Here is a 114170-nt window from a genome sequence, read left to right as displayed (position 1 = left end):
CTGCTATCCTCCTTAGTTCCGCTGAGCGAAAAGCTTGGTTTCTGGACATTGCAGGCGCAAATATTTCCTGAAAATAAAGCAAGCATTGCACTTCATGAGCAGCAAGGGTTTCGCCGGATTGGATACCGTGAGAAGTTGGGGAAACGCAATGGAATTTGGCGGGATGTTTTGTTTTTGGAACGCCGAAGCTTGGTAGCTGGAAATGATTAATATGAAAGAACCCATGCAAAGAAACGGCTTTGAAGGTGCGCTACGCGGAGCTTCCGCAGGTATTCAAAAATAAGTTGGGATAAAGGCGCCGCTCCATGCAGATATAGCATGACGTCATCGGGTTATGGAAGTATTTTAGCGATCATGTGGGCTTGATGCCCTCCATAAATTTGTCCATTATTGAACTTCTTATCGGTGAAAATGATAGCTTCCCCTGAATCCTAGAGAACATTAAGCATACAAATGACATTTGCAATAATTGGGGCGAAGCTTACAAGCCCGGCAATAAGAATTTCGGTCCAATCAGAACTTACCGCCTATTTCAAAATCACCTCCCGCAACCGCTCTTCGTGTTCATCGCTCCATTACCCAATGTGGCAATCACGGGGATTAACGTTTTTCCAAAGTCAGTAAGGCTGTATTCTACTTTTGGGGGTACGACGGGATAAATTTTCCTAGTAACCAGTTCATGATCTTCCAATTCTTTTAACTGAACATTCAAAACCCTGCGGGAAGCGTCGGGGATTTTGCGTTGCAGTTCGCTTGGGCGTTGATAACCCTGGTCAATAAACCAAAGTAAGCGGATTTTCCATTTGCCATAAAGGACTTCACCGATCAGGTCAAGTCCGCAATTCAGGTTTGGTGTTGTCTTTCTCTCATACATATTTCAAAATTAAGCGTATGTATCAGTTCGTGCAATAGGGGATCAATTTATCCCTATATGAATCGTAATTCCGTACTTGTGTAAACCTCATCTACACGCCAATTTTGTCCTATCATTCATTTTTAACCAAAGGACAATACAATGGAACAGTTTAATTTCAACAATGAATTATCAGGTAAAATTGCCCTGGTAACCGGGGGCACCAAAGGAGCCGGAAGAGCAATTGCAGAAAGGCTTTTGCAAGCTGGCGCAACCGTGATTATAACCGCGAGGAACGCACCGGAAGAGCAAAACGAGAAGCTGCATTTCATTTCAGCTGATTTAAGTAAGGCAGAAGGATCACAAAAGGTCGTTAGCGAGGTGCTTTCCGCTTATGGAAGGCTGGATATTCTGGTAAATAATCTTGGTGGTTCATCAACACCCGCTGGTGGATTTTCTGTATTGAGTGATGAAGATTGGGAATCAACGCTGCAAGCCAATTTGCTTGCCCCGGTTCGGCTGGACAGAGGATTTTTACCACAAATGATCGATCGAAAAAGTGGTGTTATTATTCACATTGCTTCCATACAGGGCATACTGCCTTTGTACGATTCAACTTTGCCTTACGCAGCCGCCAAAGCGGCACTGAGGAATTACAGTAAAAGCTTATCCAACGGGGTTGCCTCTTCGGGTGTCCGCGTGCTGGCTGTTTCGCCAGGCTGGATCAATACGACAGCATCGGAAGCCTGGCTGGGCGAACTTGCAAGAAACGCGAATAGTACGGTAGAAGAAGCGCAACAGGGCGTGATGGATGCATTAGGTGGAATACCATTCGGTAGACCTGCCCAACCAGAAGAAGTTGCAGAATTTGTTGGCTTTTTGGTTTCGCCAAGAGCAAGTTACCTTACAGGGACAGAATATGTCATTGACGGCGGAACTGTTCCCACTATTTAACAACCTCAAAAAAAACACAGAAATGAACTTACCGAAAGTAGTATCCGATTTAGTAGAAACGCAAAACAACTTTGATAGCGTTGCATACGCCAATTGTTTTTCTGAAACAGCCGTAGTTTTCGATGAAGGAAAAACGCACAATGGGAGAAAAGAAATAGAACGTTGGATTGCCGATTCCAACGAGCGCTACAAGGCTATCATAAAGCCTGTCGGCTTTGAAGAAAAAGACAATGAGAGCCTTTTAAAAGCAGAAACTTCGGGAAATTTTCCCGGAAGCCCTATTGTATTGAGTTATCATTTGGAAATAGTTGATGAATTGATACAGTCGTTGAAAGTCACAGGATAAGTGGGAATGGCTAGCATTAGCCATTCCAATTTAGCGCTAATGCTTCTTCCGTTGCCACTGAGGTCCTGGCAAGCATCTTTTCTTCAAACGATGCAAGCGCTTCATGCACTGTTGTAAATTCTTCTGAGAAAAGCGCTTCGTAAAGCTCCAAAGCATCCAGCATTGCCTGATTTACTCCGTCTCCGGAAGGCGGCGTCTGATGAGCCGCATCACCGATCATCGTTAAGTTTGCGATTGTCTGCCACGATTGATCTTGCGAAAAGTAATATTGTGGCCGTGAAACAAAATAGGATTCATCTGTCGAGAATATTTCATGCCAATCATTGCTCCAATCGGAAAACCGCTGTTTGAACCAAGTAAACACAGCCTCCTTGTTTGAAAAATCAATGCGGGAAGTTTTCGTCCATTCATCCGGCTCTTCCGTGATCGTATAAAATGAAAGGGAGCCTTCCCCTTTTGCGCTCAGCAAAATTGTCTTACTGTTCCAATGTGCAAAAATCTTTCCTCCACTGATTAGCGCCCACAAATGCGGTGCATTAACAGCCGCGTTGTAAATGTTGCCTTCAACAATCGTGAGACCCGAGTAGGTGCGTTCAATATCTGTGATATATTTCCTGACCTTGGAGTTTGCCCCATCTGATCCAATTACCAGGTCCGCATACGCAGTAGTTCCGTTTTCGAAAACCAGATCCCAGCCACTGCCGTTTTGTTTTAGTTCGGTAAATTTCGAATTCCAAACAACCGTGTTCTCATTCAGGGATGCGATGAGTAAATCACGGAGTGGCCCACGGTGCAAAATTTCGTGTTTGAGACCGGTGTATCCCTCGAAATAATTAAATGTGCCAGCGATTTCTTGCATCAGCCTGTGCCGGAAAACATCGAAAATCTATATTATAAATTGAAATGTGAAGAACTATTATGCCACATATTTACCATACTGACCCAGCGTGAAGCTGTGCCTGTTAGCGCTATGCATATCAAGGACATTAAAGCCATTTACGCGGTGAAGGCCTATTTACAATCCAATTTCGATCAATCACCAAATATTGCGGTGCTGGCCAGGAAAGCAGGCATGAGTGAACCCAAGCTACGAAAGATTTTTAAGCAGACATTTGGCAAAGGGGTTTTCGAATACTATCAGTCGGGACGAATGCATAAAGCGGCTCAGTTGCTCAGGGAGAAACGGCTAACAGTTTCTGAGGTGGGTTATCAGATGGGGTTTACTAATCTGAGCCATTTCTCAAGAGTTTTTGAGCAGCATATCGGTGCCAAGCCAAAAAAATATTCAACCTGGCAGGTAGTTAATTAATACAAAGCCAGGATGAACAAAAAGGTGGTCTAATTCAGTTAAAACATGCAGGCTGTGAAACGAGGAAACAACTCTTCGTTCCAAAGGCTAATATTCCTTAACCGGCAGCCAGTGTTATTATTTGGTTTTGGTGTTATTTAATACGGCTTTGTCACTTAAAAATTCAACGGCTATCCTGCATAGCATTTCGCCTTTTTCGTCCGGCATTTCATGCCCTACATTAGGATAAACACATAATTGTCCATAGCGAAGTGCTTCAAAAATCGCTATCGTATGGCCCAGTTTGATCATGTCCCTGTCACCACGAATCAATAACACCGGTACACTGATGCTGGCGATCTTGTCATCTGGAATTTTGATTTCCCTTTCCCAAGTCTTTTGATTGTCTTCCCAAAACTTGATCCATTTTTCAGGTTCGGGATTCATCCGCTGATAGTTTTCTAACCAATCCTTATCCTCTTTTACCGCTTCAACGGTATATTCCTTTAACAAACCGCGGGCTTCATCACTTATTCCACTGGCTTTAGAGTTTGAAGCACCGCTCACAACTTTCTTAATTTTGTCAGGTCTGTTGGCTGCAAGCAGCAATGCAGTGTTTCCGCCCGTGCTCCAACCCATCACATAAGCACTGTCTAGCTTCAAATGGTCAATCAGCTGCGAGCAATATTCTGCCATTAGTTCACCACTTAAGCTGTCGGCATGCTCGGAGCGGCCGTGTCCCGGCGCATCCGGCGCTATAACCCTATAATGTTTTGAGAGTTCGGGAATGATGCCCGCTAGGTTTTCGATCGAGCCCAGCCCTTGGTGCAAGAGTAGCAACGGAATTCCTTTACCATATTCCTCGTAATAGATTTTCGTATCGTGTATTGTTACATATTTTCCATGATTTGACCCATATTTAACAGGTGTTACTACCTGGCTGCCAGGTTTTTCAACTCGATTGCAGGAAGCAATGAACAAAATGACTAAAACAAAATAAATGAGTCGTTTCATCTTGATGGATCTAAATACGCGATTAGACATATATGTAAATTTCAAGATTAAATACGCAATTCTTGCGACGAGTGTTGATTTGTCAAAATCATTTACTGCCTTCACGTAATATTTCAGACGACCAAAATACAGTGTCCTAGGTCAGCGGCCCCAAACAGAGAGCTCGTTTTGGTCCGGATCTAGAAAATGAAAGCGCCGGCCTCCGGGAAATTCAAAGATATCTTTGACAATGGCGCCGCCCGCAGCCAGGACTTTGGCCCTGGTCGCTTCTATACTTTCAGAGTAGAGAATAACAAGAATACTGCCCTTGACAGGTGTGCCGGTAGTGAAACCGCCATCCACAAAATCGCCTTCGAAAGCACAATAGTTGGGCCCGTAATCCTTAAAAATCCATCCGAAACTTTCAGTGTAAAACTGTCTAATGCGTGGGATGTCCTGAGTAAGGAATTCGATGTATTGAATTTGCTCGTGCTTCTCGCGGGTATTTGTTTCCATTTTTAACAGGTTTGCGGATTCGTTAAATATACTAAGTCATTCACGTGAATAGGACTCCAGAAATACCATTCACCTTTATTTTTGACTCTTTCACGCCCTACCATTGACCAGTGGCTCCCTTAGGTGAACAGAATTAGCTTTTCTTGGGGTTGATTTAACAAGTGTTTGATATTCTTTCACAATTTCAACATTTTAAGATCATGAAAACAATGGCAAGACACCAAACTTTAAAAACCTGCCTAATTGCAACCGAACTCCTGGCGCCAGCCAACCAGGCATTGCTTACCAATGCCCTTTTGCGCTAATTTGCCAACCTTTCCTTTCGTGCTTAATTAACGAATATTATGTTCCAACTGAGGTTTCGATACGTTTTCATGTTCTTGCTCGGCGCGTATTCGTTTCTGAATACCCTGCTGATAGAAACATTTGACTACTATCACGTCGGAGCCGACAAATGGATCATATTTCTGCTTTTCCTTGCCGTTACAGCCGCTATTTGGGAAGGCAACCGCCTTTGGGACAACTGGCTATCCAAGCGTGAAATCAAACCATTCTGGCTTAGAATTATCTATAATTTTTCTGGTAGTTTGCTCATTACAGCGCTTGCTGCGTTGTTACTGGGCCTTCCGACGGCCAGCTATGCTTTATCCAAAGACTGGCAGCAGTGGGTGTTGCCGATGAAATTATTGGTAATGTTCTGCTTCCGGATCAATTTGTTCCTGAATACAATTCACGTCATTTTTCTTTACATGCAGCAGCTGGAATTAAGCCACCAGCAACTTGAAACATACAAGCGGATAAGCAGCCAGGCCCAGCTACAATCACTCAGAAATCAGGTAAATCCGCATTTTTTATTTAATAACCTGAGTGTGCTTACGGCGTTGATTGGTCAGGACACTCATGCCTCGATTGAGTTTGTAAAGCAATTTTCAAATGTCTATCGCTATATCCTTAAAAGTGATGAAAAGGAGCTTATCCATCTGCGAGAGGAGATCGGCTTTATTCATTCCTATCTGTATCTGCTCAAAACGCGTTTTGATTCCGGGTTGAGTATTGATATTAATATTTCCGAGGGCTGCCTGTCGGCATATATTCTCCCGGTTTCGCTACAAATGTTGGTTGAAAATGCGGTCAAACATAACATTGTTTCCAAAAGCAAACCGCTACATATCGAAATTTTGTGTCTGGACAATGAATCCATTACCATCAGAAATAACCTGCAAAAGAAGAAAGTAGACGACGACCATTCAACCCGTTTAGGCCTGACCAACATCGCAAAAAGATATGATTTTCTCGGGCATCAGGGCGTGAGTATCCAGCACACAGAGCAATCTTTTAGCGTAACAATCCCGCTGATACATCTCAAAGCAGAGCCCTGATATTTATGTCAAATAGTTCTTTTTGAGCAATACCCACATCCTACCCACCTGTTATGAAAGTACTTATTTTAGAAGACGAACTGCTTTCTGCCAAAAGGGCTTCACAGCTCCTGACCGAATATGATCCGGACATCCAGGTTGCTGATATCCTGGACTCAGTAGAAGAAGCGATCACCTGGCTCAATCAAAACTCCGAGCCCGACTTACTGCTGCTCGATATCCATCTGGCCGATGGGCTGTGCTTTGATCTTTTTGAGCACGTTACCCTGAAAAGTCCTGTTATTTTTACCACTGCCTACGATCAGTATGCATTGCAGGCCTTCAAGTTAAATAGTATTGATTACCTGCTCAAACCCTTGGACAAAGGTGATTTGACAAGAGCTTTGGACAAATACCACAGCTTGAACCATGACAACAGAAACATCTCTGCATCAGACATCGAAAAGTTAAGATCCACTTTGCTGCAACTCTCAAAAAAATACAAGTCCAGGTTTCTGGTTAGGTTTGCTGATACCATTCATTATAAAAATGTAGATGAAGTTGCCTATTTCTATGCCGACGATAAGGTGGTATTTATGGTGAGTACTGACGGAAGAAAATACCTGATGGACAGCAACCTGGAAAGCCTTGAAGACGCCCTTGACCCGGCCCTGTTTTTCAGGATCAACCGCAAAGTCATTGCCCGGATCGAGTCAATACAAAAAGTCAAAACGCTGCTGAGCTCCCGCCTGCAGGTCTTCCTTAAACCCGCTTTTGACCAAGAAGTTTTCGTGAGCAAATACAGAAGCCATGACTTCAAAAACTGGCTTGATAATTAAAACTGAAATGCCATGAAGGCTTTATATGATCAATTGTCGGTAAGTTGCAGCAAAAAAACCACGCAGCTGTACAGCACTTCTTTTTCGCTCGGGATCCACTTTTTACAACCTAAATTTCACGCCCCGATTTACAGCATCTACGGATTTGTCCGCCTGGCCGACGAGATCGTCGATAGTTTTCACGGCTATGACAAGCACGGTTTAATGGCGAAGATCAGGCAAGATACCGCCGAAGCGATTGCTGCTGGTATCAGTATCAATCCAATTTTAAATAGCTTTCAGCATGTTGTAAACCAGTATGGCATCGAGTGGTCATTGATTGACACATTTCTAAAAAGTATGGAAATGGACCTTGGACAGAAGCAGCATAGTCCAGATAGTTTTCAGGAATATGTACTGGGCTCGGCCGAAGTGGTTGGCCTGATGTGCCTGCGTGTCTTCACCGAAGGGGACACAGCGCAATATGAAGACCTAAGGTATTATGCTATGAAACTGGGCGCCGCATTTCAGAAAGTCAATTTTCTGCGTGACTTAAAAGCTGATTATCAAGACCTGGGACGTAGTTATTTCCCAGGCATCAATTTCACACATTTTACAAGTACGGACAAAGATATTATCCAACAACAGATCCAACAGGATTTTGAGCAGGCATTGATTGGTATAAAAAAACTGCCTGCATCGTCCAGGCGTGGTGTATATTTGGCATATTATTACTATCAAAAACTTTTCCTTCGGATCAGTCAGACCCCGGCCGAAAAAGTAATGGATGCCAGGATCAGGATCCCTAACCATAATAAAATCGGGCTTATGCTGCGCTCATTGTTAAGACATCAATTGAACATGCTTTAAAAATGCCATCAGCAATTATTATTGGTTCAGGTATTGCCGGCATTGCTACTGCACTGCACCTGCGGGCTGCAGGCATTGAAGTGGATGTATTTGAGAGCAATGATTATCCCGGTGGCAAACTACATGCTTTCGAAATAAACGGCTACCGTTTTGATGCCGGGCCTTCGCTCTTCACCATGCCGCAACTTATTACTGAGCTTTTCGAACTGTTTGATGAACAACCCACTGACTTTTTTCAGTATCACCGCATGAAGTCGGTTTGCAACTATTTTTGGGAAGATGGCATGCGCTTTACTGCTGATGCCGATCGCGAAGTTTTTGCAAAAGAGGCCGCAGCCAAATTTGGTATCGAAGCCACAACGATATTATCTTATTTGAAAAACGGCCAGAAGAAATATGAGCTTACCGCGTCTTTATTCATCGAGAAATCGTTGCATAAAATGGGTACTTATCTTTCTGTGGATACCCTCAAGGCCCTGGCTCACCTATCGGAAATGAATTTGGGCACTAGTATGGATGCGCTTAATGAAGCAGCCATCGGTGAGCCGCATCTGGTTCAGTTATTTAACCGCTATGCTACTTATAATGGCTCATCACCGTATCTCACACCGGGTATCATGAGTATGATTCCACATCTCGAACTTTACCTGGGCGCTTATTATCCAAAGGGTGGTATGCACAGTATCACTAACAGTCTGTATCAACTGGCACTTCGGCAAGGCATACGATTTCATTTTAATCAAAAAATAGAACAGATACTGGTTGAGAAGAATAAGGCCGTCGGGGTTAAAACGGCAAGCAACGAGCATTTTGCAGATAGCATTGTCTCAAACATGGACATATTTTCTACCTACAAAAAACTGTTGCCATCACAACCGCACCCCGAGCGCACGCTCAGGCAGGAACGATCAAGTTCAGCTGTGATATTTTATTGGGGCATTCGCGGTACGTTTGATCAATTGGACTTGCACAACATATTTTTCAGCAGCGATTATCAGCAGGAGTTTGCGCATTTGTTCGAACATAAAACGCTTTTTAATGATCCTACGGTTTATATCAACGTAACCAGTAAAGAAACTCCGGGTGACGCACCTCCGGGATGCGAAAATTGGTTTGTGATGATTAATGCCCCGGGAGATTATGGTCAAAACTGGGAGGCATTGGTGGCACAGGCGCGCGAAAATATCATCAGCAAATTAAACCGCCTGCTCGGCACCGACATTGCAGCGCTCATCATGGCAGAAGATGTGCTAACACCACCGCTTATTGAAAAACGAACAAGCAGTTACCGTGGCGCATTGTATGGTGCGGCAAGCAATTCTAAACTTGCGGCCTTCCTAAGACACCCCAATTTTTCAAACAAAATAAAACAACTGTATTTTTGCGGAGGATCCGTTCACCCCGGTGGCGGTATTCCTTTGTGCATGCATTCTGCAAAGATTACTTCAAAGCTCATCATTTCGGCTTTATGAATAATGAACTATCATTTTCGGCTGTCAAAAGCAACACTTCCATATTTGCAATATGGCTGGTAACCATTTCAGGCATGATAGGCATATGGCTGGGTTATGGAGCTTGGTTTTTGCCAAAAACACCATTCAACCTGCTGCTTGGCCTGGGACTTTTGTACTGGAATTTTCCTCTTAAAAATGTTTGGCCAGGCATCCTAATCTGGTCGCTTGTTTACATCACCGGTATGGGCGTTGAAATGATTGGCGTAAACACCGGCTTGCTTTTTGGAGACTATCGGTACGGTGAAAATATGGGGCCAAAATTGGCTAACGTTCCCTTGCTGATTGGCATCAACTGGGTTGTGCTTACTTTTATAACAGCCACTATCGCAAAGCGTTTTATACCTAACCAATGGATCGCACCTGTTTGCGGAGCTGCGCTAATGGTTGCGCTCGATTTCTTTATTGAACCTGTGGCCTCAGTATTCGATTACTGGCATTGGAATGCAGGTTATGCACCGTTACGCAACTACATAGACTGGTTTGTGGTATCATTAGCAATGCAGTTGCTGGTAAAAAATTTCGTACCTCAAGCAAAGTATCCGCTGCCGTTACATCACTTTGCTTCCCAAGCTCTATTTTTCGTCTTCTTCTATTTGATCAACAAATAACTACGAAACAGACGTGCCCAATTTTAGCAGCTATACACAGCGAAAGTCTGCGCATTCAGCAAAGCGTCAGTGGTTTAAATAGGGAGCCAAAACATTTTCACCACCCCAGGTTCCTACGGAGCGGTAAGGCTGAAAACGCGCAAATAATTCTTCTTTGTACCAATCTATTTTTCGGGTTTTCCGGATGGCCTCCTGATGTTCGGGGCTATTGTAGGCATAGTTTTTCAGCGCATCTATATTTTCCCATACACTGAAAGTGGCCATCTGAACCAGGGGTGCTTCGCCAATTCCTTTGGTATAAATCAACCCTTTACAACCTTGCACAATAGGCCGCTGGGACGTAGGCACATAGTCCCAAAATTTTATCAGTTTACCCGCCTTAATGGTTGCACGCGTAATTACTGCAATAAGCGGATTGTCATCATCCAGATCTGTTGAAGGGGTAAATGGATTACGGCCCGACCAAAGGCCCTTGGCTTGTGTGGGTTTCATGTAGATGGTCCACTGCTCGCTGCTGTGCGCCTGGTATCGCTTATAAATTTCAGCATCCTTAAAAAAGTGATCAGCGCATTGCTCGTTGTCCCAGACACCCAACATGGCATATACACCCCAGTCGGGCAATGGGCTAAAACCCGGCTCGCGACCGCTGCCCATGAGTTTATAAAATTGCAACCCGGGCGTTTTGCTGATATAAGCATGTGCAAACTGCATTTGCCCGAAAGCCCACATTTTAGACCGTGATTTATGAAACCGAAATAAAGTAAGCGTAGTGATTGAACTCATTAGAAATGATAAAGTAACCAATCAGGAAATCGATTCCATTTGCATTAAGACAGAAAATATTTACCAACGTGAATGTAGCGAAAACTCTATAAAAGAATTAGCGAAAGATTTTACTTTAATGCGTAACCATGGTAACCACCATCAACTGCAATCTCTGCTCCCGAAATAAAGCTTGCCGCGTCAGAGGATAGATACAATACTGTTTTTGCAATTTCCTCAGCAGCACTTACGGAAAAGTTGAACATACTTTTGAATGAAGGAATTGTGTCAAAAGCCATCTCCCCTAAAAACGCTTCGAAATTCCTGTACCCTTTAACTCACAAGGGCATCGAGTTGGTGCCGGTCATGGTGGAAATGCTTAACTGGGGTTCCAGGTACAACCCCGATGGCGGCCCAAAAACATGGCTTGACCGGATCAAACAGAATAAAAAGAAAGCGATTACGGAGTTACAGGATGAATTAAGAAGCCAGTGGCGTTCGAGTACAGGTTGAGCACTTTTACCGCTGATATAGTTGGCAGGGTAAATGATGCAAGACAACACTATTCCAACTAAATAAATTTAAATAGAAACAATTTCTTTCATTTACAGTCAAGGCATACTCACAATGGCTATACTTTGCCAACTAAAAATCTTGTTATAACATCTTCTATTATTTCCTTTTTAATTGGTTTAGTTAAATACCCTTTTACCTGAGTAAATTGTTTAGATTTATAAATGTCATCATGACTATTTGAAGAGCTTGCAATATATAAGGTAATTAGCTTGGGAAAGCCAATCTCAATATAGCTATCCAAAAATTGCCAGCCGTCCATATAAGGCATTTCCAAATCCAAAAATAATAAATCAGGAAGCATTTCAATGTTTGCCTGATTAGCAATTAAATAATTTATGGCCTCTAACCCATTACTGAAAGAAATTATCGCATTTACCTGACCAGTGCCCTGTAAAATCTTTTTTATCATAAACTGATAGATATTATCATCATCGATTATACCAACCAAAGATATTCTTTTCATATATCTAAAATTTAACTACAAATTCACTGCCATCCATGGGTTTACTCTTAACCACTATACTACCTCCCAAAGTTTGAATTTGATTTTTAGTCATAAACAAACCAATTCCTTTGCTATCAAAACCTTGATGAAATATTTTGTTCAATTTAAAAACATGATCCCCGTATTTATTCAAATCAATTCCTAAACCATTATCCTTGACACTAAGGAAAATCTGGCCGTTTTCTGAGTAGGTTTTAACAATAATGTAAGGTCGAACATTGGGCCGGGAATATTTAACTGCATTGCTCAATAGATTGTATATGATGCTTTCTAAATAGGCTTTCGGGTAGTGAATGGTATTTTCTTGCAGGTCTTTTGCTATGTCAACATTCTTTTCAAGTATTTGAGGTTTTAAGACTAACAAAGTTTTATTGAGGATTTCTTCTACATTACAGGTATCATAAGGTATATCCTTATTCAACTGAACTTCCAATACTTTTATTAACTCTTCTAATGTTGCTTGAAGATTATCACTGGCCTGGGAAACCATTTCAAACAAAATATTGTCTCTCGTTTCAGGCACTTCTTACGGTAATATTTCAAGAAGCATTTTGATATTACCAGCTGGTCCTCTTAGATTGTGAGCAACTATACGGTTGAATTCTTCTAATTGCCGCATCTTACCAGCCAGATCCGCAGTGTTTAGTTGTAAGGTTTCATTTTTGAGCTCCAGCTCGGCCATCAAATGTTTAATTGTCGAAATATCTACAATCTGCGAAATGAAAAATTTAGGCTTATTCTCTAATTCCCAAACAAGCGAAACTGATAAAAGTACCCAAATAATTTGCCCATTTCTATGAAAATACCTCTTTTCCATTTGGCAAGTGGTTATTTCCCTGTTAATCATCTGCTGAACAAAGTCTAAATCAATATGCAAATCATCAGGGTGGGTTATATCCTGGAAAGTTATCTTTAAAAGTTCTTCGCGAGAATAACCAAGTAAAGTGCATAGGGCCGGATTGACATCTAACCACAGACCGGTCGGAGCAACCAGGCCTAAACCAATTGAAGAAAAGTGAAATGCATTTGAAAAAGTATTTTCACTAATACGAAGCTTTTCCTGCTGAATTTTGGAGGTATTGATATCATCATGGGTTCCCACAAGTCTTAATGCCTTACCCTCAATGGTACGGCTGGTAACCATTCCAGAAGTCAATATCCATTTGTAACTTCCGTCTTTGCATTTTAAGCGGTGCTCAACTCTGTAGGCAGGAGAATTTCCTGAAATGTGCTTTTCTATTTCTTCAAAGACTATCCGTTTATCATCCGGATGGATCATCTGTTCCCATTCATTAAAGCTTGAACTAATTTCGTGGTTTTCGTAACCTAACATTTCCTTCCACATTCTTGAAAAAAAAACTTCGTTGGTCTCTGTATTCCAATCCCAAACACCTAGGCCGCTGCCTTCTAATGCAAACTGCCAGCGCTCTTCGCTTTGTTTAAGTTGTTCTGTCAACCCATGGAACCGCTTCTCCATGATAGCTTCCACCTGAGCCGGGCTTTTTAAAGCAAATAATTCCGGCAGCAGCCGTAACAAAGTAATAACGGTAGCCCAAGAGATTATCGCTGTCAATAACAACAGCAAGGCACTTACCCTATAAACCGGTATCCAAAACATAATACTATCAGCCAAGTGGGTGAGGCCGCAAGAAAAAATAAAGAGTATAAACAGCCAGAATATTCGTCCAAAGGGCAATACTTCTTTTTTCTTTCTTAGAAATAAGAAGAGCAAAAGGGGGATAGCAAAATAAGCTAGCCAAATAGCCAATAAATGACTAAAATACTGACGGATTAATGCACCGACTGCAAGTTCACTACCATCCTTAAGCTGTTGCCAAAGCACTGTGTCAGGCTGTCCGGAATTTGGTAATGCCTTTATCATTTATTTTGGCTGGAAAATATGGCCGGTCACTCCGGATTTATTCCTGTTCGCTCTGGAACGAGAACGAAGGAAGAAGATGCGGACGTTGTGAAAGTAATTAAAAATTACATCTAAAAATTTCACCAAATTTTTTATTTATGAGAACCTTCAGAACACTGACAAAGTCGCTTTTCGCCGCTATGGTGGTTTTTTCATTTACTGCTTGTGATAACGACGATGACAATAACAATCCTGTAACACCGACAGGAAATATTGCTGCCGTCGCATCTGCCGATCCGCAGTTTTCTACCCTAGTTGCTGCGCTGACCAAAGCAGAACTGGTCACAACATTACAGGGAGCCGGCCCATTTACTGTCTTCGCTCCCAACAATGCAGCATTTACAAAAGCAGGCATCACAAGTTTGGACGGTTTAACCAAAGATGCACTGACGCCAATCCTGACATCGCACGTGCTCAGCGGCAATGTGAAAGCTGCCGATGTAAAAAGTGGCGCGGTTGAGACAGTAAATACAAACAATGACATTTACCTCTCCAAAAACGCAGACGGTGTTTTCATCAATGGAAACATTAAAGTGATTGCTACCGACGTAAATGCATCAAACGGCGTGGTCCATGTGATTGACAATGTCATTACGCCTCCCACTCAATCACTCGTCGAAGTGGCACAGGGAAACACAGACTTTTCAGAGCTCGTATCGCTGGTGCTGGCGGCGGATCCGGCAGTTGCAACGGCATTGTCGACTGCCTCTGCAAACGGATTAACCGTATTTGCGCCTACCAATGCTGCTTTTACCGAACTTTACAAAACTACTCCGAAGGCAACATTGCTTGCACCCGCAAACCGGGCTTTGCTAACCAGCGTACTGCTCTACCATGTTGTTCCGGGCAGGGTGTTTTCAACCGATTTGCCTAATGTGTCCGGCGAAGTGGCGACAGCCAATCCATCGGGCAAGGTTACGTTTGACCTGGCAGGCGGCGCCAAAGTGGTTGGCACAACCAGCGGCGCTTCAAACATTACTGCGGCTAACATCCTGGCCACAAACGGTGTAGTGCATGTAATTGATAAAGTTTTAATGCCATAATGTTGATCGAAAAGGGGCGGGCGGGCGTGTTTAAAACCGCCTGCCCCTTTCTGATTTTATTGCTTTAACTTGTTGCAGCTTTTAACCAGGACGTTTTTGTCAGCAAATATTTAAGCCACGAATTCAAGACCTGGCTGGACAATTAACTAACATACCTCCGCATATGAGATCATTTTTTCCTCTTTTGACCCTTTTTACATTATTCATTTCGCCCGCTTTCTGCCAGCAAGAGAAACAGGTAAGCCTTTATCTGAAAAATGGTTCTGTATTGCGCGGGAAACTTCTTGAAGATTCGGCACGACTCAGCATTCAGACCTACGATAAAAGCGTGTGGGTGTTTGAAAAAACCGAAGTTGACTCGGTGATCGCCGGAAAAGTTGATAATCCTAATCTGACGTATAAGAACAAAGGGTTTGTCCATTACACGGAGCTTGGGCCGCTGGCAATGAGTAACAGGGCTTCAAACGGTGTCACAACCTCCGCGTTCTCGTTTCAGACCACCAATGGCTATAAGTTTAATCAGTGGATCTACACCGGGATAGGTGTTGGAGCGGACCTTTACGCGGTACAGACATTCGTGCCGGTCGTGCTCAGCCTGCGCGGGGATTTTACCAATAAAGGGTCCAAAATACCTTTCTATTTTCTGGAAGGCGGCTATGGCTTCAATGCAACTTCCAATGACGTGGATAGTGTGCGCTTCGGAGGCGGCGCGACATTTGCCGCAGGTATTGGCCTGAAAATCCTGTTCAGCGGCAATACCGGTTTCACCATCGGGGCTGGGTATCGTTTCCAAAGATCATCTGTGCAACAACTCGGTGCCGAAAAGCTGGAAGATTTCAACCGGCTGACACTGCGTGCGGGCTTTTCGTTTTAAGCAATAAACGGTTTGCGTGACTACCGGCGAAAAAACCTTTCAATCTCTTCCAGTGATCTCGTTACCCGGCTTGTACCAGAGCGAAAGCTTGCTTCGCTTGCCCGAGCTGTCGTTGACATTGATCGAATTCTTGCTGATCGCGCTGTCCTCGATAGCGATTGAATAGAGCCTTGAAACCTCTTCCGGCTCATAAAATCTGCGTAGGATCAGAAACCATCTTCGTGATATTGCCTAATCTGTTCTGATGTGAGTGTCTGCTTTGCCATATTGTTCGCCTTTGAATTTAACGGTTTATTCTGCTTTCACTTCCAATAATTTCCCTTCGTATGCTTTCTCTATCCGGACTTTAAATCCGGTTGTCGCCAGTTCTCGCCCGGTCGCCGAGATGACGGGCTTGCCTGCAAAAATTTCCTGTACGGTGTACATTTTTTCCGGGTCCAGGAATTGAATGGTTACCTCCCGTTCGGTATCCGTGCCACCCTGTCGAAAGACTCCGACGGTGCCGCCGGATCTGGTTTCGGTGTTGATATGCTGGAAATTTAGTGTCTGGGCGTTTATCTTGATTTGCCTGGCCAGGTCTGGAAGTGATAAGTCAGGATTTAAGTAAGGCTTTTCGGTGTTCATCAGATTTAATACTTGCTGATAGATCCTGTCCTGATCCGAAGTAGGCGTGGCTGGTATTTTTTTATGTGTTTCCTCGGGTGCTGCGGCTGGATTTGCAGACCCTGAATCTGAAAACGTAAGCTTGCGTCAGAGTCTGCACGCGGCTGCCGGGCACCGTTTATCTCACTTCGTCCGAAACGGTAAGCAAACCTGATCGAAATCCGGCAGCTTTCCCATTTGCGATCAATGTTGAACTGTTGCGATCCGAAGGATGCAGATTGCCGCCACCGCATCGTATTAAGGAGATCGTCAACATTCAATGCAAGCTTGCCCTGCCCTTTTAAAACTTTCCGTTCAATGCTCAAATTCAATGCGCCCAGGCTGCCGATGCGGTAGACGGTTTGAGTGGTCGGTGCGTTCCAGAAACCGGATACCTGTGCTTGCCACAGCCTGGAGATAGCAAAAGTATTTTGCACATAGCCTTCAAAGGCAAACACCTGCTGGTCGAATGCTTCGTTAGCTGAGAAGTTGCCCTGAAAACGGTTCCAGGTTGCTGCCCCGTAAAGGTAAGCGCTCCACCATTTGGTAAACTCATAATCACGCGCCCTAACCGGTCTAACGATCGGCCTTGAACCGCAGTTCGTTCAGCACGGATCCCGGCTTGCATGGACCATTTTCCAACTGAATGGTTTAGGGAAGCATAAGCAGCGCTGACGATTTCGTGATAAGTAAACCGGTTTGTCCGGCTTATATCCAGCCGGTCGTCCGCACCTGAAAAAGCCAAAAGATCATTATTAGTAGCAACATTTGTATGTTTTAGGCCGGTTTCAAGCTTTAAGTGTTTTTTCTTCCATTCTTTTATAACGTCTGCTCTAATTGTTCCGATCCGGATGCCGGTGTTTGCTTCGAAACGTACTAGCCGGCTGAGCAAGGGCTGCCCACTGGCGCCAATATAATTGCTTACAATGTTGCTGGGAGAATCATTACGGAAATGTGTAAAGTCTGCATCGGCATTTATTTCAAGTCCTAGCGTGTCGGCGTAGCGGTAAGTAAGGGCCACATTGACCCGGTTGTTTTCATTCGGATTAAAGACCCGGTTTACAATGCTGGAATCCACCTGGCCATTGCTGTTTATAATGTTTGTGGCTGAGTTAGTACCAAACCGGTTGAAAGCCGAATTTCCCGTTCCGACGAGTCCAATGGTTTGTTTGGGGATGCTTGCATCGTTTTACGAAGCTGGAATAAACGTAAAAATTATTACCGGCTCCTTATCCGTCCTGTGGTTTGAATTATATAAGTTTTGGTTGCGCATGACTTCCGAAGTTGGATGAGTGACCAGGATCATTTTCTGATCTAATCTGCATCACAGCAATCCGCTACGTAACCTGCTTATTTTATGCTGGAATTAGTTTGATAAATAAATAAACCAAGGTCTTATGAAAAACATACTCGTCCCTTGTGATTTTTCCACAGCCAGTGAAAAGGCACTTCGCTTTGCCTTGGACATAGCAGCTTTAAGCGAAGGCGAAATAACCGTTTTGAATGTGATTAACCTGACCCCAAGCTACATTGAGGACTTAGAAGTCAATCCTTATTATGTAAACTCGATGTCAATCCTGACGGAATTAAAACAAGAAGCCGTCGCAAGCTTTGATGGAATCAAGAAAAAACTAGGCGCAACCAAAATACCTATGAAGCTCGTGGTTGAGCAAGGCATTGTAAGCCAAGCCGTCCTGAAAAGTATACATCGGAATCAGATTGATCTGGTGGTGATGGCCACAGAGGGAGCAACTGGCCTCCGAGAGTTGCTTGTTGGTTCCAACACTGAAAAAATCGTTCGGAGCTCCCCTGTGCCGGTTTTTGCGATTCATAAAAGCCAGAAGGTCGGGCAGGTAAAGAACATCATTTTCCCTACAACGATCGGACTAAGGAAAGAGAAGCTGATCGAAAAAGTGAAAGTACTGCAAGCCTTTTTTAAAGCCCGGATTCATTTACTATATATCAAAACACCTGAATCAAAAGAGAAAGATCTGGACCTTAAAGTAGGCCTTGAAAACATTGCTAAATTTTATGGTTTGACAGATTTTGTAGTTACCGTGAAGCATAGCAAAACAGAAGAAGACGGTATTGTCCAATTTGCCCAGGACCTTCCTTTTTCCATCATTGCCATGTCAACGCATGGTCATACCGGACTTACGCACCTGATGCTTGGCAGCATCGCCGAAGATGTCGTCAATCATTCTTCGGAAGCTGTCTGGACTTATGCTGGATCTGAAATAAGCTAGCCATACAGTATGCAAAAGCAATGGGTATGCACGTAGCAGCCATCGATGTTGCCGAGGATAAATTGGAGCTTGCAAAAAGTTTGGGTGCGGATTTAACCGTTAATGCATTAGAGACTGATCCCGGAGAGTACCTTAAAAAGCAAACAGGGGGAATGCATGGCGTGCTGGTTACTGCTGTATCACCGGTCGCTTTCAAGCAGGGAATCTCAGTGTTGAGAAGAAAGGGCACGTTAGCACTGAATGGGCTCCCGCCGGGCGGATTACCAGAAGGCTAAACAGAAAAGACATGTAATTGCCAATCTGAGACTATCTATATCTGCAATGATATAACTTCGAAAAAAGGTATAATAGATCCATACGGAATGCACCCTCAATTTGGATACAACATTTCCTGTTTCGGCTACAAGAGCTGTGTCGCGATCGCGGAATTTTGCTGTGTAAAAATTTAAATGATATGCAGATAGAAACAAAGAAAGTGGCACTGGTAACAGGAGCAAATACAGGCGTCGGATACCAGATTGCCAAATCACTTGCTGATCAAGGTTATACCGTTTACGTCGGTTCCAGAAACAAAGACAAGGGGGAGATTGCCGTTACCGAGATCGGCAAACAGTCAAAAGCGATTCAATTGGATATTACAGATCCCCAATCCATCGATGCAGCGTTAAGGCAAATTCAAAGTGAGGCAGGATACCTGACGCTGCTGGTCAATAACGCGGCCATCTCGAATGCAGGGAACCCTGGACGTACCATGGAAGAGGTCCTTGGAGCTCAGCGCGCCAGTATCGCACCTATCGACGAAATGAAAACGGTTTGGGAAACGAACGTGTTTGGTACACTTGCCGTGACACAAGCCTTTTTACCTCTATTGAGAAAGGCTGAGAAAGCACGGATTGTGACCGTGTCGAGCGCACTGGGTTCGCTTACTTTGAATGCCAATCCTGCAAACCCGTACCGCTCAGCCTTCGATGCAGCTTACGGGGCATCCAAAACTGCGCTAAATGGTGTTTTCCTTTCACTGGCCATCGATTTGGCAAATACCAATATCAAAGTACACTTGGTTAGTCCTGGTTTTACGGCAACGGCACTCAATAATTTTCAGGGGACCGATACGGTGGAAGAAGGATCTGTTGAGCCAATAAGAGTAGCCCTGTCAGAAGACCTGCCGACAGGGAGTTTTACGGGACCTGCTCATTATGCTGGATCAGACAACATTGTTCCATGGTAATATTAATAAGGTTAAAATCCTGTGGCTGGAAACAGTCACGGGGTTTTGGTACATTTATATGATGAAAAATAAGGAAGATAAATTGATACGGTTCATAACGATATCCGAAACGCATGAGGCCTTTGGCTTGCCCAAACCTCAACATCCTTTGATCAGCCTCGTTCATTTCAATGAGCGCAACCCCTTTAATACAAGCATGGCGCCGATCTACGACCTGCTTAGCTTCTACAAGATCACCTTCATCACCGATAACAACGGAAGGCTGAAATACGGACGGGATTATTATGATTACGATGAAGGAAGCATGCTGTTCCTGGCGCCTAACCAATTAGTGGGCAGCACAGATTATAATAGCAAAACCTACTGCTACATCCTGCTAATACACCCCGATTTTTTAATGGGTCACCCTCTGGCAAGTAAGATCAGGCAGTTTGGTTATTTCGCATATTCAGCGAATGAAGCACTGCATTTATCCGACACAGAAAAGGGAAACATCCTTTCGATATACAGGAACATGGAAAAGGAACTCAACAGCCGTGTGGATGAATTCAGTCAGGAACTCATGATCGCCCACATCGAATTGCTATTGAGCTATGTTAACCGCTATTACAAGCGGCAGTTCATTACCCGCAAAGTGGTCAACGATGACATCCTGTCTAAAACAGAAGCCATACTCGATAATTATTTGAACAGCCAGCAATCCCTTCATGACGGAGTTCCTACCGTTCAATTTCTCTCTGAAAAACTGAACCTCTCACCGGGTTACCTAAGCGATATGCTCCGGTCGCTGATCGGGCAGAATGCCCAGCAGTACATCCATGAAAAATTAATTGAAAAAGCAAAAGAGCGGCTGACCACGACGCAGTTAAGCATGTCCGAAATTGCCTATGAGCTCGGTTTTGAACATTCCCAAAGTTTCAGCAAGCTATTCAAGAACAAAACCAATCAATCTCCGATGGAGTTTAGGGCTTCATTCACTTAACAAAGGCGATCTGATCCAAAACTACATTGCACTGATCAATCAGAGGCTCTTCAAATACAGCCCGCGCAGCATGTCTCTACCATCAAAAATGGCGACTCCGCAGGAAAACCGGCTTTCGGCCATTGGTGCCTGGCTATTATGTGGCCTGCGATCTCGATATTCTGTAGAGAATGCCCTAAGTAAGCTATTTCTTCAAGGCAAGCATGCCTGCCAGTAGCCCCTGATTAAACGCTCCGATGGTTGTGGTATAAAGCAAATCTTTGATTTGGTCCCGGATTGCCTTGAACTGGTCATGGAGTGGACATGGGTTGATTTCTAGCATTTCCTGCGCTCCTAATGGTGAATTTTACCGCATTTCCGTAAAGAAAGAGCATGGCAACCATCAGCGGCCGGAAGGATATGTCAGCAATTTACTGCACAATAGCATTCAGCATGGGGCCATGATCGAAGTGGCAGCACCTTATGGTGACTTTGTTTTAGATACTGAAAATACAAACCCGATTGTGTTTATCAGCGGTGGTGTCGGCCTCACACCCTTCATGAGTATGCTGGACTACTTAATCTCTGCCGGAAACAAAAGACCGGTTACCTGGATCCATGGATGCCGCGGTTATCAGGTGCACGCTTTTAAAGATATCGTCCGTGAGTTATCAGAAAAACATGGCACGATGTCTGTTCACACCTTTTATGACAAGATTGAACAGCAAATTGAAGATGGTTATTACGAAGGTTTTGTTGATCTGAGCAAGGTGCAGCAAGCCATGCAACCCGGTGCCCAATATTACATCTGTGGACCGGGCGCTTTTATCAAAAAACATTTTGACTATCTGAGGGCTCAGGGTATTTTGCGCCAGGCCATCCATTTTGAAGAGTTTGGTCCGGCGACATTGGCTGTGGGATAATGGAGAAGCTGGCCCAGGCATTTATCTACATTCTGTACCACTGCCGCCGTCCATGACTGCGATACTTTTGTGATGCAATAATGCATGAAACATAAAGGTTTTCAATCATGAATACGACAACAGTTATGCCTGAAATAGCGCAGAAAAGGGATGACCCGGAGAGCCAGCAGTTCAGTTCAAAAGATTTTCATCAGACATTTGCACGGCCACAGTTTCAAAAACCGGCCTATCTGATCCATAAGAATGTGGAAAACGCCGGAGAGCACAACCAGTTCTCAACAGAGCGCAAGCATCCTGTCTTCTTCGTGGACCTGCCCAGCAAAAATGTGAGCATGACCATTGGCGGCCTCCTACCAGGACAGCTAACCAATAGGCACCGTCACACCTATGAAACGGTGCTGTATGTTTTGGAAGGTCAGGGATACACAGAAATCGAAGGCGAAAAAGTGGAATGGGAAAAGGGAGATGCCGTTTACATTCCTTCATGGGCATGGCACAGGCATCAAAACCTGAGCGATGCCCAGCCGGCAAAATACATTGCCTGTGAGAATGCGCCCCAGCTTCAAAACCTGGGCGTTGCGCTTCGCGAAGAAGAAGGCAGAGATCTTTAAAACCATTCAAATGAAGTCTTCATTCCGGAGACTTCATGTCACTTTTTTAACCATTGATAAAAATGAAAAATGTTCCATTCAAAGGGATCATCGCATATCCTATTACGCCATTTGATGAAAATGAAAGCGTAGATCTGCCGCTATTTAAGACGTTGGTTGAACGCCTGGTGGCGTCGGGTTCGCACGGTATAGCGCCACTTGGAAGCACGGGTGTGCTTCCTTATCTTACCGACCAGGAAAAAGAAGCGATTACCGAAGCCACGATCCAGCAAGTTGCGGGGCGCGTGCCGACTTTGGTCGGTGTGTCCAACCTTACCACCGAGCGGACGATTCATCATGCCAAGTTTGCCGAAAAAGCAGGCGCAACGGCGGTTATGATCATTCCAATGAGTTACTGGAAACTGACCGATGATGAGATCGTCAAGCATTATGATGCCGTCGCGTCCAAAATCTCTATTCCCATCATGGCATACAACAACCCGGCAACGGGCGGCGTCGATATGTCGCCTACCCTTTTGAAACGGTTGCTGGAAATTCCCAATATAACCATGATCAAAGAAAGCACGGGTGATGTGCAGCGCATGCATTTGCTAAAAAGAGAACTGGGCGATGATGTGGCATTTTACAATGGCTCCAACCCGCTGGCGCTGGCCGCTTTTGCCGCAGGCGCCGAAGGATGGTGCACCGCCGCACCCAATTTGATCTCCGAACTCAACCTGAGTCTATACGACGCAATTCAAAACAATGATCTGGCATCAGCTCAAATTCTTTTTCTCGAGCAGTTGAATCTGCTCAGGTTCATCGTCGCCAAAGGCTTACCCCGGGCGATTCAGGCAGGGCTTACAATTCTTGGAGAAAACGCAGGACATTTGCGAGCGCCGTTGCAACCGCTTACCGAAACTGAAATCACAGAACTCGGGCATATTCTGGAAACCACTAAAGTGGCTTTTGACTGAAATGTTCAAACAATAAAAATCATCCCTGTTTTAAATAGGGATGATTTTTCTTTGCTATACGATCTACATTTCCGAAAGCGGCTTCATTTCGTAACCCTCGTAATCACGGACAATGCATCAACGATCTTTCCATCAATTTCAGCCATAGTCCGGGTTATTTTACCTTGTAAGGCAAGGTCAGTTTGCCAGAAAGCACGCTATAAACGTTAACAACACCCAGCATTGGCTTATCCATGGACATGCCATCTGCCGGAGCGGACACCTGCATATAGCAGCTGACGGCATCGTAATTGAAATCCACCTTATTATTGACCCTGTATGTAGGCACTGAAACGCGGATTGAACTTTGCTGGGTAACGACCTGATAACCTGGCGAATCCATATACATGGGCATGTCGGGGGCTGTTTTAGGCTTTGTGATTTTATCTGCCTTTTTATATTCCTTTACAGAGAGTCCGCCTTTTACACGCTCGTCTTTTACGAGAACCACCCAGTGCGGGTGCCACACAATGCCGTCATTATCAAACTTGCCGTCGGCATTCTCATCCCAAAGCGGGCTATCGTCAAAATCAGGATGCGAAGTAAGGGCAAGGGCCACAATGCCTTCGGTTGGATTAAAACCAATATCTTCCGGCTTCAATGTTGTAGGAAAAACGTATCCTAAGACAGGGGCCATATCCATTTTCCCCACAGCAGTGGGAACAGTCTTTCCGGCCGTTCCTTCCACGATGATCTCAAATTCGAGTGATCCGTATTTTTTGTTATGGATTACCTGCGCTGATTTGATCTTAAAATCCTTTGAGTCTTCGTATTTTTTGCAATGTTCGCATGCCATGGCGGCCGTGAAGGACAGGATGGCAGCGAGCGTGAATATTGTCGTTTTCATTTTTTTGATTTGTCAAGATAAATTAACGTTACCGGCAGGGTCCTGCCGGTCTACTCTTCAACCTTTAACATCTTCCAGCGATGCGCCGAAATTAATATGCAGTACATTGCCATTTGGCGTAAGCAGCGCGGGAACCGATTTAATCCCTGCACTTTCTGCTTCGCTGATACGGTTACGGTCTTCCCCGATATTTACTACTTCAACCTGATCTGCTCCGATTAGATTAAGAATGTCGTGCTCTGCACTGACGCATACCGGGCAACCTGCGTGATAGAAAATTGACTTGCTCATTTTTGTGATATTTGATAGCTGTGGCACCATTGCCGATTCAAACTTAGTGAGGAGCCCTAACGATACTTGCTGGACCATTTTGAATTAAAAATACTGGACTATCTGGCTCAGCTTCGACTTATCCAACTTTGTAAAATCATAACAATCACCTGAGCCTTGACGATTGGTAGAATGCATGCACATTTTACTTTGGCCTGTTAAAATGAGACATTTAAATAAAACCAGCTAGTCCAATGCTTAGACCCTGGAAATTGGAAATCCGGATTGATCACAAGTCACAAAAGCCCGTTTATCTGCAAATCGCTGATGCTGTCATTTCAGATATTCAATCCGGAAGACTTAGTAGCGGTGATGCTTTGCCGGGAAGCCGCAACCTGGCCGAAATGTTACATGTGAACCGGAATACGATTGTAGAAGCTTTGCATGTTCTGCTTAACGAAGAATGGATTGTATCCAAGGAGCGGAAAGGGACATTTGTGGCCGGGACACTGCCGTTGTTCAGCAGGCAGCGTAAGACAGAAATCACCACACCGGATCAAAGTCTACCCAAGCAACATTACAGGATCATTTTTGATGATGGTTATCCAGATAGCAAAATTGCGCCCGTGACCGAGTTGGCACGTGGATACCGGCAGATTTTCAACCGGAGTGCACGATGGCAAATGATGGGTTACGGCTGCGAGTTCGGTCATGCGGATTTCATCGAAGCCATTGTACAAATGCTGAACCATCAACGTGGCATGCAGGTCAGCAGCAGTTCCGTTTGCGTGACGCGTGGCAGCCAGATGGCTATGTATCTCGCTGCCCATTGTATTTGTTCAAAAGGCGATTTTGTCCTGGTTGAAAATCCGGGTTACCAGCCTGCCTGGAAAGCATTTGAAACGGCTGGTGCCACATTGCTGCCTGTACGGGTCGATAAGGACGGTCTGGTTACCAGCGATGTGATTGATCATTTGAAGACCCACCCGAACATAAAGGCTATTTACACAACACCACATCACCAATATCCGACCACGGTAACATTAAGTCTGCAACGAAGGCTTGAACTGATCCGCTTGTCCAACGCTCATGGATTTACCATCATTGAGGACGATTACGACAACGAATTTCATTTCGGGTATCGTCCGGTGCTTCCGGTTTCGAGCTTCGCCCAGCTACAAAATTTTGTGTACATAGGCACGATGAGCAAAGTCGTTGCGCCTGCTTTGCGCATTGGCTATCTGGTTAGTCACGATGCTTCGCTGATTTCAAAAGTAGGTGAGCTGCGCAAGATTATTGATGTTCAGGGTGATGGCATTATGGAACAGGCCGTTTTGCAGCTGATCCAGGACGGAACGATAAAACGCCACATCAAAAAAGCAACAAGCTACTACAAAGCAAAGCGCGACTACACGGTTTCGTTGCTGAATACTTATCTAAAAGAAAAGGCTGACTATACAGTTCCGGAAGGCGGTCTGGCGATTTGGATACAACCAAAGCAAGCGCAAAACTGGCCGCAGATCAAAGACATGATGGCCGCAAGCGGCGTTAAAATACTCCCACCGGAAAATTATAGCAACGCCCCATCGGTCAACGGCATCAGGCTGGGTTACGGTTCACTTTCCGAAAAGGACTTAAAAGAAGCAATAGTGCTCTTAGCCAAACACCTGACTTTCAGTTGAGATGAATATTTATACCGTTTGATCCACAGGCAATTCTTCAATTAAAATTACTTTAAACAAATAAAAAAATGGCAGATCCAATTCAATCAGTGCCTGGTCAGGATGCAACAATGCTGGTTTTGATTGGACAAACTGTTGCCACCGAATTGCCAGGCCTGTTTTAATTTATTGATTTAGCTTAGGGAAGACTACGGGTCCGAGACGTTATTTAAAGGCATTGTATTCTTTATCAGTGACTGGTTGCAGCCATTCAACAATCCCCTTTTGTGTATTGGGAATAATGTACATTTGATGAAGGCTGCTGTCAGGGCTTGCTCCATGCCAATGCTCCACATTAGGTGGGCACTTGACCACGTCGCCTTTCCTCATGATCTCTATTGGTTTTCCCTTCTGCTGATGATACCCAACGCCAGCCGTTATAATAAGGATCTGCCCCCCAGGATGTTTGTGCCAATTTGATCTGGCACCTGGTTCAAAAAGTACGTTTCCAACCAAAGTATTATAAGTAGAATCGCTGTCCAACAATCTGGTGGAAAAGGACTTGCCCGTAAAATTTTCAGCAGGGCCTTGCTGGCCTTTTGGAAAAATAGCTTGCGAGGCAGTAACATTTGACTTGGCCTTCGATTGAGAGAAACCCTTAAAGGATAGCAAAAAGGCAGCGACTAATGCCAGTGACAGCCTGATTGTTAATTTATGTCGTATCTGTTTCATGTGCTTGAATATTTAGTTTTGTTATAGAAATAATTCCTGAATACTTAAAAACGCTTTATAACTTTTGCAGGAATGCCAGCAACGACGGTATTGGGCGGCACATCGCGGCTTACTACCGCACCGGCTGCAACCACTGCATTCTCACCAACGGTAACACCTGGCAGTATCGTTGCGCCTGCACCGATCCACGCATTTCTTTTGATAAGAATCGAGCCCAGCAGCAACGTCTTTCGGTCTGCCGGGTCAAGCGGGTGATTTTCGGAAGTAAGGTTGACCCTGGGACCTATTTGTACATCATCTTCAATGGTGATCCCGCCAATATCCAAAAATGAGCATGCGTGATTGATAAAAACGTTTTTACCAAGGCGGATCGACCGGCCAAAATTAGTATGAAATGGAGGAAATATGGTTGTTGAATCGTCTATCTCTGTCCCAATGATCTCCCCTAGCCTCTTGCGGACATCATCCAGATCACTTGCTTGTGCATTCATTTGTACACAAAGCCTAATGGACCGGGAAACCACTTCGCTGAACTTTCCATATTCGGGATCATCTTTACGGATTGGCCCGCCAGCCTTCATGCGCTTAAAAATATCTGCTTCTACTGATTGATCATTCATAGTTTCGTTTTTTACTCCATTTCAAATGTTACCGTCACATTTCCGGAACCGGCAGCCGATGCTGTTAACGCGGCTTCCAGCCCGGTAGGGTCTGCTATTCTTCCCAGCCTGGTGTATGAATATGATGTTGCAAAGCTTTTGTAAAATAGTACCAGCACATTTGAACTGTAAATCATTAAATCACCCGTATTTATCGTTTTAGGGTTGGATGCATTGGTCGGCAGGTTTGCAGGGAAATTATAGAGCTTCTCATTTCCGTTTAACTCGCTCATCGAAATTGTAAGCGGTAGCCTTGCTTTAAATGCGTGTACCGTTTCATTATCAAGGAGCGTTGCATGAAACAATTTTGAACCGATCTTGATTTTCAGCTGGTTGCCCATCGTATCACTGGTGTTTTCATTGTTGTTCTTCACATTGGGATTGGGAGTGGCCGATTCTTCTTTCAGGATGGCATTATATTCGGCCAGGTATTCCGGCAGGATCTCAATTTCAGAGATCCGCACCATCATTGTTTGTGCATTTGTCGCTGTCACGCTAAGGAGCAGTATGCAAAGTATAGCTTTCACAATCGTATGTTTTGTCGGCCAGTTTTATATAGCAAAGTTCGATCCAATGAACCTTAGATTTTTATATAGAATACTGATTTATTTACCACTTTAACGGATTTGGTATTCGATAAGAATATGCAGGCTGCGGGATGACTATAGTTGAAATATTATTTTCAGGAATATGGAAAAAGTAGAAAGGATAGACACGGTAAAGCAGTCCAATAATTGGTTCGGAGGTGACACGCTTCACCCTCTGCCTGATACCCAGACCTTTCCAAGGGATTCAAGTTCCTGCATGCGGCTGGCTGTGGAGTAGTTTTTAAGCTGTGTTTTTGTAAGCAATCAATGCCATCTAAGCATCGGTCTGTTTATTTGATATTTGGATATCAATATGCTGCGGCTGAATGGGTTTTTTTAATGTATAACTGGCCTAACGGTAAAGTCAATCATCATTGAGGTCCCCGCCATGGTGGTGAATTTTTGTCTGCAAAATTACTTTCACTGGCACCGAAGCCACCCATGATTATTGCCGAGAGTATGATGGACACAATACTGGCGATTGGCCTCCGATATGGCTGCAACTGACCCGTTTTATTTAAATATCCCCATGTTTCTGGGATAATTTGCAGGATTTCCCTTACCCCTCCATAAAGAATTATTGCCAAAACAAAAAAGATAAGGGCTTTATGAAAAAAGCCAGACCTCAACTTTTTTATCAATTTTAAATCCTGGTGCAACCAGTCTCCCGTAGCAAACTTCCACCCAAAATCCAGGAAGTGTGCAAGAAAACATGGAACCGCATAAATCACCAGGATGCCGACAACAACAGAGAAAGTTTTAAGGTAATCCATTTTTATGAGGTAGTGTTGTCCAAAAATAGTTGATAGTATCCAAATGGTTTTTAATTTTTTTAATAAGTCATCTATTCAAAGTGTAGTGCTGCATGGGTGATATCAATAGATAACACCTTATGTATCAATCTATAAAAGGATCCGAAATTATAACTACATGAGGATGGCGACGGTGAACTACATGTTATATCTGGTTGATGTCACATCAAGAAGGTTGTTGAATAGGCAGAAGTAATTTAGTCAAGTTTGATTGGAGCACCCACTTCGGAAAGATCGGCACCGGAGCTTTCCGGGAATTTCCCCGATGCTATCGTTTTGAAGTAGCCTTCCATTTCCTTGCTTCCTGGAAGATGAATGGACATCAGAGAACCTGGGTTGTTTTCAACCGGATTAGCGAACGTATGCTTTGTGCCCCTGGGTATAAATGCTGCGTCACCTGTATTGGCAGTATAAACATGGTCGTCGATCTGAATAAGAAATTTTCCAGAGACCACAAAAAAGATTTCGTCCTGATCTTTGTGGATGTGCAGGGGCGGCCCTCCTTTTCCTTGAAGCGCCCCCGGCATGGTAGTTCCGAATAGCAATCCGGTCTGACTATCGTCGGACGATATTACACATCTGAGCAAGTCATTTTGCATGGATCGTTGCTGTCCGTCAAAGCGGGTTTCATTTGCCTTGATAAAAAACCCCGCGGCAGGGCGTTTCTCGGCGGGTTTCGTTTTCGGGATCAGGGATTTTGCGAAGGACAGGCCAGGCAGCGCCAGGAAGGCCGACAGAATGAAATTGCTTCTTTTCATTATAGAACCGTTAAGTATGTAATTGATCATCCAAAACTATGGGCGATTTATCAAAACGGTCTTTGAAATTGTTGTGAATGTGTTTGAAGTTGTCTCAAAAGTGGCTGATTATGAACCTCGACCATTTTCAATGCCTGCCGAGCTTGGTGGATAGCCGAAATGTTTGGAAAAGCTGGTTGAGAAATTGGCCGGATTGCTGTAACCGACCATGTATGAGATTTCAGCGATAGTCCCAACTTTGTTTTGCAAAAGTTCGTGAGCTTTCTGCATTCGGATGCTCCGGACAAACTCTCCCGGACTTTGATTAATGAGCGCTTTTAATTTACGGTGTAATTGTGCCCGGCTCAGGCCAACCTGTCTGCCAAACCAATCCGTGCTGATTTGCTCATCGTCCAGATTTTCTTCAATAACGGTCCTGATTTTGTCAAGAAATGCTTTTTCTACAGAAGGCAATTCTTCCGAATGGGTCAGCCAACGATAGTTTTGACTGTATTTCTCCTGCAAAGCCTCACGCTGTCGCAGCAGGTTTTCGATCACCGCCTGTAATTCCCGGTTATCGAAAGGCTTGCTCAGATATGCATCCGCGCCTGTTTCAAGGCCATGAATCCGGCTGTCCTGATCGGCCTTCGCAGTGAGCATGATAATGGGAATATGGCTGCTACGCTCATCTGCTTTCAGTTCAGCACACACCTGGTATCCATTTTTAATCGGCATCATCAAATCCGTAATGACTATTGCAGGGATCTCCTTTAAAGCAAGGTCAATCCCGGTTTGCCCGTCTTCTGCCGTCAGAACTGAATATTTTTTGGACAAAGTTGTAATTATAAATTCGCTGAGTTGTTTATTGTCTTCTATGAGCAGGATCACGGGTAATGAGCCTGTGGAGTGGGTCCCAACGACTTCCATATTTTCTTTCACATAAGTAGCAGAAGTTTCCGGGTAAGGTATTGGTTCAGAAGCATCCTTGCTCAGGTGGTAAGGCAGACGGACGGAAAATACGCTGCTGTTTGCTTCGGAACTTTCCACCGCAATACTTCCTCCAAGCAAGGTTACCAGCTCCTTGACAAGAGCCAACCCTATCCCCGCACCTTCCCTGGTTCGGGTGTCGCTGCTGTCGACCTGATAAAATCGGTCGAAAATAAATGGTAGTTTTTCTTCCGGAATACCAATACCCTGGTCTTCCACCCTGATCTCATACTGCTCGTCAGCCAGCAGTTTGAAGAAAATCTTCACCTGACTATCCTTATGACTAAACTTGATCGCATTACTGATCAGGTTTTGCAAGATTTTCTCCAACTTATCGGCATCTTCATCGATAATAAGGGAAGTTATTTCGGTAAAGAAATCAAGCCGGATATTTTGGTTCGTTGCCAAGGAATCAAACTGAGCTACTTGAATCCCTAGCATTTCAACAATGTCGATGGGTTTGCTCTCCAATTCAACCTGTCCGGATTCTAACCGTCCCAAATCTAGCAATTGATTGATAAGTTGTAATAGGCGGTTACTGTTTTGCAGGATATATCCGGCATATTGCTTAATAATCGGCGTATCAGGGTTATTCAATAATTCCCTGGCAGGATTGATGATCAGGGAAAGCGGGGTTTTGAACTCATGCGTGAGATTGATAAAAAAGCGCGATTTGGCCGCATCCATCTGTTGCAACCGGTCGGCTTGTTCTCGTACCTGCGCGGTTCGCTCGAAAACAGTTTCCTCCAGCTCGTTGGCATGCGCAACAATTAGCCGCTGTTTCTCATGCTCCTGCGCTAAGTTGGCGGCTGCCAGGTCACGGGTTTCGATGAGCTGCCTTGCGAGAGACCGATTGTTTCCAGCCACTTCTAACGCCAGGTAAACAGTGAAGAGCGCGGGCATGACCAGGTTACCCCAGGCAAATGCAAGCATAATTTCTTTCAGCGTAAACCATCCAAAAACGTCGGCACCGATCAGGATACCGGACACAAAATGCAGGATCATGCCTGCGGCAATCAACCACAGCGTTTGATTGCCTCTCTTGATTTCTCTAAGAACCGCAACAAATGCATCAGTGTAGAAGACCAGGATAAATAGCAGCTGATATAAATTATGGTAATCGTTTAAGGTTTTGTCAAACCAAAGCTCATACCAGTTACAAACGATCAAGACAGTGACGGGAATTGAAATTGCAAAAAGCGCAATGATCCTGCCGCGGGATAATTTGCTATATCCCGCAGCATAAAGCAGCAATGCGCCAAAGGCAAGGTGCATCGTAACAAAGCATAAAAACACTTTGGTATAAAACACCTGCATGGCTGGATCGGTCGTGACTATGGTCTGGTGCCGGGCATAAAGCCCCAGCGCAAGCATGGAAACATATAAGACATAATAAAGGTGGATCCGCTGTTTGGGGTAGAATGCAAACAATAGCAGATGCAGCAGCGCAAGGGTACATGCTGCCGCCACACTCATAAGGAGTTGATCCATAAAACGTTGATCTGCCTTCTGCTGGCTGTTCAGCTGGTGCAGATCCTGGAGCTGTGCATCAAATCCAATAAAATTCGGATAGAATGCCTCGTAGTTACTGAATCTGATCGCTATAAGGTGTGGAAGGGTATCTGTAATGGCCAGCGGGATGGCCACGTATGGCTCCCGTACGGATTGCATCGTTGTTGCCGAATGGCCAAGTTTACCAAAAGACACGATTTTTTTACCATCCAAGTACGTTTCGGAGGCTGCGTCGTGGTTAAGTTTCAGGCCCCAGCTGTTGGTTAATTCCGGCTTTTGCTTTTTGACCCATAACCGAAACCAGCCAAAGCCAGTCCAGCTTTTTGGTATTTCAACCCTGGAGTATTTTCCTGTTCCGAAATTGGTTCCGGCAAGAATTTCCCAACTGCTGTCTGTAAAGGTTGGACTGGCCCATTCAGGATCGTCCCCGGGGTGAAACTTCCACTGAGCGGTGGTCAGAGATAAAGGTTGGGAATGGGCGCTGTCAGTCAGCACTACAGGGGCTGTTTGCCCAACGGCAGAGAAATTAAATAGTAAACAATAAGCAAAAAGGTACCCTTTCTGCAATATGTATTCCCTATAAAATTCTCTAAATCTCATCTTTAACAGGTTAAATTAAAAGATTGTATGGCAGCGGCCTCGTCGGCCATGCCGCCGTAGGAATAGTTATTGTATTATCGTTTCTTCTTCAAGAAACCTTTCACGTCAACACCACTATATTTTAGTATTTTATATAGAGTGGGTTGACTCTTAATTTTGAACATCTCACGGATTTCATCCGTACTCCGGCTATTCTTTTCATAAATCTCTCTGACTTCCGGGCGATTTTTCTCACAGGAAGCAAGAAATTGATATATTAATAAAAATGCCAGAAATTTACATCTCTTCATTATTAGCTTGAATATAAAAGAGGTATCCCATCAAAATTGCGGCATCTGGCTCGATCTCTTCCTTATGGGTCACGAGTCAAAAGTTTTGCTAGTAAAATGTGGTAAGTGTTATAGAGACCCGACGCTAATTAAGAATTGAGATTGGTGGGAAAAGTCTACTTACTAAGCAATTAATTTTCATCTCCAAGGCTGGCAATCATTTGCAAAATTTTGAAAACTGCCCAAAAAATCACCGCGCAACCGGTGAGTATGAGCATGAATAATCCAAAGTCATTCCAATTAAATGACTCAGTTGAAAGGAAAGCCCATAAAAAAATTATAAACACAATCACAAAAAAGTACGAAATAGAGATCTTCCCTGCCTTAGTGACGAGCTTTATGAGTTTGAACATAACAGATATCTGCTTTAACTTATTTCTATGTAAATCAATTATTGAACAACGAAGTTCGGAGACTGACACCTTAGGACTCATCCGTAATGACTACGATAACCATCCTAATCGGAGGCGCTGACTCAATTTATAAGGTTTGCCAAATCCATTCCCAAGCCTAAACATTGTCATGCGCTCCATTAATTCAGGTCCACAAATACAATGAGAGCTAAAATTTACTCACAACGACGCCGTTTGTAAGAAACGAAGTACGGAAAATACCGTTGCTTTGTTCGTAGGCATATGCTAAGTCACCATAAATAGTCTCAACTACCGGTGTAATCATGACGTCCTTTCAGCAAGATGGGAATGTACCAATCGGCTCATTCGGTTCCTAAGTGCGGCACACTCATCTTCTTAGTAGCTAGGGCCTGGAATCTGCTTTGTCCCAATTCAGCTGGACATCTGCAACGCTTTTATGCGCTTTTTTACTCAGTAATTCAGCTAATTCGAGATCACCTAAAATCTCCCTTTGGGTCTTTAGCGTGTTCCATAAGTTTTTAAGGCCGTCAGTGTTGCTTGCGTCGTAGATTTCACCGGCGGCAATATGCCAGCGGCACTGGTACCAACCATAGTTTTGGGGGTAATTCGGGCCTATCTGATTATAATTTGTTTCCAGCTCTTGCAGTGTGGTATATTTCAAAGTAGACCTGTCAGTGGTTGAAACGACCATTTTAGGAAAGGTAGTCAGCGCATTCAAAAGCTTAGGCTCCTTTTCAGCAATGTAAGTATGAAGCAAAATATTTGGGAACAACTCGCCCATCCACCTACGCTGCATGACCAAACCGCCCTGATTATGGTAGGCATGCCCTAGTTCATGGATTGCCAGCAAGTCAAAGAATGGCTCCATATTCAGCCCACCATTCTTATCTGAATAGGCTTCTTTAACGGGCCCGGCATATGCGGCTGGAATTTTGTCAGTAGCTGGAACCATGCTTTTCCAATGATCATTGTTTTCGGCAGCTACTATCAGCGTTTTATCGCTGGTATAATGTGGCATACCATAAAAAGGGAATTTGGTGAAGTTTTTCCAATCACCCGGAGAGAGTATTAGAAGGGTTACTGTTGGCGTAAAATGTAACAGCTCGGTGTAGAATGCTTGCACGTTATCGAGTTGCTGGGCCATGCGTCTTGCCTTTGCTTCTGACCCGCTACTGTAATAAGTATCTGTTTTAAATCCTTTCAAATGCGTCAGGCCTTCATAAGACTGTGCATTTACATGATTGCAAATGAGAAGAATGCACGCGATAAATAATGCCAGTTGAGATGTTTTCATGATCTTTTTGTCACAAATCTATCTTGCAAGTTGACCCTGTGCCTAGTACAAAATCGACATTTTCTTAGTAACGCATGTCCTTTTGCATACGCAGCGGGGTTAAAAGCAGTTCTTGCTCTATAATAGATGGATTTACCCCGGCAAAGATCTTGAAGTCCCTGATCATGTGCATTTGATCGAAGTATCCTGCCTCGTGCGCTATTTGTAACCAGCTGATTTGTGGGAAATCTTCCCGAAGCCTGTACGCTTTGGAAAACTTTAAAATGCGAGCATAGAATTTCGGGTTCATGCCTATTCTTTCTTTACATGTCCTTTCAAATTGTTTTAAGCTCAGACAGGAAAGTGATGCTGTCTTCTCAATAGACATTGCACCATTAGTTGCCAAGAGTGCGCGAATGGCAGCATCAAAGGGCAACGCCTTCCTAAGACCGATTACCCTTTTTAAAAGGAATTCTTCGACTATATTTTTACCTTCCTCCATGGTGCCTGGATTTTGTAAGCGTTCATTGACTCTTCGCATCTCGGCATCAAAAAAGTCTAGTGCGTCATAGCCGCCATCAGCCAACTCGTGCATGGGAACGTTCAAGATGCGGTACATGGCGCCTGGCAGAAAGTCAACGCGTATCGACCTGAGACGTTGGTGCACTTTGACATTTACACGGGAAAGCTGGGGCCCGGTAAGCAGGACAAGTGGCTGCGTTTCAAAGTTTGCTGACCCGGGACGGCCCATCGATACAGGATCATTGCAATAAAACATCAATGATTGAAAAGGCGAAGGCGGAAAGGGTGTCACCACCTCACTAATTCCATCCATCAGCGTCAAATCTACCGTCAATATGTTAAGTACATATTCATGGAGCGCCGGGTGCAGTAGGTGTGTTTTTACTTCCATTTGACGTGCAGAATTTATCAACAATCATCGTTGTATTCACAAGGTACAAAAAACAGATATAACACATTGTCTTAGATTTACTTGCACCATTCATATAACCTTATATCAGTCTTCTAAAATAATTCAAAATGCTCCTTCTACAGAACATCCGAGGAGATAACCGGAGGGGACTGATAAGCCGTTTGGAGTTCAGGATGCTATCATCAAAGGATGCTCAAACCTTTACCTGCAAATTTTCGGCAAACAAGCTTATAGTAGCAACCCCCCTTAAAACAGGTTTTTGTTTATCTTCCATGCTTGTTAAAATTACTTCTTAGGTGAAATGATTTTTGTTATTGCTAATTTATCGTAATGGTTTATAAGCCAATAAAGTAATGCCCGATGGATAAACTTTGCTTGTCATCAGCTGTTGTTTAAGCTTGCGAACTGTGCTTTCAAGATCGGATTCAATTTGACAATCTTGCCATTTTCCCCAGGGGGCCTGGGTTAATGTTGTAGAAAAAACGATTTTAGAAGTTTCGTTGAGCCTGGTGGCTATCACTTCTGCCTTCGGATCGGCATCAGGCCAGTATTCAGAAAACATTTTATAGGTATTAGATCCTAGCAGGATCGTGTCTATCCTATCCATAGATGAGAGCTGATCCTGGTCAGAGCCTTCGTTATATTTTGGGCTTGCAAAAAATTCTGTTGTACCGTTTTTGTCTGCCGCATATCCATCCAGGCTGATCCATTCTTGAAGAATTACCTTTCTCATTTTTTCAAGTTTTAAAACGAAGCAATGTATTTAGATTGCTGTTAAGACCCGGGTAATTAAGGCTTTAAATACCATCATCTCATTTTTAATTCCAACGATTTCCCTTTCCATGATGACGTATAAAAGTTTACAATGCCAAGTTTAAAAACGCAGTCTATTTATCCCTAAGCATCCAAGTTGATTAATGCTTTACCCGTTTCAGGATCAAATGGCACTGAGCTATGTTCATGCGTAATCATCCATTGGCCATGCACTGCGCAGGAAAGTACCTTTATTGCGGATTGCGATAGAACACGTTCCATCGGTGATCGTCCAAGTCAGCAAAAACGAAATTATAGCCTTCGAGTATTTTTGTTGGCTCGGTAACTACCGCACCGCCAGCCTGTATGACTATCTCCCTGAAACTGTCCACAGCGGCCTGGCTCTCAGCACCAATTGTAAACATGATCTCTGACCCCTTCGACGTCTCAGAGACCGCACTGCCAGCAGATTTTCCAAACAAGTCTTTCCTAAAAAAGTGGATAACAAAGTGGTCATCGCTGAAAATAAAGCTAGCTATCTCCGGGCTTTCATGGGAGCCATTTACTTTAAACCCCAGTTGTTTGAAAAACTCACGGGTCCTTTCGACATCTTTGACGGGCATATTTGCCCAAACTTCTAATTTGGCCATATTGTCTGTTGCTTGATTCATTTGCTGTCGAAAAAAAGCATGCCTTTTAAGCAGTCTGGCGAAAATCGCGTTTTCTATTTACATTTTGCTACCAATTGATGCAGATAAAATCTATTACTTGAAACGAAAAGTTTTTTATCGTAATATTGCGATATTAATTCACTGTGTTACGTTTGCATCATGGGAGTTACGAAAACTGATATATTTACTGAGCAACAAAACCGCATTGCAGATCTGGCAAAGGCATTTGCCCATCCGGCAAGGGTGGCTATTTTACAATTGCTAATCTCTCGTAAGGCATGTGTTTGCGGTGACCTGGTAGATGAACTGGATCTTGCACAGGCAACTCTGCCCGCAGCCAATTGGCGCAAGCTTACTTACAGTATTTCGCTCGCGACCTTATTGCATCAAACTGGCCCGCAATCAAAGAGATTTACCAGCAGGGCATTGATACCCGCGATGCAACTTATGAAACGCAAGCACCCGAGACCGAAGCGTTGAAAGGCAAGTTTCTAATGAACCGCAGCTTGTGGCGGTAGATATGGTCAGCTCATTGGATGGGCAATGCTATCAGTTGTTTCCAGCCGGTGCGTATATGGCGGGGTTGCGGAAACGAGCATTTATGTTCATTCCGGATATCATGGGCACGGTGTAGGCAGCGCGCTGCTATCCTCATTGGTCCCGCTGAATGAAAAGCTTGGTTTCTGGACCTTGCAGGCGGAAATATTTAGGTTATGTCTATGCAGTACTCGCCAGTGAAAAGCAAAAGGAAATCTTGGGCTCACTCAGTAGTGATCTCAATTTCCGTCTGGCGCTCTACATCTTTTTCGCAGCATTGCTTAGCGCGTTCGTCGTTGGCGTGGTTACATTCTTTTTGATCACCGATAGCATTTGCAGCATTGCAGGCGTGGTAAAGCGCTTTCAAGATGGTGATTACTCGGCGCGTATACACGGATATGCGAAAGGAAACCTAGGCGTTTTGACCTCTACATTCAATGAAATGGCGGATGTTATCGTAGAGAATTTTGAGACAATCACCGCAACTGACCGCTTTCGTCAGGAACTGATCGCCAATGTATCTCACGACCTACGAGCGCCGCTTTCGATCATGCAGGGATATGCCGAAACATTGGCGATCAAACGTGAAACACTTTCCGGCCCCGAAACCGAGCGGTATCTTGCTATTGTGCTGGAAGGCACTAAAAAGCTTTCGGTGCTTGTCGACCAGTTGTTTCAATATTGAAAACTGGAATCAAATGTGGTTGAACCGCAAAAAGAGCATTTCCCGATCGGCGAGCTGGTTTCCGACATTCTCAGTACCTATCAGCTGAAAGCCGAACAGCGGAATATCCGTTTGAAACTCGACGCGCTCGGCATGCTGCCCGCCGTTTTCGCGGATATTGGTCTGACGGAACGGATCTTTCAAAACCTGCTCGACAATGCATTTAAATTCACACCTGATGGCGGGCAAATTTTAATTGCCTTGTCTTAGGCTGGCGACGGTGTCAGGATCAGAGTAGAAGATACGGGTGTCGGCATTGCCAAAGAATATCAGCAGCAAATATTTGAACGCTATAAGCAAGCCGACCTGCAAGCAGCTTCGGCCGAAGGCATTGGGCTGGGACTGGCCATAGTCCGGAAAATCCTGGAACTACATCAGAGCTCCATCCGGGTTTTCAGCGAGCAGGGAAAGGGCGCTGCATTTGAGTTTGTGTTATCCTCACGCTAATGCCACTTCTCCGTATTACTAACCAAGAAGATTGTCTCTATTTGGGATCCTGAGCTAAACTTTTGATTAATGAACCAATTGTAAGACCCTGCACGACAATTGAGAAGAGCACAATCACAAAAGGTACTGAGACAATAATGTTCTTATATGGACTGGCTGGCAGCGACGGAGCAAGTGCAATGGAGATGCCGCCACGCAGACCTCCCAACGCTCTGTAAAGATATGTTACAGCGTTTAGCTTTTGGACTTATTTAACCGGCAGGCAATTCAATGCACATTTCCAGCAAGGCGTAGCTCAAAGTCTTTCCGTGCGCGTCCATGACCAATGAAGTGGTAACCCCACCCGCCAAAGCCTGCTGACATACAAACTGTAACGCCGAGATATTGGGCAGTTCGTACCTGAGGATTTCGCCGTGTATGATCCCCTTAAAATGTTCCTTGACTTTATCCGCAGTTACCACATCGCGCAGCAGCTCATAATCCTTTTCTTCATAAGGAATCAATGATAAAATCAATGTATTCCCCTTATCTCCCGCGCGGCTATGCGCTATGTCGTAGAGTTTAATGCTCATATTCTTTTACAATTACGGACGACTTTGGTGTGTTCCGGTCCATCAAAATCGATACAATGCCAATGACTTCATTCACATACTTGCGCACCCCTCCCCCACCAGCCGGGCCATTGGTATACAGCGCTTCCACTTCCTGACCTATGATAGCTGCCTCATCAGTAGTTGCAGCTTTTCCCGCCACGCGTAATCTCACTTCATATGGTTTATGATCATGAGCGAGCGAAGTCGGGTGTACGGATGTATGGCCAATGTAGTCAACCCTTAACTCAGTAAATTGAGTATATAACCGCTCCTGCATTATTTCACCTGCTAAACGTGCCCGTTCCAAAGCATTTGCCCCTGCGAAAGTAATCTCACCTTCACCTGTAAAGCCCGCTTTATAGCCAATGCTGACCTTTAACGTCGATGGCTTTTTGCTGCCGCTGCCCCCAGTTACTTTAATACGATCTTTTCCATCCTGTTTCAAAAATACGGTGGTGAAATCTGCTGAAACATCGGGTGTCATGTATTGATAGGGGTTCGTTACCTCGTACAGCAGCTGTTCCTTAGCCGTAGCCAGGGTTATGGTGCCTCCTGTTCCATCTACTTTCCCAATAATTGCGCTGCCATCGGGATAAACCTCTGCAAAAGGGTGGCCCAGTGTACTCATATTTTCAACCGGCTTTTTGACCGGATCGGCAAAATAACCACCTGTGATCTGTCCTGCGCATTCCATCAGGTGTCCAACCATAGTCCCTTTGGCGATAATGTCAGCATCATCCAACGACCATCCGAACTCATGCACCAGCGGCGCTACAAACAAGGATGGATCAGCAACCCGCCCGGTGATAATAATATCAGCGCCTGTTTCCAGCGCAGGTAAAATAGCATCCGCACCTAAATAAGCATTGGCTGACACGGTCTGCCCGGACCAGGAAATGGGATTGCCTGTTTCCATGGCGAGCTCATCGCCACAGATATGCTCCAAGACATCATCCCCGATTACCGCCGCTACTTTAATGGAAATTCCCAGTCTCCTTGCTATGCCAATGATCTTATCCGCTGCTGCGACCGGGTTTGCAGCACCCATATTGGTAATGAGCCGTATCTTCTTTTGTTTGAGCATTGGCAGCAGTAATTCTATCCGGCGCTCCAAGAGCGGATCATAACCCTGCGAAGGATCTGTCGTTTTTCTTTTTTGGGCTAATGCAATGGTGCGTTCTGCGAGGCATTCGAGTACAAGGTAATCCAGATCGCCCTTTTCGGCCAGGTTCACAGCAGGTTCGAGCCGGTCACCCGAAAAGCCTGCGCCACAACCAATACGGACTTTATTTTTTTTTGTCATGATATGCTTATTGCCCCGGAAGCTAATGCGATTAAAGTCATGATGATGGTCGTGCCGAACGCCCATTTAAAGGTAAATTTCTGATGATCTGCCAGTTCCACTTCTGACAATCCAATTAAAACAAAAGTCGACGCAGTTAACGGACTTAATGGGAAACCGGTGGTCATTTGCCCTAAAATTGCTGCCCTGCCTATCTCTATTGAATTTAACCCATAATGGGCGGCGGTTGTTTTTAAAACAGGGATTACACCAAAATAATAAGCGTCCGGTGTGAATACCAAACTAAATGGCATGCTTGTAAAGCCCACCAAAGCCGGCAGGTAACCTGCGTGCGCTGTCGGGATCATGGAAACCATCGACAATGCCATGGCATCAATCATTTTGGTTCCGGTAAGGATGCCTGAAAATACTCCGGCCGCAAAAACGATGATGGAAACCGAAAATACATTGGCAGCATGTGCCTGAATCCTTTTCTTTTGATCGGCCTGTGATGGATAGTTGACCAAAATTGCCACCGCAAAACCGATGATGAATAACGCTGGCGGCGGCGCCAGTGACAAAATGAGCGCTGCGATCAAAATAATCGTCAAAAAAGCGTTCAACCAAAACAAACCAGGCCGACGGCTTTCTTTCTGTTCAACAGAAAGTTGCTGGTGATGGTCGTAATCCAGCTCAACGACGCCCAATCTTTTACGTTCCTTTTTACCAAGCCAAAATGCTACGAAAAGTACCCAGAGGATTCCGCCAATCATGGCTGGCAGGATAGGAATGATCAGATGCGCCGGATCAGTGTTCATGATTCAAAGCTCTCGCTACTGTACCCGACCAGGGCACCAGATGCATGACCCCCGCACTCAGCGCGACGATACAGGGAAGTATCAACTTGTTCATTCCTAATTTTTTATAAACTGGAAACAAGGCTGTGACGGTAATCATAAATGTGGCAGTGCCGTCCCCATCGAGGTGAACCAGCATCGTCAAAATGGCGGTGCCCAAAGTGATTTTAAGCGGATCGCCTTTTGCGAAGCGAATAATAAAGGCTATCACCGGATCGAAAAGCCCGGTGTCTATCATCACGCTGAAATATAGCACTGCAAAGATTAGCAGGATGCCGGTCGGGGCAACTTGTTTGATCCCGCCCAAAAGCATTTCCCCTACCTCTTTTGGCCCGAAACCTGCGATCAATGCAAATACGATAGGCACCAGGATCAGCGAAAGCAGCACAGACAAGCGCTTTGTCAGGATCAATCCTAAAAAAACGCAGATGGTTAAAAAGCCTAGCAGTGACAGCATTTGATTTTATTCTAAAACCTACCTTATTGAACTGCGGTATTATTGGCTTTCAAGACTTTACTAAAAAACATTAACTGGCTGGGCAATGCTGCCTGCCAAAACTCCCAGGTATGACCGCCAGGGCGCTCGGTATAGTCGTGTGGTGTGTGATTGTATACCAGCCGCCGGTGTAATTCCCTGTTAGGTTCGAGCAAAAAATCTTCTACCCCAACGTCGAGCACGAGCGGCAGTCCGTTTCTGCGAATCTGATCAGCCATGTTGACGACAGAATAAGGCAGATAATTATCAGGCGTCATCGGACCAAAGGTTTTTTCGAGAAACGTGGTGAGGCCTTTAAACCGCTCGGGCGAAAGATTCCAGGTCGTCATATTCGGATCCAAAGCGCCGCTCATCGCGCCTGCCGCAGCAAATTGATCAGGATGCCTGGTAGAAAGATAAAGCGCGCCATAACCGCCCATGGACAAACCTGTAATGAGGCGGCCCTCTTTGTCCTTGACGGTGCGGTACTTACTGTCTATAAATGGAATTACTTCCTTCACCGTATAAGTTTCAAATTTGCTATTTGGATCGACCGGGCTGTCGATGTAATAACTGAATATTTCGCCCTCAGGCATCACTATGATGACATTATACTGATCTGCAAGGTTCTTAACCAGCATTGGATCAGGCGTTTTACGCAGCCAGTCGTCGAAGTGGCCATATCCTCCATGAAGCAAGTATAAGACGGGGAACTCCTTTTTGCTTTTGGCGTAGCTTTCCGGAAGAACGATGGCCGCTTTGTAGGTTTTGTTCATCGCCGCGCTGTGCACCTGGATGGTGTCAACTTGTGATGCATAAGTATTTAATCCACTCAGCATCAGAATGGTAAGGAAGAAATATATTTTTTTCATTTCAATTAAATCTATTTACCAGTGGAGACAATTTTTAAGAGTTCGGCATCGGGATGGTCACGCACTTCGCATTTAACATCGAAGATCATGGTAGCACCACCGGCAGCAGTATAGGCAGCCCATTTGGGCAAACCGGGCGCATTTGGATTGCCTGTCCGTGCAAAATTGATCCAAGAGCTGCTCATCTTAGAAGCAAGTGCGTAGGCATCCTTACCTCCACCGGTCATTTCCTCACAACGGTTAATGTTATCAAACTGAAAGGCGATATCCATACAGTGCATGGCTTTATACATCCCACCATTGACGGGCGATTGCCAGGTAAAGAGATACATAAAAACTGGCGCAGCACCGTTCAAACCCGACTTTAATTCAGCTTGCTTAATAGCCATCGATCGAAAGCCAAACTCTATATCATTGTATTCGGAAGGCTTACTGGTGTTGGGATAAGCCTTCTTTACAGCGGAAATATACGCCTCCGTTTTATCGCCGTATTTTTTCTGCAGGGTGGTTTTCACATCCTCCATGGTCAGATTTTTGGGCGTGGGTGCAAATGCAGCAAATTCATTTTTTGTCGTGCCGACCAATAAAGGGATGGTTTTTGAAAGTTCCATTGCAGCAGGATCCGAAGGCTGATTTGGGAACATTTCACCATCCAGCACAGCGTTCCAGCCCACATTGCCCGGTTTACCGTCTTTTTTTAATTCTTCGTTTACCTTTTTAAGGGCCTTTTTACTGGCAGCATTCAATTGGTCGTAGGGTATTTTTTGAAGTGAGTCAACCTGGGCAGGTTGCAGATGCAGTTCCTCCATCAATGCTGCTGCCAAACGCTGAGATACTGCCTTTTCGGTAAATGAAGTAACATAGCTGCCGCTTTCTACAATTGCTTTGTGAAATAAACCCTTCGCCTGAGGGGTGTTCATCATACAAGTGACTTTTCCACCTCCACCCGACTGGCCGAAGATGGTCACATTATTGGGGTCGCCACCGAATTGATCTATATTTTGTTTAACCCATTGCAGGGCAGCAACAATGTCGGCCAAACCTGCATTACCGGAATTTTTGTATTTGTCACCATAAGCGGATAAGTCCAGAAATCCCAAAATATTCAGGCGATGGTTGATAGACACTAAAACTACGTCGCCTTTTTTTGCCAGGTTCTCGCCATCGTAGGACGGTAGTTCGATTGATGAACCAGCAGTGAAACCCCCACCATGCAGCCATACCATTACCGGGCGCTTTTTGCCATCGTTCAATTTCTGTGTCCACACATTAAGCGTCTGGCAATGTTCATTGGCGTAACCCAAATTATGATTGAAAGCAAATTCGAAAGCATCATTAACCGTCGTGGTAGGATCGGTAGGGCAAACCGGCCCATAACTCATCGAGCTGCGTGTAACAGACCAGGGTGTTGGCTTTTGGGGCGCGGTAAAACGTTCTGATTTAGCATAGGGTATTCCCTTGAACGTAAAGATGTTATTATGCAAATATCCTTTAACCTTACCGCTTTCAGTTGACGTAATTGCGATATCGTCGCCTGCCTTTACAGGATCTTCGTTTTGGGAAAATGCAGAAAATTGAAAAAGGCAAATCGCAACTGCTAACCCTAGAGTAATGATTCTTCTCATAATTATTGGTTTATATAGTTAGACAAAACTATGTATTTACACCTGCAATTACGCCTTTTTAAGTTGCTGAATGGTATTTAAATTGGAATGGATTGACATCTTCCATTTTGAAAATATGAAAGATCGATCAGGCATACTTTACGGAAAAGTGCATTCAGCCATTAAGTCAACGCGCCAAAAATTCAATTTAACGCATACATAAGACATCAAAAAGACTGTTTAAGTCTGCATGTACAGATGAGAGAAGTATTGCCGACTTGTCAATTCCCTTCCATTCAAGATTTCTTATTGCCAGAGGCACGACTGCATCAGTAGTGTCAAGCATACGCTCAGGATTTAAAGGGTTGCATCTATGGCTACGCAATAGGTCATCGAAATTGATCGTATAGAAAGCCTGGGCGGAAGACCTGTACGAAGCCGACGTATATGTGCTTAAGCATGATTGGATCGCTTCAACAGTTAACTTGCCAGATGAACAATAACACAGCATGTAATTTGGCGGCTAAAAGAAACATGTTATTTCGTACTACATTTAAAACAAAGGATTCTTCCTGAAATAGGTGCTGCCTTCAAAACTCACAGAATAATCGGAATTGAAATGGGTGCTTTTTTGGTAGTAATCCGTAGTAATAATCTGCGCGCCTGATTGGCATGCTGCCTCAAATGTTGTTTTGTCATTCCTTCTTGCTTCGCGCGTATCCGAGTCCGCGCGGGTACGGATGAGGTAGCCTTTTTTTACCAGACCCGGTATTTCGGAAGCTTTGGCATTATTTCTGATCAGAAAAGCGGCTTCCGGTGTCCCTGGCAAAGCGTTGGCAAACATTGTCCTGCCGCGAAGCGAAGGATGCCCGGAAATGTACATATCCCGCTTGCTTCCCGAATCGTCGAGTACAAACACAAATTTCCCTTTTGCTTCTTTCAATGTTGGCCAGTTATCGTTTAACACGGCACTTTCGAGGGATTCAAACTTGCCCGTTACCTGATTGGGTGTGAGAATGTGCTTTTCGCCCAGATGTTCGAGCAGGATTTCGTCTAGGTTGTCAAAATCTTTGGCGGTAATGCCTTCCGTATTGCCATCAGTGGCAATTTCCCCTTTCACTTCAAGGGTAATGTATACCGGCGTATGGTCAGGATGCGCATCTGACCAGGCTTTCAGGCCTTGGAGACAATCGATCAGCGTAAAATAGTGCGTCCGGAAATCAAGGTCAGGCACATGCAGCACTTTGAAGCCGGGCTGTTTCATCTTGCCCTCCGGATCATATGGTTTCTGCCCGGCGACCATTTCAAGACCTTTTGGGTTTGCGTATTTTCCGCCTTTCTCGTCGGGATATACATCTATTTCAAGGTTGCGCAGGCCGAGGTCAAGCTGTGCAGTAATCGGAATGTGCTCATAGTCAATCGAGCTTGCCGCAGCAGAATCTTTTTGTGTAAATGCTTTAAACAGCAACGGGTCTATGGCTTGTTTATAGCTGTTGTGAGAACCGATTACCTGCGTTTTATTGATTTTTAAATGATCATCCGTTTGGGCAAAAACGGGAAAACAGCAGGCAAGCAACAAACCTAATAGCGCTTTCATTGGTGATGGTTTAGTATGAGGCAAAGTTAAGCCGGCCAGAAAAGACTACCGTATTAACTTTTTGTTACCAGCGGGAGATGCATCCGAAGCGAGAACCAGGTAACATTTTGTTAACGGAATGGTAACGCGAGTTAACGGCCATTCTACCCACCCGAAAGTACTTTTGACCCTTGATCAAAAGTAAAAAATCAAATCTATGCTTTCAAAATTACGTCTATCAAAGCTCGCATGTCTTTCTGCATGTTTGCCTTGGGCTGTACTTAGTATTAACCCGGTCCAGGCAATCCCTGTGGTTATCAATACGAAGCTTTCGTTTCAGGCAGAGAAGTCTTCAGATGCTGGGTCTGTTGCACAGTCTATCTCAGGTTCGGTTACGGATGAAGCCGGGGCGCCGCTGCCGGGTGCTACGGTTGTGGTTAAAGGAACAACAAGAGGCACATCGACCAACGCCGAAGGGAAATTTGTGATAGAGGCCGATGCCAATGCGGTTCTGGAAGTTTCTTTTATTGGATATGCTGCAAAACAAGTTCCGCTTAACGGACAATCGTCAATCGTTATCCAATTAACCCAGGACCTGGCGCAACTAAATGAGGTTGTTGTGGTTGGTTACGGTACTCAGAAAAGGTCGGACATTACCGGCGCTATTTCTTCGCTTAACAGTGAAAGTTTTAACAGGGGCGTCGTCACAAACCCGGGCGAATTGCTGCAAGGTAAACTGGCCGGTGTTTCCATTGCCGCCAATAGCGGTGAACCCGGTGCTGCGCAGGACATTATCATCAGGGGTATCGGCAGCTTGCGCTCCGGAACGCAGCCGCTGTATGTGGTCGACGGATTTTTGCTGGACAATTCCAACACCGGCGTTCCCACCAATCCACTCAACTTTATTAATCCTAATGACATCGAGAGCATTGATGTATTGAAAGACGCCAGTGCGACAGCTGTTTATGGATCCAGAGCATCTAACGGGGTTGTGGTAATCACGACTAAAAAAGGAAAAGGGAAACCGCAGCTGACGTTGTCTGCGTCGACGGCGATATCGTCGATGGCTAACAAAATAAATGTTTTCGATGCCGATGCATTCCGGAGGGAGGTTGTAGCCACTGGTGGAACCTTGCAGGATTTCGGGGCAAATACCAACTGGCAGGATGAACTGTCGCAGACAGGTGTATCAAGCAACCTCAACTTGTCGATGAGCGGAGCCAACAGTGAAAATTTTTCCTATTTCACTTCTGTGGGTTACCAGGATCAGGAAGGCATTTTAAAAAACAGCAGGCTGAAACGCTACTCGGGAAAATTGAATTTAAACCAAAAGGCATTCAACGGGCGCTTAAATATTGATTACAATTTAACGGCTTCCCGCACGGAAAATTTACGCCCGGATATCACTTCTACTATGAGTGATATGCTTAGTTTGAATCCCACGATTCCTCCTTTAACAGATGGCGTCCCTACTTTGTTGAACACGAACGCATTAAACCCGCTTGCCCGGTATAATTTGTTCAGCGACAAGGCTATTAACCACCGTATTCTGGCGAATATTTCACCCTCAATTGAAATCATCAATGGCCTTACTTACAAGTTGAATTTCGGTGTAGATTATTCTACTACAACCAGAAATCAGCAGTATAAGCCCTTTCCTGCGGTTATCAATGAATCCGATGTTTCCAATGGTGTGCTTGACAATGCAATAAGTGGAAATACGAATCAACTTGTTGAGAATACGCTGACCTATAACTGGGTCCGTGAGAACCATAATGTTACGCTCCTGGCGGGTCATTCTTTCCAAAAGTTTTTGGATGAAACCAGAATAACTACTTACCGCGGCTTTGCAACTAATAATATCGAGCCTATTTATCAGGATCACACAAGCACAACCGCATTTCCAACAGCGGTAAATGCGGAAGCTTTAAAAAATGAGCTGCAATCTTTTTTTGGAAGGGTAAATTATATTTATGCTGATAAATACATGTTCACCGGTACATTCCGCGCTGATGGATCTTCTAAATTCGGCCAGAATAATAAATACGGTTATTTCCCTTCATTCGCCTTGGGATGGAACATTAGCAAGGAAGATTTCATGAGTAGTTCGGCTTTCAGCAACCTCAAATTGCGCGCGAGCTGGGGAAGAACCGGTAATCAGGAAATTCCTTCCAAGATCACAAAAGCGAGCTATCTGGAACAGCGTTTACAAACGGGAACCGGAAGTGTAAGTACCTACCCGATCGATACCGACGCTACTGCACTGGAAGGCTTTCCGTACGGGATTATATACACGAGATTGGCCAACCCTAATTTGAAATGGGAAGTATCCACACAGGTGGATTTAGGAATTGACTTTGCCTTGTTCAAATCCAGAGTAACGGGTACATTGGATTATTTCAACAAGCAATCTTCCAATATTCTTCTTGAAGTTGTTCCCTCCGATCCGGTCCAGCCCACTTCAACCTACTGGAACAATATCCCGGACATGAAAATCCAGAATAATGGTTTCGAGCTTACATTGAATTACAGCAGCGATCCTAAGCGTGACTTCTCCTACAACATCGGGGGTAACTTCACCTACATTCAGAATAAAGTGAAGAAGTCTCCTTATGCAGTGTTAGCCACTGGCGCTGCGCAGGGTGCCGGCCAATCCGGGGCAACTATTAACGGCTACATTAATGATCAGCCTCTGGGCGCATTCTACATGTATCAATTTGACGGAATAAATCCGGATAATGGTCAAAACGCATTCAGAGATACAAACGGTGATGGAGCGATATTGGATAATGACCGTGTTGTGGTCGGCAGCGCTATCCCAAAGATCATTTATGGATATAACCTTAATCTGAAATACAAGTCTTTTGATCTGGGTTTGAATTTTAATGGTGTAGCCGGCAATAAGGTTTACAACCATACGACTATGACGTTGTTCAGCAGGGCATTACTGGCCAAATCCAACAACACAACTGATTTCGCCACGCAATACCCGAATGAGGCGTTGAGCAATGCCAATGTTGTGTCGACCCGATATCTGGAAAACGGCTCTTTCATGCGATTGAATAATGCTACCCTTGCTTACAACCTGAACCTAACAGGAACCAAGCTGGCGAACGCCATTCAACGTGCCAGTCTTACATTAACCGGTCAGAATTTATTTGTTGTCAGCAGTTATTCTGGTTTCGATCCCGAAGTGAATACGGGATCGGCTTCCGGCGGCATTCAGACATTTGGAATTGACCGCTTTACTTATCCAAGAGCAAGGACTTTCCTGCTTGGTTTGAATGTGACATTTTAATAGAACAAAAAAAGATTAGCTACGATTCGTTGAAAATCAAATCATAATGAAAAATACAGGATTTTACAGAGGGTTGACGGCAGTGGGGTTGCTACTGGCATTTATTGGTTGTACCAATTTGGAAGAGGATATTCTTGACGAATCGCTTACAGGAACGGGCCAGGCCCAACTTGTAAGCGGCTCCATAGCACCGGTATATGGTCTGCTGCGGTCGGGTGTATGGCTGCATACAAACCAATTCGGACTGCAAGAGGTTGCCTCTGACGAGGGTATCCTTCCTTATCGCGGCGGCACCGACTGGTATGATGGCGGTAAGTTCATCGCGGTTCACCAGCACCTGATGACCCCAAGTAATGGGCTCGTAGGCGATACTTGGACGCAAATTACCCTTACTTTATCGAGAGCCGTTATTGCTGCGGAAAGGTTAAGCGAAGCAGGTAAAGCTGGTAATGCAAGTGCGCAGGCTGGTTACTATGAAATGCTTGCTATGAAGGCGTACCTCAATATGCTGGCACTGGACAACTGGGGTTTGGTCTTCAAGAAAGAGCTTTCGAGTGAGGTGTCCCAGGTTCTGAGAGGCCAGGAAGCAATTACTTATCTCGAAAGCGAACTGTTATCGGTGGTTGACCTAATCCGTAAGGAAAATGATCCCGGCAGGTTGAATCAAAATGCGGTGAAGGCTTTGCTGGCGCGTTTGTATTTGAATGCCGCAGTCTATCGCAATCCGTATGGTACGCCTGAGTTCAGTAAGGAGGATATGGATAAGGTGATTAAATATACCAATGAGATTATTGCCGGACCCTATGCCCTGTCTCCTGAATACTTCGATCTGTTCAGCGACGACAACCATACTAATAAAGAGCTCATTTTTGCACTCGACCAGCGTGGAGTACTGGAAACAGACCAACAGCGCTGGGCGTACTGGTCGATTTCCGGTGACCAGATCCCAAGACCAGAGTTCCCAAACACGCGCGGAACAGACGCGGTTGCCGCAACGCCTGATTTTTACCAAACCTGGGTGGATGCCAATGGCAATATCGATCCAGCCGACGCGGACGCACGTTTTTTCAAGAAAAACACGATTGTTCCTGAAAACTTGAAAAACTTAACAGGCGTTACGCCTTTGAATGATGCCGAGCATTATTATTCCGTAGATGCCACGAAGTTTGAAATGGACAGAGGGATTTTGCGCGGAATCATCTGGGGGCCCAGAAAAGACGGAAGCGGCAATATTTTAAAATCTGCCGACGGCAAAGTAAGGATATATCCGGTGATCAACAAAAGAACCAGCGGGGCCAACCTGACTTATGTAAACCATATACTCAATGTAGATTTCACTGGCCCGGGCAGCTTGCACAATACCGGCTACCGTTTTTCAAAGTATCAGTTCAGCCATACCGGTAACAATTGCTGCAGTTACAGCAGTGTCGACCTAGTGTTGATTCGCCTTGGAGAAATCTACCTGATGCGTGCCGAAGCGAAGCTTAGAAATGGCGACAATGCTGGTGCTCTGGCTGATGTCAATACACTGAGAACTTCAAGAAATGCACGGCCAGCCCAAACTCCGAAAGCGCTGACTAAAATTGACCTTGACATCTTATTCCGTGAGTCAGGATTTGAACTGTACTGGGAGGCTTTCAGAAGAAATTACCAGATCCGGTTTGGAAAATATGAAGGCACCTGGACAGGAAAAACGGATAAGAGCGTCGACAAGCGATTGTTCCCAATTCCTCAGCGAGCCATCGACGGAGCTTCCGCCGATGAAGGATTTTTGGTACAAAATCAGGGATATTAATTCCACCCAAAATCAAAATGAGGCTGCTCGGAATCGGGCAGCCTCATTTTTTTCATGAAATTTTAATTTTTAATGACATTTAAAATTAATTTGTCATTGAGCGCTTTTTAATCGCCTCATTTATTTTGTCATTCAATTCAATGAAATAGGACTCCAGCGTATCTGTTACCTCCATCAAATAACCATTGTTTATCAATACCATCATCTCTGTACCATCCCTTAGCTTCACTGTTTCCACTGATTTTATTGTTAAAAAATCAGCTCTTGATTCCTCTGTTATGTCGTTAATGCTGATGTTTAAATTTGATTTTATTCTGATTGCCTTTCTAATTTGACTCCATGCTGCATTTAATGTTTTGGAGTAGATAGCGGCATCATTAATTATTTTATTATGTAAACGACTAGGCTCTGCTATGGCTAAAACTTTCTCGTCGAGTAAGCTTACTTCATTTACCAAAACATTACGCGTCTCTATTAATGTCTCTTCAAATATTGCTATTTCGCTAGCCAACAACTCTTTCCATATTGCGAAACCTCGTCTTTTAGCGATCTCATTTTCAATTGCATAAACATGCTTTAATTTATACTCTATGAGTGCTGAGTTATCAGGGTTAATAAGAATATCTATCTCTTCATTTATTTTTTTATCGAGCTTACTTTGCTCTTTGTGTAATTCATAGCTTGTTTGTTTTAAAGTTCTTTTGTGGCTCTCCAATAACAAATTCATGCGGCGGTCTAAGGCTTCTATAAATATTGATTCAAAAAACCGCACTTTCTTCATTCGTAATGCTACTAAATTAGGTTGTAGGAAATACTACATCAATGGGCAACCTTTCTCAACAGCATCTTTGCGGCATGCAAACAAAGTGGTCAGGATGGCAACAAACAAAGTAGCCTTTTTTATAGAAATGAAGTTTCATTTCAAATTAAGCATATGATATATTAATAGAATGTTAAATAACATTAGCTTAACATCAGATAAATTATTTTGCAAGAAAACCTCAGATGGAAATTTTCTTAATGGTCCTGGGCGGGCTTGGTCTGTTCCTTTTTGCAGTTAATAACCTTTCTGATACGCTAAAAGAGCTTATCGGCAACAAGGCTAATAAATGGCTGGATTTATTTACCAAAAATCTGCTTACTTCTGTCATTACCGGTACGGTTGCAACGATTCTGCTGGATTCTTCTTCTGCGGTAATAATTATGACCATTGTCCTGGTCAATGCAGGAGCCTTAACCTTTCGCCAGTCGCTAGGGATCGTGATGGGGGCTAACATTGGCACCACCTTTTCGAGTCAACTCATCGCCCTGGATATCGGTCAGTATTCCCCTATCCCCATCTTTTTGGGGCTTGTGTTTAGTTTTATTTCAAAGAATGAAAAAATTTCCAAAACAGCCCGGGTTGTGCTTTTCTTTGGCATTTTGTTCTTTGGGCTTTACACCATGGAAAGGGCCGTTGAACCCTTGAAAGACCATAAACAATTTCTATCATGGATGGAAAAGCTTGATAGCCCCCTACGTGGGACATTGATAGGCGCATTGGTTACGCTGGTGATCCAGTCTTCGTCAGCTACCGTGGGCATGGTGATTACTCTGGCTAAGAAAGAGCTCATCAATCTGCCCGGCGCAATCGCTGTTATGCTGGGCGCAGAATTGGGAACATGCTCGGATACTTTGATGGCCACCATCCGTTCGGACCGGCAGGCTGTCAAAACGGGTTTGTTTCACTTATTATTTAACATCATCTGCATTGTCCTGGGTTTATCGGTATTTCCTTTTTTTAACACCTTCATTCAGTGGGTATCGAGGGATGCGGGAATGCAGCAAAAGATAGCCAATGCGCATATGATTTTTAACATAGCCGGGGTGGTGCTTTTCTTTCCTTTGATCCCTTTTGTCGAAAAGCTTCTCAACCGGTTTCTGCCAGAAAAACAGAAAGAAGCCCAGCAGGCCGAACCATCGGCTGCTGCGTAAAATGAGACTTCTTTGTTTCCAAAAAGTTGCATAATTGTGGCAATCACAAAAGAGTGTGCCTACAACCGCTTTGATCGGTAGCCGATGGTTAGTGACTTAGATGTAACTAAAAAGCTGTGCGGTGATTTGATCCGCACAGCTTTTTTATACGTCAGGGCCTTATGCCGTTATCGTTTCAGAATGCCCTATCGTGGTGGCGGTCGTAGGCGAAGTGATGCTGGCCACATAGCGCCATTCACTCACAACCTTACTTGTGCTGAACTTTGCCATCACATATCCGCGCCTGGATGCATCCAGGTATTGCAGGTCATCTACGAGCAGGGCAAGCGCCTGCTCAAAACCGCCAAGTGATGCCGGGTCGGCGCCAAGATATTCTTCAAAGCCAGGTGAGGTAACAGAGGGAGCTGCCAGCTCGCGGCCTGCCTGGGACTTATCATTGGCGTTCAAATGTGAATACCAGCCATTGTGCGAATCACCTGCAAGCGCAATCAGTTTTTTGCCTTTTGCCATGGCATACACTGTTTCACGCTCGATCGGATAACCATCCCATGCATCAAGGTTATAGGGCAGCACCGTTTGTATCCGTGCTTTCTCCTGCGCTGTCAAGGTAGGATCACCAGCCAAAAAACGTGCTTTTAATTGCGTAAGTGTGCCCAGTAATGTCTGGAACATCTTGAATGTGGCAGGGCTTGCCGAGCCAGTCGCATTTACTTCACCAACAATCTGTACAATAGCCATCAGCAATTCAGCCGGAACGTACATTTTACCCATCAATACTTGTTGGCCCAAAACCTGCCATGCACCTTTGCCCGACCCAATGGCCGAGCCAAGCCAGTTGAGCTGCTCTTTTCCCAAGATCGTGCGGTCGGAGTTAAGCCAGTCTTTCTGAAAAGCGGCCGCGTCCAGTCCCGTTTGCGTAAAATAATCTGAATAGGAAAGCTGCTTGTCGCGGCCAATGATACGGGTATCGAGCATATGCAGATCCATGATGTTACCAAACGAGAAGCTCCTGTAAATCTTCTCATCAATCAGTGTTCTTACGCCAATGTATTCGTGGTAGGCTTTGATGGCGCGCTGTTTACGCTCCTGGAAGGAGCCCTCATTCTGGTTATGGTTCTGGGCACCGTCTTTGAAAGCGTCATTGGCTACTTCGTGATCGTCCCAAACACAGATAAATGGCTTTTTCTGGTGTGCCAATTGTAGCTGTGGATCGCTGCGGTATTGTTTGAAACGGGTCCGGTAATCGTCCAGGGACAGGATTTCATTCTCCGGCTTATGAAGACGCGCCAGCGCAATGGTATCCGGATTGGAACCGTACTGACCAGCACCGTATTCATAAATGTAGTCCCCTAAATGTAAAACAACATCTGCCTCCGAAGCAGCAATGGCCCCGTAGACATTGAATAAGCCTGCCGGATAGTTTGAACACGAGCAAACTGCAAGTTTGACCTCCAAGTTTAAATTACTGTTAAGCTATCTTGAAGCAATCGTGGTTCGTCATGTGGATTAACATTTTGTTAAGCTTTCATAACTGAACCGCTTGCAATTTTACCAGTGGCTAATTTTGCTTTTTATCACTCACCATTTACAGGATGAAAAACAAAAATTTACTCGCGCTGACTTTACTTGCTGGTGCCACATTCAGTTGCACCGACCATTTCCCCCAAGAGCCGCAAACCCCGATGGCATTCAAAGAAGTCGCCTCCATTGATTTGGGCGAAACTGCTGCTTCTGAAATTTCGGCTTATGATGCTGCCACGGCCAGGCTTTTCACAGTAAATAATGAATCCTCAGCCAAAGTGGATGTACTGGATTTGTCGGCATTCCCAACCGTTACCAAATTGCAGTCGATAGATATCTCACAGCTTGGCGGTGTTGCCAACAGCGTCGCGGTGTCCAATGGCAAACTGGCTATTGCGCTGGAAGCAACCAGCAAACAGGCCAATGGAAGCGTGATCGTATTAGATACCAAAACATTGGTTACGATCAAGCAGATTACAGTGGGCGCCTTACCGGATATGGTAACATTCAGTCCGGATGGCAAATACATTGTAACGGCAAACGAAGGTGAGCCTAATGCGGATTATACCGTTGACCCGGAAGGATCTGTCTCCATTATCAATGTTACCGAAAACTATAATGTAAAAACGCTCACGTTCGGAGCATTTGCCAGTACTTATAACCAGTTAGCCTCGGAAGGCTTCCGCGTTTATGGCCCGGGCGCAAGTTTTGCTCAGGACATTGAGCCGGAATACGTTGCCATTTCAAGTGATTCCAAAAAGGCGTTTGTAACGCTTCAGGAAAACAACGGAATTGCTGAGTTAGACCTAACCACCGGGACCATTTTGAAACTGCACCCACTTGGAACAAAGGATATCAGCAAGCTGATCAATGCAATGGATGCTAGCGATAAGGACAATAAGATCGCAATGGCAACTTGGCCTGTCAAATCATTCTACTTACCGGATGCTATCGCACCGTTTACCTCAAATGGTTCGGACTACCTGATTACGGCCAATGAAGGCGACGCACGCGAGTATTCTGCTTTTGACGAGCAGAAAAGGGTAAGCGCGCTTTCACTGGACGCAGCAGCTTTTCCGGATGCCGTTTCTTTAAAGAAACCTGAAAACCTGGGCCGTTTACGCGTTACCAGTACGCGTGGGGACATTGACAATGATGGAGATTATGATGTGCTTTACGGATTTGGAGGTCGCGGTTTCAGCATTTTTAATGCATCTACCGGCCAGCTTGTTTTTGATTCAGCAAGCTCACTTGAAGAGGAAGCCATCAAAGCCGGAATCTACGACGATGACCGCTCCGATGACAAAGGTGTGGAGCCAGAAGGTGTTACGATTGGCATCATTGAAAATAAACCTGTCGCTTTCATTGCACTGGAACGCGTGGATGCAGTGGCCATTTATGATTTGAGTAACCCGGCCGCGCCGAAATTTCTTCAAATGCTAAAAACCGGCGATGCACCCGAAGGTGTACTCTACGTTGCGCCTGACAAAAGCCCTAATGGCAAGGGCATGCTGGTCACAAGCAACGAAGGCGATGGAACTGTTAAGTTTTATCAGATTTAAAAATGGGATACTTGCATAGCCGGACAGCAATGTCCGGCTTCATTTATGATCTCCATGAAAAGAATATTATTATGTATTTGCTTCGCAGCTAGCTTCCCTGTTTTGGGCCAACAAGTAAATGCCCAGTTCCCCCAGGGACATTCGCACAATGATTATCTTCAGCCCGCACCATTTGCGTTGGCATATCAACAGGGATTTGGCTCCGTTGAAGCTGATGTGTTCTTAATTAATGACTCACTTTTCGTGGCACACGAAAAAACGCAGATCGATCCGTCACGCACTTTGATGGTCGCCCAGGTGTTGAATATACGCCTGAGCAATGGAAACGCATTGGTCTGATCAGCCAGGATTTTGGACGTTTTTCAAAATGGAACGGGAAAGGCATTCCAGTGGAAGAAGATCGCATTAAGCTAATTGCTGCTGTCAAAGGGGCGCACGACCAGCAGAAACCATTCCGTTTCTGGGCGAGCCCAGACAATATAAATGCATGGAAACAGCTCATTAATCTAGGCGCTGATTACATCAACACTGATAAAGTTGCAGCACTGGGTAACTTCCTAAACGGGCGTGCAAAAGCAGAGTTTAAGGCGCAAAGCTTTCACAAAGTTTACAGGCCGACCTATCTCAATAATGATTCGAAAGGGACAGTTAAAAACATAATTCTGCTGATTGGCGATGGTATGGGGTTGGCGCAGATTCACGCATAGCAGTGGCTAGCTCATCAATTAACCCTAACCTTCTCCTAAGTATTGCTTACTTTTCTTGTGAAACATATTTTACTAAATCAATCCCAATCCCATTGGGATCTGTGATGGCGAAATGCCTGTCGCCCCAAGGTTCGTCACGAAGCTCAATGGAGATGGCAACATCTTTCTTTTTGAGGTCTCGATAGAGTTTGTCAACGTCTTGAGTCTCGATAGTTAAATAAACTCCATTACCAGTAAAAGGCATTTGAAAAAGTGGCTGCTGGGAGGGATGTTCGGGTAAAAGAAAGCTGATCTCGGCAGACTTATCAGGAGTATGTAGCAAAAGATAAAATTCATTTTCAAATGTTACGCCAAAGCCCAACTTCTGGGTGTAAAATGCCTTTGTTTCAGCAATTTTTGAAGTGATTATTCCTGCATTCAGTTTCATGTTACTTGTCGTTTTAGGTGGGAGACTGCGTTGTGAAAAAGCAAGGTTGTCAAAACACAACGTGATTAAAATGAGTAAGATGGTTTTAGATTTCATATCCTTTCAGGTCTGATGTGCCTCACAAAGGTCGGTGTCCAGCCAAAAACAACATTGTAAAAAACGGACAAATGCTATCTTCCAAAAGCTTTGGAGGGTGTAACGCCATAAAAGTTTTTAAATTCCTTGATAAAATGGGCTTGATCAAAGTAACCGGCATCAAAGAAAAGTTTATTTTGACGAAGGCTCTGCTGCGAAGGTTTGGCACGAAGAATGTTTTGAAACCGTATGACCTGGCTGAATGTTTTAGCTGAATCTCCAATGTAATATTCAAAAAGCCGGCGCAGTTGTCGGGCGCTTACACCGACGTCAAGATCCTTTTCGACATTAAGTACCCCAGAATTTTGAAGAATTATTGATACTGCAGCTAACAATCTTGAATCAAGTTCTATGGCATGCTTTGAAATGAACTTCTCAAAATAATGATCCAGGTCCAATTTAATCTGTGCCAGGGTTGCTGTGTTCGAAATTTGGTTAGCAAGGAATTTTGCCGTTTTTGGTAGCACCAGATCCAAGCTTTCCCATCGGTTGCTTAAATCCAGGGCGTTAATTTTAAAAAGCATTGGAAACATGGCTGGCAAAAAACGGATACCAACATAATGAAATTGATTTTCGAGAGGAAATTCTGTATACTTCTTACAAAAGCCCATGATAAAACTTTCTTTTGGATCAGTCAGATCGAAATAGATATCAATACACCCATCGGCAACTACACGATAAGTAAAAGGTGCCTCTAACACCTGACAAGTTTTCAGTTCCCAGTAACAGTAAATATAATTTAGTAAGGGCTCCTCAGGTAAACATTCTGCATATAAAACCGAATCTGCCGAATTCCGGACCGTTGGCTGGACCGGCATATATAGCTGTCGAAAGTCCAATGAGTTGTTTAGCATCCTGAGTAAGGTTAAGAGGTTAACAGCCTCAAAAATAGTTGTCCTTATAACAATCGTTTCATCTTTACATGTTTAAATTTATTACCCCATATATTATTGCTAATGCAGAAATCAATAGAACATGACAAACTTAAACTGGCATTTGAAAGCCTGGTTGAAATCTCGGCACAGGAATGGGACTTTTTGAGCCAAGCCTTTACAGTGCGAGTTGTGGAAAGCAAAACAATGAAACGATTGAACCCTGCACATTACTGGTGCTCACCAAGGAAAAACTTGACTTCCTTTATGATAAGCTACCTAAAAGCCATGTGATTATGCGCAAAGTGATGGAAGCCCGTTTCATTGCCTCACAACAGCTACTATCGTCCTATATTCTAGCTGGTCCGCAAGAGCGCTATGAGCTTTTCGCGCAGCAATATCCGCATTTGGTGCAGCGCGTCCCACAATATATACTGGCATCATTCTTGGGTGTGACACCTGTCTCACTTAGTCGGATCCGTAACCGGATTACCCGTCAGGCGTAATTTCTTATCTTTTGTTAACCGGTGACGTGTATAGCGGCAGGTATCTTTGCAGCTAACTAATACGCAAATGATATGAATGCTACTATAAGATTTGTCCTGATTTTCGTCTTAGCGTTTCCCCTTCACAGTAATGCCCAGCGCCAATCATTTCAAAACCACTTTGAGCTGGAAGCAGATCCCATTGCATTCATATTGAGCGGTTATTCGCTGCATGCAGGATATACAGTGTCACACATCAGATTTGACCTTGGTGTTTTTGGGATCAAGCAACCCGACTTCGCCCTTGAAAACAAGCGCTTTTCCGTTTTTAGCTCAGGGTTGGGGGTAAAAGTGGATTATCTGTTACGCAAAAACAGAGGCGCATTCTTTGGCCTGCAATCTGATCACGCAACAGATAAAATCAGGCTGAAAACGAGCGAAGGATCAGAGTCTGTAAGTGGTCTTACTCTTGGATTTAGGACAGGATATCGTTTCATGTTTGGTAGCAAAGAAAATCAATATAACGGCGTATATCTGGTTCCATGGGTAGCTTTGATACATTCATTTAATCCCTCGATGGTTATCAGCGGTGGTCACCAATACAAACAATCGCAATGGTCTGTTTTTCCCACTGTTCACCTAGGATACCGGTTCTAAAAATGTGATTTAAAGTGATGGCAGATGAATATGGATACAAGTCATGATGCAACATAACCTCAGGAAGCTTCTTCCATGATCACGGAATAGGAATTTCACATGCAGAAGTAACATTAAAAAACCGCTCTACAAGCTCCTTGGGGGCGTGGCTAATATCTTTTGGAAAGAAAGAAAATCCAGCAGGAACGGACGCTTTTTGACCTGTTTTATCGAATGGATTCAGTTTTATTAGCGGGTTGTATTTGGCTGCCATGATTGCCTGGATCTCTTCCTGGTAGATGCGGATTGCTGAATCGATCGTTTGGGTGCCCCAGTAGATAGTAAGGTTAGTCAGTAATTCATCCTTTGATTTGACTGCTGACAGACAATTGCAATTCGTAAAAATTAGGCCAGGCCGGAGGTTAAAATCAAATGTTATTAATAATTCAATATGGCCACTTAGCTGCCAGAGAAACAGTTCAAAACCATAAAACTACCTTCACTCGAAGCACAGGTAAGCTTAGTGTATACGTAATTATTTTTGTCGGGATAAATTTTGCCATTTTCAGAATATCAAGGCAAGAAACACTGTCACTGAGTGAATAGTGCGTCTTTCCTATTGTGGTTTTGCAACATTTCAGCCGGATTCTTAGAGGGAAAATGCATTCCGTGCAAACAGTAGGTGACGCAGTCTTAAACATCCCTAGACCCGAAACAAGGACAGGTTTTACTAAATGAAATCATACTTCCACTTAGTGCTGATACACTAACGTATCAAAACATGGTTACCCCTGACTGTGCCTATGGCCATTGTGGCTGGATCTGAAAGAAATTTCTTTTTTCAACAATCAGAAGTTGACTATAAACAGCTGCCAGTGAATCCCGCATTTGGTCAGAGCGGTCCATCTTTGTAAAGTATCCTGGACTTTCCTGCTCGCAGTCTTGCTCTGGCTGTGGTATCTGATCGTCCATGATCGTTATTTTGGTTTGTATATTCACAACAAAACTGACGAAGTTGTGATTTGCTTGAATTCGGACATGACCTGCTCAAACTGCTGTTCAGATAGGCCGCTAGCCTGCATAAGCTGGTCTTTAATGATTTTTGGGCCATCTGCTGCAAACCCATATGTGGGCAAACCAAGCGCCAATGGGCTAAAATAATGGTCCTGTTTTTGCTGCTTTATCCAGATTTCGACAAAGGGCTCGATGGCGGTTTGGCGGGGCGCATAATACCCTCTTACAACCATTTTAACTTGTTTGCCAGTATCCATTGTGAAAATTTTCTCATAGACCATATAAATAAGTGTGTGGTGGCAAGTGTAAATTTACACAGAAGCTTTCTGGCGAACCACTACTTAACAATATGATAATTTGGACAGATGAAAATGCTGTTGTTTCCTACCTTATCAAAGGAAGTCAACTACTTAACGGAACTGGACGCCAATTCAATGCTGATCGTGCCAGCGCCTTAGCCAAGGCAGAGTTTAGAAGGGCTAATAATTTTAGGAGTATGTATAACCACGCACAGCTCCAAGGAGCCGAAAGTTACTTTGGTTTGACTAATTTAATTACGCAGCCATGCCTTATCATTCATGGTACCGACGATAAAATCTGGAATTACAGACATGCCTCGTTTCTTAAAAACCATTTAGCAAACTCTACTCTGATTACTCTTGAAGGTGCAGGACATGAATTACATGAAGCTGATTGGGGAAAGATAATTGCAGCTGCTACCCAGCATATCATTTCAATCCCATTAAGGAGTTAAAATTTAAAAAAACCTAGATATGCTTTGGCCATCCAATGTTTGCTATAACGAAGTGGATATACAGTGGATGATTGTTTACGAGCATAGTTCAGTCCCATGAATCCTTCGTCAGGACAAGCATTGACTAACACAAAGATTAAGAATAAAATGGACTGTCTCAAAAAACGTCTCATTTCCTGCTATGGGCGCTGTGGTCAGACTATCTAATCTTCGTGAAAAGTCGTTTAAGGTTTTGTCCTGTTGGTCTTATGTCTGTGTATGTATCAATAATTATCCTGTTTTTATAGATGATGAATGTGTTATTGATTTTAGGATTAATATTATTCAAATACACATCACTTTCATGATCACCTAATGACGGGACGAAAGTTATTGCCAGGTACCTGATATCCAGACTTTTTCCAAGGGCTTCCAGTTCCCGCTTGCGACTGGCTGCCGAATAGTTTTTCTCATTACCGTAAACAAAGTACACTTTCAGTTTATCAGCCGACTGCCTGCTTTCCAGTTCAAGAAAGTTTAGCCATTTCTTGATCTCACGCCAGCCAGGGCTATTGCCAACGAAATAGAGGATACCGTAATTTTTGCCATACTTACACACGGGGCAAGCAGTGCTCCCCTTGTCTGGGCCCCATACGTGAAAAGGGGTGAATGATGGGCTTTCCTCTCCAATTGAAAGGCCGGATTCTTGTAGCTTTCCGGGCGTTGATGGATAATTAGGAATTTTCAACCCTAAAATGATGTCGTGCTCGGCGGCCTGTATGCCGGAATGCTCTTGCAATCGTAATACGCCACTCCCTCCTCGCCTTTCCGCTTTCTTTCTTTCCGCGGCGGTTAGCAACGGATCATCGTCAAAAACAAATTCATCAATGTAATATTCATTGGCAATGCCTGGCTCTTTTATTGATGTGTGAATATGGGCCGGAATGGACTCATTGGGATATGCAGCAGGCTTTATCGTGTAAATGGCATAGCTGCCCGCAGCATCCGTCTTCACCCACCCGCGAATGTGCCCATGACGAAGTGCGCGCCTGTCAAGGGTTTGGTTTGGTGAATAGTAGCCGTTGTTGTCAGTTTGCCAATAATATATAACCACATTGGGAGCAGGCGTTGTGCCATCAATATGGTACACCTTCCCTGTGATCACCAACTTTTCACCCGCCTCTGTCCAACCAGCGCTGGTATCTACTTTGTTTATCAACTTTGGCATTCCAACATACATTACCTCACAGCCGTCGCAACCGCCACCGACGATCTGGCCGGGCATGCTCGAAGGTTTCAGCAGCGATTGTCCCTGGCAGCTCGGTATTGTTGCAGATGACAGAGCCAGCCAGGCAACACAAATAAAGTATTTCATGGTCATTTGGTTTTTGACCAAAAATAGATGGCTCAAAACAAATTTTATGAAGCATGAGATTGAGCTGATGGATTTTAAATGCAAGCCGATGACTAGGAAAACAGGCCGCGGAATTTCAGCTTATAATTTCGACTCATCCTTACAATGTGCCCATTTTCCAGACTTAGATCATAATCTCCGTTCAGCCGCGATTTGTAAGACACAACCCTCATGATGTTTACTATCGAGGATTTGTGAACACGTAAGAAGCTGGCTGGGTCAAGACTTTGTTCGAGCGACTTTAATGTTTGAGGATATAGATATTTTCCTTTGGCTGTATGAATGCAGCAATATGGGCTGGAAGCGGTTATAAAAATGATCTCACTCGTTTCAACGAGGATATTATTTGTCCCATTTGTAATGTTAATCCTGGATAAGCCAGCCTTATTTTCCACGAATACCGTTTGAGGCGGCGCGGCTGGAACTGTAAACCGAAGTATGAATATACATCCCGCTAAGTAAATCAACAGGCAAATGTAAAGATGCTCGGCCAGGCTATGGCGCAGTACATCCCAAAACTGGAAAACATGACCTTGTAACAGCGACGAAACTGCAAAAACGCCAAAGGAAAACAGAAGAAAGTGTAGAGCAGAAGCCGCTAGTGTTGTAAATATTAATAAAAGGGTTGTTGGGACCGTAAACGTTTCACGGAGTGCATTTAAGCAATAATAAATTCCGGCAGAGATTGGGGCAAACAGGATCCAGAATGACTCAAAAAGAAGAGATTCCCAAATATAAAAAGCGCTATGACCATAGAAATGATACCGGATGAAATCCTGCGTCATGGCAAGTGCTAAGGGCAGCACCACGGCAATGATGATCCTTATCTTGCGAAGATGCAATGCTCTCCAAAAAATGCTAGCCAAATTTAACTCCGAATGCTGCTTCCCCATCATTTTTAGCATCTTATTTCATTAAAAGTGATCTAATACTGGCTTTTTTTTTGTGACACTTCTTTAAGCATTTCCATTAGTTCTTCAAGATTTACTGGCTTGCTAATAAAATCATCCATCCCAGCAGCTAGGCATTGCCTTTTGTCTTCTTGCAAAGCATTGGCCGTCATAGCAATAATATGAGGCTTGGTTGGTTTATCCGCCCTGATCTTTTTAGTCGCTTCAATACCGTCCACAACAGGCATTTGTATATCCATTAGTATTAAATCGAAAACCTTTTCCAACGACCTTGTTACGGCCTGCAGCCCATCGGTAACCAATTCGACCTGGTACCCAAGCTTACCTAGTACGTTCAGGATGACAATTTGATTTACCTTATTATCCTCTGCAACCAATATCTCCAATGGATACTTTAAGGAAAAATTTGATATCAAAATTTTACCGGATAGTTCGGCATTTGGCTGTGTCAAAGCCACTGATAGCATCTCCCGCTGTTTAAATTGGCCGCAAATACTATTTAAAAAAGCCTTTTTACTAACCGGCTTTTTTAACAAAGCATAAAAGAGGTCTTTCTCGTCTCTCGGCAGTTCACTCCCTTTTGGACTCATAAGTATGACCGGAATTTGAGGGTGACTTTCTCTTATAAGTTTTCCGAGCTGTATTCCATCCATAGAAGGCATGTACAGATCAGTAATGACCATCTTTATTGTTTTATTTTCAGCTAATATTTTAAGGGCCATGCTGCCGCTGTTTGCACTTAATGGTGCCAAACCCCAGTCACTCAACTGATCGCAGATAATTTCCAGGCTAGCTTCGTTATCGTCTGTTACCAATATTTCAATTCCCGCTAAATCCTGGTCGTAGTCGGCCTGTCCTTGATCTGCTGTGATTTGTTTTCTTAAAAAGATTGAAAAATAGAATGTGCTGCCCTTTCCCTCGTCGCTGGCAACACCAATGGTCCCACCCATCAGGTTTACCAGCTTTTGACAGATGGCAAGACCCAGCCCTGTGCCACCATATTGCCGGCTTGTCGAAGAGTCTACCTGTGAAAACGCCTTAAACAAACGGTCTCTTTTGCTTTCGGAAATACCGATACCACTATCGCTGACTTGAAAATATAATTTAACCTGGCTGTCATCAGAGCTGCAGTCCAGGCTGACTGTTAAGACTACCTCTCCTTCTCTGGTAAACTTAATGGCATTTCCTATCAGGTTTATCAGGATTTGCCGAAGCCTTTGCCTGTCGCCAACCAACTGCTCTGGCACATCACGACCGATTTTATACAGTAGATCCAGCTTTGAATCGAGCATTTTAGGGATAAAAACATCCATTACATCCTCAATGCAGCTCCTGAGATTGAACGCTCTTTCTTCCAGTTCCATATTACCAGACTCTATCTTGGAGAAATCAAGAATATCATTGATCACAGTCAACAAGCTACTACCGCTCGACTGTATGCTTCTTGTGTAACCTAGCTGTTCTTCGTCAAGGTCGGTCTCGGCTAGCAGTGAAGCCATACCAATCACCCCATTCATGGGTGTTCTGATCTCATGGCTCATGACAGCCAAAAAGGCACTTTTTGCCTGGCTGGCTACCTCTGCCTGGTGCTTTGCCTTTTTCTCCTCCTCAATGGCGATTTCTGCAACAAGTTTTGCCTTTCTTTCCTCCTCTATCGCTGCTTCGAGTTGCATTGTGCGCTGTTTGACTTTTGTGACAAGCAGTTTCTTCTGTCTGCGGATGGACTGGGTCCGGAGTTTATAAATCAGGATTAACAGGCCGGTAAAGCCGATCATTGAAATTAGCCTAAACCACCATGTGTGCCAGAAGGGTGGCGTTATAATGATTTTTACAAAGTTGCCTTTCTTGTTCCAAACCCCGTCATTATTAGTTGCTCTGACCCTGAAAGTATAAGTCCCGGCGTCAAGATTCGTGTAAGTCGCCGTCCGCTTGTTTCCCACATAGCTCCAATGCGGATCAAATCCTTCCAGTTTGTAGGCATATTGGTTTTTCTCGGGGATTGTATAACTCAGCGAAGCAAATTGCAACGTGATGACGGACTGTTTGTAGGAAAGCGTAATGGACTTTATATCGCTGATATCTCTATTCAGAATGGCAGATTTATCACCTACGGAAACTGTTTTGTTGAAAATCTGGAAGTTGGTTAGATAAACTGGGGGGATGAATGTATTGTATTTAATATTGTCGGGAAAGAAAGTGCTGAATCCATTCACCCCGCCAAAAAACATTTGACCAGTTTCGGTGACAAAACAAGAGTTGTCCCTGAACTCATTGCTTTGCAGCCCGTCTTTTACCCCGAAACTTCGAAAAGTCTTCGCTCCGGTGTTAAAGCGTGAAATCCCCTTGTTCGTACTCAGCCAAAGATTATTATGACTATCTTCCAACATGGCAAAAACGACATTACTGGCCAAACCGTCTTTTTCGGTGAAAGCCTTAAATGTTTGCTTATCGGCATCAAAATAATTTAGCCCACCACCTACAGTCCCTATCCACAAATTGCCGCCTTTTGCCTGCCGAATGCACTGAACCTTATTATGCGACAATGAAGCGATATTTTTTGGATTACGCTGATAACGGGTAAAATGCTTGCCGCTGCTATCCAGTTTATTCAATCCATTATAAGTCCCTACCCAGATTACCCTATTTTGATCTTGAAAAACAGCGGTTACAATGTCTGAGCTGATGCTGGTGCTGTCTTTTGAGTCGGTGCGGTAATGTTTAAATTTCTTGCTTTTGACATTGTAATAGTTCAATCCACCTCCCCATGTGCCAATCCACAAATTGCCGTCAATATCGGCGAAAAGGTTGTTGACATCGGCAATGGACAGACTGTTTGGATCCTTGGGATTGGGCAAATTGTGTTTTGCAATGCCCGTTCTGGTATTGAAAAGATCGAAGCCCCCGTCGTGGAATCCCAATGCGAGAATATCGCTGGACAGGCGCACAATCGAAATAACATAGTCATTACTAATTGAATTTGGATTCCGGGGGTCGTGCCGGTAACTGGTGAAAGTATTGCTATCATGGTCAAATGCATTCAGGCCTCCACCATCGGTGCCAATCCATATTTTACCATCTGCACCGTCCCCGCACAATGAAAGCACTACATTGTTTGTCAGGCTATTAGGATCTCCCTGTATTTGCCTGTAAGAATGAAACTTCTCTCCAAACCTTGGTAGGAAATCAACCCCACCAGCATAGGTCCCCACCCAAAGATTTTGTGCATCATCCTGATAGATTGTATATACCGAATTATTATTTAGCGAAGCAGGATCATTAGAACGGTGTTCGTATTTCCGGAACTGCCTTTTGCGCCTGTCATAAACACTAATGCCGCCATTCTCAGTACCTATCCAAAGCTTGCCGTCTTTGGCCTCAAGAATGGAAAGAATGTCGTTGTGCGCAAGAGAATTCTGAATAGTTGGTTGGTGCAAAAAGTTGTGGAAAGACTTGTCCTTGGTATTGTAAACAAATAAGCCGCTGCCTTTTGTGCCGATCCATAGATTCCCGTCAGCGTCCATGCGCAATGCTTTGATTGCAGGTGCCGCAGGACAGTTTCGGCAGTCTATCTTAATGCTTTTGCTGCTGTATGTATCATTGATGATGGTGATCTGGTAAAGGCCATTGTCGGTTCCCAGCCAAAGCGATCCGTCCAGATGCTCTTCAATACGGTAGATAGGATTTTTAGTTTTGCCATCCTGCCCCGCTTGCAGAAGAAGCCTAAACCTAAATTTCTGCCGGTCAAATAGAAACAACCCCTCCTGGGTAGCCAGCCAAATCCTGTTTTGACTATCCTCAAAAAGATCGTTTATATCTTGGGTTATATAGTGTGTAAAACTATTTTTGTTTCTTTCAAATTTGTCCAGTCCATTAGAAGTCGCCACCCACAGGTTACCATGCTTATCTTCCAGTAAATCCTGTATATAACTATCAGAAATGCTGCTTGGATCGTAGGCATCATGTTTATAGTGTGTAAAAACGTAACCATCATATTTATTCAGTCCATCTTCACTTCCGAACCACATGAAGCCTTTTTTGTCTTTCAATATCGCCGAGACGTGGCTTTGGGCTAGTCCCTCATTTGTGGTAAGATGATTGAATTTTACACTTTGCGCATGCACAAGGCCAATTAATACCCACCAAACAAACGCGTTCACTAATGCGTGTTTTATTTGATTTGGATATAAATATTTAATCAACAATGTATATCATTTTATCTATGAAATAACGAACTCCTAAAACTTCTACTAACTGTGGATATCTTTACAAGATACAATATTAATTCTACAAAAAAGGAGGGTTTGAATTAGTACAATTTCTTTTAATCGATACTTACAATTTGAGAATCGACAAAGATCTTTTGATTTGTGCTGCGGCATTGAAAAGACGTTCTTCTGCACAAAAGCATACCATTTTGAGGATATAGTATTTTAGAAAGTTGATAGTTGGTTAGCTGGGCGAATCGCAGGAATTAAGTCCTCATGCCTGGCTCTGTACTGCTGAGAGGTGAATGGCATCCACTTTGATTTTTCATCCTTGCGGATACATATATTCAGTTTTATTGAGGGAAGTTTCAGTATTTCAACTATGAAATTACGCGGAACAAATTTATATGGATGACGCTGATGCTGTGCATGCTGATCATGCTTTTTAACCAATTGTGTTCCCTTTCTCAGACAAATATTATCACTTCAAAAACTTGCCTTGCAATCGCTGGAACTGATCCTGGCAACCGGTTTCATTCCGCTTTTTGTAAATCAGTCTCTACGAGCTCTGTCTTCAATAAAATGATGCAAATGCTTGATTATCTGTAATTAATGACCATTGCTGATTAAAATAGCGTCACCTTTATAACTCATGCTTGGTGACCAACATGCATAAATAGGTGTAAAAAGCTGGTTTGTTGATGCGTCACTTGCACAAATATTCAGCTATGTTACCAAAGAAAATGAAGGCAGCCGTGGTCCGTGAATTTGGGCAACCGCTTCAAATTGAAGAAATGCCTGTCAAAGAACCTGGCAGAAATCAAATTCTGGTAAAAGTCGTTGCAAGCGGCGTTTGCCATACTGATCTGCATGCAACGGATGGTGATTGGCCTGTGAAACCAAAAATGCCGCTCATTCCAGGTCATGAAGGAATTGGTTACGTAGTTGCCTTGGGGCCGGAGGTTACCGGAGTGAAAGAAGGAGACATTGTGGGTGTTCCCTGGCTGTACAGCGCATGTGGCGGTTGTGAATTCTGCATTACCGGTTGGGAAACCTTATGTGAAGCCCAACAAAATGGTGGTTATAGCGTCGATGGCAGTTTTGCCGAATATGTGATTGCAGATGCCAGGTACATTGCCCATTTACCGGATCATACCAACATGATCGAAATGGCTCCCATACTTTGTGCGGGTGTAACGGTTTACAAAGGTCTTAAAGAAACCGAAACCAAAGCGGGCGAATGGGTTGCGATTTCCGGTATTGGTGGCTTGGGCCATTTGGCAGTGCAATACGCAAAAGCCATGGGCATGCATGTGGCCGCGATAGACGTTAGTAAGGACAAGCTGGACCTGGCAAAGAGCCTTGGGGCAGACCTGACCGTAAACGCGCTTGAAGAAGATCCAGGTGAATTTCTCAAAAAAGAGACTGGCGGCATGCACGGTGTGCTGGTGACTGCTGTCTCACCGATTGCATTCAAACAAGGGATTTCAGCTCTGCGGCGAAAAGGGACCATTGCTTTGAATGGACTGCCCGCAGGAAGTTTTGACCTGCCCATTTTCGAAACTGTATTGAACCGCTATACTGTGAGAGGATCTATTGTCGGAACCAGAAAAGACCTTGCTGAGTCCATCGAGTTTGCTCTGGAAGGTAAAGTAAAAGCAACAGTTCATACGGCCATGCTGGAAGAGATCAATGTTGTATTTGATCAGATGAGAGCTGGAACAATCCAAGGCCGGGTTGTGATGGAAATAGCAGCAGCAAGCCTTTAAACGATAAAGATTATGAAAGAAGAACCCGGGGCATTGGATAATAGGAATAAACTTTCAGGAATGACAAGCGTTATCAAACAATCTCAGCATCCCATTCACTACTGGTGGATATTCATGTTCTCAGGAATCGCCTTAATCAGTTCCGGGGTATATGTGGCACGGAATCCATCCATCACCTACGATGAGTTGAGTATATTTTTCTCTGCTATGCTGATGATCAGCGGCGGTTGTGAGCTTGCTTTTTGCTTAGAAAACCGCAAGTTTTTCAAAGGTTGGAGATGGTTTCTAGCCGGGGCAATTTTGGATTTGATCTTTGGAATAATCTTCATTACTAATCCTATTCTGGCCGCTATATCTCTTCCTTTGTTTGCAGGGGTCTGGCTTTTGATACGCAGTGTTCTGCTGATTGCCCGTTCCTTTCAAGCCAAAAAGAAAAGTTTAAGTGATTGGCCATGGTTATTGCTTTGGGCAATATCGGGAAGTTTCTTTTCTGTGATCAATATCTATAATCCTTTGTTCAGTGAGGACAGATTGGTTATCTGGACAGCATTTGCTTTATTGGCAGTAGGTGCATTTTACGTCCATTTTAGTATACTTATCAGGAATGCTCAATGGTGGATCAATGATAAGATATACAACTGAACAACGATAAAAATGATGAGGGATCAAATTCCAATACTTTATCTAATATCTTGATTTTCATATTGTAAGATAACCTTCCTCAACTTCCAGGATGTCTGCCTGCTGAATGGTATATTGGCAAAAAGTAAGCGCTAAGGCTTCTTCTGTTGCATCAATCCCCCGTTTGGATTTATACCACTGCCTTCTGTCGTCGATAAAGGATATCAGGGTAACGGGCGCTTCGCAAACCAGTGAAGCAAGTTCACAAAGCCCGTCAAACTTCTGCTGCGCGTGCGTGTCCAGTATTTCATATTTCCGCAGTGCATTTAACCTGTCCGTTTCGCGCTCAGAAGTAGTATAATATTCCATATTTTACACAATTGCCAAATCCAATTAAATTTAAAATTGTTAAGGAATTATACATTAAATAGCGTGCTCAGAGGGTGAAATAGCAAATATCTCCATTTTTTTACTTCGGCCTTTCAGCAGGTTCTCTCCCACCGATCTGATTTTATAGTTAGCCGGAAGAGTCAGTATTTTGGCCAGGTCTTCTGATACCAGCAGGTCAGCATCGAAGTGATTGCAAAGTCCCTGGATTCTTGCAGAAGTATTAAGAACGTCGCCTGTAAATATAATTTCCTTTTTCAACGATCCGATCTCCCCGGCGGTCACCCTGCCAAAATGCACCCCGGCTTTAAACGCAGGTAAGATACCGAAGTTACTGATGTATTTTTCCTCCTGCTTCTTCAATGCGCGTTTCATAGCGAAAAAGCATTCGATACTGTTATTATTTTTTAACCCCTCTTTTAATTTCCAGCAGACTATCATTTCATCACCAGCATACTGATAGATTGTGCCTGCAAAATCAATAACAGCAACTGACAGGTCGAAGAAGTATTCTTTCAGCATTTCAAAGTACCTGACATGCCCAAGATTTTCCGCGATTGTAGTCGATGACTTCATATCCAGGAACATAAATATCCGCTCTTCTTCTACCGGATGATGGTATTTCCCTAAGAAAAAATTACTTAATGTGCCTGGTCCGATACTTTGGCTAAATTCAGTGTAGAATTGCGTAATCAGAATTACCGAAGCAATGTATACCATAAGACCAACTGCAGCATAGTCAGTGAAAAATGCCCAGACTGGTGATATCAAATTTTCAAAAGAGTGCTTACTATGCGTATATAGTGCATTCATCAACAGTATGACAACCAAGAAAATGGTAGCAATGATCAGGTAAAGAAAGGACTTGAATACGATCTTCCTGGCGAAGCTTTTTTTTATAAACCACTTACTGAAATAACCAATCTCCAGAATGCCAGTAATAAGACCCATCATTAGGCCCGCAATCGGGATGGCAACAACGTTTGCTGCAAATTTATACTGATTGCCTGTTGATGGATAGTGATCCAGATCTCCGAGAATACCTCTTTCAAGTATGCAATAGATCAGGCTAAAAACAAACCATACCATTCCAAAAGGAATAACAAGTGCAACATCTCTTTTGGTTTTCGGTGAGAGCATGGATTGGATATTGAGGACTGGCATTTAAAATAACCCAAAATTTTCGATACAAGCCTCAAACATAGGAAAATGTAAGTTATTGCCGTGTCTTAATTTTTGTCAAGTGGATTATCAATTATTTATATGGAGTATTGCATTTCAAACCCATGAACACTCGTTGCAGTACCGCGTTTTGTATTGCAGAAACTGCGTTTCGTTTAGCTGCCAGGGAGGGCCTCACCCTTACATTTGTTGCATAAGAAATAGATTAAACCACAATGCAATATGAACAAGTTAGAAAAAGTAGCGCTCGGTAGCCAAGGATTACACGTCTCCGTTCAGGGATTGGGCTGCATGGGCATGACTGACTTCCCTGGCGGCACCATATATGGTACGCCCGACGAACCCGAAAGCATCGCAACCATTCACCGTGCCAGCTACCCTTCCCGATGCTGAATTCCATTTTTCTGGCTCGCAATCCCTTTTTACTGCTAATTCAAATCTTGATCGATTCGTGGTGCAACGCATGTATATCGGCAACTTACCACCTAAGTAATTACTGCGTTTCTTTAAATAAAAGAGCAAAGTGAATGTTTTACTAAGCATAACACACCTGTTTTATGTGAATAAAAGTAGGTATGCAGTTATAAAAAATCAAGATGTTTAAGCCGTGAACAAGTTGAAATACAATTACTTACAAGCAGTTTGGTGAGCACTTTTTTATATGATACTCAAGTCTCGATTTGCTCACCAAAGTTTTGTTAAAAATTGCATATTTTGACATCTTTCGAAAAAACAAAAACCCTGTAAATCATTGATTTGCAGGGTTTTGATTGATTTTGATAAGTTATCTGGTGCACCCAACGAGATTCGAACTCATATCGTCGGTACCGGAAACCGAAATTCTATCCATTGAACTATGGGTGCTCTTGGTGGCTTGGAGCCGGTAATGGGGTGCAAATATAGCCCCTATTTTGAATTATGACCAATTGACGAAGGAAATGTTTTGGAAAAATCCTTCGCTAGCGCCATTTAAAGTTGCTTTAAAAGATCCCAGTCCTGAACGCCTTTGAGATACAGGTAATTAAGCAAAATTCCGTTTACATTGGTGATCAGCTTGTGGCCTTCTGCGAACGGGACGACGTGGGTGTTGATATACTCGTGGTCGGAAAGTAATCCCTGCGTCTGGTTGTGGTAGGATTGGATTGCTTCCGAAGTCAGTTCCAGCTCGCAGTAGAACATGTACATGGCTTCGTCGCTGGTGCCGGTGGACGGGTAAAATGGCTGGTCATTCACTTTTACCAATTGTTCTTTCCGGACCTGAATGCCGGTTTCTTCGAAAACTTCCCTGGCGGCCACGGCTGCTGCATCGCTTTCACTGTCGAGCATTCCGGCTGGGTGTTCGAATGTCATGGAGCCGTCGCAAATCCTTCGCTGCTGTACGAGCAACAGAAATTTCTCACGGCTTTCAATGTCGATGAAGCAAATCAAGACGCTGACAACCTCGCCTTTGAGGAAACAAATCGGTGGGATCTTGTTGCCTTCCGGGGTTGTTGCATCTGTATAGAGCAATGAAAAAAGGACTTCTCCTTTGCCGTTTCTACGGCTGTACAGCTCGTCGACTCGGTGGATATCCAGGCCGTTTCCTTCCAGTTTGCCTTTCCAGAGCTTGTATTTATGAGAATCTGTAAGCTTTTCGCTCATAGGTTGACGAATGTGTGTGCTGATTAATTATACAATGGGAAGGACAATGCGAAATAAGGAACGCCGTACGTTTTGCTGAAACGTTTCTGGCCGTTGTCCAGCTTGGCTTCGGTTGCATAGGTGATGCGTCCCGAGGTGTAGCCGAGCTTCACGCCAAAGCGGTCGGTGATCCAGTAGCGTACAAATACTTCCGAATTTCCGTTCTGGTTGTCCAGTGCGAGTGGTAAAAAGTTGAGCGTGCTTGGATTGCTCTTAACATAAGCATTGTAATATTTTGCCCCTTCTCCTTCTGAAAAACCTGGTTTTGTGTATAATCCGTTTCTCCTCAAACCGAAGGCAATTCCGAAAAGATCTGTGTTGGCCCCGATGTCAAAGCGCCATAACCTGACATTTGCGCCAAGTACAAAGCTTGCTCCATTGGCGCTCAACCGGCCGAATTCCAGCGTGTCGCGAGATAATGCATTGTCTTTTGGGGTCAGGTTGGTCCTGCCTGCATAATATCCCCATGTCCGAACGCCCCAACCTATCCTGAACCATTGAAAATTCGCCAGGCTCAGTTCCTGGTGATACAAAGCTGCCGGCACCCATTCCTCTTCCTGATATCCCAGCCCCAGATCAACACCTGATGTTACACGGGAAAGACTTTGTGTAAACCCTTGAATTGAACCAACAAGAATAAAAAGTACTATTAATCGGAAGCTTTTCATTGATTTCTAAATGATGTGATGGGCAAAGGTAAAAAAATGTACAAAAAAATAAGGCAGAGATCTGCTTCTCTGCCTAAGTAATATGCAAATTAAGTAAACGGCTAAATACTAATTATATGCTTCTCGCCAGTGTACTTTTTTTAAGGACGATCGCCCCCATAGGCGGCAGATCAAGGATTACAGAATTGCTTTTGCCGTGCCATTGATGTGCTTCTGAGGTAACAGGTCCCGCATTAACAACGCCACTGCCCTGAAATTCGGTCTGATCCGAGTTGAATATCTCCTGCCAGCTTCCTGCGGTGAGCACGCCAACGCGGTAACCTTTGCGCGGAATCGGCGTGAGATTTAGCACAACAACCAGATTCTGGTTTGGGTCTGTGGCTTTTCTTGCAAAAACAAGCACCGAATTTTCCCTGTCCTGCGTATCGATCCATTCGAACCCGTCGTGCGAGAAGGAGAAATCGTACATGGCCGGTTCGGTCTTATACAGTTGGTTAAGCGCTGTTACGCACAATTTCATGCCTTGATGATTTGGATTATCGAGCAAATGCCAGTCCAGGCTTTGTTCAAAATTCCATTCAGATGTCTGCCCGAATTCACACCCCATGAACATGAGTTTTGTTCCCGGATGTGTAAACATATAGGTGAACATCAATCTCAGATTAGCAAATTTCTGCCACTCGTCGCCCGGCATTTTATTGATCAGCGATTTCTTGCCGTAAACCACCTCATCATGAGAAAACGGCAGCATATAGTTCTCTGAAAACGCATATACCAGGCTGAATGTCAGTTGATCCTGATGCCACCTGCGAAATGCGGAATCTTTTTCAAAATACTTTAATGTATCATTCATCCAGCCCATCATCCATTTCATCCCGAAACCAAGTCCTCCTACAAAAACAGGACGGGAAACGCCGGGAAATGCAGTTGATTCTTCGGCAATGGTCTGGATGTCAGGAAATTCGGTATAAGCGGCAACGTTCATTTCCCTTAGTAATGCAATGGCTTCCAGGTTTTCTCTTCCGCCAAATTCATTAGGGATCCACTCTCCGTGCTTTCTTGAATAATCCAGATAAAGCATAGATGCCACTGCGTCCACGCGCAAGCCATCTGTATGATAACGGTCCAGCCAGAAAATGGCATTACTGATCAAAAACGACTTTACTTCATTGCGTCCATAATTGAAAATGTAGCTTTTCCAGTCGGGGTGATAGCCCTTACGCGGGTCTTCATGCTCGTAAAGTGAGGTTCCGTCGAAGCGGAAAAGTCCGTGTGCGTCGCCTGGAAAATGCGAAGGGACCCAGTCCACATACACGCCGATGCCCGCCTGGTGAAGCGCATCGATCAGGTACATCAGTTCCTGCGGTGTTCCCATCCTAGATGCGCAGGAAAAGTATCCGGTGATCTGATATCCCCATGACGGAGGATACGGATGCTCCATGATCGGCATCAGTTCCACATGCGTAAAGCCCATTTCCTTTACATAAGGAACCAGTGTTACAGCAATTTCTTTATACGTAAGATATCTTTCAGGATCGGAAGGATCGCGTTGCCAGGAGCCAAGATGCACCTCATACACCGAAATCGGCGCATTAAGCTTGTTTTTTTCCTTGCGGACTTTCATCCATTCCGAATCGCCCCATTCATACCAAGTATCCCAGACAATGGATGCCGTCCTCGGCGCAACTTCGCACCATAGAGCAAAAGGATCCGATTTTTCCTGGGCGCCGCCGCTTTGGGAAACTATATAATATTTGTAAACCTCTCCTACCCCGATGTCCGGGATCCAGCCTTCCCAAATCCCGGAACTGTCCCAACGGGGAGCCAGCGCATGCGTGGAATTGTTCCAGCCATTAAAATTTCCGATAACGGATATATTGGATGCATTAGGTGCCCAGACCGCAAAGTAGGTTCCGGTTACGCCTTTAAAATCCATGACGTGCGACCCCAGTTTCTCGTAAAGCTTGAAATGCTTGCCTTGTCGGAAGAGGTGAATATCGAAATCAGTAAAACGGCTAACAGTTTCTACTGCATTCAGCCCGTGATCCCTTACGCCGTCCGCCGTGCTTTCAGTGAGATCAATAACCGGTTCTGTCTTTTTTTTATCAGTTAACTTAGCCATTTGCAATGCACAATTTTAAAATCTCAATGAACATGTAAGATTTACAATTTTATTAAACTATTTCTTAAAAAGTATATATTTTTTTAGTCTTAAATGTTAAATCCGTCAAATACAGCGGCATATTACAATTTAGTAGTAGGAATTGTATCGGGCAGACAGAAATTAATTTTGCACTTTTGCTGATTGGAAAGGCCTTAAATTTAACGATCACTGTATTCATTCATGATGAACAATTTTACCAGACGTAACGTACTATCCCTTCTGTCCGCATGCATTCTTTCCATTTTTCTGATCTGTTGCCAATCCGTAAAAAAGCCGGGTTCACCAAATAATCCCGGGAAAGACTTTATGTATCAATATTCCATTATCGATGCGCTGATGGCCGGCGTCTTTGATGGCGACCTCACCATTGGAAACCTGAAACCGAAAGGTGATTTCGGAGTGGGTACATTTAATAAGGTAGACGGGGAGTTAATCATGCTGAAAGGCAAGGTTTACAAAATGAGCTCCGACGGCAGCGTCAGAGAAGTCCCCGACAGCGACAGCACATCCGCCGCGTTCGTCAAATTCTTCGAGGCCGATACGACGATTTATTTGAAGGGGCCTGATCTGACTTACGAGAAATTACAGGAGCACCTGGTTCAGAAACTCAACGCAAACACGATTTACGCGATCAAGATCACGGGTACATTTTCCACCATGACAACCCGCGCAGCCAGTCCGGCAAAACCGCCTTATACGACACTTGCGGCGCATCTGGGCGAAAATCAGAAACTTTTTAACTACAATAACACAACCGGCACGTGCGTTGGGTTCCTGCTCCCGCCCTATCTGGCCCGAACGAATGTTCCGGGTTTTCATTTGCATTATATTGCGGACGATTTCAAAGCGGGCGGCCATATTTTTAAATTTAATACAGACGCAGTGACCGTTGAAATTGATTTTGCCAAAGGATTTACAATTGAAAATAACACCAATGCGGAGTTTTTGAATGTAAACCTCAAACCCGACCGTGGTGCTGAACTTAAAAAAATTGAGTAATTGATGTACTCCTTATCAAAAACCCTGCGCTTTTATCTGGCCTTAACCATTATAGGATCCGGTTCGGCGTGTGCACAGGTTACGTATTTTGCTGATATTCTTGGCCATGGTTTCAAACAGGCTACGATTGTGCAACCGTCTGATTACGAAGGCAGTGTGACGTGCACCATTATAAAAAAGCAAACACCTGAAAAAAGCGACAAAGCTGTGCTTTATGTGCATGGTTTCAATGATTATTTTTTCCAGGAAGAAATGGCGGAGCGTTACATTGCGGAAGGTTATAACTTTTACGCCGTTGATTTGCGCAAATACGGACGGTCTTTTCTGGCCAATCAAAAATTCAACAATGTGCGGGACCTTTCGGAGTATTTCGCTGACATTGACACTGTTTTAAGTGTGATCAAAACCGAAGGGTCAGACAATATTCTGCTGAGCGGACATTCAACGGGCGGATTGATCATTTCGCTTTATGCCGCCGAGCGAAACGGTAAGGAAATGTTCGACGCTATTTTATTAAATAGTCCGTTTTTTGATCTGAATGTAAAATCTGTTTTAAAGAAAACAGCAATTCCGGTCATAGTAAAACGCGCAGAAAAGCATCCTGAAACGACCATTAGCGCAGGGCTAAACCCTTTATATGGAGAGAGTTTGCATAAAGACGCGCATGGTGAATGGAGCTATAATCTGGGATGGAAACCTCACATTGCGCCTCCGGTGAATTTTGGTTGGATCCGGGCCATTCATTTGGGTCAGCTCAAATTATCACAAGGCCTGCAAATCGACAAACCCGTGCTTGTCCTCCACGCCGCAAAATCTATTGATGAGAAAAAATGGAGCGATGTCATGTTCACCGGTGATGCGGTGCTGAACGTGGAAGAAATCGCGCGGCAGGCGCAGAATATTGTAGGTCAATACAGCATTCAGGCGATCCAGGGCGGCATGCACGACCTCATTCTATCCCGCAAGCCCGTGCGCGAGGAAGTGTATTCAACCATTTTCAACTGGGCAAAACGCAATGTAAAATAATATTCAGTTCACTTAAAAATTCTTTCCGCGATGCAAATCAGCGATCTTAAAATTCTCTTTTTCGATATTGGTGGCGTGTTGCTCAGCAATGGCTGGGGGCACGAATCCCGGATCTTGGCCGCAGAGAAGTTTGGGCTGGATTATAAGGAAATGGACCAGCTTCACAATTTTATTTTTAATGTATATGAAGTCGGCAGCATTAACCTGGACCAATATCTGGACACGGTGATCTTCAATCATCCCAGGGATTTTGTGCGTGAAGATTTTAAGGAATTTATGTACTCGCAATCCGTAGAGCTTCCCGGAATGCTGGCCTGGCTCAAAGAATGGAAAAAAGACTGCGGCTTCCGGATCATTTCGATCAATAATGAGGGCAAGGAATTGAATGATTACAGGGTTCAGAAATTCAAGCTCCACACCTGTTTTGATGCTTTTATCTCTTCATGCGAAGTCAAAATGCGCAAGCCTGATCCACGGATATTTGAGCTTGCTATGGGCATTGCTCAGGCCACGCCGAGTCAATGTGTGTATTTCGACGACCGGATCATGTTCGCCAATATGGCCAAAAAGCTCGGGTTACGAGCTTTTCACCACACTGGTTTCGAATCTACCAAAGAGATCCTGGAAGATTTAAAGAAAGAACGATTCGAACGCGTTTAACCGAAACTTTTATCGTCCGCAGACGGGCCATAAATCGAGGGAACTGCAATGTCGTTCAATCGCATATAAACCGTTAACTGCCCGCGGTGGTGCACCCAATGGTTAATTGTTGATCCGATTGCCGCAACCATAGGCTCGCCGTAAAGCAATTGACCATTGTTCATCAGCCTGAATTCTTTCGCCAGACTTTCCTCTGTGGCATTTTGCAGAGCGGCTTTGGCACGCTGGATATTTTCGTCAAAGTGACGTACAACAGCTTCCCGTTCCCTGGTTTCAAAATGTTTGAAGGTCATGAAATCAATCTCTCCCTCCTCCACCATCACCGCCACCCACAACGGGATCTCGGCAACGAGCAGCGTGAGGTAACCCATTTCCATTGATTTGGGATGTGGCTTGAAATCATACGCGGTTTCCGGAATACGTTCGAGGCATTTTTTGGTAGAAGTGTACTCTGCCTCCAACTCCCGGATGTAGGCAGTCGCAAAATGTTTGTTTTCCATAGCGTTTGTTTTTTATTTTTAAATTCAAAAAAACAATGCCTGTTATTGCTAATGATGGGTTAATATTAACAACCAATCTAAAACATCATACGCCGGAAACGCCCTCCTTAACGCTTCAATCGCACTGCCCTTTGCGGTATATCAACAGCCTGCAACACTTTGTTTTTGAGGAAGTAAGGATAATTCGGATGTTCATTGAGGAATTTTGCGGCAATGTCGGTCGCCACCTTGGACGAATGTCCCGAAAACGTGGCGTTGGTCCAGCGCGTGGGGAAGAAGATGTCTCCTGTAAGCTGGATTTCCTGCAACAGTTCAAGTGATGGCCGCAGATATTTGGTTGCGCTTGCGGACCGTAACGGATGGTTTAGATTCGAAATGCCGTCCAGCACCCATGCTTCCTTCTCCCGGTTTTCAGGTTTTTTCAATGATTCGAAAAATGCATCGCGCTCCTTTTCATTTTGGCTTAATGACGGGATCACGAACTGCATTCGCGCCTTGCGGTCCGGGTTTTTGGTGCTATCCAGCTGTGCCTGTAAAATGCCTTTCACATCCCCGGTTCCCCTCAATGCAAGCTCATATGCCAGCGAAATTTTGTCTTCTTCCGATAAGGTCAGATCTTTTAAAACCAGCGTACTATTCCACAATGATTCCATCTTCGTATAAGCATTCTGGCTTACTGCAATGCGTTTAAATGTCCGGAAATAAGACTTTTTAATCCCCTTATCCGTCGTTTTATTGAGCAACTCCCAGGTTACGCGCTCAACTTCGGACTGGTATTTTGCGCGGTTTTCATCACTCAGAAACGACCACCAGAGACTTTGCAAACGCCCCAACAAATAATCGGTCAGTAGCGGATCTTTTTCCTTCGGCAAGGTGCGCAGCATATCTCGCAGCAGCTTATCCGCTGCGGGCCCGTCGCCGCGCAAAAAACCTTCCCAAATATTCACAAGCATTGCCCCGCGAAAAACAGGCTTCGAAAGAACAGAATCGCCGGATTTATTATAATGTTTAAAAAAATAATCTGTGCTCGTACTGTCCATCCGGAAGTAACCGTAAGCAGTTCCGTCTGGGTTCGGGAAGCGGTAATGCTGCTTGTTCTGCCCAAGACCCTTCATGCCGACCGGTTGCTGCCAGGTTCGATTAGATACTGAATCCGGTTTTTGAACATATTTCCCGTTTCCTGCATCATTTGCATACATGTATTCCGGCATGCCCGGCGTTTTAACCCACACACGGCTCCAATCCGCAATGTTAAGCGGCGTTTTTTTATCGATAATCCGGATGAGGTCATCCCAGCGGGCGTTTCCGAATGAATACGTTTTCAAATATTCTCCCAGGCTTTCCTGCATAAGATTTGCTCCTATTTTCCGTTCGAGCTGCCTCATTACAATGGGTGCTTTCATGTAAATAATGGCCCCATATAGCGTTCCGGCATTTTTAAGGTTACCCAGATCCTGTAAAACGGGGTTGGTGCCCGCCGTCCGGTCCACATCATATGCACCCGGAAAATGCGCCAGCAGGAAACGCAAGTCGTGGTTGATCTCGGGGAAGCTCGGATGAACAATTTTAGCCGCCATGAAATTTGCAAAAACCTCTTTCAGCCAGACATCATTGAACCAGTCCATCGTTACCAGATCGCCAAACCACATATGCGCCGACTCATGCGCGATCACGCTCGCACGTGCCATTTTCTCATTCAACGAGGCGTTTTCGTCCAGAAAAAGAGCCGACTCATTATAAAATATAGAGCCCGGATGCTCCATTCCGCCGTATTGAAACGAGGGGATAAGCACAAAATCAAATTTTTCAAATGGGTAATCAATGCGCGTATAATCTTCCAGCCAGGAAAGCGATTTGGCGTGCAGATTGAAAATTTCATTCTTGTTCCGCTCCACTTTGGCAGCATCCGTTTCGCGGTAGTACATGGTCATCGGCCTGCCATTCACCGTTTTATTGGTTTTAAAAAACTTCCCGGCTGCAAAGGCAAACAGATAGGAACTGATCGGCTTGGTCTGGGCAAACTGAAAAACACATTTACCGCTCCTGGAAGTTTTCGATTTCAAACTGCCATTGGAAACGGCTTCCCAGCCATCGGGGACGCTTAATGTTAGCGTATAGGTCGCCTTTAAATTGGGTTGGTCAAACAACGGAAAGCAGGTCGAAGCGCGGTCGGGGACGAAGAGCGTGTATAAATATTCGTCGCTTCGGTTCAGGGAAAGGTTACCGGCCATGAAGCCAATCATGAGCGTATTTCTTCCTTTTTTCAGGCTTTCGGGGCTGATGATGATGTGCTGGTTTGCCACTTCAAAATCAACTTCGTCACCTTCCGATTGGACGGAAATAATGTGGGTGCTATCTGAATTAAAATCTAAAACCAGTGCTGAATCGAGCGCATTCAGGTTGAAGGAAATGGTTTCGATGCCTTTTATCTGCTCATTTTTTTTACTCGGAATGTCAAGCTGAATGTTATAATCAATGCTGTCAATTGTATTTTTCCGCCGCTCATTCAGCTGATAACTAACACCTTTGTCAGGTAATTCCGCTTTCTGGTCCGAGCATCCAAACTGAAACAAAACAACAATCAATAAAGCAATCCAGCCAGAAATTTTCATACACGAGTAAATGGTAACCGCCAAAAATAGCATTTGCAGCGTTAACTTTTAGTGCCTTTCTTCGATGTATCATAACATCAGTATATTTAATCTACGAATCAAAAAGTCTAATTCCCATATGCTGCACTTCTTTCGCCTAGCCTTAGTAGCCATTTATTTGCTTACACAATCATCAAAGGCCCAAACCCTCGGCACGCTTACAGTTGAGAAAATTATGCGGGATCCGAAGAAATGGATGGGCACTTCGCCGACGGATGTATATTGGTCGGAGGATAGTAAGACGATCTATTTCAATTGGAATCCGGATAAGAATGCGGCTGACTCATTGTATGGCTATGACCTCGCGTCGAAAAAAATAAGCAAGATAGCCCCGGCCACGCGTAAAAGTTTGCCGGTCAAAAGTGACGTTTATAATCAGCAAAAAACGGAAAGGCTGTACGAGAAGAATGGGGACATTTATCTGATCTCGACAAGTGATTTCAAAATCCGGCAACTCACGAACACTGTTGAGCGGGAAAATAATCCGGCTTTCAGCGGTGATGATCAGCGCGTGATTTTTACGAGGGGAGTGAACTTGTTCAGCATAGCCCTGGATAACGGACTTTTGAGCCAACTGACTGATTTCAAGACAGGAACGAAGAAATCGGATGGTAAACTGGAAGGCCAGGAAAAGTTTCTGAAAGACGATCAGCTGGCAATGTTCGAGGTTTTAAAAGAGCGCAAAGAGAAAAAGGATGCGGGTAAAAAAATAACAGACGCGGAAAAAGCGCCTTATCCCAAAGAAATCTACCTCGGCGAAAAGAATGTCTCCAATCAGCAGATCAGTCCGGACGGGCAGTTTATCACTTACAGACTGACGCAATCAAATAAATCCGCAAAGTCGACCATTGTTCCGAATTATGTTACAGAATCGGGTTTTACGGAAGATATCGATGCCAGGACCAAAGTTGGTGCACCAGCTTCACAATCTGAATTCTGGGTTTATCAGGTGAAAAAAGATACAACATTAAAAGTCAGCGTGAAGGACATTCCGGGCATCAGCGATAAACCGGATTATCTGAAAGACTATCCTAAGCAAGATTCTGCGTGGAAAAACAAAGAGCGGGATGTGATTATTAATGGGCCGTTCTGGTCGGATAACAGTAAGAATGCAGTTGTGGTGGTGCGATCGCTCGACGGCAAGGACCGTTGGATCATGGCACTTGATCCCGAAACATTAACATTGAAATTGCTTGATCGCCAGCGGGATGAAGCCTGGATCGGCGGGCCGGGAATAGGCGGCTATCCGATGAGTTCAGGCGAAATCGGCTTTATTGATGACAACACCATTTACTTTCAGAGTGAAGAAACGGGTTACTCGCATCTTTATAGTATTAATGTTGCCAGCGGCAAGAAAACGGCCCTTACCTCCGGGAAATTTGAAGTGCAGCAAGTTGTTTTATCCAAAGACAAAAAGTCTTTTTACCTCATAACCAACGAAGTACATCCCGGCGAGCAGCATTTTTATAAAATGCCTGTAACCGGCGGGCAGCGCACACGCATAACGCAGCAGACCGGTGCGCACGAGGTGACATTATCGCCTGATGAGACCAAAATGGCTGTCCGCTATTCCCAAAGCAATGTTCCCTGGGAGCTGTTTGTAATGGATAACACTGGCGCAAGCACCAAAACTTCACAGCCTGAGCAAGTTACCAAATCCACAACGGCCGAGTTCCTTTCTTATCCCTGGCGAAAAGCAAAAGTGGTCACCATTAAGGCCACTGACGGGCAGGACATTTATGCGCGCGTTTACGAACCTAAGAAATCAAATGGCAAAGCGGTGATTTTTGTGCATGGTGCGGGTTATTTACAAAATGCGCATAAATGGTGGAGCCAGTATTTCCGGGAATATATGTTCAACAACATGCTCGTTGACAAGGGTTACACTGTGCTTGACCTGGATTATCGCGCAAGCTCCGGTTACGGCCGCGACTGGCGAACGGGAATTTACAGATTTATGGGCGGTAAAGATCTCACGGACAACACAGATGGCGCAAAATGGCTGATTAAAAATTACGGGATTAACCCCAAAAAAATTGGCATCTACGGCGGCTCTTACGGAGGTTTTATCACATTAATGGGCCTATTTACAACACCGGAAGTGTTCGCTGCCGGAGCAGCATTGCGCCCGGTGACGGATTGGGCCTCATATAATCATCCTTACACGGCCGACATTCTGAATGAACCGCAATCGGACAGCCTGGCTTACCGGAAAAGCTCACCGATCTATCATGCTGCCGGACTTAAAAACCATTTGCTCATGTGCCACGGAATGGTTGATGTTAATGTTCATTATCAGGACGTTGTGCGACTTTCGCAGCGGCTTATCGAATTGGGCAAGAACAATTGGGAACTGGCTTCCTACCCCATGGAAGACCACGCATTTGTGGAAGCATCGTCGTGGACCGACGAGTACAAGCGGATCCTTAAACTTTTTGAAGAGCATTTGTAAAACGAAAAAGCCATGCTGGATTTCTCCTACATGGCTTCTTTTCAATTAAAGAAAATATTACGCAGCATTATTGATCTTACGGACCAACGAATAACCGCCGTAATTTTCCCAAAGGTTGATGATCAGGTTGCGCTCTTTTAGATTGTGCAGGCCGAAATCGATGAGGATTTCACCTTCCTGAATGCGTCTCTGAAAATATGTCGCATATTCGTCAGACAATACAGTGCCCGCAATAGCCCGCTGGCCGCCTTCGTCTAATTTTCCTGCCACTACAAGTGCCAGTCCCGGAATCGCCACAAACCTACCATACACATCCAATGCATCCGAGATTCTGGTTACTTGTAGCTTTTTACCTTTTCCTAAGCTGGATTCGCGATTATAATCAAGGTCCTTATCATGATATTGATAAAGCCTTTCGCTCGTTTCTTCCGACATGATCAGCGTGATTTCTCCCGCTTCATATCCTAATTTTAATAATGCCTTATATGCGTTTTCCGCATCTGTTCTGGTTGCAAATACACTCGTTAAGGTATTCACGCTGCCTTTGGTATGTGTGCTGTTCATCATCGCTCTCCTCGTAATAGTTCAACATCGACTTTAATAATTTATGCGCTCTCGGTAAAAAGAACTGTTCCATTAACATCACACCTACTTTTATTCCTAAAAGTGCTGTGAGTGTGGAACCGACTGATTTTTACATTATTATACGTTGAGTTACTTGTGGTTTTTGTTCTACATTACAACAAAAAGATCGCAAAAAGAGTATTTACAAATTCAGAAAGCCTTATGCTCTATGCCAGAAGACATTTGGTATAAACAGACATTTAATCCTTAACCATTCTATATGAAGCAGATATTTTCCAAAATAAAGATGGTCGTTACGGTCCAAGGCATACTTGCCATTGCATTTGTAGCGGCGGCGCAGGCGCAAGTAGGAGTCGGAACCAAGGCTCCCAAAGGCGCGGAGGTTTTCATGGATGGCAGCCGCAAGATGCTGGACGAAAAATGGATCTATTGGGAAGGCCCTCGTTTCTCGGCAAAGCCTCCTATCAAATGGACCGTCGTGAACGATCCGGTTGACAAAGGAACGGTGATCAATTGCAATGACCCTGCTTCGGCCGGCGGCAAATATGGCTCAGCAGACATTGTCACCAAAAAGCAGTTCAAGGACTTCCGTGCGCATGTGGAATTTCTGATCACAAAAGAAGGCGGCAACAGCGGCGTTTATTTGCAGAACCGTTATGAAATCCAGGTCCTGGACGGCGATACAACTTCACATGGAATGGCGGCCGTTATCAATGAATCCAAATCGCCATATGCGGCTTACAATGGCATAGGCAAATGGAATTCTTATGATATTTTGTTCAGGGCGGCGCGTTTCAAGGATGGAAAGATGGTGGAAAAACCCATGGTAACCTTGTATTTCAATGGTAAAAAAGTTCATACCAATCAGCAGATCAGCCAGGTTTGGGGTGGTCCTAATTCAGGAATTGATGGTGGCAACGATGGCGGAAAAGGCATTACAGATACACCGGGCGGTTTAAAACTGCAATCCGAAGGCCACGATGTTTATTACCGGAATATTTGGGTGAAAGACGAGTCACTCAGTAATGCTGATACGGATTTTTAATGAAGATCAATCCTTCGGGCCAGATTAGTGACCCGAAGGATTGTGCTGCCATGGCCGTTTTATTCTGCTCCGAAGCAGGACGCTTCATCACCGGCCAGAATATTTATGTAGATGGCGGATTAAGCCTCTAAGCTATTTCTTCTTGTAATCAATTTTGAAAATAGTGCCGTTCAGGTCGTCGGTTACGTAAAGTGCGCCATCAGGACCTTGTGCGAGGCCGCATGGGCGATGCTGGATCGGGCCGGTTGGTTTTACCAGATCCGTTCCGGCGAAATTATCAGCGAAAATCTCCCATTTACCAGCCTTACCATTCACAAATGGCACAAATGCAACGAGATAGCCTTTTTTCAACTCCGCGGATTGACTGTGAAACGCAATGAACGCGCCATTTTTATATCTGGCCGGAAACTGGCTGCCCGTATAGAACATGATCGCGTTAGGTCCGAGATGCGCCGGAAATGCTACCAAAGGATTGATCGCTTTCTCACCTGCCGTTTTCTTCCCATCGCCGCCATATTCAGGCGCAAGGATCTTTTTGTTTTGGAAATGGTCGTAGTAAATGTAAGGCCAGCCCGCATCGTCGCCTTCCTTTAATTTGTAAAGGGTTTCAGCCGGAAGCTCTGCACTTTGTTTCGGCGTGTAATACTGAGGGTAGAAATCGTCAAACTTACCTCTGCCGTGCACAGTTGCATACAATGCACCCGTTTTTTGATCCCAATCTATGCCTACTGCGTTTTTTACACCTGTTGCAAAACGAACGCCGTCAGAAAAGGTCTGTCCGGCCTTATCCGCCTTGAATTTCCATATTCCGCCCGCAGAATCCAGGATCGTGCAGGGCGACATTCCTTTGCCGGATCCGGTTTCGCGGCAGTTATCGCTATATGAACCAACCGTCACATAAATGTTTCCCGCATTATCCAGCGTAATCGGCTTAGCATTGTCGCGGCCGTGATCGGTAAGCCCTTCAATGATTTTTTCTGGTTTTTCAAAATCTACAACTTCCTCTTTTTCATTGAGTTTATAACGAAAAACACCTTTGTTTGAAGAGCTGTATAAATAGCCGTTCTTGATCGCAATGCCTGTTCCCGGGTAATCGCCGAAAAGGGTCTTGCTCTCGATTTCACCGTCGCCGTTTGCGTCCTTGATGTGATAAATTCCTTTTCCGTCTTTCAGTTTGGAAAGCTTCACATACATATCCCCGTTTTTCCCGATCACCATATGCCGCGTTGCGCCCAGGTCCGTGGCCAGGATCTTGGCCGAGAAGCCGGCAGGAAGTTTGAGGTCAGCCGCTTCGATCGGGAATTTTTTGTTACCGGATGTAAGAGGATTAACCGGAACATTCGTGTAAGCAAACAAGCCCGTAGCGCCCGCTAATGCCAAAAATGCCCCTGTGAATTTTGATAATTTTCTGCTCATGTAATGAGTAATAATGAGTTAAATAAATAAAGCGCTAGCCGCTTGCCAGACAAATTCCGTATCTATAATAGAAAGCATTTCACTGAAACTTTATTACTTGTTGTGCACCTTCAATTTTCCTTAATTAAATGTAAATTGGAATGATTTTTTTTAACATCTTTGAATCGTAAAAAGAACAAAAACCTCGCTTACAACTAGTAAACCAATAAATTTTGAGCTATGAATCCATACGATGATGATGACGATGAATTGTTTGACGACGACTTGCCGGGAAACTATCCTGCGGAAGAAGACATTTTTCGTCAGGGCTTAATTGATCCGGACATTGATCCCGAAGACATTTCAAAAGTAAAAAGCGAAATCGAACTGGAATCGGATGACTGGAATGAAAAATCCTTCGACGATGATCTGGTAGGCGATGACCTGGACGTTCCGGGGTCAGAAGATGATGATGAGGACGAAATGATCGGCAGAGAAGACGAAGAAAATAACTATTACAGCCTCGGCGGGGACAATCACGAAAACTTGGAAGAAAACCAGGGCGACTAGTCTCCTCAAACATATCTTAAAGCCGGACAACCACATTGCCCGGTTTTTTTATGCCCAAAATTGTTATAAGTATGAATGATCGGCCCCATACTTTTTCTAAAAAAACCAATTGGAACATGGCCGAATTTACTCCCGAAGCATTCAGGAAAGAACTAATCAGCATCCTAACTTACTGGGAAGAACACGGCCCTGATCCGGAAAAAGGCGGATTTTATGGCCGGGTGAATTATGAAAACCAGCCTGTAAAAGATGCTGAACGTTCTGTGGTGTTAACAGGCCGAATTTTGTGGACTTACTCGCTTGCGCACAGGCTTTTCAAGGAAGCCAAATATCTGACATTAGCCGACCGCGCTTACCAGCAACTGGTCAAATACTTTTTTGATCCCGAGCATGGCGGCGTGTATTGGTCTGTAAAAGCAGATGGGACGCCTTTGGAAACCAAAAAGCAGATTTACGGCAATGCATTTGCCATGTATGGGCTCAGTGAATATTTCCGCGTGACACATCACCAGCCTGCATTGGACAAGGCAAAAGAATTATTCAATGCCATCGAAAAATATGCATTTGACCCGGTTAATGGCGGTTATAGAGAAGCATTTGCACGTGACTGGACCAAAACAGACGATTATATTCTGAGTAAAAGTCCATGGGTCAAAAGCATGAACACGCATTTGCACCTGGTGGAAGCCTATGCCAATTTATACAGCGTGTGGCCGGACCCGAAACTGAAAAAACAAACCGCCGACATGCTGGAAGCGATCATTACCAGGATCGTAAACCCGAAAACGAACAGTATGGAGCTGTTTTTTGATGAAAAATGGAAGCCCAAAGACCACATTGTTTCCTATGGACACGACATTGAAGCTTCCTGGCTTTTATTCGAAACGGCCGAAATCCTGCATGATGAACGCCTGATCGGAAAGCTCAAAAAGGTGGCCATTGCGATGGCTGATTCTGCAAGCAAGGGACTTGCAGCAGATGGCGCGCTCAATTATGAATACGACCCCGAAACGAAACATTTGCAAACGGACCGTTCCTGGTGGGTTCTGGCGGAGCAAATGGTCGGTTTTTACAATGCTTACCAGCTTACCAATGACCTGCAATATAAAGTGAAGGCCGAACGCAGCTGGGATTACATCGTAGGTAAATTTGTGGATCACGAAAAAGGTGAATGGCACGGCACTGTGAAGGCAGACGGCACGCCGGTGAAGGGCGATAAGATCAATTTCTGGAAATGTCCCTATCACAATGCGAGGGCATGCGCAGAAATGCTCAGACGCGTTTCGAAAAGCTGATTTTCTCTTAATTAAGGAACATTTCATCCACCAGTAGCAGCGCTTTGTTGCCTTTGCTCCTGTGCCAGTCCGGGATCTTGTTCAATGGTTTCGCAATAATTTTGAGGTAAGAAACACTTTGCGGCTTGAATGTTCCTTCCACTGTTTGCAAACTGGGCCTATCCCCTTTCTTAGGCATTTGAGCCTTAAACTTGGTCAGTAATTTGAGGCTCTGCGCATTATCACCGCCCCAAACTTCAATCGATTCGGGAGGGAAAATTCCTGTATCCTCTTCGACCATGTAATGCAGGCCGAGTGACGAGATAAGGACTGGTTTTTTGAATTCTGAAAAAAATGTCATGCCGTTGTCCTTCACACCTGCCCAGTTGTTGGCCCAGGCAGGGTTATTGGCTCCGATAAGACCCAATTTATGATCAAAAAATGTCTTGGCGCCTTCCGCCTGATGCACCCGGTTTAATGGTGCTAACAAGTTGACGCTGTCTGGCTTATAGGCGCTTTTGAAAAACTCAAAAATAGCCAGGTCGCTTCCATACCAGCCATCTTTATATGCTTTGGCTTTAATGGTCCCGCTCTTGGTAACCAGCATTTTATCAAATAACGGCGAATTAACGCTGTCCGGCTCCGAGCCATCCGTAGTATAGCGAATGTCCACATTCTTGATCGTGTGCCTGAGCTCCAAATCGAGCGATTTGGCGAAGATTGTGGAGCTGTTTTTGACCTGTGGCGGGTTTAGTTTCAAAGGACTCTTGCCATCGTCTTTGAACCCGCCGATAATGTCAATGTTCTTATTCGCATTTTGTAAGTTTTGCACGTCCGCAGCAGTCAGTTTTGTGTCCCAGACTGCAACTGTTTTCAGCGGTTTAAGATTGGGCAATAATGCTTTCAGATCATTGAAATCAACTTTGGTACCGGATAATGTGAGGTTTTGTAAATGTTTTAATGATGCTAATGTTTTCAAACCGTTGGCCGTAACATCTGTAAAGTTTAGGTCGAGCCTGCGTAGGTTTTCAAATTGCGTAATGCTCTTTAAATCCGCGTCTTTCACAGGCATTTTGTTCAGGTTCAATGATATAACCTGCTTTTTTATCTCGCTTAGTTCATCAATTTGCTTTACATCATACGTTGCACTATTGTAAATGTTCACGGCAAGTGCCGGGGATTCCCGTGCGAGTGGCAAAATGGTGCGGTAATCGGTGTTTAGCTTCGCAACGGTTTCCTCGTCCGCCGCCTCGAAGTTATAGGCAATCTCCTGTTCGGCAGGCTTTAAATACGCAGTGGCAAACACTCTAAGCGAATCATTAGCAGGCAGTTCCGTGAGTTTTTTCTTGAAATCAGCATTCTTTTTTACCCAAAGTGTAAGCAAAGAAATCTCTTGCAATGTCAGCTGCGCTTTGCCGGTTGGCGGCATATGCTTTTTATCATCCAGGGGCAAATGTACCCGTTTCAGCAGCACGCTTACCTCCGGATTTCCAGCCACAAACAGCTTGCCCGATTTGCCGCCTTTCAACAATGATTCAGCATCCGCCATATTCAACTGGCCTTTCAGCTTATCCGGATTATGGCAGCTCGTACATTTTTGTTCCAAAATTGGTTGGATCACATTGGTAAAAACAACGGCCTGCTCCAAAGGAACTGCCGCCATTGTTTTCTGGCTATCGATCGGTTCCCAGATAAAATTGCTGCCGTGCGTCAATGCAGCACCATAATGTCCTGTCATCACCAATGCAGCAACCGTCACAAAAGCACCCGCTTTTGCGACAGGAGCCTTATACCAAGTCGTATTTCTGATAAAATAAATGAATGACGCGAAAAAGAAGATGCCCGCGCCGGTCCATTTGTGAAAAGTGAGAACGTCCCCAGAGTAACCTTCTTCCCTGGACAGAAACAAGCCCATAACTACGGTTACAGCAGCGAAAAGCGAGCCGACCAGCAGCATGTTTTGCAGGAAATTCTTATAAAACTGATTGGTCGCATACTCCGGCCGGAATCTGAAAAATTCCAGCAGCATAGCAATAAGCAGAATTACAATCGGGAAATGCAGGATCAGCGGATGCATGCGCCCGACGGTTTGTAACCAGGCGGGAATGACCAGTTTGCTTTCGAAGATCAGTAAAAATAAAATGACAATATTAGAGGCAACTAACAACTGTTCTGCAAAAACCCTGAATCTCAAATGCATTAAAATTTAGCCGATAAATTGATCAATCATTTATTTTCCGGGCATTTAGCTGATAATGTCCTTCACGACTTTTCCGGAAACATCGGTAAGCCGGTATCTTCTTCCCAAATGTTTAAAAATCAGTTTTTCGTGGTTAAGGCCCAACTGATGCAGAATAGTAGCCTGAAAATCATGCACATGCACAGGGTCTTTGGCAATGTTATAGCCGAGTTCGTCCGTTTCTCCATAAACCATTCCCGGCTTAATGCCGCCGCCAGCCATCCATACCGTGAAGCATCTCGGATGGTGATCGCGACCGTAATTATCAGCGGTTAATTTGCCCTGCGTGTAACTCGTCCTGCCAAACTCGCCACCCCAGATCACCAGCGTTTCGTCCAGTAACCCGCGTTGTTTTAAGTCGGTAACCAATGCTGCGGATGCCTGATCCACGTCCATAGCCTGTTTTGTTATTTCAAAAGGCAGGTTACCATGCTGGTCCCAGCCCTGATGATAAAGCTGCACAAACCGCACGCCATTTTCGGAAAGCTTTCTGGCCAGCAGGCAGTTCGCGGCATAAGTGCCTGGAACCAGACATTCTGGGCCATATAATTTAATAATATCGTCTGATTCTTTGGACAGATCCATCACTTCCGGCACAGCGGTCTGCATGCGGTAAGCCATTTCATACTGCTTGATTTTGGCCGTTATTTCCGGATCGCCAAACTCCTGATATGAAAGCTCATTCAGCTGCGAAAGATTATCCAACATGTCCCGGCGGTCGTGACGATCCATTCCTTCCGGATCGCGGAGATATAAAACCGGGTCTTCCCCCTTGCTGAACTGCACGCCCTGATGCACCGAATCCAGGAAACCATTAGACCATAATTTTGAATAAACTCCCTGTCCATTTCCTACACCGCGCGAAAGCAGAACGGTGAAGTTGGGAAGGTTTTTGTTCTCATTACCAAGCCCATAGCTCAGCCACGAGCCCATGCTCGGACGGTTACCCTGTTGCGAGCCTGTTTGAAGGAATGTTAGCGCAGGATCATGGTTAATGGCTTCTGTGTACATGGATTTAACAAAACAAAGATCATTCACAATTTTAGCCGTGTAAGGCATCAGATCACTCACCCAAGCGCGGGAATCGCCATATTGCTTGAAATCCGCGAATGATCCGACAAGCGGGAATGATGCCTGGTTGGCCGTCATGCCGGTTAGCCGCTGCGTCCCCCGAACCGACGGCGGGATTTCCTTACCGAGCAGTTCGCGCAGTTTTGGCTTGTAATCAAACAGTTCTTGCTGGGATGGGGCACCATTTTGAAATAAATAAATGACCCTTTTTGCCTTGGGGGCAAAATGCGGAATGCCAGGGGCCAATCCTTCCTCTTCCATACCGCCGCCCTTGAACAGGTCCGGCATTAGCAATGATCCGAGCGCTACGCCTCCAATGCCAAGGCTCATGGAAGACAAAAAGCGTCTTCTGTTAAAATTGAACCCGTGTTCTAATATTTCCTTTTCCATATTATTTCAAACTTCGGCTTTCAGCTCCTGGCTGTCGGCGCTAAGATTTTGTAATGGTTTCTTCAAGATTATAAATGGTGGAAATGACGCGCATTAATGCGGCCTGCGCCTTTTTATCCACTTTTTTGGTCAAAGGATACTCTCCTACCGTCACCATTTTCTCCGCCGTTCCGGGCTTGATGGACTGCAATTGCTTGTCGTAATACGCGCTCAGAACGTCCAGTTCTTTATCACTCGGTTTGCGGCAAACAATTAAGCGGAACGCTTTGGTTATTTTCTCCTTCGACGCACTTTTTTCCTGCAAAAGCCTGGCTGCCAGCACACGCGACGCTTCCAGCACCGCCGGATCATTCATCATCACCAGGGCCTGCAACGGCGTGTTTGTTTTCAATCGTTTCACTTCACACAGATCGCGGTTACTCGCATCAAAAATGCTCATGGTTGGCGGCGGAACTGTTCTTTTGATCAATGTATACATGCCGCGGCGATACAAAGAACCGCCATGATCCTGATTGTAAACCGATAACAAACCACGTCCGGAAGTGGCGCCTTCCCAGAGCCCGGCAGGCTGATAAGGTTTTACACTGGGCCCGCCGATCGTTTTGTTGAGCAAACCGCTGCTGGCAAGCACGAGGTCTTTTATAAACTCAGCATGAATGCGGTAACGCGGTCCGCGCGAAAGCAAAATATTGTCCGGGTCAGTAGCCAGTTTTTCCTTCGTTACGACCGCCGATTGTTTGTAAGTTGCAGACGTAACTATTTGTTTTACAAGCCGCTTGACATCCCAGCCGTGATCCATAAAATCCGTTGCCAACCAGTCCAGCAATGCCGGATGTGAAGGAAGCTCGCCTTGCATGCCGAAATCGCCGGAGGTTTTGACAATGCCTTTGCCGAAGAATTCCTGCCACAGAATGTTTACGTAAACACGGGAGGTCAAAGGATTTTTCTTGTCAAAAAGCCATTTGGAAAGCCCTAACCGATTTTTTGGGAGGTTTTTATCAAATGGCAAAATGGAAGTCGGCGTTGCTGGCTGCACCTCTTCGCCCGGAGCATCGTAAACGCCTCTTAGTAAGATATGCGTCTTGCGCAATGTATCCAGGTCGCCCATTACCGACACGATCAAACGGTTGGTATCCGGCTTATTTACAAATGTGAGAATGTCTTTAACATCCTGATTGCTAATCTCCATCAACGGTTTTTTCGCATAAGTTTCCGGCCCGCCTATCACAGATTCAATCCCGACTTCCTTCACAGTATTGAAAAACGCGAACATCTGGTAATATTCCTTTTGCGAAAAAGGGTCATATTTATGGTCATGGCAATGTGCACATTCCAGCGTAACGCCCAGTAACCCCTTACCAAACAGATCATTACGATCCGTAACATACATAATACGATATTCTTCCGGGATAACTCCGCCTTCTTCGGTGATCTTATGGTTTCTGTTAAAACCTGTGGCGAGCAACTGCTCCTTGGAACTGTTTGGCAACAGATCACCGGCTAACTGCCACGTGACGAAGTCATTATAATGCATATTTTTATTGAACGCATGGATAACCCAATCGCGCCACGGCCATTGTGTACGGTAACCGTCGTCCTGGTAACCGTGCGAATCCGCGTAACGGGCCAGATCAAGCCAGTGAATGGCCATTTTCTCACCGTATGCGGGGTTTTTCAAAAGCTGGTCGACCATTTTTTCATAGGCGTTTGCACTGTTGTCGGCCATGAACTCGTCCATCATTTTCAATGTCGGCGGCAATCCGGTAATGTCCAGGCTGAGGCGTTTCAGAAGCCTTTCCTTGTCGGCCTCTTCGTTGGGTTTTACCCCTTTTTGCTCCTGTTTGTCCAGAATGAAATAATCGATCTCATTTTTCGGCCAATCCTTATCATCGACTTCGGGCAATGCTGGCTTTTTTGGCGCAACAAATGCCCAGTGCTTTTCATACTTCGCACCCTGCTTGATCCATTTTTCAATGAGCCCGACTTCGCGCTGTGTTAATTTGAGATTGGAACCTGTGGGAGGCATGCGAAGCGACGTGTCCGCGGTGGTAATGCGCAGATAAACCTCTGAAAGTTCTGGCTTACCTGCCACTAATGCGTGCGCCTTGGGGTTTTCCTGCAATGCTTTGAAGGCATCTTCGGCGACATCGAGCCGTAAACCGGCTTCGCGCTTATTGGCATCCGGGCCATGGCAGGCCAGGCACTTGTCCGAAAGGATCGGGCGAATGTCAAAGTTGTAGCTGACTTCCTTGGGAATATCTTCTTCAACAGCCTGGTTATCTGACGATTTGTTGCAGGACTGGAAACAGAGAGCCAGTCCAGCCAGCAGCGTGGTCAAAATCAATCTTCCTCTAAAAATCATAACCGTGGGTTCAGGAAAAAACGCGCAAATTTTATTTAATATAATTAATTAACTAAAAAAATACACATTTATTGAGACAATAATGCCAAAATCAATTTTGTTAACTGTCCTGCTCTATGCTGTTTTTTCCGGGATATCACATTTGCACGGCACTAACCCACTAATTTTATCTGTGTTTTGATTTTTTATCATAGGTTTGCACCGACTATATATGCAACACGCCATGGGATTAAGGACTTACATCCGGGAGAATTTTATTGAAGATATTAAACCTTATAAGCCAAAAAATCTTCGGACACCCGAAAAAATGCTGGATATAGTTTCGGCATGGAAAGGGCTGGAAATGATCGTTGAAGACATTATCGATCAGTTTGATTTAAAGCGGGACCGTTGTATTGAATTCGGTGTGGAGTTTGGCTATTCTGCTGTGGTTTTTTCAAATTATTTTAAAAGCGTGACGGGTGTGGACACTTTCGAGGGAGACATTCATACGGTGAATAAAAACGAACATTTCGAAGAAACGAGCCGTCGGCTTGCGGCTTATGAGAACATTCAACTTGTAAAGTCAGACTATAAGGATTGGATCGCCACTGATAACCAGCGCTATAACCTGGCTCATGTGGACATTGTGCACAATTACACCGAAACATTCGAATGTGGCCTTTGGGCGGCGCAGCATAGCGATTGTACGATTTTTCATGACACGGAAAGCTTCCCCGAAGTGCGCAGGGCTGTGAAGGATCTCGCTAAAAAAACGGGTCACAAACTTTACAATTATCCCCAACATTATGGCTTGGGCATTTTAGTGGCAAGGGAACGTTGAGCTGCGAAATGGGACAAAAAGTGCTGGTAATAGGGAGCGTTTTGCCTGTAATGCGGCTGCGATATCCGTCACTCGCATTGGCGCTCCAAACTCAGCACCTTATAAGAATGAATTGATTTTTTAAAGCAGCACAGAAACTTCGTCTTCCACCTCTCTCCTGCTTGCGTGATGCTTCACTACCGCATTACCGGTATGTAAAATTACCAAGCCGCCCAAAGAACAAGCCGCCATCATTCCGACCATCGGCAATGCTGTGTTGTTGTGCAGAATACTCACAATAGCAGAAATTATTGCCCCGGCACCCATTCGCCAGCTTCCCATCAACGCCGAAGCGCTCCCTGTATGCTTGCGGAATGGAGCAAGCGACAATGCAGAGCCGTTAGGACCCGTAAGTCCCTGACCAGTAAGGAAAATGAACATCATTCCAATGAGCGAATACAGCCCAAACCAATTATTATAAACCCCTGCGATAAGCAATATGCCGACGATGCTTTGGTAGAACAATGTTACTTTAATTATCTGCTCGCTCTTGAATTTTTTGAGCAAAATGTGATTCAACTGCGTGGAACCGATCATTGCAACAGCCAAAAAGGCAAAAATCCACCCATATTGCTGTTCGCTGACTTTGTAAATGTTCATAAAAACATCCGAAGACCCAGCAATATAAGCGAATGGAGCAGCTGTTGCGAGGCCACCTGCCAATGTATAAATCAGGAATTGAGGTTGCTTAATAACCGTTGCAAAACCATTCATAACCGCCTTGGGACGCAGGGAAACGGAAGTATCCGCCGCTCTGCCCGTTGGCAGGAAGAAATAAATGGCGCCAATGATCAAAGAAACGATCCCGGCCAGGATGATAAATATCCACTGCCACGCAATGGAGGCCGTAACGTAACCGCCAATCGTGGGTGCGATCATTGGTGAAACGGCAATCACGAGCGTGATCAGCGAAAAAACTTCTGCGCGTTTTTCAGATGGAAAAAGGTCGCTTACAAGCGCTTGTGAAGCCACAAGGCCAACGCATCCGCCCATCGCCTGAAAAAATCGCATTACAATTAAAGAGTCTACGGATGAGGTAAGCGCACAACCAAAAGAAGCCACAACATACAAGGCTAATCCCGCATACAAAGGTTTTTTTCTTCCAAAACGATCGAGCAAAGGGCCATACAAAATTTGCCCAAGGCAAATCCCGATCAGATAACTGGTCAGGGAAAGCTGAACCCGATCAATGGTAGTTCCCAGATCCGACGCAATTCGCGGGAAACCAGGAAGATACATGTCAATGGAAAAAGGGCTTACCGTGGCCAGGAAGCCAAGAATGAGAATAATGAAAAAATACTGCTTACGACTCATGAATTTCAAAAAACTTACTGAACATTAACGGCCGTTTGAGGGAATTAAGTTCCTGTTTATCAATAAGTACAATAATTTCACCAATGATGAATATCGCAAAATGTATTCTCCTTAAAATACAAATGCCCGTCAGAACGCTAATGTTCTGACGGGCATCTAACTGAACGTAGGTTCCGTTAGTTATCTACTTTTTCTTTAATGTCTTCTCTGGCTTCTTTCGCTTCTCTTTTCGTTGCTTTGTAAGCTTTTTTGCTTCCTTTTTCAACTTTGTCTGCGCCTTTTTCTACACCATCACCCACTGCCTCAGCGCCATCTCTGGTTTTTTCACCAACGACTTTTGCGTCTTTTTTGATCTCCTTGCCAGCTTTTTTACCGGCAGCTTTCGTATTATCGACAGCTTGTTCCGTTTTTGTCTTCGAGTCGTCCTGTTGTGCAAATGCTGCCGTCGACAATCCGATCATTGCAGCTAAAACAAATACTTTTTTCATGATCATTCTTTTTGATGAGATAATTCGCCCTGCGCCATTCACCATACCCGGCATTTACGCAAAAGCAATGTAATCCAACAAAAATCGTTCCGGGGGGAAAGCCGTATTATAGATTGGACTGATCAAGCGGAAAATATATTCTTAGAAATTCGGTAAGGGACAGAATTGAGGTTGTTGCGAATTGTTTTAAATCTAGCAAATCGATCTTATTTCCTGTGATCAGATACTGCGCCGACCCATCCATACTCAGGGCAAGAAGAAAATCATCTTTTGGATCGGGGCTGTGGGATACTTTAGAGAAGGTGGATATGACGATGCTGCGTTCGGTTAACAGGTCCATGAACGCGTCAATTTGTTCAGCAGAGACATATTTCCTGAATTTTGGCCGGTTGATCACTTCAAAGAGTTCGTTAACGAGCGCTTTGTCGGTCAAAATTTCGAAGCGGTTGTCTTTTAGGATTAGATCAAGTCGCAAGCGTGAATTGCGATTAATCATCGCGCTAATGTAAATGTTGGTATCAATGACAATTCGAATCACAGATTCGAGCGATTTTTCCTTACATCGGAAATTTCATCAAGAATATCCTCTTCCGAAACGTCATTTGTATCTGGCAACTCGCTGGAAAAAGCATCCCAGCGTTCATTCCAGGATGGTTTTGCTTTCATGATGGATATTAGCCCTAGGTCAGCCAAATCATCAATCAAGCGCTTAGCTTTTGGGTTTGTCAGTTCGATCGTAAGTACTTCCATGACGGTAACTTTTTACCAATTTAACTATTAACATTTGGAGAAACAAATAAATTGCGTGCACCATTGTATAGCATGATAACAAAAAATCGCCCGGCAAATTACTGCCGGGCGGTTGGAAAATGAAGCGATTCGATTTACTATTTAATTTTCTTCACAGGAAAAACAGCAACATGATCCTGGCTTTCAACAGTTGCAACATGCGCGGTTGTTACTTGAATTTCTTTTGCTTTTACATTCCCTTCCAAATCTGCTTTATCTACGGCGATGTGGGGGGCGATTACCAGGGACACTATGGACATGAGCTTGATGAGAATGTTCATCGATGGGCCTGATGTATCTTTAAATGGGTCCCCTACTGTGTCTCCGGTAACGGCTGCCTTGTGTGGCTCTGACTTTTTGTAGAATGTTTCGCCGTTGATAACAGCGCCTTTTTCAAAAGATTTTTTCGCATTATCCCAGGCACCGCCCGCATTGTTTTGAAAAATACCCATTAAAACACCTGAAACTGTAACCCCAGCCAATGTTCCTCCCAAAACTTCCGGCCCAAAAAGAAAACCAACCAGGACAGGAACAATCAATGCGATAAGTCCAGGTGCAACCATTTCGCGGATAGACGCCTGCGTAGAAATAGCCACACATTTATCATATTCCGGCTTGGCAGTGCCCTCCATAATGCCTGGAATTTCGCGGAACTGCCTGCGCACTTCCTCAACCATTTTCATAGCAGCACGACCCACGGCTGCAATGGCCAGAGAAGAGAAAATGAACGGGATCATGGCGCCAACGAACAAGCCTGCCAGCACATTGGCCTTGTAAATATCAATCGAATTGATGCCTGCTACACCACAGAATGCAGCAAAAAGCGCAAGCGAAGTAAGCGCGGCGGAAGCGATGGCAAAACCTTTTCCGGAAGCAGCAGTAGTGTTACCCACAGCATCCAGAATATCCGTCCGACCGCGAACTTCTTCCGGCAAATGTGCCATCTCGGCAATTCCACCCGCGTTATCCGCAATCGGGCCAAATGCGTCGATGGCCAATTGCATGGCAGTTGTCGCCATCATTCCGGCGGCAGCAATTGCGACACCATATAAACCTGCAAATTCATAACTGATGTAAATCCCGGCTGCCAAAACCAATGTCGGGATCACCGTAGATTCCATACCCACTGAAAGTCCGCCGATAATGTTGGTTGCGTGACCCGTTGAGGATTGATTTACAATCGATTGAACAGGTCTTTTGCCCATAGCCGTATAATATTCCGTCACCATTGACATGATCGCGCCGACAATTGATCCAAGCAAAATTGCCCAGAAAACATCCAGCGCTGTGAAATCGACGCCACGAATGGTTAATGTTCCTTCGGGTAACATCCACAATGTGAGCGGGTAGCTAACGATCAGAACGATAATGATAGAGGCCCAGTTGCCCAGGTTCAAAGCGCCCTGTACATTTCCCTGGTCATTTTTAACACGCACCAGCAGCATGCCGATGATCGAAGCGATTAAACCCATTCCGGCGATGACCATAGGGAGCAAAATCGGTGCTATGCCACCAAAATTGTCTGTTCCCTGGGAAATGATTTCACGGCCCAGAACCATGGTTGCCAAAATTGTTGCTACATATGAACCGAATAAATCGGCTCCCATACCCGCCACGTCACCCACATTATCACCCACATTGTCGGCGATCGTTGCAGGGTTTCTTGGATCGTCTTCCGGAATTCCGGCTTCCACTTTTCCTACAAGGTCAGCGCCAACGTCGGCAGCTTTTGTATAAATCCCACCGCCTACACGTGCAAAAAGGGCGATAGACTCAGCGCCCAGCGAAAATCCGGCAAGCACCTCGAGCACTTTTTCCATGCCCAGCCCATTGACATCCGTGCTGTCGCCAACAAAAAAATGATATAGAATGATAAACAAACCGCCCAAACCAATTACGGCCAAACTCGCTACGCCAATGCCCATCACGGAACCGCCGGTGAATGACACTTCCAGCGCTTTGGTAAGGCTTGTGCGAGCCGCCTGTGTGGTTCGAACGTTGGATTTTGTCGCAATATTCATCCCGATATAACCTGCAAATGCAGAAATGAATGCACCGATCAGAAATGAAACGCCGATGAAGACACTGGAATTTTCAACCAATGTGCCTGAGTAACCGAGTAAAATACTAACAATGATACCAAATACTATGAGTACACGCCATTCGGCTTTCAGGAAGGCAAGGGCGCCATCTGCAATTGCGTCCGCGATTTCTTTCATCTCAGGACTTCCACCGTCCTGCCGGACGACCCAGCCTCTTTTGAAGAACATAACCAGCAAGCCAACAAGGCCCAAAGCCGGCACTAAATAGGTAATGTTACTCATGCGATAAACTAAATTAGGTTAGAGGTTTTTAAAATCTCGTAAATATAGAGAATGGGACCTCATAACAAAATCCGAAATCGCTTATTTTTGATCAATTCGTATAGATTTTATAAAAATTTATAGAATCAGAGAACCGCCGCGGGGATGGCTAAGTAGCGTTACCTGCGAAAAATGGCCAGTAAAAGATAGGTCAGCAGGAAGCCGGCCAATCCGGTTACAACAGCCAGCAAAATGCCGCCGATAAAATATTGTACGAAATTTACATGGATTGAACTCAGCGTAAGGTTCTCAAATGAAGTGAGTTGTACACCGTTTTGATAAAACAGTCCACCAAATTTGTAGCTCCCGTAAATGATGAATGGAATAAAAGGCGGGATGCTGATATTGGCGGCGGCCAGGAAAAGCACCTTATTCATCTTGAAATAAATGGACAAAGGGATACCGATAAGCAGCTGAAATCCCCAAACCGGCACAATGCCCATAAAAAACCCGAAACTAATGGATTTTGCCTTGCTAAAATTGGACTCATCCGATTTAACAGCCTCGTCCCTGATAATCTTCCAAAGTCCTTTTCTTCGTATTTGTCCGATCAGCCTTTTGGGCAAATAATAAAGCAAGGTGAGGATTACGAGGAATGTATTGAGAATGCTGATCCTGGTAAAATCTTTGAACGGCCGAAAGTGTGTGACGCGCTCATTTTTGTCATAAATCACATTTATTTTCACCGGAACAATCGGGACATTGCGCCATGCCAGCCTTACCAGCACTTCAATTTCCGTTTCAAACTTCGTTGTAAAAAGCCTGATCTTTCCAATTTCGCGTAAAGGATAAAGGCGAAAACCCGTCTGGGTATCCGGAAGCGAGATGCCAGTTTCGAATTTAAACCAGAAGTTAGAAAATTTATTTCCAAAAGAGCTCTTCCCCGGCACGCCTTCCTGCTCCATATCCCGAGAACCCATGATCACAGCGCCAGGATTTGTTCGGGCAACATCTACAAACAACGGAATGTCGGATGCAAGATGCTGGCCATCAGAATCAATGCTGATGGCATTGTCATAATTTCGGCTTAATGCTTCCTTAAAACCTGCGCGAAGCGAGTAACCCTTTCCTCGGTTGACGCCGTTGTCCAGAACAGTTAATTTGTCGCCATATGTAGCCAGCAAAGATGCTGTTCCGTCTGTGGATCCGTCATTAATGACGATGATATCCTGGTTTTGGGAATAAGGAAGAAGGGAGTCAATTACACGGCCTAATGTGTTGATATTATTATAGGTAGGAACAATGATGCAGCAATTGATGTCCTGTAAAGTCATTGTAAAAGGACGTTCTGTTAAAGATAGCTTGCCTGCATTTTAAAAAAAACCTTACCATTGTCCTCTCCCGAAGCAACAACCTCGAACACTTCGGACCGCTTATATTTAATGTTGATGCGCAAGTTTGGATTTTCCCGGGGATTGAGCACTTCCAAGAACTTACCGGACCGCATGGATTTCATGACTAACTTACTGCCCAAATGTGCTTCCAACAGTTCTTTTACAATTTGTAATTGCACAACGCCCGGCGTAACGGGCGCGCCGGGAAAATGACCTTCAAATATGGCATGCTCTCCATTGATCCTTATTTCAGAAACGATGCCGTCCGGGGTCATTTCGGCGCTGGTAACGAAGTAAAGGCTATTGGCAAACATGTTGGAAATAGTAATTATAAATTGATAAAAAGGTTATCGTCTATCGGTCGATTGAATTTTTCATTCTGAAACTTCATCACACTCTTATCGCCGCCTTTCTCAAAAAACGACAGTTCCTTTAAATGCAATGTGTTCTTAGGAAAAACCATTGTGATCTTGGAGTAGATATTTTTTAACCTGCGGCTGATAGGCGTCAGCACGATCATATACTGGTCTGGACTTTCCATGCAGGTTTGTGCAAATGCTTTGTTTTGCTGGAAATCACCATTCACAAGTCCCATCATCAGCTCTTTGATCTGGGCTGCCATTCTTCCAGCCTGGCCCACATTTTTCTCCTTTCCAGCCTCCTGGACGCGTAATTTATCACCGTTAATTAATATTACGTATTTAACTGGTGTCTTTTGCTCCCAACGCATCTTGTCATTTTTCTCGTAATAAAAATGACCCGACGACTGCTCTGGATCTTTCAAAACAGCTAAAAATTTTTCTTCCGTAAAAGCCGCCTGAATAGAATTCACTGCCTGTGAGGCATTGCGCAGATCTTGAAAAACCTTTTCAGGATTTGGTGATGGCTTGAACGCCTGTCCGCGCGCACCGACAACTATAAGGCATAGTGCAATGAACAATAAACTAAATCTACTCATACGGTTCCTTTTGGATCATCTTGGAAAGCGGCTCGATTTTCAGACCTTTCTGCAAACAATGTTCAATCAGGTCTTCCATGGAATCGGCTGTAACTTTGCGGTTATCATGCAACAAAACGATGTCCCTGGCCTTTAATTTCGACATGACCCGATTAATAATTTCATACTTATTCTGCGCTTTTGTATCCAGGCTCCTCACCGACCAGCCAATAGAATTCAGTTTCAGCTCCCGTAAAACACGTGCATAACGCGGATTGGTTACGCCGAAAGGAGGCCGGTAAAATTTTGGTGTTTTTCCAAGAATCTCAGTAATAACATTCGTGCAATGTTCCAGGTCCCTGGCCAGGTTTTCCTGCGAGAAAAACGCGATCATGGTGTGGTGACTGTACGAATGATTGGCGACTATATGGCCTTCCTCATCGATGCGGCGAAGCAATTCGGGATATTTCTCGGCCTTTTTTCCGATAACAAAAAACGTTGCCTTTACCCCCTTTTCTCTTAAAATGTCCAGGATTTTCGGCGTAGTTTCAGGATCGGGCCCATCGTCGAATGTAAGCGCGATAGACTTTCGCTTCCCCGTATTAATTGATTTCAGGAAATAATTGGCCTGGATCTTAAATGAACCGTATGCTGTAACTGCGAGATAGGCTAGTGCGATTGCAATAAAAACCAACCATACGAAGCCCGTTTCCCAGAAGATGATCCCGCTGAGTGCAAAAACAGTAATGGCGGTTCCGGTAACAATGTTATGCTTCAATCGATTGCAAGAGTGTCAACCCCAGGTTACTTTGAATGAATGTATTGCAAATCAGCACATTTCTGAGCGATTTGTCGGTTTTCATTTTATCAATGGCCAAATGTAAGGCAAATGCGGAGGTTGTTGGATAAATGCCCGAGTAAGTCAGGTAATTATGCGATTTATTTTCGGCAATCCCTAAATTTTCAAAGACGTCCTCAACACCGCCAGAGATATGCCCGCCAACGCCTGAAAAAAGCACCAAATCTAAATCTTCGGCATTCAATTCATTTTCTTTCAAAAAAGCATGAACCTCACTACCGACATGCTGTACCAAGCCTATCGCCCTCGAATCCTTCACACACGCCAATGGATTCACATTTTTTACATTTGAGAGTATAAAAAAAGATGCCCCGGAAGTGATCGGATGGGTCAGTTGAAAATGGAGTTTGCCGGAAATTTCGTTTAAAAACTCTATGGCTTCGTCAGCGGCACCAACCAGAATGTTGTCTCCGTGTTCGTCTAGAAGTAGCATGGCATCCAGCAGCGCATTTTCAAACGACAGCGTGTTTTGCGTATGGGTCATATTGTACCCGTGATTGCCAATGCTGAGCGAAATTTGCCCGGCCATTGTATTGTGCGTCGATTGGATGAAGGCAGTGGGCGGAAGCAGGCCTTCGATTGTCAAAACATTGTTAAGAAACTTTTCAGTGTCCAAAAGACAGCCTAATCCCGTTCCAACGATGATTGCGCCCGGTTGTTCAATCTCTGCCTGAGAAATACAATCTTTTGCACAAGCGACTGACATCCGCAAAATTTTGCTCATCCTACGTAAAAGTCCTGCATCAATAAACCCTTTGTAATCCGGGTTTAGAAGCACAGAAGATTCTCTCAGCGGTTCTATAACGGCAGAAAAACCAACATTTTGAAATGTCGGCTGATGCGTGATGGAGGATGCGGCAGAAATGTAATACAACTATTAAAAGCTTTGTTGAGTTTGAATTAAATGTGGTTTGAAAATACCAGCGAGGAATTATTCCCTCCGAAACCAAAAGAATTAGATACAACAGCCGTCACAGGAGTCTCACTTTGCAGGGTAACAGCGGGATTCAAACCGGTTTCCACAATCGGTGTCTGGTAATTCAGGTTTGGGAATATCAGGTTATGCTGAATGGCCAGGATTGAAAAAACAGCTTCAATAGCGCCTGCTGCGGCCAATGTATGCCCTGTAAATGGCTTTGTAGAGCTGAATGCTGGTATATGCTCACCGAAAACGTTCGTGAGCGCAACGGATTCTGATAGATCATTATTTTTTGTGCCCGTCCCATGTGCATTAATGTAAGAAATGTCCGATAATGCGATACCAGACTGGGCCAAAGCGTTTGTTATGGCGAGCGTAGCGCCTTTTCCTTCCGGTGAAGAAGCAGTTTGGTGATATGCATCGGCCGCATTGGCCCAGCCATTCACAAATCCTATCGTTTTATTTCCGGAAATGCCGATGCTCTTTTCGTTTTCCATTAATAGAAAAGCAGCGCCTTCGCCCAGATTTAACCCGCTTCGGCTATCATCAAACGGCCTGCACCATTGGTCATCATAGATCATTAACGAGCGAAAACCGTTGATTGTAAATTTGGTTAACGCATCCGAACCTCCCACGAGAACCCGGTCCAGCTTTCCATTCAAAAGCATCCTTGCTCCCAGCATAATGGCATTAGCACCTGACGAGCAAGCCGTTGAAAGCGTGTTAATGTATCCGGAAATGCCTAATTCAGCGGCAATTCGCTCGGTGGTGCTTCCGCTATCATGGGTTTTCAGAATGTTGAAGTCAGGATTGTTGTTGCCAAGATAGGTTTTATAAAAATCTTCTGTCCTATCCATTCCGCCGACGGAGGTTGCGGAAATAATGCCGGTCCGGAGTCTGCTATTATGCTGATTGTCTCCCCAGGCTTCTTTTGCGGCTTTTAATCCCAACAACGAGGTGCGCGAAATGCCTTTTGGGGCAATGTCCAGTTCTTGTCGCAATGCTTCGTTGGACATTTTCACCTCTCCCACCAGCAGCCCTTCCGACTCTTCCAGATATTGCACAGGTCCTATTCCCGACCTGCTTTCTGTCAGCGCCTGCAAATTTTCTGCAACAGTCAGCCCAATTGCAGAAACAATGCCCATACCGGTTATTCGGACGCCCATTTGATATTTTTATTCGACTTTCCTGTTACGGATATATTCAGCCATTGTATTAATTGACTTGAAAGCCACCTTGCCTTCTTCCGGGTTAATCACCTGGATGCCATGGTATTTTTCGAGCAAAACGATCAGTTCAAGCGCATCGATAGAATCAAGTCCCAGACCTCCGTCGTCGAAAAGCAGCACATCGTCCGCAATGTCGGCCGGTGTGATATCTTCGAGATTCAACTGCTCTATAATCTGATTTTTAAGGTCTTCCTTTAAATTATCCATTGTCGATTAATGTGTATACTTAATTTTTCGGGTCTTTACGCGTGGCTCAGATCCGCGAGTTTCAACAGATTTTCACTATTGAAATCCATGCCGCCTTCCGATTCGCTTTCTACCAGCGCAACGAAAACTTCAACATTGTCACCCAGAATCCCAAGCCAACCGATAAGGACTGCTTTGGCGCCGGTCGTCAGGAGAATCTGTCCATAGTCGACGAAAAAACCGGGGGCGAATTTAGGCAAAACAGCGAACATATTCTCGCCAAACCACTTGTTTCTGATCGCTATTTCACCCAAAACAATGTTGGGCAAAGTGTAAACAAACAAAGAAGGACTTGGAGCCCCATTAAGTTCATAAGAGTGCACAAATCGCAGGTCCGTATCTGCGCTGGATGACTGGTTTGCAAACAACATTGCAATTTCATCGTCCTTATACTTGTCCGTAAGTCCCTGATTTGCACGTTTTATTAATTCAGAAGCCAGGAAACCGGCCTGTGACAGCGCATCCATTTTATAGAACTTTGGATAAACGATCTCCTGCTCTTTGTAAATCTGTTTGAACCAACTGTCGGCAGCGTCTTTTTCCCGCGTTACCACGATTTCGCCATTAACCGAACAATGATCAGACGACAAATGGCAATATGTTGTAATCAAACTCATAAACTTCTGATAATCAAAGATGCATTGCCGCCACCAAAACCCGAGGCCGTTTTGAGGATGGTTTTGGGATGGCTGGTCATGTTATCTGCAACAACATTCAATTTTTTTGAAGTGCCGCTTTCCTGATAACCGAGGCTTTTAAGCAAAATTCCGTGCTGCATCATTTGCATGGAAGCTGCCGTTTCAATCACGCCTGCGGCACCGAGCGTATGTCCGAAATAACCTTTCAAACTGCTCAGCGGCACGTCATTAAGGCCGATCCGGTCGAAGGCAATGGATTCCATTTCATCATTAAAAACCGTTGCCGTGCCATGTGCGCAAATGAAATCGATTTCATCAGGCGCTACGTGGTTGGTTTCAAGCGTCTTTTTTACACTTCGAAAAAGCCCCTCACCGGTTCGCGACGGACCAGAAATATGGTTGGCATCATTGGCGCTTGTGCCAGAAAGCAGCCGGAATGCGCCATTTTTGAAAATTCCTTTCGTTTCAGAAACAACCACAGCACCGCATCCTTCTCCCATAGTAATGCCATTACGCAACGCATCAAATGGCGCGCAAGGTTTGTCACTGATTGCAAAAAGGGATTGAAAACCGTAAACAACAAAGTCTGAAATCAGGTCGCAGCCTATCACAATTGCGTGATCGTAAATTTTTGCATTGATTAAATTACTCGCTGCATTAATAGCCAAAACGCCTGATATGCAAGCATTTGGAAGCACAACAGGCCGGTTAGCAAGGCCGAATGCCGTAACCAGTGCATCAATGCTTTTACCAAATTGATCCGTGATATTTTTGTCGAGCTCACCTTTTGTCGAACTGACGAGCACGATCGTTTTATCAGATGTCAGGATTGCAGGGTCTATATTTTCAGCAACTGCCGCCAGTGCGTCCGAGATCAGTTTTTCGAATTTAAATTCACTGACCAAGTCCAGCATTTTGGACAAATAAAGGTCTGTATCGTCAAATCCGGCTTGTTTAACCAGAGAAATCCCCGACCGATTGGCGTGCATAGCAGCCCAGTTTTCAGCTGTGGTCCTACCCAATGGACTTATGATTACTTCGGCGCCGATGTAGGTCATTCTCAATTTAATAAACCTTATTTTTTTCTTTCCAATCCCGATAAAACTCGGGGGTTATCAGCTCCAATGTGCGTGTTTCCTTGTCCAGGAACACCTGCATGGTTTTGCCCGCTGCACACAACTCACCAGTTGTCAGGTTTAACACCTCATATTCAAACTGGATTTTTGCAGATTTCGCAGGAATATACTTTGTTATTACTTTGATCTTCTGACCGTAATATACCGGAGCTTTATGGTCAATTTCTGATTTTACGATTGGTGTAAAGTAGCCTTTATCGAAAATTGTCAGGTATTCCAGGCCGTAGGCTTTACCAAAAGCTTCTCTTCCGTCTTCAAAAAATTTCAGGTAATTTCCATGCCAAACCACGCCCATTGCGTCTGTTTCACTAAAACGTATATCAATTTCGATTTCCGAAGCAATCATATCACTCAAAGTCGTTAGGGGTTATTGTGTCACCACAATCTTCATTTCACAGCCGAGCAATATACGCCCTTCCAAGAAACTTTCCCCTTTAACCAGGTAAATATTTCCCAATTGATGTAGAGGTTCTACGATTGTCCGGATGGTGGCATGGACTGCCGGGAGTTGATGGACTTCCACTTTCGTAATAGCGCCTATAAAACCAATTTTAGGCTCCCCCGCTTCCTCACGGCCCAAAAATCCGAAGGAAGCCGCACAAGTCTGCGCAATATTTTCCAGCAAGCCCGACTCCTGAAAATGTCCGTCTTCAACCAGAACATTATCCTCTTCTATATAAAAATCTGACTCAAACCGGTCGTTAGTAACACTGACCAAGTTATCAATCATGATAAAGGGCTCTCTGTGCGGAATGTATTGACTTATAGCATCTTTGGATACTTTCATTAAACAAAAAATTTGAAATAGTTAAACCATTGTTCAGGATATTCTTTCACTTTTCGTTCAAGTTCGGCCACATATAACGCAGCGATTTCTTCCGGTTTATGCTTTCCTGTTAATGGTAAAGTGGCGCTCAGGTGATAACTGTATTTTCCGTCTTTGGCAGCAAAAACAAATGTTACCGGCGCATCGAACTTTGAGGCGATAATAAACGGTCCGTAAGGAAACTTAGCTTTCCTGCCGAAAAAATCCAGCTCTATAAACTTAGCCCCATCCAGGTAACGGTCCGAATGAATCGCCACAAACTCATTATTAATGAGCGCATTGCGAATTGATATAATGTGTGAAAGGTCATTTTTGATCGCTATGACCTTGAACCGTGAGCCGCCCGTTGAACTGTCCATGAACTGCTTAATGCTCTCCACTTCGGCGTCCAGCATGACAATGTTAATGGTCGGTGTAATGCGGCCTTTGAGCAGATTACCGGCTGTTTCCCAGTTGCCCAAATGCGCGCTTAGCAGAATCCCGCCTTTCCCGCCATCCCGGATATCAATGAGATACTGTTCATTTTCAAATACATGCGTGAATTTTTCCGTCTTCCCAAGCAGGAATGCGGCGCGGTCTACCAATGTTTGACCGAAGATGTAAAAGTTTTTCCTGGCCAGCTTTTTGGCCTTTGGAATCGGAAGGTGGAGGGTATTTTGGTAAAAGTCCAGTAACGCGCTCTTTTGCTTTGCTGCAAAGAGATAGTAATAATAGGTTACCAGCTGCAAAAGGCCGTAGGCAAAATCCAGCCCCAGCGTGTTAATGAAAAAGAGAAAGATTTTGTAACCAGCTAATGATCCTTTGGTTTTACCATCCCAACGGCTCATTCTTACAGATCTAGTTTCTTACGCACGAGCCGGTAAAAATCGCCGAATGTCACGATCTCCTTGAAGTCTTCGCCTGTAATTTTAATGTTGAGATTTTCTTCAATGAGCACTACAAGATCCACATAGTCAAGGCTGTCCAAATCGAGCGTATCTTTGAGACTGTTTTCAGGAAGAATCAGATTCCGGTCCACCTCAAACTCCTCAGATAAAAAATCCCTCGTTTCTTCGATAACTTCTTCCCAACTCATTTTTACGTCGTTAGCATACATGGCTACAAAATTAAATTATTCTTGCTGATAGTTTAATGATATTGCTCTTTTTTAAATTAAATTCTGCCGCTTACACAATAATCCAATACAAAAACCATTGCGGGTCGCTCAGGAATTCAGAGCAGAACAAAAATACAAATTTATGGTTGCCGGGAACCGCCGCTTACGAAGTTACGACTTCGCAAACCGCCCTGATCAGGAGATCTTTTTGAGAATTAAGGTTGAATTTGTTCCCCCAAATCCAAACGAATTCGAAAGGAAACAATTGATTTCCTGCGACGTGGTTTCAGCTATAATGTTGATCCTGGCTGAATCTTCGTCAGGGTTTTCGAAGTTGATATTGGGTGCAATAAAAGAATTTTGCATCATCAATAAGGAGTAAACAATCTCGCTTGCACCCGCCATCCAGCACTCATGGCCCGTCATGGATTTTGTTGAGCTAACCGGCGTTTTGTTTCCAAAAACTTCGAAAATAGCCCTTGCTTCGCTTCCGTCGCCTACCGGAGTCGATGTGGCGTGGGCATTGATGTAATCCACCTCGTCTGCGGCAATGCCGGCCTGGACCATTGCCATTTTTAGTGAGCGGATCTGCCCATCGATGCTTGGGTTGGATATGTGGTCGCCGTTGGAAGAAAACCCGTAACCAATGAGCTCTGCCAAGATTGGAGCACCACGCTTGATTGCGGATTCATAGGATTCAAGGATCACTGTGGCTGCGCCTCCGCTTGGGATCAGCCCGTCGCGGTCGCGGTCAAATGGCCGGGAAGCTTTGGCAGGTTCGGATTCGCGCACCGAGAATGTTCCCAGCCCGTCAAAACTGGCCATAGCAGCGGTATTAATTTCCTGTGCTCCTCCGCAAATGACCCTCTCCTGCAATCCCTGCCTGATCATCATATAGCCCATCCCGATCGAATGTGAGCCTGATGCGCAAGCCGCACTAAGCGTAAAATTGATGCCTTTCAGCTTAAAGATCGTTGAAAGGTTCATATTCACGGTGCTGTTCATGTTTTGAAAAATAGCACCGCTTCCGATTAATGTTGTGTCGTGTTTTTCTTTGGCCTTTTCAACAGCTTCCACGACCGATGCCGCAGTGCTGTCGTTGCCATAAATGATCCCTGTTTCTGTCGTTTCCAGATAATCTATGTCCAATCCCGAGAGTTCAAGTGCCTGGCGTGTAGCCATATATGCGTAAATAGCGGGCTGGTGCATGCCCAGGCGTTGTCTTCTGGACAAATAATTTTTCAGGTCTGGCTCCTGAACCATGCCCGTCAAAGCAGAACGAAATCCAAAATCCTTTCTATCCTGATCAAATACAATCCCGCTCTTACCGGCATATAAAGATTTTGCGACCTCATCCAGGTTTTCACCTAGACAAGAGTAAATCCCAATTCCGGTTACGACAACTCTCTGATCCATTAATTATGAATAAATTCCTCCGTTGATGTTAATCACCTCGCCCGTAATGTAGGCGGCTTTGTCCGAGACCAGAAAACTCACCAGATGCGCAACTTCCTCCGCCTGCCCGAAACGGTTCATCGGGATCATTTGCTTTAATTCTGCTTCATTCAGGTCTTTGGTCATATCGCTGGTGATAAAACCCGGCGCCACTGCATTCACAGTGATCTTCCGCTTTGCGACTTCCTGTGCCAACGCTTTTGTGGCAGCAATAATTGCCCCTTTGGCCGCAGAATAATTCGTTTGTCCTGCCACACCCTTCATTCCGGAGACCGATGCAATGTTCACGATCCGGCCCGATCGCTTGCGCAACATTTGCTGAATGGCATTTTGTGTAACATTAAAAAGCCCTTTGGCAGAAATGTTCATCACATCGTCCCAATCCTGTTCAGGCATCCACATAAACAAGCCATCCCGTGTAATTCCGGCATTATTCACCAAAACACTGATAGACTTTTCCTCGTTCTTTTCCCTCCATTTGTTCAACGCCTCGTCCACTTCCGTTTTTGTCTGAACATTGAATTGCAGCAATTCGCCATTCCCACCGGCAGCCACAATTGCGGCAAGCGTTTCCTCCGCCGCAGATTGATTTGAAGAATAATTAACCAGAATATACAAGCCGTGATCTTTCGCCAGCTGCACCGCTATGGCACGACCCAATCCGCGTGAAGCGCCTGTTACCAATGCACAGCTCATAATTTAAAGGGGGTTTCTTTTATATATTCAAAAACAGCGGCAATGCTTTCAGATTGCGGGATATCTTCCTTCACGAAATGCGCATGGCGCCGGATCTGGCTGTAAATTGATTTTGCATTGGGTGATAACCGCTCCCTTTCATCCGGTTCCAACAAGTCAATCGCCTGGCAAATGGCCATGATGTGAATGGACATGACCTGGAATGAATTTTCCAAAACCTGCTTGCAAAGGACAGCGCTGTTCGTCCCCATGCTTACAATGTCCTGGTTATCATTATTATTTGGAATGCTATGCACGTAAACCGAACCGGATAATGCCTGATTTTCGGCCGTTGTGGAAGTTGCTGTAAACTGTACGCCCTGGAATCCGAAGTTCAACCCCCAGGTCCCGGCATTCAGGAAGGGCGGAAACTTACCATTCAATTTGCTGTTCATGAGAAAGTTAAGCTGGCGTTCCATGAGCATGGAAAGCTTGGTCAGCACAATTTTAACCTTATCCATTTCCAGTGAAATGTAGTCACCATGGAAATTGCCACCGTGGAAGACATTGTCGTCATCGGGGCTTACAATCGGGTTATCGTTGGTTGAATTCAACTCATTTTCAACGACTTCCTGTGCATATTGCAATGTATCAAGAATCGGCCCCAATATCTGCGGAACGCATCTTACTGAATAATATTCCTGGATCTTGCGCTCAAACTCCTTGCGCTGCAAAGCTGTATCATCTTTAAAAAGCTCTTCCCTATTGCGGATCAGCTGACTTCCAGCCACAAAATCACGCATTTGCTGCGCAATGACCTGCTGTCCCTTATGATGCTTCACCGCATTCAGTTGCTTGGAAAACGAATCGTCAAATGCCTCAATAACCTCATTCAGCATCGACGACGCGGCAACTGCCCATTGTACCAGTCTTTTGGCATATATAATGTTGATAGCCGCAATGCCCGTCATGCAGGAAGTTCCGTTGATCAGCCCAAGGCCGTCGCGCAGTTCCATTTTCAGCGGTTCAATGTTGTTTTTTGCCAAAACATCGGCCGTATTTGCTCTTATTCCGCTATCATAAACATGCCCTTCGCCGATCAGGTTAAGGCCGAGATGTGAAAGCTGCACAAGGTCCCCGCTCGCGCCAACGCTTCCGTGCTCGAAGATTTCGGGGACAATGCCTTTGTTCAAAAACGCAACGAGTTGCTTGATAACACCTGTGCTGACACCCGAATTGGCCTGTAAAAAGGAATTCAAGCGCGCCACCATGACGCTGCGGGCGTAGATTTCGTTAAGTGGTTTCCCGATGCCGCTGGAATGGCTGCGGATCAGGTTGTATTGCAGGTTACTCAGCTTATCAGTCTCGATCCGGTATTGCGCCATCGGGCCAAAACCGGTATTGATTCCGTATATAATTTTATCTTTGGAGAAATTCGTAAGAAATGTAAAGGACTTAGAAACTTTATTGAGGGCGTCTTCGGCTAAGATAAATTCCTTCTTTTCAAAAGCATAC

Annotated in this window: 119 protein-coding genes, 1 tRNA gene and 1 pseudogene (2 of these 121 running past the window's edge); 45 read left to right on the top strand and 76 right to left on the bottom strand. The window is 44.6% G+C overall.

The annotated features are described in order from the left end of the window. Nucleotides 1-210 carry the end of a GNAT family N-acetyltransferase gene (locus L0659_RS13060; protein ID WP_235126515.1) on the top strand. 288 nt of this gene lie to the left of the window's left edge, so the window shows 210 of its 498 coding nt (coding positions 289-498); the start codon falls outside the window, past its left edge; its stop codon occupies nt 208-210. 328 nt (nt 211-538) lie between these two features. Here the strand turns inward: L0659_RS13060 and L0659_RS13055 are convergent, their stop codons facing one another. After that, entirely contained in the window at nt 539-874 is a 336-nt protein-coding gene (locus L0659_RS13055; protein ID WP_235126514.1) for a helix-turn-helix domain-containing protein, read from the bottom strand. Nucleotides 875-1015: 141 nt separating this feature from the next. Here L0659_RS13055 and L0659_RS13050 point away from each other — a divergent pair, with 141 nt between their 5' ends. Then, nucleotides 1016-1807 (top strand): SDR family oxidoreductase, encoded by a 792-nt coding sequence (locus L0659_RS13050; RefSeq protein ID WP_235126513.1) that lies wholly within the window; start codon nt 1016-1018, stop codon nt 1805-1807. Between the two features lie 22 nt (nt 1808-1829). Then, nucleotides 1830-2153 carry a nuclear transport factor 2 family protein gene (locus tag L0659_RS13045; protein ID WP_235126512.1) on the top strand — a complete coding sequence of 108 codons (324 nt, stop codon included), beginning with the start codon at nt 1830-1832 and terminating at the stop codon, nt 2151-2153. A gap of 16 nt (nt 2154-2169) precedes the next feature. On the opposite strand, the gene L0659_RS13040 is transcribed toward L0659_RS13045, so the two are convergent. Continuing rightward, nucleotides 2170-3012: an NAD(P)/FAD-dependent oxidoreductase gene (locus L0659_RS13040; RefSeq protein ID WP_235126511.1), complete on the bottom strand. Its 843-nt coding sequence runs from the start codon at nt 3010-3012 to the stop codon at nt 2170-2172. Between the two features lie 39 nt (nt 3013-3051). Between L0659_RS13040 and L0659_RS13035 the strand changes: the two genes are divergently transcribed. Then, a complete protein-coding gene (locus tag L0659_RS13035; protein WP_235126509.1) occupies nt 3052-3462 on the top strand; it encodes a helix-turn-helix transcriptional regulator in 411 nt (136 codons plus the stop codon). A gap of 117 nt (nt 3463-3579) precedes the next feature. Here L0659_RS13035 and L0659_RS13030 read toward each other — a convergent pair whose 3' ends face one another. Then, nucleotides 3580-4500: an alpha/beta fold hydrolase gene (locus L0659_RS13030; RefSeq protein ID WP_235126508.1), complete on the bottom strand. Its 921-nt coding sequence runs from the start codon at nt 4498-4500 to the stop codon at nt 3580-3582. A 96-nt stretch (nt 4501-4596) separates the two neighbouring features. Continuing rightward, nucleotides 4597-4950, bottom strand: a complete 354-nt coding sequence (locus tag L0659_RS13025; RefSeq protein ID WP_235126507.1) for a VOC family protein — start codon at nt 4948-4950, stop codon at nt 4597-4599. Nucleotides 4951-5294: 344 nt separating this feature from the next. Between L0659_RS13025 and L0659_RS13020 the strand changes: the two genes are divergently transcribed. The 5 genes from L0659_RS13020 (at nt 5295) to L0659_RS13000 (ending at nt 10118) form a co-directional block, all read left to right on the top strand. Further along, entirely contained in the window at nt 5295-6329 is a 1035-nt protein-coding gene (locus L0659_RS13020) for a sensor histidine kinase (RefSeq protein ID WP_235126506.1), read from the top strand. Between the two features lie 53 nt (nt 6330-6382). Next, nucleotides 6383-7147, top strand: a complete 765-nt coding sequence (locus tag L0659_RS13015; RefSeq protein ID WP_235126505.1) for a LytTR family DNA-binding domain-containing protein — start codon at nt 6383-6385, stop codon at nt 7145-7147. A 12-nt stretch (nt 7148-7159) separates the two neighbouring features. Then, nucleotides 7160-7996: a phytoene/squalene synthase family protein gene (locus L0659_RS13010; RefSeq protein WP_235126504.1), complete on the top strand. Its 837-nt coding sequence runs from the start codon at nt 7160-7162 to the stop codon at nt 7994-7996. A gap of 2 nt (nt 7997-7998) precedes the next feature. Beyond that, nucleotides 7999-9468 (top strand): 1-hydroxycarotenoid 3,4-desaturase CrtD, encoded by a 1470-nt coding sequence (crtD, locus tag L0659_RS13005; RefSeq protein ID WP_235126503.1) that lies wholly within the window; start codon nt 7999-8001, stop codon nt 9466-9468. 74 nt (nt 9469-9542) lie between these two features. Then, nucleotides 9543-10118 carry a carotenoid biosynthesis protein gene (locus tag L0659_RS13000; protein ID WP_235126502.1) on the top strand — a complete coding sequence of 192 codons (576 nt, stop codon included), beginning with the start codon at nt 9543-9545 and terminating at the stop codon, nt 10116-10118. 66 nt (nt 10119-10184) lie between these two features. On the opposite strand, the gene L0659_RS12995 is transcribed toward L0659_RS13000, so the two are convergent. After that, nucleotides 10185-10901 (bottom strand): spheroidene monooxygenase, encoded by a 717-nt coding sequence (locus L0659_RS12995; RefSeq protein WP_235126500.1) that lies wholly within the window; start codon nt 10899-10901, stop codon nt 10185-10187. Nucleotides 10902-11011: 110 nt separating this feature from the next. Further along, nucleotides 11012-11146: an SDR family oxidoreductase gene (locus L0659_RS12990; RefSeq protein ID WP_235126499.1), complete on the bottom strand. Its 135-nt coding sequence runs from the start codon at nt 11144-11146 to the stop codon at nt 11012-11014. A gap of 19 nt (nt 11147-11165) precedes the next feature. Between L0659_RS12990 and L0659_RS12985 the strand changes: the two genes are divergently transcribed. Continuing rightward, nucleotides 11166-11393: a winged helix-turn-helix transcriptional regulator gene (locus L0659_RS12985; RefSeq protein WP_235126497.1), complete on the top strand. Its 228-nt coding sequence runs from the start codon at nt 11166-11168 to the stop codon at nt 11391-11393. 118 nt (nt 11394-11511) lie between these two features. Here L0659_RS12985 and L0659_RS12980 read toward each other — a convergent pair whose 3' ends face one another. From L0659_RS12980 to L0659_RS12970, 3 genes are read right to left on the bottom strand one after another with little or no spacing between them, the layout of a single operon-like run. Then, on the bottom strand, nt 11512-11919 hold the full coding sequence (locus tag L0659_RS12980) for a response regulator (protein ID WP_235126495.1): 408 nt from the start codon (nt 11917-11919) through the stop codon (nt 11512-11514). A gap of 4 nt (nt 11920-11923) precedes the next feature. After that, the gene (locus tag L0659_RS12975) at nt 11924-12484 is read right to left on the bottom strand and encodes an ATP-binding protein (protein ID WP_235126493.1); all 561 of its coding nucleotides are present in this window, start codon (nt 12482-12484) and stop codon (nt 11924-11926) included. A gap of 3 nt (nt 12485-12487) precedes the next feature. Further along, entirely contained in the window at nt 12488-13843 is a 1356-nt protein-coding gene (locus tag L0659_RS12970) for a PAS domain-containing protein (protein WP_235126492.1), read from the bottom strand. A gap of 137 nt (nt 13844-13980) precedes the next feature. Here L0659_RS12970 and L0659_RS12965 point away from each other — a divergent pair, with 137 nt between their 5' ends. Further along, nucleotides 13981-14925, top strand: a complete 945-nt coding sequence (locus tag L0659_RS12965; protein ID WP_235126490.1) for a fasciclin domain-containing protein — start codon at nt 13981-13983, stop codon at nt 14923-14925. 163 nt (nt 14926-15088) lie between these two features. After that, nucleotides 15089-15799 carry a hypothetical protein gene (locus tag L0659_RS12960; RefSeq protein ID WP_235126488.1) on the top strand — a complete coding sequence of 237 codons (711 nt, stop codon included), beginning with the start codon at nt 15089-15091 and terminating at the stop codon, nt 15797-15799. A gap of 291 nt (nt 15800-16090) precedes the next feature. Here L0659_RS12960 and L0659_RS12955 read toward each other — a convergent pair whose 3' ends face one another. From L0659_RS12955 to L0659_RS12945, 3 genes and pseudogenes are all read right to left on the bottom strand, one after another. Then, a complete protein-coding gene (locus tag L0659_RS12955) occupies nt 16091-16423 on the bottom strand; it encodes a hypothetical protein (RefSeq protein ID WP_235126487.1) in 333 nt (110 codons plus the stop codon). A gap of 5 nt (nt 16424-16428) precedes the next feature. Beyond that, nucleotides 16429-17025: an outer membrane beta-barrel protein gene (locus L0659_RS12950; protein WP_235126864.1), complete on the bottom strand. Its 597-nt coding sequence runs from the start codon at nt 17023-17025 to the stop codon at nt 16429-16431. 53 nt (nt 17026-17078) lie between these two features. Further along, a pseudogene (locus tag L0659_RS12945) lies at nt 17079-17462 on the bottom strand (outer membrane beta-barrel protein); the annotation flags it as partial. Between the two features lie 376 nt (nt 17463-17838). On the opposite strand from L0659_RS12945, the gene L0659_RS12940 reads away from it, so the two are divergent. The 7 genes from L0659_RS12940 to L0659_RS12910 all read left to right on the top strand — a co-directional run bounded on the left by L0659_RS12940 (nt 17839) and on the right by L0659_RS12910 (nt 23366). Further along, nucleotides 17839-18687, top strand: a complete 849-nt coding sequence (locus L0659_RS12940) for a universal stress protein (RefSeq protein WP_235126486.1) — start codon at nt 17839-17841, stop codon at nt 18685-18687. A gap of 26 nt (nt 18688-18713) precedes the next feature. Further along, on the top strand, nt 18714-18962 hold the full coding sequence (locus tag L0659_RS12935; protein WP_235126485.1) for a zinc-binding dehydrogenase: 249 nt from the start codon (nt 18714-18716) through the stop codon (nt 18960-18962). 179 nt (nt 18963-19141) lie between these two features. Then, on the top strand, nt 19142-19915 hold the full coding sequence (locus L0659_RS12930; protein WP_235126484.1) for an SDR family NAD(P)-dependent oxidoreductase: 774 nt from the start codon (nt 19142-19144) through the stop codon (nt 19913-19915). Continuing rightward, nucleotides 19884-20897: a helix-turn-helix transcriptional regulator gene (locus tag L0659_RS12925; protein ID WP_310590701.1), complete on the top strand. Its 1014-nt coding sequence runs from the start codon at nt 19884-19886 to the stop codon at nt 20895-20897. The genes L0659_RS12930 and L0659_RS12925 overlap by 32 nt, the downstream gene beginning before the upstream one ends. 260 nt (nt 20898-21157) lie before the next feature. After that, nucleotides 21158-21799 (top strand): hypothetical protein, encoded by a 642-nt coding sequence (locus L0659_RS12920; protein ID WP_235126483.1) that lies wholly within the window; start codon nt 21158-21160, stop codon nt 21797-21799. A gap of 107 nt (nt 21800-21906) precedes the next feature. Then, nucleotides 21907-22410 carry a cupin domain-containing protein gene (locus tag L0659_RS12915; RefSeq protein ID WP_235126482.1) on the top strand — a complete coding sequence of 168 codons (504 nt, stop codon included), beginning with the start codon at nt 21907-21909 and terminating at the stop codon, nt 22408-22410. A gap of 62 nt (nt 22411-22472) precedes the next feature. Next, nucleotides 22473-23366 (top strand): dihydrodipicolinate synthase family protein, encoded by an 894-nt coding sequence (locus tag L0659_RS12910; protein WP_235126481.1) that lies wholly within the window; start codon nt 22473-22475, stop codon nt 23364-23366. Nucleotides 23367-23520: 154 nt separating this feature from the next. Here the strand turns inward: L0659_RS12910 and L0659_RS12905 are convergent, their stop codons facing one another. After that, nucleotides 23521-24252, bottom strand: coding sequence for a hypothetical protein (locus L0659_RS12905; RefSeq protein WP_235126480.1), 732 nt, complete (start codon nt 24250-24252; stop codon nt 23521-23523). Nucleotides 24253-24309: 57 nt separating this feature from the next. Then, nucleotides 24310-24543 (bottom strand): thioredoxin family protein, encoded by a 234-nt coding sequence (locus tag L0659_RS12900; protein ID WP_235126478.1) that lies wholly within the window; start codon nt 24541-24543, stop codon nt 24310-24312. Between the two features lie 233 nt (nt 24544-24776). Here L0659_RS12900 and L0659_RS12895 point away from each other — a divergent pair, with 233 nt between their 5' ends. Next, nucleotides 24777-26204, top strand: a complete 1428-nt coding sequence (locus tag L0659_RS12895) for a PLP-dependent aminotransferase family protein (protein ID WP_235126477.1) — start codon at nt 24777-24779, stop codon at nt 26202-26204. A 204-nt stretch (nt 26205-26408) separates the two neighbouring features. Here the strand turns inward: L0659_RS12895 and L0659_RS12890 are convergent, their stop codons facing one another. The 10 genes from L0659_RS12890 to L0659_RS12845 form a co-directional block, all read right to left on the bottom strand. Beyond that, on the bottom strand, nt 26409-26915 hold the full coding sequence (locus tag L0659_RS12890) for a cupin domain-containing protein (protein WP_235126476.1): 507 nt from the start codon (nt 26913-26915) through the stop codon (nt 26409-26411). A 44-nt stretch (nt 26916-26959) separates the two neighbouring features. After that, nucleotides 26960-27535 carry a DapH/DapD/GlmU-related protein gene (locus L0659_RS12885; protein WP_235126475.1) on the bottom strand — a complete coding sequence of 192 codons (576 nt, stop codon included), beginning with the start codon at nt 27533-27535 and terminating at the stop codon, nt 26960-26962. Nucleotides 27536-27546: 11 nt separating this feature from the next. Then, nucleotides 27547-28101, bottom strand: coding sequence for a cyclophilin-like fold protein (locus tag L0659_RS12880; RefSeq protein WP_235126474.1), 555 nt, complete (start codon nt 28099-28101; stop codon nt 27547-27549). Between the two features lie 431 nt (nt 28102-28532). Further along, a complete protein-coding gene (locus tag L0659_RS12875; RefSeq protein WP_235126473.1) occupies nt 28533-28934 on the bottom strand; it encodes a hypothetical protein in 402 nt (133 codons plus the stop codon). Nucleotides 28935-29170: 236 nt separating this feature from the next. Beyond that, nucleotides 29171-29731, bottom strand: coding sequence for a cupin domain-containing protein (locus tag L0659_RS12870; protein WP_235126472.1), 561 nt, complete (start codon nt 29729-29731; stop codon nt 29171-29173). Nucleotides 29732-29839: 108 nt separating this feature from the next. Next, nucleotides 29840-32704 carry an ATP-binding protein gene (locus L0659_RS12865; RefSeq protein ID WP_235126470.1) on the bottom strand — a complete coding sequence of 955 codons (2865 nt, stop codon included), beginning with the start codon at nt 32702-32704 and terminating at the stop codon, nt 29840-29842. Between the two features lie 1190 nt (nt 32705-33894). Continuing rightward, nucleotides 33895-34806 (bottom strand): hypothetical protein, encoded by a 912-nt coding sequence (locus L0659_RS12860; protein WP_235126468.1) that lies wholly within the window; start codon nt 34804-34806, stop codon nt 33895-33897. A gap of 64 nt (nt 34807-34870) precedes the next feature. Continuing rightward, complete coding sequence (locus L0659_RS12855) at nt 34871-35698, bottom strand: helix-turn-helix domain-containing protein (RefSeq protein ID WP_235126466.1); 828 nt, start codon at nt 35696-35698, stop codon at nt 34871-34873. Nucleotides 35699-36041: 343 nt separating this feature from the next. Further along, nucleotides 36042-36452: a dihydrofolate reductase family protein gene (locus L0659_RS12850; protein WP_235126465.1), complete on the bottom strand. Its 411-nt coding sequence runs from the start codon at nt 36450-36452 to the stop codon at nt 36042-36044. A gap of 271 nt (nt 36453-36723) precedes the next feature. Continuing rightward, the gene (locus tag L0659_RS12845; RefSeq protein ID WP_235126463.1) at nt 36724-37143 is read right to left on the bottom strand and encodes a VOC family protein; all 420 of its coding nucleotides are present in this window, start codon (nt 37141-37143) and stop codon (nt 36724-36726) included. Nucleotides 37144-37302: 159 nt separating this feature from the next. On the opposite strand from L0659_RS12845, the gene L0659_RS12840 reads away from it, so the two are divergent. The 5 genes from L0659_RS12840 (at nt 37303) to L0659_RS26540 (ending at nt 38851) form a co-directional block, all read left to right on the top strand. After that, the gene (locus tag L0659_RS12840) at nt 37303-37623 is read left to right on the top strand and encodes a helix-turn-helix transcriptional regulator (protein WP_235126461.1); all 321 of its coding nucleotides are present in this window, start codon (nt 37303-37305) and stop codon (nt 37621-37623) included. 63 nt (nt 37624-37686) lie between these two features. Further along, nucleotides 37687-37881 (top strand): GNAT family N-acetyltransferase, encoded by a 195-nt coding sequence (locus L0659_RS12835; protein ID WP_235126460.1) that lies wholly within the window; start codon nt 37687-37689, stop codon nt 37879-37881. After that, on the top strand, nt 37811-38365 hold the full coding sequence (locus L0659_RS12830; RefSeq protein ID WP_235126459.1) for a histidine kinase dimerization/phospho-acceptor domain-containing protein: 555 nt from the start codon (nt 37811-37813) through the stop codon (nt 38363-38365). The genes L0659_RS12835 and L0659_RS12830 overlap by 71 nt, the downstream gene beginning before the upstream one ends. Nucleotides 38366-38380: 15 nt before the next feature. Next, nucleotides 38381-38614 carry a sensor histidine kinase KdpD gene (locus L0659_RS12825; protein WP_235126458.1) on the top strand — a complete coding sequence of 78 codons (234 nt, stop codon included), beginning with the start codon at nt 38381-38383 and terminating at the stop codon, nt 38612-38614. A gap of 18 nt (nt 38615-38632) precedes the next feature. Beyond that, nucleotides 38633-38851, top strand: coding sequence for an ATP-binding protein (locus L0659_RS26540; RefSeq protein ID WP_409019076.1), 219 nt, complete (start codon nt 38633-38635; stop codon nt 38849-38851). A gap of 251 nt (nt 38852-39102) precedes the next feature. Here the strand turns inward: L0659_RS26540 and L0659_RS12820 are convergent, their stop codons facing one another. From L0659_RS12820 to L0659_RS12795, 7 genes are all read right to left on the bottom strand, one after another. Next, nucleotides 39103-39423, bottom strand: coding sequence for a hypothetical protein (locus L0659_RS12820; RefSeq protein ID WP_235126456.1), 321 nt, complete (start codon nt 39421-39423; stop codon nt 39103-39105). Further along, nucleotides 39413-40747, bottom strand: a complete 1335-nt coding sequence (locus tag L0659_RS12815) for an acyclic terpene utilization AtuA family protein (protein WP_235126454.1) — start codon at nt 40745-40747, stop codon at nt 39413-39415. Before L0659_RS12815 ends, L0659_RS12820 begins: the two co-directional genes overlap by 11 nt. After that, nucleotides 40744-41544, bottom strand: a complete 801-nt coding sequence (locus tag L0659_RS26380; RefSeq protein WP_304488761.1) for a citrate:proton symporter — start codon at nt 41542-41544, stop codon at nt 40744-40746. The genes L0659_RS12815 and L0659_RS26380 overlap by 4 nt, the downstream gene beginning before the upstream one ends. Beyond that, entirely contained in the window at nt 41534-42040 is a 507-nt protein-coding gene (locus L0659_RS26375; RefSeq protein ID WP_304488760.1) for an SLC13 family permease, read from the bottom strand. The genes L0659_RS26380 and L0659_RS26375 overlap by 11 nt, the downstream gene beginning before the upstream one ends. A gap of 23 nt (nt 42041-42063) precedes the next feature. Further along, the gene (locus tag L0659_RS12805) at nt 42064-42930 is read right to left on the bottom strand and encodes an alpha/beta hydrolase family protein (RefSeq protein WP_235126453.1); all 867 of its coding nucleotides are present in this window, start codon (nt 42928-42930) and stop codon (nt 42064-42066) included. A gap of 11 nt (nt 42931-42941) precedes the next feature. Continuing rightward, nucleotides 42942-44555, bottom strand: a complete 1614-nt coding sequence (locus tag L0659_RS12800) for a carboxylesterase/lipase family protein (protein ID WP_235126452.1) — start codon at nt 44553-44555, stop codon at nt 42942-42944. Between the two features lie 532 nt (nt 44556-45087). Continuing rightward, the gene (locus L0659_RS12795) at nt 45088-46131 is read right to left on the bottom strand and encodes a phosphatidylinositol-specific phospholipase C1-like protein (RefSeq protein ID WP_235126451.1); all 1044 of its coding nucleotides are present in this window, start codon (nt 46129-46131) and stop codon (nt 45088-45090) included. Nucleotides 46132-46327: 196 nt separating this feature from the next. On the opposite strand from L0659_RS12795, the gene L0659_RS12790 reads away from it, so the two are divergent. Both L0659_RS12790 and L0659_RS12785 read left to right on the top strand, forming a co-directional pair. After that, nucleotides 46328-49408 (top strand): TonB-dependent receptor, encoded by a 3081-nt coding sequence (locus tag L0659_RS12790; protein ID WP_235126450.1) that lies wholly within the window; start codon nt 46328-46330, stop codon nt 49406-49408. A gap of 46 nt (nt 49409-49454) precedes the next feature. Next, entirely contained in the window at nt 49455-51203 is a 1749-nt protein-coding gene (locus L0659_RS12785; protein WP_235126449.1) for a RagB/SusD family nutrient uptake outer membrane protein, read from the top strand. An 85-nt stretch (nt 51204-51288) separates the two neighbouring features. Here L0659_RS12785 and L0659_RS12780 read toward each other — a convergent pair whose 3' ends face one another. Beyond that, nucleotides 51289-51984, bottom strand: a complete 696-nt coding sequence (locus L0659_RS12780; RefSeq protein WP_235126447.1) for a hypothetical protein — start codon at nt 51982-51984, stop codon at nt 51289-51291. Nucleotides 51985-52208: 224 nt separating this feature from the next. Here L0659_RS12780 and L0659_RS12775 point away from each other — a divergent pair, with 224 nt between their 5' ends. After that, nucleotides 52209-53177 (top strand): Na/Pi cotransporter family protein, encoded by a 969-nt coding sequence (locus L0659_RS12775; RefSeq protein ID WP_235126446.1) that lies wholly within the window; start codon nt 52209-52211, stop codon nt 53175-53177. Nucleotides 53178-53336: 159 nt separating this feature from the next. On the opposite strand, the gene L0659_RS12770 is transcribed toward L0659_RS12775, so the two are convergent. Further along, complete coding sequence (locus tag L0659_RS12770; protein ID WP_235126445.1) at nt 53337-54632, bottom strand: alkaline phosphatase; 1296 nt, start codon at nt 54630-54632, stop codon at nt 53337-53339. A 137-nt stretch (nt 54633-54769) separates the two neighbouring features. Between L0659_RS12770 and L0659_RS12765 the strand changes: the two genes are divergently transcribed. The 3 genes from L0659_RS12765 to L0659_RS12755 are packed head-to-tail and all read left to right on the top strand — an operon-like array spanning nt 54770 to nt 56967. Next, nucleotides 54770-56260 carry a choice-of-anchor I family protein gene (locus L0659_RS12765; RefSeq protein ID WP_235126444.1) on the top strand — a complete coding sequence of 497 codons (1491 nt, stop codon included), beginning with the start codon at nt 54770-54772 and terminating at the stop codon, nt 56258-56260. A gap of 54 nt (nt 56261-56314) precedes the next feature. After that, nucleotides 56315-56599, top strand: a complete 285-nt coding sequence (locus tag L0659_RS12760; protein WP_235126442.1) for a hypothetical protein — start codon at nt 56315-56317, stop codon at nt 56597-56599. Between the two features lie 50 nt (nt 56600-56649). Then, nucleotides 56650-56967, top strand: coding sequence for a hypothetical protein (locus L0659_RS12755; RefSeq protein WP_235126440.1), 318 nt, complete (start codon nt 56650-56652; stop codon nt 56965-56967). A gap of 46 nt (nt 56968-57013) precedes the next feature. Here the strand turns inward: L0659_RS12755 and L0659_RS12750 are convergent, their stop codons facing one another. Both L0659_RS12750 and L0659_RS12745 read right to left on the bottom strand, forming a co-directional pair. Then, nucleotides 57014-57394 carry a VOC family protein gene (locus L0659_RS12750; protein WP_235126439.1) on the bottom strand — a complete coding sequence of 127 codons (381 nt, stop codon included), beginning with the start codon at nt 57392-57394 and terminating at the stop codon, nt 57014-57016. Nucleotides 57395-57564: 170 nt separating this feature from the next. Beyond that, nucleotides 57565-58347 carry a helix-turn-helix domain-containing protein gene (locus L0659_RS12745; protein WP_255727313.1) on the bottom strand — a complete coding sequence of 261 codons (783 nt, stop codon included), beginning with the start codon at nt 58345-58347 and terminating at the stop codon, nt 57565-57567. Between the two features lie 209 nt (nt 58348-58556). On the opposite strand from L0659_RS12745, the gene L0659_RS12740 reads away from it, so the two are divergent. Then, complete coding sequence (locus L0659_RS12740) at nt 58557-58907, top strand: Crp/Fnr family transcriptional regulator (protein ID WP_235126435.1); 351 nt, start codon at nt 58557-58559, stop codon at nt 58905-58907. A 72-nt stretch (nt 58908-58979) separates the two neighbouring features. Continuing rightward, entirely contained in the window at nt 58980-59543 is a 564-nt protein-coding gene (locus L0659_RS12735; RefSeq protein ID WP_235126433.1) for a hypothetical protein, read from the top strand. Nucleotides 59544-59622: 79 nt separating this feature from the next. Here the strand turns inward: L0659_RS12735 and L0659_RS12730 are convergent, their stop codons facing one another. From L0659_RS12730 to L0659_RS12720, 3 genes are all read right to left on the bottom strand, one after another. Further along, nucleotides 59623-59796, bottom strand: coding sequence for a hypothetical protein (locus tag L0659_RS12730; protein WP_235126431.1), 174 nt, complete (start codon nt 59794-59796; stop codon nt 59623-59625). A gap of 527 nt (nt 59797-60323) precedes the next feature. Beyond that, nucleotides 60324-60494: a hypothetical protein gene (locus tag L0659_RS12725; protein ID WP_235126428.1), complete on the bottom strand. Its 171-nt coding sequence runs from the start codon at nt 60492-60494 to the stop codon at nt 60324-60326. A 23-nt stretch (nt 60495-60517) separates the two neighbouring features. Beyond that, nucleotides 60518-60769, bottom strand: a complete 252-nt coding sequence (locus tag L0659_RS12720) for a hypothetical protein (protein ID WP_235126427.1) — start codon at nt 60767-60769, stop codon at nt 60518-60520. A gap of 116 nt (nt 60770-60885) precedes the next feature. Here L0659_RS12720 and L0659_RS12715 point away from each other — a divergent pair, with 116 nt between their 5' ends. Then, entirely contained in the window at nt 60886-61290 is a 405-nt protein-coding gene (locus tag L0659_RS12715) for an alpha/beta fold hydrolase (RefSeq protein ID WP_235126426.1), read from the top strand. Nucleotides 61291-61489: 199 nt separating this feature from the next. On the opposite strand, the gene L0659_RS12710 is transcribed toward L0659_RS12715, so the two are convergent. The 3 genes from L0659_RS12710 to L0659_RS12700 all read right to left on the bottom strand — a co-directional run bounded on the left by L0659_RS12710 (nt 61490) and on the right by L0659_RS12700 (nt 67751). After that, nucleotides 61490-62644: an intradiol ring-cleavage dioxygenase gene (locus L0659_RS12710; RefSeq protein ID WP_235126425.1), complete on the bottom strand. Its 1155-nt coding sequence runs from the start codon at nt 62642-62644 to the stop codon at nt 61490-61492. A gap of 92 nt (nt 62645-62736) precedes the next feature. Further along, entirely contained in the window at nt 62737-63549 is an 813-nt protein-coding gene (locus L0659_RS12705; protein WP_235126424.1) for a LytTR family DNA-binding domain-containing protein, read from the bottom strand. A gap of 59 nt (nt 63550-63608) precedes the next feature. Further along, nucleotides 63609-67751: a hybrid sensor histidine kinase/response regulator gene (locus L0659_RS12700; protein WP_235126423.1), complete on the bottom strand. Its 4143-nt coding sequence runs from the start codon at nt 67749-67751 to the stop codon at nt 63609-63611. Nucleotides 67752-68527: 776 nt separating this feature from the next. Here L0659_RS12700 and adhP point away from each other — a divergent pair. Then, nucleotides 68528-69568: an alcohol dehydrogenase AdhP gene (gene adhP, locus L0659_RS12695; RefSeq protein WP_235126422.1), complete on the top strand. Its 1041-nt coding sequence runs from the start codon at nt 68528-68530 to the stop codon at nt 69566-69568. Nucleotides 69569-69580: 12 nt separating this feature from the next. Beyond that, entirely contained in the window at nt 69581-70210 is a 630-nt protein-coding gene (locus L0659_RS12690) for an HdeD family acid-resistance protein (protein WP_235126421.1), read from the top strand. A gap of 57 nt (nt 70211-70267) precedes the next feature. On the opposite strand, the gene L0659_RS12685 is transcribed toward L0659_RS12690, so the two are convergent. From L0659_RS12685 to glgB, 7 genes are all read right to left on the bottom strand, one after another. Then, nucleotides 70268-70558, bottom strand: coding sequence for a hypothetical protein (locus L0659_RS12685; protein WP_235126419.1), 291 nt, complete (start codon nt 70556-70558; stop codon nt 70268-70270). 54 nt (nt 70559-70612) lie between these two features. Next, nucleotides 70613-71716: an adenylate/guanylate cyclase domain-containing protein gene (locus tag L0659_RS12680; RefSeq protein ID WP_235126417.1), complete on the bottom strand. Its 1104-nt coding sequence runs from the start codon at nt 71714-71716 to the stop codon at nt 70613-70615. A 303-nt stretch (nt 71717-72019) separates the two neighbouring features. Then, nucleotides 72020-72301 carry an Arm DNA-binding domain-containing protein gene (locus L0659_RS12675; protein ID WP_409019007.1) on the bottom strand — a complete coding sequence of 94 codons (282 nt, stop codon included), beginning with the start codon at nt 72299-72301 and terminating at the stop codon, nt 72020-72022. A gap of 246 nt (nt 72302-72547) precedes the next feature. After that, nucleotides 72548-72622: transfer RNA gene (locus L0659_RS12670), tRNA-Arg, on the bottom strand. Between the two features lie 105 nt (nt 72623-72727). Continuing rightward, nucleotides 72728-73399, bottom strand: a complete 672-nt coding sequence (locus L0659_RS12665; protein ID WP_235126416.1) for an NUDIX hydrolase — start codon at nt 73397-73399, stop codon at nt 72728-72730. 23 nt (nt 73400-73422) lie between these two features. Further along, a complete protein-coding gene (locus tag L0659_RS12660; RefSeq protein WP_235126415.1) occupies nt 73423-74106 on the bottom strand; it encodes a hypothetical protein in 684 nt (227 codons plus the stop codon). A gap of 112 nt (nt 74107-74218) precedes the next feature. Further along, a complete protein-coding gene (glgB, locus tag L0659_RS12655; protein ID WP_235126414.1) occupies nt 74219-76228 on the bottom strand; it encodes a 1,4-alpha-glucan branching protein GlgB in 2010 nt (669 codons plus the stop codon). Nucleotides 76229-76576: 348 nt separating this feature from the next. On the opposite strand from glgB, the gene budA reads away from it, so the two are divergent. From budA to L0659_RS12640, 3 genes are read left to right on the top strand one after another with little or no spacing between them, the layout of a single operon-like run. Beyond that, on the top strand, nt 76577-77269 hold the full coding sequence (gene budA, locus L0659_RS12650; RefSeq protein WP_235126413.1) for an acetolactate decarboxylase: 693 nt from the start codon (nt 76577-76579) through the stop codon (nt 77267-77269). Between the two features lie 3 nt (nt 77270-77272). Further along, nucleotides 77273-78295, top strand: coding sequence for an alpha/beta hydrolase (locus tag L0659_RS12645; RefSeq protein WP_235126412.1), 1023 nt, complete (start codon nt 77273-77275; stop codon nt 78293-78295). A 30-nt stretch (nt 78296-78325) separates the two neighbouring features. After that, complete coding sequence (locus L0659_RS12640; RefSeq protein ID WP_233796276.1) at nt 78326-78955, top strand: HAD family hydrolase; 630 nt, start codon at nt 78326-78328, stop codon at nt 78953-78955. On the opposite strand, the gene L0659_RS12635 is transcribed toward L0659_RS12640, so the two are convergent. Both L0659_RS12635 and L0659_RS12630 read right to left on the bottom strand, forming a co-directional pair. Further along, nucleotides 78952-79455, bottom strand: coding sequence for a DinB family protein (locus L0659_RS12635; protein WP_235126411.1), 504 nt, complete (start codon nt 79453-79455; stop codon nt 78952-78954). The two genes, L0659_RS12640 and L0659_RS12635, sit on opposite strands and share 4 nt — an antisense overlap. 107 nt (nt 79456-79562) lie before the next feature. Beyond that, nucleotides 79563-82067 carry a M1 family aminopeptidase gene (locus tag L0659_RS12630; protein WP_235126410.1) on the bottom strand — a complete coding sequence of 835 codons (2505 nt, stop codon included), beginning with the start codon at nt 82065-82067 and terminating at the stop codon, nt 79563-79565. Nucleotides 82068-82185: 118 nt separating this feature from the next. On the opposite strand from L0659_RS12630, the gene L0659_RS12625 reads away from it, so the two are divergent. Next, nucleotides 82186-84558, top strand: coding sequence for a prolyl oligopeptidase family serine peptidase (locus tag L0659_RS12625; protein ID WP_235126409.1), 2373 nt, complete (start codon nt 82186-82188; stop codon nt 84556-84558). 57 nt (nt 84559-84615) lie between these two features. Here L0659_RS12625 and L0659_RS12620 read toward each other — a convergent pair whose 3' ends face one another. Beyond that, nucleotides 84616-85125: a hypothetical protein gene (locus L0659_RS12620; protein ID WP_235126406.1), complete on the bottom strand. Its 510-nt coding sequence runs from the start codon at nt 85123-85125 to the stop codon at nt 84616-84618. Nucleotides 85126-85402: 277 nt separating this feature from the next. Here L0659_RS12620 and L0659_RS12615 point away from each other — a divergent pair, with 277 nt between their 5' ends. Further along, complete coding sequence (locus tag L0659_RS12615) at nt 85403-86188, top strand: DUF1080 domain-containing protein (protein ID WP_235126405.1); 786 nt, start codon at nt 85403-85405, stop codon at nt 86186-86188. Beyond that, nucleotides 86188-86319, top strand: coding sequence for an SDR family oxidoreductase (locus L0659_RS12610; protein WP_235126404.1), 132 nt, complete (start codon nt 86188-86190; stop codon nt 86317-86319). The genes L0659_RS12615 and L0659_RS12610 overlap by 1 nt, the downstream gene beginning before the upstream one ends. 1 nt (nt 86320) lies before the next feature. Here L0659_RS12610 and L0659_RS12605 read toward each other — a convergent pair whose 3' ends face one another. Then, nucleotides 86321-87604 (bottom strand): sorbosone dehydrogenase family protein, encoded by a 1284-nt coding sequence (locus L0659_RS12605; protein WP_235126403.1) that lies wholly within the window; start codon nt 87602-87604, stop codon nt 86321-86323. 219 nt (nt 87605-87823) lie between these two features. Between L0659_RS12605 and L0659_RS12600 the strand changes: the two genes are divergently transcribed. After that, complete coding sequence (locus tag L0659_RS12600) at nt 87824-88153, top strand: hypothetical protein (protein ID WP_235126402.1); 330 nt, start codon at nt 87824-87826, stop codon at nt 88151-88153. Between the two features lie 116 nt (nt 88154-88269). Next, nucleotides 88270-89448, top strand: a complete 1179-nt coding sequence (locus L0659_RS12595; protein WP_235126401.1) for an AGE family epimerase/isomerase — start codon at nt 88270-88272, stop codon at nt 89446-89448. A gap of 7 nt (nt 89449-89455) precedes the next feature. Here L0659_RS12595 and L0659_RS12590 read toward each other — a convergent pair whose 3' ends face one another. From L0659_RS12590 to L0659_RS12580, 3 genes are read right to left on the bottom strand one after another with little or no spacing between them, the layout of a single operon-like run. Next, the gene (locus L0659_RS12590) at nt 89456-91627 is read right to left on the bottom strand and encodes a c-type cytochrome domain-containing protein (protein ID WP_235126400.1); all 2172 of its coding nucleotides are present in this window, start codon (nt 91625-91627) and stop codon (nt 89456-89458) included. Between the two features lie 45 nt (nt 91628-91672). Beyond that, nucleotides 91673-93127, bottom strand: a complete 1455-nt coding sequence (locus tag L0659_RS12585) for a DUF1501 domain-containing protein (protein ID WP_235126399.1) — start codon at nt 93125-93127, stop codon at nt 91673-91675. 40 nt (nt 93128-93167) lie between these two features. Next, nucleotides 93168-95489 carry a PSD1 and planctomycete cytochrome C domain-containing protein gene (locus tag L0659_RS12580; RefSeq protein WP_235126398.1) on the bottom strand — a complete coding sequence of 774 codons (2322 nt, stop codon included), beginning with the start codon at nt 95487-95489 and terminating at the stop codon, nt 93168-93170. A 211-nt stretch (nt 95490-95700) separates the two neighbouring features. Between L0659_RS12580 and L0659_RS12575 the strand changes: the two genes are divergently transcribed. After that, the gene (locus L0659_RS12575; RefSeq protein ID WP_235126397.1) at nt 95701-96312 is read left to right on the top strand and encodes a class I SAM-dependent methyltransferase; all 612 of its coding nucleotides are present in this window, start codon (nt 95701-95703) and stop codon (nt 96310-96312) included. A 120-nt stretch (nt 96313-96432) separates the two neighbouring features. Here L0659_RS12575 and L0659_RS12570 read toward each other — a convergent pair whose 3' ends face one another. From L0659_RS12570 to hutH, 21 genes are all read right to left on the bottom strand, one after another. Beyond that, on the bottom strand, nt 96433-97665 hold the full coding sequence (locus L0659_RS12570; protein ID WP_235126395.1) for a multidrug effflux MFS transporter: 1233 nt from the start codon (nt 97663-97665) through the stop codon (nt 96433-96435). A gap of 176 nt (nt 97666-97841) precedes the next feature. After that, a complete protein-coding gene (locus tag L0659_RS12565; RefSeq protein WP_235126394.1) occupies nt 97842-98153 on the bottom strand; it encodes a hypothetical protein in 312 nt (103 codons plus the stop codon). Between the two features lie 106 nt (nt 98154-98259). Next, nucleotides 98260-98691 carry a putative toxin-antitoxin system toxin component, PIN family gene (locus L0659_RS12560; RefSeq protein ID WP_235126393.1) on the bottom strand — a complete coding sequence of 144 codons (432 nt, stop codon included), beginning with the start codon at nt 98689-98691 and terminating at the stop codon, nt 98260-98262. Then, nucleotides 98688-98903: a hypothetical protein gene (locus L0659_RS12555; protein WP_235126392.1), complete on the bottom strand. Its 216-nt coding sequence runs from the start codon at nt 98901-98903 to the stop codon at nt 98688-98690. The genes L0659_RS12560 and L0659_RS12555 overlap by 4 nt, the downstream gene beginning before the upstream one ends. Nucleotides 98904-99040: 137 nt before the next feature. Beyond that, entirely contained in the window at nt 99041-101266 is a 2226-nt protein-coding gene (locus L0659_RS12550) for a sodium-translocating pyrophosphatase (protein ID WP_235126391.1), read from the bottom strand. A gap of 158 nt (nt 101267-101424) precedes the next feature. Next, nucleotides 101425-102579, bottom strand: coding sequence for a DUF2062 domain-containing protein (locus L0659_RS12545; protein WP_235126390.1), 1155 nt, complete (start codon nt 102577-102579; stop codon nt 101425-101427). A gap of 17 nt (nt 102580-102596) precedes the next feature. Beyond that, nucleotides 102597-102953, bottom strand: a complete 357-nt coding sequence (locus L0659_RS12540; RefSeq protein WP_235126389.1) for a 3-hydroxyacyl-ACP dehydratase — start codon at nt 102951-102953, stop codon at nt 102597-102599. Between the two features lie 14 nt (nt 102954-102967). Next, the gene (locus tag L0659_RS12535) at nt 102968-103597 is read right to left on the bottom strand and encodes an outer membrane lipoprotein carrier protein LolA (protein ID WP_235126387.1); all 630 of its coding nucleotides are present in this window, start codon (nt 103595-103597) and stop codon (nt 102968-102970) included. Then, nucleotides 103590-104354, bottom strand: a complete 765-nt coding sequence (locus tag L0659_RS12530; RefSeq protein ID WP_235126386.1) for a polysaccharide deacetylase family protein — start codon at nt 104352-104354, stop codon at nt 103590-103592. Before L0659_RS12530 ends, L0659_RS12535 begins: the two co-directional genes overlap by 8 nt. Beyond that, on the bottom strand, nt 104344-105309 hold the full coding sequence (locus tag L0659_RS12525; RefSeq protein ID WP_235126385.1) for a beta-ketoacyl synthase chain length factor: 966 nt from the start codon (nt 105307-105309) through the stop codon (nt 104344-104346). The genes L0659_RS12530 and L0659_RS12525 overlap by 11 nt, the downstream gene beginning before the upstream one ends. 26 nt (nt 105310-105335) lie before the next feature. Further along, a complete protein-coding gene (locus tag L0659_RS12520) occupies nt 105336-106520 on the bottom strand; it encodes a beta-ketoacyl synthase (protein ID WP_235126384.1) in 1185 nt (394 codons plus the stop codon). Nucleotides 106521-106529: 9 nt separating this feature from the next. Further along, entirely contained in the window at nt 106530-106790 is a 261-nt protein-coding gene (locus tag L0659_RS12515; protein WP_235126383.1) for a phosphopantetheine-binding protein, read from the bottom strand. A gap of 35 nt (nt 106791-106825) precedes the next feature. Continuing rightward, on the bottom strand, nt 106826-107446 hold the full coding sequence (locus tag L0659_RS12510) for a hypothetical protein (protein WP_235126382.1): 621 nt from the start codon (nt 107444-107446) through the stop codon (nt 106826-106828). Continuing rightward, entirely contained in the window at nt 107443-108525 is a 1083-nt protein-coding gene (locus tag L0659_RS12505) for a beta-ketoacyl synthase (protein WP_235126381.1), read from the bottom strand. Before L0659_RS12505 ends, L0659_RS12510 begins: the two co-directional genes overlap by 4 nt. 7 nt (nt 108526-108532) lie before the next feature. Beyond that, the gene (locus L0659_RS12500; RefSeq protein WP_235126861.1) at nt 108533-108949 is read right to left on the bottom strand and encodes a thioesterase family protein; all 417 of its coding nucleotides are present in this window, start codon (nt 108947-108949) and stop codon (nt 108533-108535) included. 21 nt (nt 108950-108970) lie between these two features. After that, on the bottom strand, nt 108971-109390 hold the full coding sequence (locus tag L0659_RS12495; RefSeq protein ID WP_235126380.1) for a hypothetical protein: 420 nt from the start codon (nt 109388-109390) through the stop codon (nt 108971-108973). After that, nucleotides 109390-110256 carry a lysophospholipid acyltransferase family protein gene (locus L0659_RS12490; protein ID WP_235126379.1) on the bottom strand — a complete coding sequence of 289 codons (867 nt, stop codon included), beginning with the start codon at nt 110254-110256 and terminating at the stop codon, nt 109390-109392. Before L0659_RS12490 ends, L0659_RS12495 begins: the two co-directional genes overlap by 1 nt. Nucleotides 110257-110258: 2 nt before the next feature. Beyond that, nucleotides 110259-110525: a phosphopantetheine-binding protein gene (locus L0659_RS12485; protein WP_235126377.1), complete on the bottom strand. Its 267-nt coding sequence runs from the start codon at nt 110523-110525 to the stop codon at nt 110259-110261. A 195-nt stretch (nt 110526-110720) separates the two neighbouring features. After that, a complete protein-coding gene (locus L0659_RS12480) occupies nt 110721-111941 on the bottom strand; it encodes a beta-ketoacyl synthase (protein ID WP_235126374.1) in 1221 nt (406 codons plus the stop codon). Nucleotides 111942-111944: 3 nt separating this feature from the next. After that, nucleotides 111945-112676, bottom strand: a complete 732-nt coding sequence (gene fabG, locus L0659_RS12475; protein WP_235126372.1) for a 3-oxoacyl-ACP reductase FabG — start codon at nt 112674-112676, stop codon at nt 111945-111947. After that, nucleotides 112673-114170: the 3' portion of a histidine ammonia-lyase gene (hutH, locus tag L0659_RS12470; RefSeq protein WP_235126371.1), read on the bottom strand. It continues 32 nt past the right edge of the window; the window shows 1498 of its 1530 coding nt (coding positions 33-1530); its start codon lies beyond the right edge, outside the window — the gene reads right to left on this strand; it ends in the stop codon at nt 112673-112675. The genes fabG and hutH overlap by 4 nt, the downstream gene beginning before the upstream one ends.

It is taken from the genome of Dyadobacter sp. CY347 (genome assembly GCF_021502655.1).
In the GTDB taxonomy this organism is placed as follows: Bacteria; Bacteroidota; Bacteroidia; order Cytophagales; family Spirosomataceae; genus Dyadobacter.
This window is presented reverse-complemented; position numbering and strand designations above follow the sequence as displayed.

What these genes read in the sequence shown, in the direction of transcription:
- L0659_RS12500 (WP_235126861.1), bottom strand. Translation starts at nt 108,949, where the DNA reads ATGATTGCTTCGGAAATCGAAATTGATATACGTTTTAGTGAAACAGAC.
- L0659_RS12970 (WP_235126492.1), bottom strand. Translation starts at nt 13,843, where the DNA reads ATGATAAAGGCATTACCAAATTCCGGACAGCCTGACACAGTGCTTTGG.
- L0659_RS12765 (WP_235126444.1), top strand. Translation starts at nt 54,770, where the DNA reads ATGAAAAACAAAAATTTACTCGCGCTGACTTTACTTGCTGGTGCCACA.
- L0659_RS12820 (WP_235126456.1), bottom strand. Translation starts at nt 39,423, where the DNA reads ATGAGCATTAAACTCTACGACATAGCGCATAGCCGCGCGGGAGATAAG.
- L0659_RS12805 (WP_235126453.1), bottom strand. Translation starts at nt 42,930, where the DNA reads ATGAAAAAAATATATTTCTTCCTTACCATTCTGATGCTGAGTGGATTA.
- L0659_RS13015 (WP_235126505.1), top strand. Translation starts at nt 6,383, where the DNA reads ATGAAAGTACTTATTTTAGAAGACGAACTGCTTTCTGCCAAAAGGGCT.
- L0659_RS12760 (WP_235126442.1), top strand. Translation starts at nt 56,315, where the DNA reads ATGAAAAGAATATTATTATGTATTTGCTTCGCAGCTAGCTTCCCTGTT.
- L0659_RS12955 (WP_235126487.1), bottom strand. Translation starts at nt 16,423, where the DNA reads ATGAACACCGAAAAGCCTTACTTAAATCCTGACTTATCACTTCCAGAC.
- L0659_RS12590 (WP_235126400.1), bottom strand. Translation starts at nt 91,627, where the DNA reads ATGCATTTGAGATTCAGGGTTTTTGCAGAACAGTTGTTAGTTGCCTCT.
- L0659_RS12795 (WP_235126451.1), bottom strand. Translation starts at nt 46,131, where the DNA reads ATGAAAGCGCTATTAGGTTTGTTGCTTGCCTGCTGTTTTCCCGTTTTT.
- L0659_RS12775 (WP_235126446.1), top strand. Translation starts at nt 52,209, where the DNA reads ATGGAAATTTTCTTAATGGTCCTGGGCGGGCTTGGTCTGTTCCTTTTT.
- L0659_RS12840 (WP_235126461.1), top strand. Translation starts at nt 37,303, where the DNA reads ATGGGAGTTACGAAAACTGATATATTTACTGAGCAACAAAACCGCATT.
- L0659_RS12845 (WP_235126463.1), bottom strand. Translation starts at nt 37,143, where the DNA reads ATGAATCAAGCAACAGACAATATGGCCAAATTAGAAGTTTGGGCAAAT.
- L0659_RS12960 (WP_235126488.1), top strand. Translation starts at nt 15,089, where the DNA reads ATGAGATCATTTTTTCCTCTTTTGACCCTTTTTACATTATTCATTTCG.
- glgB (WP_235126414.1), bottom strand. Translation starts at nt 76,228, where the DNA reads ATGGCTAAGTTAACTGATAAAAAAAAGACAGAACCGGTTATTGATCTC.
- L0659_RS12585 (WP_235126399.1), bottom strand. Translation starts at nt 93,127, where the DNA reads ATGGAAAAGGAAATATTAGAACACGGGTTCAATTTTAACAGAAGACGC.
- adhP (WP_235126422.1), top strand. Translation starts at nt 68,528, where the DNA reads ATGTTACCAAAGAAAATGAAGGCAGCCGTGGTCCGTGAATTTGGGCAA.
- L0659_RS12940 (WP_235126486.1), top strand. Translation starts at nt 17,839, where the DNA reads ATGAAAAACATACTCGTCCCTTGTGATTTTTCCACAGCCAGTGAAAAG.
- fabG (WP_235126372.1), bottom strand. Translation starts at nt 112,676, where the DNA reads ATGAGCTGTGCATTGGTAACAGGCGCTTCACGCGGATTGGGTCGTGCC.
- L0659_RS12995 (WP_235126500.1), bottom strand. Translation starts at nt 10,901, where the DNA reads ATGAGTTCAATCACTACGCTTACTTTATTTCGGTTTCATAAATCACGG.
- L0659_RS12550 (WP_235126391.1), bottom strand. Translation starts at nt 101,266, where the DNA reads ATGAGTAACATTACCTATTTAGTGCCGGCTTTGGGCCTTGTTGGCTTG.
- L0659_RS12615 (WP_235126405.1), top strand. Translation starts at nt 85,403, where the DNA reads ATGAAGCAGATATTTTCCAAAATAAAGATGGTCGTTACGGTCCAAGGC.
- L0659_RS12740 (WP_235126435.1), top strand. Translation starts at nt 58,557, where the DNA reads ATGGGACTTTTTGAGCCAAGCCTTTACAGTGCGAGTTGTGGAAAGCAA.
- L0659_RS12905 (WP_235126480.1), bottom strand. Translation starts at nt 24,252, where the DNA reads ATGAAAACGACAATATTCACGCTCGCTGCCATCCTGTCCTTCACGGCC.
- L0659_RS12675 (WP_409019007.1), bottom strand. Translation starts at nt 72,301, where the DNA reads ATGCTTAGTAAAACATTCACTTTGCTCTTTTATTTAAAGAAACGCAGT.
- L0659_RS12570 (WP_235126395.1), bottom strand. Translation starts at nt 97,665, where the DNA reads ATGAGTCGTAAGCAGTATTTTTTCATTATTCTCATTCTTGGCTTCCTG.
- L0659_RS13045 (WP_235126512.1), top strand. Translation starts at nt 1,830, where the DNA reads ATGAACTTACCGAAAGTAGTATCCGATTTAGTAGAAACGCAAAACAAC.
- L0659_RS12935 (WP_235126485.1), top strand. Translation starts at nt 18,714, where the DNA reads ATGCACGTAGCAGCCATCGATGTTGCCGAGGATAAATTGGAGCTTGCA.
- L0659_RS12720 (WP_235126427.1), bottom strand. Translation starts at nt 60,769, where the DNA reads ATGGTTGTAAGAGGGTATTATGCGCCCCGCCAAACCGCCATCGAGCCC.
- L0659_RS26380 (WP_304488761.1), bottom strand. Translation starts at nt 41,544, where the DNA reads ATGAACACTGATCCGGCGCATCTGATCATTCCTATCCTGCCAGCCATG.
- L0659_RS12900 (WP_235126478.1), bottom strand. Translation starts at nt 24,543, where the DNA reads ATGAGCAAGTCAATTTTCTATCACGCAGGTTGCCCGGTATGCGTCAGT.
- L0659_RS12850 (WP_235126465.1), bottom strand. Translation starts at nt 36,452, where the DNA reads ATGAGAAAGGTAATTCTTCAAGAATGGATCAGCCTGGATGGATATGCG.
- L0659_RS13010 (WP_235126504.1), top strand. Translation starts at nt 7,160, where the DNA reads ATGAAGGCTTTATATGATCAATTGTCGGTAAGTTGCAGCAAAAAAACC.
- L0659_RS13050 (WP_235126513.1), top strand. Translation starts at nt 1,016, where the DNA reads ATGGAACAGTTTAATTTCAACAATGAATTATCAGGTAAAATTGCCCTG.
- L0659_RS12485 (WP_235126377.1), bottom strand. Translation starts at nt 110,525, where the DNA reads ATGTATGCTAACGACGTAAAAATGAGTTGGGAAGAAGTTATCGAAGAA.
- L0659_RS12520 (WP_235126384.1), bottom strand. Translation starts at nt 106,520, where the DNA reads ATGGGCGTCCGAATAACCGGTATGGGCATTGTTTCTGCAATTGGGCTG.
- L0659_RS12725 (WP_235126428.1), bottom strand. Translation starts at nt 60,494, where the DNA reads ATGGACGATCAGATACCACAGCCAGAGCAAGACTGCGAGCAGGAAAGT.
- L0659_RS12625 (WP_235126409.1), top strand. Translation starts at nt 82,186, where the DNA reads ATGCTGCACTTCTTTCGCCTAGCCTTAGTAGCCATTTATTTGCTTACA.
- L0659_RS12510 (WP_235126382.1), bottom strand. Translation starts at nt 107,446, where the DNA reads ATGAGTTTGATTACAACATATTGCCATTTGTCGTCTGATCATTGTTCG.
- L0659_RS12990 (WP_235126499.1), bottom strand. Translation starts at nt 11,146, where the DNA reads ATGTTCAACTTTTCCGTAAGTGCTGCTGAGGAAATTGCAAAAACAGTA.
- L0659_RS12540 (WP_235126389.1), bottom strand. Translation starts at nt 102,953, where the DNA reads ATGTTTGCCAATAGCCTTTACTTCGTTACCAGCGCCGAAATGACCCCG.
- L0659_RS12890 (WP_235126476.1), bottom strand. Translation starts at nt 26,915, where the DNA reads ATGAAACAGATACGACATAAATTAACAATCAGGCTGTCACTGGCATTA.
- L0659_RS13020 (WP_235126506.1), top strand. Translation starts at nt 5,295, where the DNA reads ATGTTCCAACTGAGGTTTCGATACGTTTTCATGTTCTTGCTCGGCGCG.
- L0659_RS12915 (WP_235126482.1), top strand. Translation starts at nt 21,907, where the DNA reads ATGAATACGACAACAGTTATGCCTGAAATAGCGCAGAAAAGGGATGAC.
- L0659_RS12715 (WP_235126426.1), top strand. Translation starts at nt 60,886, where the DNA reads ATGATAATTTGGACAGATGAAAATGCTGTTGTTTCCTACCTTATCAAA.
- L0659_RS12605 (WP_235126403.1), bottom strand. Translation starts at nt 87,604, where the DNA reads ATGAGCAGAAAATTATCAAAATTCACAGGGGCATTTTTGGCATTAGCG.
- L0659_RS13040 (WP_235126511.1), bottom strand. Translation starts at nt 3,012, where the DNA reads ATGCAAGAAATCGCTGGCACATTTAATTATTTCGAGGGATACACCGGT.
- L0659_RS12505 (WP_235126381.1), bottom strand. Translation starts at nt 108,525, where the DNA reads ATGACCTACATCGGCGCCGAAGTAATCATAAGTCCATTGGGTAGGACC.
- budA (WP_235126413.1), top strand. Translation starts at nt 76,577, where the DNA reads ATGTATCAATATTCCATTATCGATGCGCTGATGGCCGGCGTCTTTGAT.
- L0659_RS12660 (WP_235126415.1), bottom strand. Translation starts at nt 74,106, where the DNA reads ATGAAAAGCTTCCGATTAATAGTACTTTTTATTCTTGTTGGTTCAATT.
- L0659_RS12600 (WP_235126402.1), top strand. Translation starts at nt 87,824, where the DNA reads ATGAATCCATACGATGATGATGACGATGAATTGTTTGACGACGACTTG.
- L0659_RS12480 (WP_235126374.1), bottom strand. Translation starts at nt 111,941, where the DNA reads ATGGATCAGAGAGTTGTCGTAACCGGAATTGGGATTTACTCTTGTCTA.
- L0659_RS12690 (WP_235126421.1), top strand. Translation starts at nt 69,581, where the DNA reads ATGAAAGAAGAACCCGGGGCATTGGATAATAGGAATAAACTTTCAGGA.
- L0659_RS12635 (WP_235126411.1), bottom strand. Translation starts at nt 79,455, where the DNA reads ATGGAAAACAAACATTTTGCGACTGCCTACATCCGGGAGTTGGAGGCA.
- L0659_RS12875 (WP_235126473.1), bottom strand. Translation starts at nt 28,934, where the DNA reads ATGGATTACCTTAAAACTTTCTCTGTTGTTGTCGGCATCCTGGTGATT.
- L0659_RS12780 (WP_235126447.1), bottom strand. Translation starts at nt 51,984, where the DNA reads ATGAAGAAAGTGCGGTTTTTTGAATCAATATTTATAGAAGCCTTAGAC.
- L0659_RS12730 (WP_235126431.1), bottom strand. Translation starts at nt 59,796, where the DNA reads ATGGCAGCCAAATACAACCCGCTAATAAAACTGAATCCATTCGATAAA.
- L0659_RS12800 (WP_235126452.1), bottom strand. Translation starts at nt 44,555, where the DNA reads ATGAGAAGAATCATTACTCTAGGGTTAGCAGTTGCGATTTGCCTTTTT.
- L0659_RS12855 (WP_235126466.1), bottom strand. Translation starts at nt 35,698, where the DNA reads ATGGAAGTAAAAACACACCTACTGCACCCGGCGCTCCATGAATATGTA.
- L0659_RS12515 (WP_235126383.1), bottom strand. Translation starts at nt 106,790, where the DNA reads ATGGATAATTTAAAGGAAGACCTTAAAAATCAGATTATAGAGCAGTTG.
- L0659_RS12790 (WP_235126450.1), top strand. Translation starts at nt 46,328, where the DNA reads ATGCTTTCAAAATTACGTCTATCAAAGCTCGCATGTCTTTCTGCATGT.
- L0659_RS12965 (WP_235126490.1), top strand. Translation starts at nt 13,981, where the DNA reads ATGAGAACCTTCAGAACACTGACAAAGTCGCTTTTCGCCGCTATGGTG.
- L0659_RS12925 (WP_310590701.1), top strand. Translation starts at nt 19,884, where the DNA reads ATGCTGGATCAGACAACATTGTTCCATGGTAATATTAATAAGGTTAAA.
- L0659_RS12710 (WP_235126425.1), bottom strand. Translation starts at nt 62,644, where the DNA reads ATGAAATACTTTATTTGTGTTGCCTGGCTGGCTCTGTCATCTGCAACA.
- L0659_RS12930 (WP_235126484.1), top strand. Translation starts at nt 19,142, where the DNA reads ATGCAGATAGAAACAAAGAAAGTGGCACTGGTAACAGGAGCAAATACA.
- L0659_RS12565 (WP_235126394.1), bottom strand. Translation starts at nt 98,153, where the DNA reads ATGAAAAAAGTATTTGTTTTAGCTGCAATGATCGGATTGTCGACGGCA.
- L0659_RS12640 (WP_233796276.1), top strand. Translation starts at nt 78,326, where the DNA reads ATGCAAATCAGCGATCTTAAAATTCTCTTTTTCGATATTGGTGGCGTG.
- L0659_RS12495 (WP_235126380.1), bottom strand. Translation starts at nt 109,390, where the DNA reads ATGAAAGTATCCAAAGATGCTATAAGTCAATACATTCCGCACAGAGAG.
- L0659_RS13055 (WP_235126514.1), bottom strand. Translation starts at nt 874, where the DNA reads ATGTATGAGAGAAAGACAACACCAAACCTGAATTGCGGACTTGACCTG.
- L0659_RS12595 (WP_235126401.1), top strand. Translation starts at nt 88,270, where the DNA reads ATGGCCGAATTTACTCCCGAAGCATTCAGGAAAGAACTAATCAGCATC.
- crtD (WP_235126503.1), top strand. Translation starts at nt 7,999, where the DNA reads ATGCCATCAGCAATTATTATTGGTTCAGGTATTGCCGGCATTGCTACT.
- L0659_RS12745 (WP_255727313.1), bottom strand. Translation starts at nt 58,347, where the DNA reads ATGCCGGTCCAGCCAACGGTCCGGAATTCGGCAGATTCGGTTTTATAT.
- L0659_RS12680 (WP_235126417.1), bottom strand. Translation starts at nt 71,716, where the DNA reads ATGCTCTCACCGAAAACCAAAAGAGATGTTGCACTTGTTATTCCTTTT.
- L0659_RS12665 (WP_235126416.1), bottom strand. Translation starts at nt 73,399, where the DNA reads ATGAGCGAAAAGCTTACAGATTCTCATAAATACAAGCTCTGGAAAGGC.
- L0659_RS12750 (WP_235126439.1), bottom strand. Translation starts at nt 57,394, where the DNA reads ATGAAACTGAATGCAGGAATAATCACTTCAAAAATTGCTGAAACAAAG.
- L0659_RS12685 (WP_235126419.1), bottom strand. Translation starts at nt 70,558, where the DNA reads ATGGAATATTATACTACTTCTGAGCGCGAAACGGACAGGTTAAATGCA.
- L0659_RS12610 (WP_235126404.1), top strand. Translation starts at nt 86,188, where the DNA reads ATGAAGATCAATCCTTCGGGCCAGATTAGTGACCCGAAGGATTGTGCT.
- L0659_RS12815 (WP_235126454.1), bottom strand. Translation starts at nt 40,747, where the DNA reads ATGACAAAAAAAAATAAAGTCCGTATTGGTTGTGGCGCAGGCTTTTCG.
- L0659_RS12830 (WP_235126459.1), top strand. Translation starts at nt 37,811, where the DNA reads ATGAAAAGCTTGGTTTCTGGACCTTGCAGGCGGAAATATTTAGGTTAT.
- L0659_RS12580 (WP_235126398.1), bottom strand. Translation starts at nt 95,489, where the DNA reads ATGATTTTTAGAGGAAGATTGATTTTGACCACGCTGCTGGCTGGACTG.
- L0659_RS12910 (WP_235126481.1), top strand. Translation starts at nt 22,473, where the DNA reads ATGAAAAATGTTCCATTCAAAGGGATCATCGCATATCCTATTACGCCA.
- L0659_RS12885 (WP_235126475.1), bottom strand. Translation starts at nt 27,535, where the DNA reads ATGAATGATCAATCAGTAGAAGCAGATATTTTTAAGCGCATGAAGGCT.
- L0659_RS12490 (WP_235126379.1), bottom strand. Translation starts at nt 110,256, where the DNA reads ATGAGCCGTTGGGATGGTAAAACCAAAGGATCATTAGCTGGTTACAAA.
- L0659_RS13000 (WP_235126502.1), top strand. Translation starts at nt 9,543, where the DNA reads ATGATAGGCATATGGCTGGGTTATGGAGCTTGGTTTTTGCCAAAAACA.
- L0659_RS12630 (WP_235126410.1), bottom strand. Translation starts at nt 82,067, where the DNA reads ATGAAAATTTCTGGCTGGATTGCTTTATTGATTGTTGTTTTGTTTCAG.
- L0659_RS12835 (WP_235126460.1), top strand. Translation starts at nt 37,687, where the DNA reads ATGCTATCAGTTGTTTCCAGCCGGTGCGTATATGGCGGGGTTGCGGAA.
- L0659_RS26375 (WP_304488760.1), bottom strand. Translation starts at nt 42,040, where the DNA reads ATGCTGTCACTGCTAGGCTTTTTAACCATCTGCGTTTTTTTAGGATTG.
- L0659_RS12735 (WP_235126433.1), top strand. Translation starts at nt 58,980, where the DNA reads ATGAATGCTACTATAAGATTTGTCCTGATTTTCGTCTTAGCGTTTCCC.
- L0659_RS12555 (WP_235126392.1), bottom strand. Translation starts at nt 98,903, where the DNA reads ATGGAAGTACTTACGATCGAACTGACAAACCCAAAAGCTAAGCGCTTG.
- L0659_RS13025 (WP_235126507.1), bottom strand. Translation starts at nt 4,950, where the DNA reads ATGGAAACAAATACCCGCGAGAAGCACGAGCAAATTCAATACATCGAA.
- L0659_RS12860 (WP_235126468.1), bottom strand. Translation starts at nt 34,806, where the DNA reads ATGAAAACATCTCAACTGGCATTATTTATCGCGTGCATTCTTCTCATT.
- L0659_RS12545 (WP_235126390.1), bottom strand. Translation starts at nt 102,579, where the DNA reads ATGACTTTACAGGACATCAATTGCTGCATCATTGTTCCTACCTATAAT.
- L0659_RS12785 (WP_235126449.1), top strand. Translation starts at nt 49,455, where the DNA reads ATGAAAAATACAGGATTTTACAGAGGGTTGACGGCAGTGGGGTTGCTA.
- L0659_RS12575 (WP_235126397.1), top strand. Translation starts at nt 95,701, where the DNA reads ATGCAACACGCCATGGGATTAAGGACTTACATCCGGGAGAATTTTATT.
- L0659_RS12980 (WP_235126495.1), bottom strand. Translation starts at nt 11,919, where the DNA reads ATGAAAAGAATATCTTTGGTTGGTATAATCGATGATGATAATATCTAT.
- L0659_RS12895 (WP_235126477.1), top strand. Translation starts at nt 24,777, where the DNA reads ATGCTTAGACCCTGGAAATTGGAAATCCGGATTGATCACAAGTCACAA.
- L0659_RS12620 (WP_235126406.1), bottom strand. Translation starts at nt 85,125, where the DNA reads ATGATGAACAGCACACATACCAAAGGCAGCGTGAATACCTTAACGAGT.
- L0659_RS12535 (WP_235126387.1), bottom strand. Translation starts at nt 103,597, where the DNA reads ATGAGTAGATTTAGTTTATTGTTCATTGCACTATGCCTTATAGTTGTC.
- L0659_RS12645 (WP_235126412.1), top strand. Translation starts at nt 77,273, where the DNA reads ATGTACTCCTTATCAAAAACCCTGCGCTTTTATCTGGCCTTAACCATT.
- L0659_RS12870 (WP_235126472.1), bottom strand. Translation starts at nt 29,731, where the DNA reads ATGAAAAGAAGCAATTTCATTCTGTCGGCCTTCCTGGCGCTGCCTGGC.